The organism is Sandarakinorhabdus sp. FBCC-B8862 (genome assembly GCF_059745315.1).
Map to the genome: position 1 here is coordinate 564,232 of NZ_CM185574.1, position 111,366 is coordinate 675,597.

General features: G+C 66.5%; 104 protein-coding genes, 1 tRNA gene and 1 riboswitch (2 of these 106 cut by a window edge). Of the genes, 47 read left to right on the plus strand and 58 right to left on the minus strand.

What is annotated here, in order from left to right; genetic code table 11:
* The 12 genes from ppdK to AC6BOR_RS02770 form a co-directional block, all read right to left on the minus strand.
* Window positions 1-1,006: the start of a pyruvate, phosphate dikinase gene (ppdK, locus tag AC6BOR_RS02715; RefSeq protein WP_498059683.1), read on the minus strand. 1,658 nt of this gene lie to the left of the window's left edge; the window shows 1,006 of its 2,664 coding nt (coding positions 1-1,006); the start codon lies at window positions 1,004-1,006; its stop codon lies off the left edge, out of view.
* A gap of 68 nt (window positions 1,007-1,074) precedes the next feature.
* Window positions 1,075-3,159 (minus strand): glycine--tRNA ligase subunit beta, encoded by a 2,085-nt coding sequence (gene glyS / locus AC6BOR_RS02720; RefSeq protein ID WP_498059684.1) that lies wholly within the window; start codon window positions 3,157-3,159, stop codon window positions 1,075-1,077.
* The gene (locus AC6BOR_RS02725) at window positions 3,156-4,013 is read right to left on the minus strand and encodes a glycine--tRNA ligase subunit alpha (protein WP_498059685.1); all 858 of its coding nucleotides are present in this window, start codon (window positions 4,011-4,013) and stop codon (window positions 3,156-3,158) included. The genes glyS and AC6BOR_RS02725 overlap by 4 nt, the downstream gene beginning before the upstream one ends.
* A gap of 33 nt (window positions 4,014-4,046) precedes the next feature.
* On the minus strand, window positions 4,047-4,343 hold the full coding sequence (locus AC6BOR_RS02730; protein WP_498059686.1) for a cytochrome c: 297 nt from the start codon (window positions 4,341-4,343) through the stop codon (window positions 4,047-4,049).
* Window positions 4,343-5,515, minus strand: a complete 1,173-nt coding sequence (locus AC6BOR_RS02735) for a molybdopterin-dependent oxidoreductase (protein WP_498059687.1) — start codon at window positions 5,513-5,515, stop codon at window positions 4,343-4,345. The genes AC6BOR_RS02730 and AC6BOR_RS02735 overlap by 1 nt, the downstream gene beginning before the upstream one ends.
* Window positions 5,516-5,736: 221 nt before the next feature.
* A complete protein-coding gene (gene ychF / locus AC6BOR_RS02740; protein ID WP_498059688.1) occupies window positions 5,737-6,837 on the minus strand; it encodes a redox-regulated ATPase YchF in 1,101 nt (366 codons plus the stop codon).
* 50 nt (window positions 6,838-6,887) lie between these two features.
* Entirely contained in the window at window positions 6,888-7,460 is a 573-nt protein-coding gene (gene pth, locus AC6BOR_RS02745) for an aminoacyl-tRNA hydrolase (RefSeq protein ID WP_498059689.1), read from the minus strand.
* Window positions 7,461-7,542: 82 nt separating this feature from the next.
* Window positions 7,543-8,139 carry a 50S ribosomal protein L25/general stress protein Ctc gene (locus AC6BOR_RS02750; protein WP_498059690.1) on the minus strand — a complete coding sequence of 199 codons (597 nt, stop codon included), beginning with the start codon at window positions 8,137-8,139 and terminating at the stop codon, window positions 7,543-7,545.
* A gap of 133 nt (window positions 8,140-8,272) precedes the next feature.
* On the minus strand, window positions 8,273-8,656 hold the full coding sequence (locus tag AC6BOR_RS02755; protein ID WP_498059691.1) for a hypothetical protein: 384 nt from the start codon (window positions 8,654-8,656) through the stop codon (window positions 8,273-8,275).
* Window positions 8,653-9,513 (minus strand): TraB/GumN family protein, encoded by an 861-nt coding sequence (locus AC6BOR_RS02760; protein ID WP_498059692.1) that lies wholly within the window; start codon window positions 9,511-9,513, stop codon window positions 8,653-8,655. The genes AC6BOR_RS02755 and AC6BOR_RS02760 overlap by 4 nt, the downstream gene beginning before the upstream one ends.
* A 49-nt stretch (window positions 9,514-9,562) precedes the next feature.
* Window positions 9,563-11,086 carry an acyl-CoA synthetase gene (locus AC6BOR_RS02765; RefSeq protein WP_498059693.1) on the minus strand — a complete coding sequence of 508 codons (1,524 nt, stop codon included), beginning with the start codon at window positions 11,084-11,086 and terminating at the stop codon, window positions 9,563-9,565.
* Between the two features lie 11 nt (window positions 11,087-11,097).
* Window positions 11,098-11,733 (minus strand): Pr6Pr family membrane protein, encoded by a 636-nt coding sequence (locus tag AC6BOR_RS02770; RefSeq protein ID WP_498059694.1) that lies wholly within the window; start codon window positions 11,731-11,733, stop codon window positions 11,098-11,100.
* A gap of 93 nt (window positions 11,734-11,826) precedes the next feature.
* On the opposite strand from AC6BOR_RS02770, the gene AC6BOR_RS02775 reads away from it, so the two are divergent.
* Together AC6BOR_RS02775 and AC6BOR_RS02780 are read left to right on the plus strand one after the other, a co-directional pair.
* Complete coding sequence (locus tag AC6BOR_RS02775; RefSeq protein ID WP_498059695.1) at window positions 11,827-13,932, plus strand: molybdopterin dinucleotide binding domain-containing protein; 2,106 nt, start codon at window positions 11,827-11,829, stop codon at window positions 13,930-13,932.
* An 11-nt stretch (window positions 13,933-13,943) separates the two neighbouring features.
* Window positions 13,944-14,270 (plus strand): DUF6481 family protein, encoded by a 327-nt coding sequence (locus AC6BOR_RS02780; protein ID WP_498059696.1) that lies wholly within the window; start codon window positions 13,944-13,946, stop codon window positions 14,268-14,270.
* A 4-nt stretch (window positions 14,271-14,274) separates the two neighbouring features.
* Here the strand turns inward: AC6BOR_RS02780 and AC6BOR_RS02785 are convergent, their stop codons facing one another.
* From AC6BOR_RS02785 to petA, 6 genes are all read right to left on the minus strand, one after another.
* Window positions 14,275-14,502, minus strand: coding sequence for a hypothetical protein (locus AC6BOR_RS02785; RefSeq protein ID WP_498059697.1), 228 nt, complete (start codon window positions 14,500-14,502; stop codon window positions 14,275-14,277).
* Entirely contained in the window at window positions 14,499-15,929 is a 1,431-nt protein-coding gene (locus AC6BOR_RS02790) for a radical SAM protein (RefSeq protein WP_498059698.1), read from the minus strand. The genes AC6BOR_RS02785 and AC6BOR_RS02790 overlap by 4 nt, the downstream gene beginning before the upstream one ends.
* Complete coding sequence (locus tag AC6BOR_RS02795) at window positions 15,907-16,602, minus strand: prolipoprotein diacylglyceryl transferase family protein (protein ID WP_498059699.1); 696 nt, start codon at window positions 16,600-16,602, stop codon at window positions 15,907-15,909. The genes AC6BOR_RS02790 and AC6BOR_RS02795 overlap by 23 nt, the downstream gene beginning before the upstream one ends.
* A 77-nt stretch (window positions 16,603-16,679) precedes the next feature.
* Window positions 16,680-17,501, minus strand: a complete 822-nt coding sequence (locus AC6BOR_RS02800; RefSeq protein WP_498059700.1) for a cytochrome c1 — start codon at window positions 17,499-17,501, stop codon at window positions 16,680-16,682.
* A gap of 12 nt (window positions 17,502-17,513) precedes the next feature.
* The gene (locus AC6BOR_RS02805; protein ID WP_498059701.1) at window positions 17,514-18,806 is read right to left on the minus strand and encodes a cytochrome b; all 1,293 of its coding nucleotides are present in this window, start codon (window positions 18,804-18,806) and stop codon (window positions 17,514-17,516) included.
* 11 nt (window positions 18,807-18,817) lie between these two features.
* Window positions 18,818-19,384 carry a ubiquinol-cytochrome c reductase iron-sulfur subunit gene (petA, locus tag AC6BOR_RS02810; RefSeq protein WP_498059702.1) on the minus strand — a complete coding sequence of 189 codons (567 nt, stop codon included), beginning with the start codon at window positions 19,382-19,384 and terminating at the stop codon, window positions 18,818-18,820.
* 215 nt (window positions 19,385-19,599) lie between these two features.
* Between petA and hemF the strand changes: the two genes are divergently transcribed.
* Window positions 19,600-20,454, plus strand: coding sequence for an oxygen-dependent coproporphyrinogen oxidase (hemF, locus tag AC6BOR_RS02815; protein WP_498059703.1), 855 nt, complete (start codon window positions 19,600-19,602; stop codon window positions 20,452-20,454).
* Window positions 20,451-21,035 carry a GNAT family N-acetyltransferase gene (locus tag AC6BOR_RS02820; RefSeq protein WP_498059704.1) on the plus strand — a complete coding sequence of 195 codons (585 nt, stop codon included), beginning with the start codon at window positions 20,451-20,453 and terminating at the stop codon, window positions 21,033-21,035. Before hemF ends, AC6BOR_RS02820 begins: the two co-directional genes overlap by 4 nt.
* Here the strand turns inward: AC6BOR_RS02820 and AC6BOR_RS02825 are convergent.
* The 4 genes from AC6BOR_RS02825 to AC6BOR_RS02840 form a co-directional block, all read right to left on the minus strand.
* Window positions 21,028-21,681, minus strand: a complete 654-nt coding sequence (locus tag AC6BOR_RS02825) for a hypothetical protein (RefSeq protein WP_498059705.1) — start codon at window positions 21,679-21,681, stop codon at window positions 21,028-21,030. The genes AC6BOR_RS02820 and AC6BOR_RS02825 overlap by 8 nt on opposite strands.
* A 68-nt stretch (window positions 21,682-21,749) precedes the next feature.
* Entirely contained in the window at window positions 21,750-22,082 is a 333-nt protein-coding gene (gene grxD / locus AC6BOR_RS02830; protein WP_094474855.1) for a Grx4 family monothiol glutaredoxin, read from the minus strand.
* A 26-nt stretch (window positions 22,083-22,108) separates the two neighbouring features.
* The gene (locus AC6BOR_RS02835; RefSeq protein WP_086116522.1) at window positions 22,109-22,339 is read right to left on the minus strand and encodes a BolA/IbaG family iron-sulfur metabolism protein; all 231 of its coding nucleotides are present in this window, start codon (window positions 22,337-22,339) and stop codon (window positions 22,109-22,111) included.
* Window positions 22,339-22,656, minus strand: coding sequence for a DUF1476 domain-containing protein (locus AC6BOR_RS02840; RefSeq protein ID WP_086116523.1), 318 nt, complete (start codon window positions 22,654-22,656; stop codon window positions 22,339-22,341). Before AC6BOR_RS02840 ends, AC6BOR_RS02835 begins: the two co-directional genes overlap by 1 nt.
* Before the next feature lie 157 nt (window positions 22,657-22,813).
* Here AC6BOR_RS02840 and purC point away from each other — a divergent pair, with 157 nt between their 5' ends.
* Window positions 22,814-23,608 (plus strand): phosphoribosylaminoimidazolesuccinocarboxamide synthase, encoded by a 795-nt coding sequence (purC, locus tag AC6BOR_RS02845; RefSeq protein WP_086116524.1) that lies wholly within the window; start codon window positions 22,814-22,816, stop codon window positions 23,606-23,608.
* Between the two features lie 3 nt (window positions 23,609-23,611).
* Here purC and AC6BOR_RS02850 read toward each other — a convergent pair whose 3' ends face one another.
* Window positions 23,612-24,832, minus strand: a complete 1,221-nt coding sequence (locus tag AC6BOR_RS02850; RefSeq protein ID WP_498059706.1) for an MFS transporter — start codon at window positions 24,830-24,832, stop codon at window positions 23,612-23,614.
* A 68-nt stretch (window positions 24,833-24,900) separates the two neighbouring features.
* Here AC6BOR_RS02850 and AC6BOR_RS02855 point away from each other — a divergent pair, with 68 nt between their 5' ends.
* From AC6BOR_RS02855 to AC6BOR_RS02875, 5 genes are all read left to right on the plus strand, one after another.
* Entirely contained in the window at window positions 24,901-25,410 is a 510-nt protein-coding gene (locus AC6BOR_RS02855) for a GNAT family N-acetyltransferase (protein ID WP_498059707.1), read from the plus strand.
* Between the two features lie 25 nt (window positions 25,411-25,435).
* On the plus strand, window positions 25,436-26,635 hold the full coding sequence (coaBC, locus tag AC6BOR_RS02860; RefSeq protein ID WP_498059708.1) for a bifunctional phosphopantothenoylcysteine decarboxylase/phosphopantothenate--cysteine ligase CoaBC: 1,200 nt from the start codon (window positions 25,436-25,438) through the stop codon (window positions 26,633-26,635).
* Window positions 26,632-27,078, plus strand: a complete 447-nt coding sequence (dut, locus tag AC6BOR_RS02865; protein ID WP_498059709.1) for a dUTP diphosphatase — start codon at window positions 26,632-26,634, stop codon at window positions 27,076-27,078. Before coaBC ends, dut begins: the two co-directional genes overlap by 4 nt.
* Before the next feature lie 136 nt (window positions 27,079-27,214).
* Window positions 27,215-27,970 carry a HesA/MoeB/ThiF family protein gene (locus AC6BOR_RS02870; RefSeq protein ID WP_498059710.1) on the plus strand — a complete coding sequence of 252 codons (756 nt, stop codon included), beginning with the start codon at window positions 27,215-27,217 and terminating at the stop codon, window positions 27,968-27,970.
* Between the two features lie 29 nt (window positions 27,971-27,999).
* Window positions 28,000-29,976, plus strand: a complete 1,977-nt coding sequence (locus AC6BOR_RS02875) for a transglycosylase domain-containing protein (protein ID WP_498059711.1) — start codon at window positions 28,000-28,002, stop codon at window positions 29,974-29,976.
* Window positions 29,977-30,105: 129 nt separating this feature from the next.
* Here the strand turns inward: AC6BOR_RS02875 and xth are convergent, their stop codons facing one another.
* The 4 genes from xth to AC6BOR_RS02895 are packed head-to-tail and all read right to left on the minus strand — an operon-like array spanning window position 30,106 to window position 33,723.
* The gene (gene xth, locus AC6BOR_RS02880; protein WP_498059712.1) at window positions 30,106-30,873 is read right to left on the minus strand and encodes an exodeoxyribonuclease III; all 768 of its coding nucleotides are present in this window, start codon (window positions 30,871-30,873) and stop codon (window positions 30,106-30,108) included.
* 21 nt (window positions 30,874-30,894) lie between these two features.
* Complete coding sequence (locus tag AC6BOR_RS02885; RefSeq protein ID WP_498059713.1) at window positions 30,895-31,383, minus strand: hypothetical protein; 489 nt, start codon at window positions 31,381-31,383, stop codon at window positions 30,895-30,897.
* Between the two features lie 45 nt (window positions 31,384-31,428).
* A complete protein-coding gene (locus AC6BOR_RS02890; protein ID WP_498059714.1) occupies window positions 31,429-33,000 on the minus strand; it encodes a cisplatin damage response ATP-dependent DNA ligase in 1,572 nt (523 codons plus the stop codon).
* Window positions 33,001-33,012: 12 nt separating this feature from the next.
* The gene (locus AC6BOR_RS02895) at window positions 33,013-33,723 is read right to left on the minus strand and encodes a TonB-dependent receptor (protein WP_498059715.1); all 711 of its coding nucleotides are present in this window, start codon (window positions 33,721-33,723) and stop codon (window positions 33,013-33,015) included.
* 103 nt (window positions 33,724-33,826) lie between these two features.
* Here AC6BOR_RS02895 and AC6BOR_RS02900 point away from each other — a divergent pair, with 103 nt between their 5' ends.
* Window positions 33,827-34,507: a MerR family transcriptional regulator gene (locus tag AC6BOR_RS02900; RefSeq protein ID WP_498059716.1), complete on the plus strand. Its 681-nt coding sequence runs from the start codon at window positions 33,827-33,829 to the stop codon at window positions 34,505-34,507.
* 21 nt (window positions 34,508-34,528) lie between these two features.
* Here the strand turns inward: AC6BOR_RS02900 and AC6BOR_RS02905 are convergent, their stop codons facing one another.
* The 3 genes from AC6BOR_RS02905 to AC6BOR_RS02915 all read right to left on the minus strand — a co-directional run bounded on the left by AC6BOR_RS02905 (window position 34,529) and on the right by AC6BOR_RS02915 (window position 37,949).
* Window positions 34,529-35,671: a hypothetical protein gene (locus AC6BOR_RS02905; RefSeq protein WP_498059717.1), complete on the minus strand. Its 1,143-nt coding sequence runs from the start codon at window positions 35,669-35,671 to the stop codon at window positions 34,529-34,531.
* A 43-nt stretch (window positions 35,672-35,714) separates the two neighbouring features.
* Window positions 35,715-37,091, minus strand: coding sequence for a glycosyl transferase family protein (locus tag AC6BOR_RS02910; protein WP_498059718.1), 1,377 nt, complete (start codon window positions 37,089-37,091; stop codon window positions 35,715-35,717).
* 132 nt (window positions 37,092-37,223) lie between these two features.
* The gene (locus AC6BOR_RS02915; RefSeq protein ID WP_498059719.1) at window positions 37,224-37,949 is read right to left on the minus strand and encodes an acyl-homoserine-lactone synthase; all 726 of its coding nucleotides are present in this window, start codon (window positions 37,947-37,949) and stop codon (window positions 37,224-37,226) included.
* Window positions 37,950-38,025: 76 nt separating this feature from the next.
* Between AC6BOR_RS02915 and thyA the strand changes: the two genes are divergently transcribed.
* The 8 genes from thyA to AC6BOR_RS02955 all read left to right on the plus strand — a co-directional run bounded on the left by thyA (window position 38,026) and on the right by AC6BOR_RS02955 (window position 46,268).
* Window positions 38,026-38,949, plus strand: coding sequence for a thymidylate synthase (gene thyA / locus AC6BOR_RS02920; protein WP_498059720.1), 924 nt, complete (start codon window positions 38,026-38,028; stop codon window positions 38,947-38,949).
* Window positions 38,946-39,446, plus strand: a complete 501-nt coding sequence (locus AC6BOR_RS02925) for a dihydrofolate reductase (protein ID WP_498059721.1) — start codon at window positions 38,946-38,948, stop codon at window positions 39,444-39,446. The genes thyA and AC6BOR_RS02925 overlap by 4 nt, the downstream gene beginning before the upstream one ends.
* 19 nt (window positions 39,447-39,465) lie before the next feature.
* A complete protein-coding gene (locus AC6BOR_RS02930) occupies window positions 39,466-40,632 on the plus strand; it encodes a dipeptidase (protein ID WP_498060693.1) in 1,167 nt (388 codons plus the stop codon).
* Window positions 40,633-40,643: 11 nt separating this feature from the next.
* Entirely contained in the window at window positions 40,644-41,570 is a 927-nt protein-coding gene (locus tag AC6BOR_RS02935) for a bifunctional riboflavin kinase/FAD synthetase (protein ID WP_498059722.1), read from the plus strand.
* 144 nt (window positions 41,571-41,714) lie between these two features.
* A complete protein-coding gene (gene ileS, locus AC6BOR_RS02940; RefSeq protein WP_498059723.1) occupies window positions 41,715-44,618 on the plus strand; it encodes an isoleucine--tRNA ligase in 2,904 nt (967 codons plus the stop codon).
* Window positions 44,611-45,108, plus strand: coding sequence for a signal peptidase II (lspA, locus tag AC6BOR_RS02945; protein ID WP_498059724.1), 498 nt, complete (start codon window positions 44,611-44,613; stop codon window positions 45,106-45,108). The genes ileS and lspA overlap by 8 nt, the downstream gene beginning before the upstream one ends.
* Window positions 45,101-45,523, plus strand: coding sequence for a DUF3035 domain-containing protein (locus AC6BOR_RS02950; protein ID WP_498059725.1), 423 nt, complete (start codon window positions 45,101-45,103; stop codon window positions 45,521-45,523). Before lspA ends, AC6BOR_RS02950 begins: the two co-directional genes overlap by 8 nt.
* A gap of 367 nt (window positions 45,524-45,890) precedes the next feature.
* Window positions 45,891-46,268, plus strand: coding sequence for a GFA family protein (locus AC6BOR_RS02955; RefSeq protein ID WP_498059726.1), 378 nt, complete (start codon window positions 45,891-45,893; stop codon window positions 46,266-46,268).
* Window positions 46,269-46,397: 129 nt separating this feature from the next.
* On the opposite strand, the gene aroC is transcribed toward AC6BOR_RS02955, so the two are convergent.
* The 4 genes from aroC to AC6BOR_RS02975 are packed head-to-tail and all read right to left on the minus strand — an operon-like array spanning window position 46,398 to window position 50,076.
* Entirely contained in the window at window positions 46,398-47,471 is a 1,074-nt protein-coding gene (gene aroC, locus AC6BOR_RS02960; RefSeq protein ID WP_498059727.1) for a chorismate synthase, read from the minus strand.
* Entirely contained in the window at window positions 47,468-48,259 is a 792-nt protein-coding gene (fabI, locus tag AC6BOR_RS02965; protein WP_498060694.1) for an enoyl-ACP reductase FabI, read from the minus strand. Before fabI ends, aroC begins: the two co-directional genes overlap by 4 nt.
* A gap of 36 nt (window positions 48,260-48,295) precedes the next feature.
* The gene (locus AC6BOR_RS02970; protein ID WP_498059728.1) at window positions 48,296-49,144 is read right to left on the minus strand and encodes a YihY/virulence factor BrkB family protein; all 849 of its coding nucleotides are present in this window, start codon (window positions 49,142-49,144) and stop codon (window positions 48,296-48,298) included.
* A gap of 5 nt (window positions 49,145-49,149) precedes the next feature.
* Window positions 49,150-50,076 (minus strand): DnaJ C-terminal domain-containing protein, encoded by a 927-nt coding sequence (locus AC6BOR_RS02975; RefSeq protein WP_498059729.1) that lies wholly within the window; start codon window positions 50,074-50,076, stop codon window positions 49,150-49,152.
* 131 nt (window positions 50,077-50,207) lie between these two features.
* Between AC6BOR_RS02975 and AC6BOR_RS02980 the strand changes: the two genes are divergently transcribed.
* Complete coding sequence (locus AC6BOR_RS02980; protein ID WP_498059730.1) at window positions 50,208-51,104, plus strand: S1/P1 nuclease; 897 nt, start codon at window positions 50,208-50,210, stop codon at window positions 51,102-51,104.
* A 10-nt stretch (window positions 51,105-51,114) separates the two neighbouring features.
* On the plus strand, window positions 51,115-51,993 hold the full coding sequence (ypfJ, locus tag AC6BOR_RS02985) for a KPN_02809 family neutral zinc metallopeptidase (protein ID WP_498059731.1): 879 nt from the start codon (window positions 51,115-51,117) through the stop codon (window positions 51,991-51,993).
* A gap of 15 nt (window positions 51,994-52,008) precedes the next feature.
* On the opposite strand, the gene AC6BOR_RS02990 is transcribed toward ypfJ, so the two are convergent.
* From AC6BOR_RS02990 to AC6BOR_RS03000, 3 genes are all read right to left on the minus strand, one after another.
* Window positions 52,009-52,560, minus strand: a complete 552-nt coding sequence (locus tag AC6BOR_RS02990; RefSeq protein WP_498059732.1) for a hypothetical protein — start codon at window positions 52,558-52,560, stop codon at window positions 52,009-52,011.
* 69 nt (window positions 52,561-52,629) lie between these two features.
* On the minus strand, window positions 52,630-53,550 hold the full coding sequence (locus AC6BOR_RS02995) for a DUF808 domain-containing protein (protein ID WP_498060695.1): 921 nt from the start codon (window positions 53,548-53,550) through the stop codon (window positions 52,630-52,632).
* 108 nt (window positions 53,551-53,658) lie between these two features.
* The gene (locus tag AC6BOR_RS03000) at window positions 53,659-53,847 is read right to left on the minus strand and encodes a hypothetical protein (protein WP_498059733.1); all 189 of its coding nucleotides are present in this window, start codon (window positions 53,845-53,847) and stop codon (window positions 53,659-53,661) included.
* Between the two features lie 90 nt (window positions 53,848-53,937).
* Here AC6BOR_RS03000 and AC6BOR_RS03005 point away from each other — a divergent pair, with 90 nt between their 5' ends.
* Together AC6BOR_RS03005 and AC6BOR_RS03010 are read left to right on the plus strand one after the other, a co-directional pair.
* Window positions 53,938-55,908: a BamA/TamA family outer membrane protein gene (locus tag AC6BOR_RS03005; protein WP_498059734.1), complete on the plus strand. Its 1,971-nt coding sequence runs from the start codon at window positions 53,938-53,940 to the stop codon at window positions 55,906-55,908.
* Window positions 55,908-60,050, plus strand: a complete 4,143-nt coding sequence (locus AC6BOR_RS03010; RefSeq protein WP_498059735.1) for a translocation/assembly module TamB domain-containing protein — start codon at window positions 55,908-55,910, stop codon at window positions 60,048-60,050. Before AC6BOR_RS03005 ends, AC6BOR_RS03010 begins: the two co-directional genes overlap by 1 nt.
* A 45-nt stretch (window positions 60,051-60,095) precedes the next feature.
* Here AC6BOR_RS03010 and AC6BOR_RS03015 read toward each other — a convergent pair whose 3' ends face one another.
* Window positions 60,096-61,085, minus strand: a complete 990-nt coding sequence (locus AC6BOR_RS03015) for a Glu/Leu/Phe/Val dehydrogenase dimerization domain-containing protein (RefSeq protein WP_498060696.1) — start codon at window positions 61,083-61,085, stop codon at window positions 60,096-60,098.
* Between the two features lie 242 nt (window positions 61,086-61,327).
* On the opposite strand from AC6BOR_RS03015, the gene AC6BOR_RS03020 reads away from it, so the two are divergent.
* Window positions 61,328-61,404, plus strand: a tRNA-His gene (locus AC6BOR_RS03020).
* A gap of 5 nt (window positions 61,405-61,409) precedes the next feature.
* Here AC6BOR_RS03020 and AC6BOR_RS03025 read toward each other — a convergent pair.
* Both AC6BOR_RS03025 and AC6BOR_RS03030 read right to left on the minus strand, forming a co-directional pair.
* Entirely contained in the window at window positions 61,410-61,952 is a 543-nt protein-coding gene (locus AC6BOR_RS03025; protein WP_498059736.1) for a superoxide dismutase family protein, read from the minus strand.
* Window positions 61,953-61,954: 2 nt separating this feature from the next.
* Complete coding sequence (locus AC6BOR_RS03030) at window positions 61,955-62,452, minus strand: DUF6456 domain-containing protein (protein ID WP_498059737.1); 498 nt, start codon at window positions 62,450-62,452, stop codon at window positions 61,955-61,957.
* A 99-nt stretch (window positions 62,453-62,551) separates the two neighbouring features.
* Between AC6BOR_RS03030 and AC6BOR_RS03035 the strand changes: the two genes are divergently transcribed.
* Window positions 62,552-63,112: a helix-turn-helix domain-containing protein gene (locus tag AC6BOR_RS03035; protein ID WP_094474838.1), complete on the plus strand. Its 561-nt coding sequence runs from the start codon at window positions 62,552-62,554 to the stop codon at window positions 63,110-63,112.
* 39 nt (window positions 63,113-63,151) lie between these two features.
* Here the strand turns inward: AC6BOR_RS03035 and AC6BOR_RS03040 are convergent, their stop codons facing one another.
* From AC6BOR_RS03040 to AC6BOR_RS03075, 8 genes are read right to left on the minus strand one after another with little or no spacing between them, the layout of a single operon-like run.
* Entirely contained in the window at window positions 63,152-64,471 is a 1,320-nt protein-coding gene (locus AC6BOR_RS03040) for a bifunctional folylpolyglutamate synthase/dihydrofolate synthase (RefSeq protein WP_498059738.1), read from the minus strand.
* 32 nt (window positions 64,472-64,503) lie between these two features.
* Window positions 64,504-65,358 (minus strand): acetyl-CoA carboxylase, carboxyltransferase subunit beta, encoded by an 855-nt coding sequence (gene accD, locus AC6BOR_RS03045; RefSeq protein WP_094474836.1) that lies wholly within the window; start codon window positions 65,356-65,358, stop codon window positions 64,504-64,506.
* Window positions 65,355-66,188 (minus strand): tryptophan synthase subunit alpha, encoded by an 834-nt coding sequence (trpA, locus tag AC6BOR_RS03050; protein WP_498059739.1) that lies wholly within the window; start codon window positions 66,186-66,188, stop codon window positions 65,355-65,357. Before trpA ends, accD begins: the two co-directional genes overlap by 4 nt.
* On the minus strand, window positions 66,185-67,399 hold the full coding sequence (gene trpB, locus AC6BOR_RS03055; RefSeq protein WP_498059740.1) for a tryptophan synthase subunit beta: 1,215 nt from the start codon (window positions 67,397-67,399) through the stop codon (window positions 66,185-66,187). The genes trpA and trpB overlap by 4 nt, the downstream gene beginning before the upstream one ends.
* Window positions 67,396-68,028, minus strand: coding sequence for a phosphoribosylanthranilate isomerase (locus tag AC6BOR_RS03060; protein WP_498059741.1), 633 nt, complete (start codon window positions 68,026-68,028; stop codon window positions 67,396-67,398). The genes trpB and AC6BOR_RS03060 overlap by 4 nt, the downstream gene beginning before the upstream one ends.
* Entirely contained in the window at window positions 68,025-68,708 is a 684-nt protein-coding gene (gene pyrF, locus AC6BOR_RS03065; protein ID WP_498059742.1) for an orotidine-5'-phosphate decarboxylase, read from the minus strand. The genes AC6BOR_RS03060 and pyrF overlap by 4 nt, the downstream gene beginning before the upstream one ends.
* Before the next feature lies 1 nt (window position 68,709).
* A complete protein-coding gene (locus tag AC6BOR_RS03070) occupies window positions 68,710-68,991 on the minus strand; it encodes a hypothetical protein (protein WP_498059743.1) in 282 nt (93 codons plus the stop codon).
* Between the two features lie 8 nt (window positions 68,992-68,999).
* Complete coding sequence (locus AC6BOR_RS03075; protein WP_498059744.1) at window positions 69,000-69,752, minus strand: competence/damage-inducible protein A; 753 nt, start codon at window positions 69,750-69,752, stop codon at window positions 69,000-69,002.
* A gap of 106 nt (window positions 69,753-69,858) precedes the next feature.
* Between AC6BOR_RS03075 and map the strand changes: the two genes are divergently transcribed.
* Complete coding sequence (gene map, locus AC6BOR_RS03080; protein ID WP_498060697.1) at window positions 69,859-70,680, plus strand: type I methionyl aminopeptidase; 822 nt, start codon at window positions 69,859-69,861, stop codon at window positions 70,678-70,680.
* Here map and AC6BOR_RS03085 read toward each other — a convergent pair whose 3' ends face one another.
* Window positions 70,681-71,391 carry a peptidylprolyl isomerase gene (locus AC6BOR_RS03085; RefSeq protein ID WP_498059745.1) on the minus strand — a complete coding sequence of 237 codons (711 nt, stop codon included), beginning with the start codon at window positions 71,389-71,391 and terminating at the stop codon, window positions 70,681-70,683.
* A 317-nt stretch (window positions 71,392-71,708) separates the two neighbouring features.
* Between AC6BOR_RS03085 and AC6BOR_RS03090 the strand changes: the two genes are divergently transcribed.
* Complete coding sequence (locus tag AC6BOR_RS03090; protein WP_498059746.1) at window positions 71,709-72,578, plus strand: hypothetical protein; 870 nt, start codon at window positions 71,709-71,711, stop codon at window positions 72,576-72,578.
* 11 nt (window positions 72,579-72,589) lie between these two features.
* Here AC6BOR_RS03090 and AC6BOR_RS03095 read toward each other — a convergent pair whose 3' ends face one another.
* A complete protein-coding gene (locus tag AC6BOR_RS03095; protein WP_498059747.1) occupies window positions 72,590-73,492 on the minus strand; it encodes a hypothetical protein in 903 nt (300 codons plus the stop codon).
* Between the two features lie 150 nt (window positions 73,493-73,642).
* Here AC6BOR_RS03095 and AC6BOR_RS03100 point away from each other — a divergent pair, with 150 nt between their 5' ends.
* The 3 genes from AC6BOR_RS03100 to AC6BOR_RS03110 all read left to right on the plus strand — a co-directional run bounded on the left by AC6BOR_RS03100 (window position 73,643) and on the right by AC6BOR_RS03110 (window position 78,584).
* Window positions 73,643-74,350 (plus strand): sterol desaturase family protein, encoded by a 708-nt coding sequence (locus AC6BOR_RS03100; RefSeq protein ID WP_498060698.1) that lies wholly within the window; start codon window positions 73,643-73,645, stop codon window positions 74,348-74,350.
* Between the two features lie 5 nt (window positions 74,351-74,355).
* A riboswitch (TPP riboswitch) is annotated at window positions 74,356-74,458 on the plus strand.
* 55 nt (window positions 74,459-74,513) lie between these two features.
* Window positions 74,514-76,358: a phosphomethylpyrimidine synthase ThiC gene (thiC, locus tag AC6BOR_RS03105; RefSeq protein ID WP_498059748.1), complete on the plus strand. Its 1,845-nt coding sequence runs from the start codon at window positions 74,514-74,516 to the stop codon at window positions 76,356-76,358.
* Between the two features lie 408 nt (window positions 76,359-76,766).
* Window positions 76,767-78,584 (plus strand): hypothetical protein, encoded by a 1,818-nt coding sequence (locus tag AC6BOR_RS03110; protein ID WP_498059749.1) that lies wholly within the window; start codon window positions 76,767-76,769, stop codon window positions 78,582-78,584.
* Between the two features lie 114 nt (window positions 78,585-78,698).
* On the opposite strand, the gene AC6BOR_RS03115 is transcribed toward AC6BOR_RS03110, so the two are convergent.
* Complete coding sequence (locus AC6BOR_RS03115) at window positions 78,699-79,343, minus strand: GGDEF domain-containing protein (RefSeq protein ID WP_498059750.1); 645 nt, start codon at window positions 79,341-79,343, stop codon at window positions 78,699-78,701.
* 298 nt (window positions 79,344-79,641) lie between these two features.
* Window positions 79,642-80,415, minus strand: coding sequence for a Coq4 family protein (locus AC6BOR_RS03120; RefSeq protein WP_498059751.1), 774 nt, complete (start codon window positions 80,413-80,415; stop codon window positions 79,642-79,644).
* Between the two features lie 93 nt (window positions 80,416-80,508).
* Here AC6BOR_RS03120 and AC6BOR_RS03125 point away from each other — a divergent pair, with 93 nt between their 5' ends.
* The 6 genes from AC6BOR_RS03125 to AC6BOR_RS03150 all read left to right on the plus strand — a co-directional run bounded on the left by AC6BOR_RS03125 (window position 80,509) and on the right by AC6BOR_RS03150 (window position 85,843).
* Complete coding sequence (locus AC6BOR_RS03125; protein WP_498059752.1) at window positions 80,509-80,847, plus strand: hypothetical protein; 339 nt, start codon at window positions 80,509-80,511, stop codon at window positions 80,845-80,847.
* Window positions 80,848-80,852: 5 nt separating this feature from the next.
* Window positions 80,853-81,533, plus strand: coding sequence for a RadC family protein (gene radC, locus AC6BOR_RS03130; RefSeq protein WP_498059753.1), 681 nt, complete (start codon window positions 80,853-80,855; stop codon window positions 81,531-81,533).
* 91 nt (window positions 81,534-81,624) lie between these two features.
* Window positions 81,625-83,076 (plus strand): circularly permuted type 2 ATP-grasp protein, encoded by a 1,452-nt coding sequence (locus tag AC6BOR_RS03135; protein ID WP_498059754.1) that lies wholly within the window; start codon window positions 81,625-81,627, stop codon window positions 83,074-83,076.
* 156 nt (window positions 83,077-83,232) lie between these two features.
* A complete protein-coding gene (locus tag AC6BOR_RS03140; protein ID WP_498059755.1) occupies window positions 83,233-84,174 on the plus strand; it encodes an alpha-E domain-containing protein in 942 nt (313 codons plus the stop codon).
* 9 nt (window positions 84,175-84,183) lie between these two features.
* The gene (locus AC6BOR_RS03145) at window positions 84,184-85,017 is read left to right on the plus strand and encodes a transglutaminase family protein (RefSeq protein WP_498059756.1); all 834 of its coding nucleotides are present in this window, start codon (window positions 84,184-84,186) and stop codon (window positions 85,015-85,017) included.
* Window positions 85,018-85,078: 61 nt separating this feature from the next.
* Window positions 85,079-85,843 carry a proteasome-type protease gene (locus AC6BOR_RS03150; RefSeq protein ID WP_498059757.1) on the plus strand — a complete coding sequence of 255 codons (765 nt, stop codon included), beginning with the start codon at window positions 85,079-85,081 and terminating at the stop codon, window positions 85,841-85,843.
* Between the two features lie 9 nt (window positions 85,844-85,852).
* Here AC6BOR_RS03150 and AC6BOR_RS03155 read toward each other — a convergent pair whose 3' ends face one another.
* Window positions 85,853-87,073 carry an MFS transporter gene (locus AC6BOR_RS03155; protein WP_498059758.1) on the minus strand — a complete coding sequence of 407 codons (1,221 nt, stop codon included), beginning with the start codon at window positions 87,071-87,073 and terminating at the stop codon, window positions 85,853-85,855.
* A 103-nt stretch (window positions 87,074-87,176) separates the two neighbouring features.
* Here AC6BOR_RS03155 and AC6BOR_RS03160 point away from each other — a divergent pair, with 103 nt between their 5' ends.
* Window positions 87,177-87,953 (plus strand): SDR family NAD(P)-dependent oxidoreductase, encoded by a 777-nt coding sequence (locus tag AC6BOR_RS03160; protein ID WP_498059759.1) that lies wholly within the window; start codon window positions 87,177-87,179, stop codon window positions 87,951-87,953.
* 6 nt (window positions 87,954-87,959) lie between these two features.
* Here the strand turns inward: AC6BOR_RS03160 and AC6BOR_RS03165 are convergent, their stop codons facing one another.
* Window positions 87,960-88,928 (minus strand): MBL fold metallo-hydrolase, encoded by a 969-nt coding sequence (locus AC6BOR_RS03165; RefSeq protein ID WP_498059760.1) that lies wholly within the window; start codon window positions 88,926-88,928, stop codon window positions 87,960-87,962.
* 281 nt (window positions 88,929-89,209) lie between these two features.
* Here AC6BOR_RS03165 and AC6BOR_RS03170 point away from each other — a divergent pair, with 281 nt between their 5' ends.
* Genes AC6BOR_RS03170 through AC6BOR_RS03185 form a run of 4 tightly spaced genes read left to right on the plus strand, consistent with a single transcriptional unit; the run spans window position 89,210 to window position 95,264 of the window.
* A complete protein-coding gene (locus AC6BOR_RS03170) occupies window positions 89,210-90,349 on the plus strand; it encodes an efflux RND transporter periplasmic adaptor subunit (protein WP_498059761.1) in 1,140 nt (379 codons plus the stop codon).
* A gap of 10 nt (window positions 90,350-90,359) precedes the next feature.
* Entirely contained in the window at window positions 90,360-93,437 is a 3,078-nt protein-coding gene (locus tag AC6BOR_RS03175; RefSeq protein WP_498059762.1) for an efflux RND transporter permease subunit, read from the plus strand.
* A gap of 43 nt (window positions 93,438-93,480) precedes the next feature.
* Entirely contained in the window at window positions 93,481-94,695 is a 1,215-nt protein-coding gene (locus AC6BOR_RS03180) for a DUF445 domain-containing protein (RefSeq protein WP_498059763.1), read from the plus strand.
* 8 nt (window positions 94,696-94,703) lie between these two features.
* The gene (locus tag AC6BOR_RS03185) at window positions 94,704-95,264 is read left to right on the plus strand and encodes a GNAT family N-acetyltransferase (protein WP_498059764.1); all 561 of its coding nucleotides are present in this window, start codon (window positions 94,704-94,706) and stop codon (window positions 95,262-95,264) included.
* A gap of 49 nt (window positions 95,265-95,313) precedes the next feature.
* Here the strand turns inward: AC6BOR_RS03185 and AC6BOR_RS03190 are convergent, their stop codons facing one another.
* Window positions 95,314-98,898 (minus strand): ABC transporter permease/M1 family aminopeptidase, encoded by a 3,585-nt coding sequence (locus AC6BOR_RS03190; protein WP_498059765.1) that lies wholly within the window; start codon window positions 98,896-98,898, stop codon window positions 95,314-95,316.
* Window positions 98,899-98,915: 17 nt separating this feature from the next.
* A complete protein-coding gene (locus tag AC6BOR_RS03195) occupies window positions 98,916-99,818 on the minus strand; it encodes an ABC transporter ATP-binding protein (protein ID WP_498059766.1) in 903 nt (300 codons plus the stop codon).
* A 123-nt stretch (window positions 99,819-99,941) separates the two neighbouring features.
* Between AC6BOR_RS03195 and AC6BOR_RS03200 the strand changes: the two genes are divergently transcribed.
* From AC6BOR_RS03200 to AC6BOR_RS03215, 4 genes are all read left to right on the plus strand, one after another.
* Window positions 99,942-101,471, plus strand: coding sequence for a M20/M25/M40 family metallo-hydrolase (locus AC6BOR_RS03200; RefSeq protein WP_498059767.1), 1,530 nt, complete (start codon window positions 99,942-99,944; stop codon window positions 101,469-101,471).
* Window positions 101,472-101,585: 114 nt separating this feature from the next.
* Complete coding sequence (locus AC6BOR_RS03205) at window positions 101,586-103,490, plus strand: potassium transporter Kup (RefSeq protein WP_498059768.1); 1,905 nt, start codon at window positions 101,586-101,588, stop codon at window positions 103,488-103,490.
* 9 nt (window positions 103,491-103,499) lie between these two features.
* Window positions 103,500-104,933, plus strand: coding sequence for an ATP-binding protein (locus AC6BOR_RS03210; protein ID WP_498059769.1), 1,434 nt, complete (start codon window positions 103,500-103,502; stop codon window positions 104,931-104,933).
* Window positions 104,930-105,598 carry a response regulator transcription factor gene (locus AC6BOR_RS03215; RefSeq protein ID WP_498059770.1) on the plus strand — a complete coding sequence of 223 codons (669 nt, stop codon included), beginning with the start codon at window positions 104,930-104,932 and terminating at the stop codon, window positions 105,596-105,598. The genes AC6BOR_RS03210 and AC6BOR_RS03215 overlap by 4 nt, the downstream gene beginning before the upstream one ends.
* Here AC6BOR_RS03215 and AC6BOR_RS03220 read toward each other — a convergent pair.
* Both AC6BOR_RS03220 and AC6BOR_RS03225 read right to left on the minus strand, forming a co-directional pair.
* Window positions 105,595-106,635, minus strand: a complete 1,041-nt coding sequence (locus AC6BOR_RS03220) for a LacI family DNA-binding transcriptional regulator (protein WP_498059771.1) — start codon at window positions 106,633-106,635, stop codon at window positions 105,595-105,597. The genes AC6BOR_RS03215 and AC6BOR_RS03220 overlap by 4 nt on opposite strands.
* The gene (locus AC6BOR_RS03225) at window positions 106,635-107,960 is read right to left on the minus strand and encodes an MFS transporter (RefSeq protein ID WP_498059772.1); all 1,326 of its coding nucleotides are present in this window, start codon (window positions 107,958-107,960) and stop codon (window positions 106,635-106,637) included. Before AC6BOR_RS03225 ends, AC6BOR_RS03220 begins: the two co-directional genes overlap by 1 nt.
* A gap of 156 nt (window positions 107,961-108,116) precedes the next feature.
* Between AC6BOR_RS03225 and AC6BOR_RS03230 the strand changes: the two genes are divergently transcribed.
* Together AC6BOR_RS03230 and AC6BOR_RS03235 are read left to right on the plus strand one after the other, a co-directional pair.
* The gene (locus AC6BOR_RS03230; RefSeq protein ID WP_498059773.1) at window positions 108,117-110,582 is read left to right on the plus strand and encodes a TonB-dependent siderophore receptor; all 2,466 of its coding nucleotides are present in this window, start codon (window positions 108,117-108,119) and stop codon (window positions 110,580-110,582) included.
* Window positions 110,583-110,667: 85 nt separating this feature from the next.
* A protein-coding gene (locus AC6BOR_RS03235; RefSeq protein ID WP_498059774.1) for a glycoside hydrolase family 68 protein crosses the window boundary here: on the plus strand, window positions 110,668-111,366 show its 5' portion. The gene runs 420 nt beyond the window's last position; only the first 699 of its 1,119 coding nucleotides appear in the window; its start codon is at window positions 110,668-110,670; the stop codon falls past the right edge of the window.

Below are 111,366 nucleotides of genomic sequence, written 5' to 3' on the forward strand. Positions count from 1 at the left end.
CCTGCATGTCGCGATAATGGCCTTCGAGCAGGTCGAACACCCGGCCGAGTTCGCTGAAGACTTGCCCCATCGCCTCTTCCATGGATGCCGCCTTGGCGCCGGCCTTTTCACGCGCCGCCTTGGTCAGATATTGCGGGGTGCGGATGCCGGCCACGACATCTTCCCCTTGCGCGTTGATCAGATATTCGCCGTACCAGGCCTTCTCGCCGGTGCTGGGATCGCGGGTGAAGGCCACACCGGTGGCCGACGTGTCGCCCAGATTGCCGAACACCATGGCCTGCACGTTCACCGCCGTGCCCCAGCTTTCGGGAATATCGTTCAGCCGGCGATAGGTGCGCGCCCGGTCAGACCGCCAGGAACCGAACACCGCGCCGATGGCGCCCCACAATTGCTCGTGCGGGTCCTGCGGGAAGGGCCGGCCCAGCGCCTGCTCGACAATCGCCTTGTAGCGGCCGACCAGCGCCTTCAGGTCCCCGGCGTCGAGGCCGGTGTCCTGCGTCACGCCCTTGTCTTCCTTGGCGATTTCCAGGGCGTCTTCAAACAGATAATGGTCAAGGCCGAGCACGACATCGCCATACATCTGGATGAAGCGGCGATAGCTGTCCCACGCGAAGCGCTCATTGCCCGACGCTGTGGCGAGGCCTGCCACCGTCACGTCGTTGAGGCCCAGGTTCAGTACCGTGTCCATCATGCCCGGCATCGACACGCGCGCGCCGGAGCGGACGGAGACGAGCAGCGGGTTGGAGGCGTCGCCAAAGCGCTTGCCCGTCACGCCTTCCACAAAGGCCAGCGCCTCCAGCACGTCGCGGGCGACATCATCGGGCAGCTTGCCGCCGGCATCATAATAGGCCGCGCAGACATGGGTGGCGATGGTCAGGCCCGGCGGCACCGGCAGGCCGATGCCGGCCATTTCGGCCAGGTTGGCGCCCTTGCCGCCCAGCAGTTCCTTCTGTTTGGCGTCGCCCTCGGCCGTGCCGCCGCCGAACTTGAAGACTGACTTGGTCATTGCCCCGTGCACCCCTGGAAAAAACTGTTCCCCGCCACCGCCGCCATATGTCCTATGACGGCTGGAGCTCAGCCTTCGATACGTGAAAAGTCCGCCACGCCATGCACGGCATCGCGGAACCGCGCCAGCAGGGCCAAACGCCGCGCCCGCACCGCCGGATCACTATCGTTGACCATCACGCGCTCAAAAAATCCATCCACCGGTGCCCGCAGAGCGGCCAGTGCCGCCATGGCATCGGTGAAGCGTTCATCGGCAACGGCGGCCTGCGCCTGCGGCAGTGCAGCGTCGAGCGCTTTGGCCAGCGCGGCCTCTGCCCCGTCGCCACTGCCGGCGGCCGGCTCGGCGCTGGGCGGGTCTTTCTCGGCCGCCTTGAGGATATTGGCGGCGCGCTTGTAGCCGGCGAGCAGGTTGGTGCCGTCCTCGGTTTCGACGAAGGCTTGCAGGGCGGTGACGCGGGCGAGCAGGCGGACAAGGTCATCCTCCCCGCCCAGTGCGAACACGGCGTCGATCAGGTCGTGCCGCACGCCGGCTTCGCGCTGCTGGACTTTCAGTCGGTCGGCGAAGAAGTCGAGAAGCAATGCTCGCCAACCATCCATCGACGGCGGCACCGAGGTGCGCGAGATTATCCGGAACTGCGACATTGCAGCCAGCAAGGGTAGCCTTGAGCTGTTCGCTTGCAGACAAGCAGCAACCCCAATTGCGTAACGCCGCAAGGCAAAGGGGTCTCGCGACCCTGTCGGCCGCTCATCAATCATGAAGAAGCTAAAGAGCGTATCCAACTTGTCTGCCAACGCCAACGCCACGCTCACCGGCTGTGTCGGCACATCGTCGCCTTGGCCCGCCGGCTTGTAGTGATCGCGGATCGCATCGGCGACGGCGGCATCTTCACCAATTGCCAGCGCCAGATAACGCCCGATCAGGCCTTGCACTTCCGGGAATTCGCCCACCGTGGCCGAGACGAGATCGGCCTTGGCCAGCCGCGCTGCCCGTTCGGCCAGCGCCGGATCGGCCGGCAGCGCGCCGCTTTCGCACAGCCAGCGTGCCAGCGCCGCCACCCGCTCCACCTTCTCGGCCAGCGTGCCCAGCCTCTCGTGGAACACGATGTCGGACAATTTGGGCAGGAAACCCTCCAACCCATTGGCCTTCACGGCGGCCAGATCCTGTTCCCAGAAGAAGCGCGCATCGGACAGGCGGGCGGAAAGCACGCGCTGGTTGCCATTGATGATGGCAGCGCCGCCGTCGTTCGCCTCCAGATTGGCGACACAGATGAAGGCCGGGGCCAGCGCGCCCGCGCTGTCGGCCAGCGCAAAATATTTCTGGTTGGTGCGCATGGTCAGCACGATCACCTCGCGCGGCACACTCAAGAATTCGGGATCAAAGCGGCCCAGCAGCGGCACCGGCCATTCGGTCAGCCCGGCATTTTCCGCCACCAGCCCGGCATCGGGGATCAGCGTCAGCCCGGCCTCGGTGGCCAATGCTTCGGCACGGGTGGCGATGATCTGCTGGCGCTCGGCGCTCGCCACCAGCACATGGGCGGCGCGCAGCTGGTCGGCCCAGGTGTCGGCGCTGGTGATGCTGAGCACGCCCGGCGCATGGATGCGATGGCCGCGCGTTTCCCTGCCGGAGCTGAGGCCGAACACGCTGCACGGCACCACAGCATCGTCAAGCAGCGCCAATATGCCGGTCAACGGCCGCACCCAGCGTGGCGAGGCCGTGGAAGCACTGGCGGCGCCCCAGCGCATCGACTTGGGCCAGGCAAAGCCGGTGACGATCTGCGGAATGGCCTCGGCCAATATCTCGGCCGCCGTCCGGCCTTCGCGGCGGATCACGGCAAACAACACCACGCCCTTCGGCGTCTCGCGCGCTTCCAGCTGATCGCGGGTCAGGCCGGTCTTTTTCAGGAAACCTTCGATGGCCTGCGCTGGGGCGGTGGCGGCCGGGCCCTTCACCTCTTCTGCGCTGCCTGCGGAGGCGGTGGCCACATCATCGGCCAGCAGCCACAACCGGCGCGGCGTTGCATCGGCCGTCACCGTGCCATGCGCCAGGCCAGCGGCCTTCATCGCCTCGACAAAACGGGTCTTCAGCTGCTCGGCCGCCGCCGCCTGCATGCGGGCCGGGATTTCTTCGGATTGCAGCTCGAGGAGGAACTTCACTTCACCTGCTCCACCCACACATCGGCCACCGCCTTCACCAGATCGCGCACCCGGCCGATGTAGGCCTGGCGTTCGGCGACACTGATCACGCCGCGGGCATTCAACAGGTTGAAGATATGGCTGGCCTTGATCGCCTGGTCATAGGCCGGCAACGGCAGGCCCCGCGCCGCCAGGGCCCGGCACTCCTCGCTGACATCCTTGAAATGCTGGAACAGCCGCTCGGTGTTGGCCGCCTCGAAATTATAGGCGCTGAACTGCTGCTCGTTCTTCAGGAACACGTCGCCATAGGTCACGCCGGCATCGTTGTAGGCGAGGTCGTAAATGCTCTCGACGCCCTGGATATACATGGCGAGGCGTTCCAGCCCATAGGTGAGCTCCCCCGCCACCGGCGCGCAATCATGGCCCGCCACCTGCTGGAAATAGGTGAATTGCGAGACTTCCATGCCGTCGCACCACACTTCCCAGCCCAGGCCCCAGGCACCCAGCGTGGGGCTTTCCCAATCATCCTCGACAAAGCGGATATCGTGGCGATGCCGGTCGATGCCGATGGCATCGAGGCTGCCGAGATAGAGACCGATCAGATCGGGCGGGCTGGGCTTCAGGATCACCTGGAACTGGTAATAATGCTGCAGCCGGTTGGGGTTCTCGCCATAGCGGCCATCCGACGGACGGCGGCTGGGCTGCACATAGCAGGCGTTCCAGCTGTGCGGCCCCAGGCTGCGCAAGGTGGTGGCCGGGTGGAAGGTGCCGGCACCCACCTCAAGGTCATAAGGCTGCAGGATCACGCAGCCTTGCGCGCCCCAATATTGCTGGAGCGCAAGGATCATCGACTGGAAGGAAAGTGGCTTGCTCACGGCACGCGCCTTAGCGGCCGCAGCATGGCAAGGTCAATCAGCGACAAGCCAATCCAGGATCGCCTTCTCGTCGGCCGGATCGATCGGCGCGCCATAGACATTGCGCATCTTGGCGATGGTTTCGCCCCATTGCACCCGCGTCAGCCGCGGCTGGGCGGTGATCATCGCGGCCGAATGGCAGGCGAGGCAGTTGTTGTTGGCGGCTTCGGACGACACGCCATAGCGTTCGGGCAGCAACCCTTCCGCATCGGGCAGCGCCACCGCCACCCGGCGCGTGGGCGGCGCGGCGGCAACAAGCGCAACAGCGGCAAGAGCCAAAACCAGGCGCATCAGATGATCTCCACGGCCACCGGCTCGATGCCGGCGCGGTTGTAACCGCTGGGGTTCCAGTTCTGGCCCAACGGCTGCTCCACCCCGGCGGCATTCTTCGCCCGGGCGAGGATGAGGTGGCGGCCCGGTGCCAATGCCAATCCGCCCCGGAAGCGGCGGAAGCTGTAGCGGCCATGGTCCGGACCCAGCTGCGCCGGCACCCAGCTGCGCCCGGCATCGGCCGAAAGCTCCACGCTGGCGACGCCATGATCCCCGCCCAGCGCGACGCCCTGCACCGGCGTGAAGGCCCGCGCTGGAAGCTTGGCGCCGCTGGCGATGTTGGTGACAAGGGCGCGCGGCCGCATGGTGGTGACCGGCACCCGCGGGCCTGCGGGCGCGCCCGGCGCGATATCGGCCAGGGCATTGGCCGGCTGCAGATAGGCCTTGGCCATCCAATAGCCATCGTCGGGCTTGGCCAGCACCTCGATGGCGTCCAGCATCTTGACCCAATAGGTCGAATACCAGCCGGGCACCACCAGCCGCAGCGGAAAGCCGTTGAGCAGCGGCAGCGCCGTGCCGTTCATGCCCCAGGCGATCAGCACGTCATCCGAAAGGGCGTGGTCGATCGGCAGTGACTTTTCAAAATCGGGCGCATTGTCCACCAGCGGCGTGTCGAGCCCGCCGCAGCGCACCGCCACCGCCCCGGCTTTCACGCCGGCCAGGGCCAGCACATCCTTCAGCCGCACGCCTTCCCAAAGCGCATTGCCCATGGCGCCATTGGCCCATTGCGCACCGGCCACACGGGGGCTGAACAGGCCGCGGCCATTGCCGGCGCACTGGTTCACCGCCGCAATGACGACGCGGGGCAGCCGCGCGAGATCGGCGAGGGACAGCGACAGCGGCTTGGCGACATGGCCGGCGACGCGCAGGCGGTGCTTCGCTGGGTCGATTTGGAGCGGGAACGGGTAATGCCAGCGCACGAAAAACCGGTCATTCGGCGTGAAATCGCTGGCGTCGAAAACGGACAAGGGGGTTTCCAGCAGCGGCGGCGTGGAGCGCTGCAGGATCATCTCGCCCTTTTGCGGAAAGGCGCTTGTGGTTGGCCGCATGCCATTGTCGGCAAAACCCAGATCAACCTGAGCGGCTGCCGGGGCGGCCAGGGCAGAGGCGATCAGGGTGCGGCGGGTGAGCATGGGGCTGGTTTAGCGCCTTGATGGCACCAGCGCCACCAATTCCATTTTGGTCTGTTGCGCTCCGCGTGCAATCCTGTCCCCCGAAATCCTCCCCCTCTGGGGGAGGTGCCCGCAGGGCGGAGGGGGCCTGCAAGAACCCCATTAGCGGTGGGATTGGCGCACGCCTGTCCCCTCCGCCTCCCTGCGGTCGGCACCTCCCCCAGAAGGGGAGGATTTCGGGATCACGCACCGTGCAATATATGCATCACATCGCCATCGGCGACGACATAATCCTTGCCTTCGGCGCGCAGTTTGCCGGCTTCCTTGGCAGCCGTTTCGCCGCCCAGCGTGACATAATCATCATAGGCGATGGTTTCGGCGCGGATGAACTTCTTTTCGAAATCACCGTGGATTTCGCCGGCCGCCTGGGGCGCGCGGGCGCCCTTCTTCACTGTCCAAGCCCGCGCTTCCTTGGGGCCCACCGTGAAAAAGGTGATCAGGCCCAGCAGCTCATAGGCGGCGCGCACCACGCGGGCGAGGCCGGTTTCGGCCAGCCCCAGGCTTTCCAGATATTCCTGTCGGTCGGCCGGCTCCATCGTGGCGATTTCCGCCTCGATGGCGGCCGAAACAACCACCGCCTTGGCGCCGATGCCGGCCGCCATCTTGGCCACGGCTTCGCTGTGGGCATTGCCGGTGGCAGCGCTGGCCTCCTCGACATTGCAGACATAGAGCACCGGCTTGGTGGTCAGCAGCTGCGCATTCTTCAGCGCGCGGGCCTCCTCCTCGTCCTTGGGTTCAGCCAGACGGGCCGGCTTGCCGGCACGCAGCAGCTCCAGCACCGGCGTCAGCGCTGCCACCTGCACCTTGGCGTCCTTGTCCCCCTGCGCTGCCTTCTTGGCCAGCGCCGGCAGCCGCTTTTCCAGGCTTTCCAGATCGGCGAGCATCAGCTCGGTCTCGACCGTTTCGGCATCCTCCACCGGGTTCACCCGGCCGGCGACGTGGGTCACGTCATCATCCTCGAAACAGCGCAGCACATGGGCAATGGCATCGGTTTCGCGGATGTTGGCCAGAAACTGGTTGCCCAGGCCTTCGCCCTTCGACGCGCCCTTCACCAGGCCGGCGATGTCGGTGAAGCCCAGCTGCGTCTCGATGATCTTCTGGCTTTTCGCCAGCGCCGCCAGCCGGTTCAGGCGCGGATCGGGCACCGCGACATTGCCGACGTTCGGCTCGATCGTGCAAAAGGGATAATTGGCCGCCTGCGCCGCCGCCGTTTCGGTGAGCGCATTGAACAGGGTGGATTTGCCGACATTGGGCAGGCCGACGATACCGACGCGGATGGGCATAAGGTCTTTTCCGATGAAAGATGGTTGGCGCGGCCTTTAAAGCGCCGGCTTCAAGCCTGCAACCTGAGCGCGAGGTCTGACAGGTAGCGCGGTTCGTCGCCGGCCAGCAGCGTGGGCAGTTCATCGGCCAGCACGCCCAGCAGATCGGCCAGCGGGTCCATTTCTGCCTTGGCAAAATTGCCCAGCACATGGCCGGTCACCCGGTCCTTGTGGCCAGGATGGCCGATGCCGATGCGCACCCGCCGCCAATCGGGGCCGAGATGGGCATCGATGGAACGGATGCCGTTGTGCCCGGCCGCGCCGCCGCCGTGTTTGATCTTCACCTTGAACGGCGCCAGGTCGAGCTCGTCGTAGAACACGCTCAAGGCTGCTGCCGGATCAACTTTGAAAAAGCGCACCGCCTCGGCCACGCTGCGGCCGCTTTCGTTCATGAAGGTCGCCGGTTTCAGCAGCAGCACACGCGCCGAACCGATCCGCCCTTCGGCGGCCAGGCCCTGAAAGCGCGGTTTGAACGGCCCGATGGACCAGCGTGCGGCCATGGCATCGATGGCCATGAAGCCGACATTGTGGCGGTGGAGCGCATATTGCGCCCCCGGATTGCCGAGGCCAACCAGGATGTGCATGGCGCGCCGCTACCCCCAAACACGCAAACGGGGCAAGGGATTGCTCCCCTGCCCCGCAAAACGCAGCATCAATGCCCGTGGATCAGGCGTTGTTGTCGCCAGCGTCGCTGATCATGCCCTTGGGCGCCACGATGGTGGCGATGGTCAGGCCGGTCTCGCGGCCGTGCGGCTTCACGCCTTCGGGCAGCTTCACGTCGCCAATGTGGATCGACGCGCCAACCTGCAGGCCAGCCAGGCTGATGGTCACATCATCCGGGATGGCATCGCCGGGGCAATCCAGCTTCAGCTCGTGGGCGACGATGTTCAGCATGGCGCCCTGCTTGATGGCCGACAGTTCCTGATCGACAAAATGCACCGGCACCGTGACGGTGACGACGGCGTTGCCGGTCAGGCGCAGGAAATCGACATGGATCGGCCGATCGGTGACCGGATGGAAGGCGACATCGCGCGGCAGGGTGCGGATGGTGGTGCCGTCCAGCTCCAGCTCGACGATGGCGTTCATGAAATGGCCAGTGTGCAGCTGGCGGACGAGGATCTTCTCCTCGACGTGGATGGTGGTCGCGGCTTCGCCAGCGCCATAGATCACGGCCGGGACACGGCCTTCGCGGCGGATCGCGCGGGAGGCTCCCTTGCCTGCCTTGGCGCGAAGTTCAGCCGCGAGCTTGAAGGTTTCGCTCATTGCTCGCTCCTGATGGGTATGAAATCACCCGGTCACCCCCGCCTCCAGGGATGCGAAAATGGCGGTGGCCGTGTGAAGCGGCGCGCATAGGCGATCAGGCCCGCTTTGGCAAGCGGCCATCAGGGTTCGGGCCTCAGGGTTCTGGATTGTCGGTGAAGCTTTCGATCTTCAGCGCGCCGGCCTCTTCGCGCAGCACGAACAGCTCCGAAACCGGGCCTTTCTCATATCTTGCGGCCCAGGCCAGTGTGGTGCGACCATCCTCGGCCGTGATGCCCGCCAGTTCGCCACCCAGATAACGGCCATGCCGTTCGATCAGATTGCCGAATGCCCGCGCCGTGCCGATGCCGGGGCGCAGCGCCCGCGCATCGCTCGTCAACATGGTGTCGATGGCCGCCCAGTCCCCGGCATTGAGCGCTGTGTGGAAGCGGTCCACCACCCCGTGCGCCGCCTTCTCGTCGGCGGCGGAGCAGGCGCTGACCAGCACGGCGAGCGCAATCGGGGCCAGCCAGCGCCTCATTCCACCCGCTTCACCTTGAACCCGCGCGCTTCCAAAAGAGCAATCAGGCCATCCGGGCCAGCCATATGGGCGGCGCCCACGGCCATGAAATGCCGCCCCGGCTGCTTGAGTGCGGTCTGCGCCCAATCTGCCCAGGCCGTGTTGCGGCGCTTGAACAGCGCCTCGTACATGGCGGGCGACAGGCTGGCGTCGTCAAAGTCCTTGAGGATCCGGTCCACCTCACCCGCTTCCCAGGCCTTCACCAGCGACTGCATCTGCCCCGCAGCGTCCTGGGCATCACCAACGGCGGAGGCCAGGAGCAGATTCTGATCAGCCTGGGGCAGCTTGTCGAACAGGCCGAGCTGGCCCTCCACCGTTTCAAGGCCGATCAGCTTGCGGCCGGCCGCACGCGCCTTGGCCACCAGCGTCACATCCACCCCGGCCGATGGATCGAGCCCGGCGCGGCCCATTTCCACCTGCAAAAGGGTGATGGCAGCAAACCAGCTCTTCATCCGGTCAAACGCCGCCAGCGGCAAGCCGGATCGTTGCAGCAGGGCCTGCAGCTTGGGCTGCACATCGGCCGGCACACGGGCCAGAACCGGATCAGGCGCCGGCAGCATCGCCATCTGCATCAATGGGCCAGCCATGGCCTTGGGATCTTCGGGGAACACCACCTCGACCACCAGATCATCAGCCTCGGCAAAGGCCTTGGCAGCGGCCGGGCTGAGCCAATCCTGCCCCTTGGGCAGCGCATGCACCGTGCCATAGATGGTGATGCTGCGATCCCCATCGCCCACCTGCCACATCGCCGGCACGGCAAATGCCGGCACCGCCAACAACAGCAGGGCGAACGTGAACAGGCGGCGCAGCAGGATCATTGCGCATCCTTAGCAGCCGGGGCGGCGGCAGCAACGGCGGTGTTGCGCCTCATCCGGCCTTCGCCCAATATTCGTCCTTCAACAGCCGCTTGTAGAGCTTGCCGGTGTCATGGCGCGGCAGTTGGCTCCGAAAATCGATGCGCTTGGGGCATTTCACATGGCTCAGCCGGCTGCGCACATAATCGAGCAGTTCGGCCTCCAGATCGGGACCGGCCTTCGCCATGTCGCGCGGCTGCACCACGGCATGCACAGCCTCCCCCATCACCTCGTCGGGAATGCCGAACACCGCAACATCGGCCACTTCCGGATGCGAAATCAGCGTATTCTCAGCCTCTTGCGGATAGACGTTCACGCCGCCCGAAATGATCATGAACGCCTGGCGATCGGTGAGGAACAGATAGCCATCCTCGTCCACCCGGCCGATGTCGCCAAAGGTGGCGCCGTGCTCGGTCATCACGCTCGCCGTCTTTTCCGGATCGTTGTGATAGGAAAAGCTGCTGCCGCCGTGGAAGAAGATGCGGCCAACCTGGTTGGGCCCCAGCCGGTTGCCGTCGTCATCCAAGATGCGGATTTCGCCCAGGATCGATTTGCCGACGCTGCCCGGTCGCGCCAGCCATTCCTGCGGGGAGATGGCGGTGAAGCCGGCCCCTTCGGTCGCGCTGTAATATTCATAGATCACCGGGCCCCACCAGGCGATCATGGCGTGCTTCACATCCACCGGGCAGGGCGCCGCGGCATGGATGGCGACCTTCATGGACGACAGGTCATAACGGCTGCGCACATCGTCGGGCAGCTTCAGCATGCGCACGAACATCGTCGGCACCAGCTGGCTGTGGGTGATGCGATACTGCTCGACCAGCCGCAGATAGGCTTCCGGGTCGAACTTCTCCATCACCACGACGGTGCCGCCAAATTTGTGCACGCTCATGCAATAGCGCAGCGGCGCGGCGTGATAGAGCGGTGCGGGCGACAGATACATCATCCCCGGCCCGAACTGATACAGCATGGCGACCATGCCGCTCAGCGCATCCACCTGATCGATCGGCCCTTCCGGCAGCGCGCCGCGCACGCCCTTGGGCCGGCCAGTGGTGCCGCTGGAATAGAGCATGTCGCGGCCGCTGCTTTCATCGGCAATGCGGGTGGTGGGCAGGCCGGCGATCGCGTCCTTCAGCGCGGTGCAGCCCGGTGCGCCGGCGCCGGTGCACAGGCGCGCGGCCGGAGCCAGACCGGGGGTCGCCGCCACCGCAACCTCGGCCAGCGCTGGGGAGCAGAAGATCGCCTTGGCGCCGGAATCGGTGACGATATAGCCGGCTTCGTCCGCCGTCAGCTTGGTGGACATGGCGACAAAGATGAGGCCGGCGCGCTGGGCGGCCCAGCAGATGGGAAGAAACGCCATCTCGTTCAGCATCAGGATTGCGATGCTGTCACCGCGCTGCAGGCCAAGGCCACGCAGCAGATGGGCAATGCGGTTGGATTCCGCCTCAAGTCCGGCATAGGTCAGCACCTCGCCGCTGCCGGCCATGATGATCGCCGGCGTATCAGGCTGGGCGGCGGCGTGGTGGAACGGATGCATCTGGTCTCCCCTCAACGGATGCGCGGTCGGCCGCGCTGGTCCCACCCTATGGCGGCGGCCATCAGCACGGCAAACAGCGCGGCAAAGCCGGCAATGTTCAATATCACCTGGTTCCAGCCCAACAGGCTGACATCGATGAAGAAATAGGCATATTTCCCGGTGACGCCGCCGCGCCACAGCGACCAGCCGCAATAGAGCAGCGGCACCGGCAGCACCGCCCAGACATGCCCCCAGCCCAGGCGCCGGCGCGGGCGCAGCGTGAGCCACCACAGCGGCCACAGGATCGGCGCTGCAATGTGGAACACATGGTCGATCAGTTCGCGCAGCAGGGTCGGCGGATGGTTCAGCCCGGCCAGCAACGTGTTGTACACCCCGCCCACCACCAGGATGAACACCGTGCTCGCCGCCAGCACCGCCGGATGGCCCGGCCCGCGCGCCCGGCCGATCAGCCCGCACCAACCCGCCACCATTGCAACGATGCCGTTGGACCAAATGGTGAAATAGCCGAACAGGCCGCCAAAGGCCTCGAACGGCCCACGGCCCTTTTCGATCATGTCGAGCGCGATCTGGCCAAACAACGCCCCGCCGGTCAGCATGGCGATGCCCGCCGCTGCCGCCCGTGCCTTGGGTTCCAGCCAATCTTCCATCGCGCCTGTTGCTACTCCATGGTTGCGCCCGCGCAAAGCCTGTCGCCATTGGGGGGTGGCCCTGATAGGCTCCCACCGGGGAGAAGCAGCATCATGCCGGTTCACACGCGCACCTGCCACATCTGCGAAGCCAATTGCGGCCTGCTGATCGAAACCAGCGGCCGGCAGGTATTGTCGATCAAGGGCGATCCCGATGACCCGATCAGCCGCGGCCATATCTGCCCCAAGGGCAATGCCATCGCCGATCTGGAGACGGATCCCGATCGGCTGACCAGCCCGATGAAGCGCGTTGGCAATCAATGGGTTCCACTGGATTGGGAGACGGCACTGGCCGAAATCGGCGCGCGTTTTGCGGCCATCAAGGCGGCCGGCGGCGCCGGGGCGCTCTATGTCGGCAACCCCACCGCCCATGATTTCGCGCTGGGCATGCAGACCGGCGCGCTGAAGAAGGCGCTGGGGGTGCGCGGGGTCTATTCCGCCTCCACCGTGGACCAGATGCCCCACCAGCTGGCGCAATATTTCCTCTATGGTCACAATGCCTTGTTCCCGATTCCGGATATCGAGCGCACGCAGCATCTGGTGATCCTGGGCGGCAATCCGCTGGCATCGAACGGCAGCGTGTGGACGGTGCCCGACGTGAAGCGCCGCATTGCCGAGATGCAGGCCCGCGGCGGCCGGCTGACGGTGATCGATCCCCGGCGCAGCGAAACGGCCGGTGTGGCCGATGCCCATCATTTCATCCGGCCGGGCAGCGATCCGGCGCTGCTGATCGGCCTGTTGCTGGCGCTGGACGAGGCGGGCCTCGTCAACCCCGGCCGGCTGGCACCGATGCTGGAGGGCTGGGATGTGGCATGGGCGGCGCTGCGGCGCTTTTCCGTGGCCGATCTGGCCCGCGCCTGTGGCTGGTCCGTGGCCGAAATCCGCGCGCTGGCGGCCGAAATCGGCAATGGCGTGCCCACCGCCGTTTATGGCCGCATCGGCGTGTCCACCGCGCCGTTCGGCACGCTGGCGCATTGGCTGATCAACCTGATCAACATCGCTTGCGGAAATCTTGATCGGCCAGGCGGCGTGATGTTCTCCACCCCGGCCGTCGATGTCGCCGGCAGTTCCGGCCCTGGCAGCCACGGCCGCTTCCACAGCCGGGTGAGCGGCCATCCCGAAGTGATGGGCGAATTCCCCGCCGTCAGCCTGGCCGAGGAGATTGCGACGCCCGGCGAGGGTCAGGTGAAGGCGCTGGTGGTGATTGCCGGCAATCCGGTGCTGTCGGTCCCCGATGGCGGCGCGCTTGATGCCGCGCTTTCCGGGCTGGAGCTGATGGTGTCGATCGATCCGCACATCACTGCCACCTCGGCCCACGCCCATTATATCCTGCCGCCCTGCGCAGCCCTGGCCAAGGATCATTATCCGCTGCTGCTGGCGCCCATCGCGTTTCGCAACTTCGCCAAATTCTCGCCCGCGCTGTGGGAACCGCTGCCGGGCCAGAAGCAGGATTGGCAGGTGGTGGCGGCGCTGGCCCAGGCCATCGGCGCGGCGCAGGGGCTGAACATGCCGCCGCCGGTCAACCCGCGCGAGCAGCTGGACCGCATGCTGCAGAAGGGCCCGCATGGCCTGAGCCTGGCCGCGGTGGCCGCCCACCCGCACGGGCTTGATCTGGGCGCCCACAGCCCGCGCCTGCCGGATCGGCTGGCCACGCCGGGCAAGACCCTCCGCTGCGCCCCCGAACCGTTGATCGCCGATCTCACAGGCCGCTTTGCCGCCTGGCTGGCCCGCCAACCCGAAACCGGCCTCACCCTCATCGGCCGGCGCCATATCCGCAGCAACAACAGCTGGCTGGGCAATGCCCCGCGCCTCGCCAAGGGGCCGGACAAGTGCATATTGCTGGTCAACCCCACCGACGCCGCCGCCCATGGCATCAGTGATGGCGACCTGGTGCGGATCAGCAGCGATGCCGGCAGTGTGGAGGCCCCGGCGCGGGTGACGGACGAGATCATGGCCGGTGTCGTCTCCCTGCCCCATGGCTTTGGCCATGGCCGGCCCGGCGTGCGGCTGGGCGTCGCCGTGCAGCGGCCGGGGGTGAGCCACAATGACCTGACGTCGCGGGCGCGCATCGATGTGCTGTCGGGCACGGCGGCGCTGGTGGGCACACCGGTCAGGATCGCGCCCGCCTTCGCAGTTGCGACAACAGCCGCGACCGGCTAAAGCACCGCCATATGTTCAAACTCCCCGATCACAAAGACCGCGCCAAGACCGCCGCCGAAGCCCGGAAGGCCAAGCTGGAAAAATTCAAGGCCGCCGCACCGAGCGAGGAAGCCATCGCCGCCGCCAAGGCCCGCGCCGAAAAGCGCGCCCAGAAGGAAGCCGAAGCCAAGGCCGCCCGCGCCGAGCGCGCCCGCAAACTGGCCGAGGAAAAGGCTGCCAAGGAAGCCCAGCGCGAGAAGCAGGCCGAACAGGCCCGCCTGGAAGCCATTGCCCGCGAAGCCGCCCAGAAGGCCGCCCGCGACGCCCGCTATGCGGCGCGCAAGCAGCGCGTGAAGTAAGGCGTCACGGCTCGCGGGTGAGGCGCCGGCCCACCGCAAACAGCAACACGCCAGCGCCGAACGGCACGCCGCCAAACACGCTGACCATGCCAATCATGCCCAGCACATCCTGGGCGCCATTCTGGTTGGATTCGAACAGCGTCATGCCCAGGAACCAGGCGGAACAGAGGCCGCTGGTCAGGCAGATCAGCACGCCGGCCGCCAGCAGCAGCCCGCCGAGCAATGCTCTCATGGCACCTGCTCCATTCCAGCCCTCGCCCGCTTGAGTTGCCCCGCCCCTTCGGCGCCGGGGCGATAGAAGCTGTTGTAGGTATCGAACGGGATGATCTGTCCATCGGGCGTGAGGAAATGCACGCAGCTGCGCTTCACCGTGCCCAGATCGAAGTTGTAGCGATCAAGGAACTGCAGGATCACCACCCGGAAGCTGTTGGCATAGCCCAGGTCCTGCGGCACCAGCCCCTGCGGCAGGCAGCACAGCACGGATGCCAGCTTTTCTTCGGTGTTGCACTGGCTGGTGGCGAGGCTGAGCAGGTTGAAGATCGCCTCGCGCAGCGCCGGATAGGCTTCGTAACTGATGGTGTTGGGGCCGTTGAGGATCAGCTCGCGCGGCAAGAGGCTGGTGATCGGCGTCACGCGCTCGCCATCGCGCAGGCCATAGCCGATGCAGATCTGATCCGGGTTGCAGGGCAGCGGGATCATGTCATCAGCGGCGAACACCCCGGCCTTCACCACCTCCCGCCGGATATGGCTGAGCAGCACGCGGTTGGCCTTGGCATCAAAGCCCTCGTTGCGCCCGGCATCCTGCACCGGCTGGAAGGTGACGCCGCGCACGCAACGCCACTTGAGCGCGTGGCGCACGATGGCGGCCACCTCCTTATCATTCACGCCACGCTTCACCACCGCGACGAGCGTGGTTGACAGGCCGACCCGCTCCAGCGCCTCCAGCGCTGCCTGCCGGATGCGCGCCAGCCGGGCGCCGCGCAGGTTGATCAGCGCCTCATCGTTCAGGCTGTCGAACTGCAGATACACCTCCAGCCGGGGGGCATAGCTGGCCAGCCGCGCCACGAAAGCCGGATCCTGCGCGATGCGCACGCCGTTGGTGTTGATCATCACATGGCGGATCGGCCGGCGCTTCACAGCGTCCAGTATCTCGAAGAATTGCGGGTGGATGGTGGGTTCGCCGCCCGAAATCTGCAGCAGGTCGGGCTCGCCCTCGCTGGCGACCAGCGCGTCGAGCATCGCCTCGATCTCGGCCAGCGGGCGGTGGCTGCCGTGCACATCGGCGGCATCGGCAAAGCACACCGGGCAGGCGAGGTTGCAAGCCTGGTTGATCTCCATGATGGCGAGGCAGCTGTGCTGTTCATGATCCGGGCACAGGCCGCAATCATGGGGGCAGCCGGCTTCGGTGCGGGTCTGCGCTGTCAGCGGCCGGTCGCCGGGTTTCAGCCAGTCCTTCTGCGCCCGCCAATAGGCCAGATCATCGCTGATCAGGGTTTTCTGCACCCCATGCTCGCGGCAGCGCTTGAGATAATAGACCTGATCATCCTCGATGATGACCTTGGCCGGCACCACGGCGAGGCAGGTTTCGCACAGGCTGCTGGTCTGGCTGTGGAAGATATAGGGCGCGGCCTTGCGCTCAGAGACGTCGGCTGCGGGCAATCCAGACAAGAGCATAAATGGCCAGCCCGATCATCAACAGGTGGAAGAGGTTAAGCGAGAAGATCAGGCTTGGATAGGGCTTGAGGAACTCCCAGACAAAGCGCTGGCCGGCATAGGCCAGCACGAAGGCATGAAAGCCGTGCTGCACCGCCCATGGCGGCCCCCGGCGCAAGGCGGCGAGATAGGCCAACAGGAACAGCAGCATGGCCAGCGATTCATAGGCCTGCACCGGATGGCGGGCGATGCCGTCGCCCAGATCAACACCCCACGGCAGGCCGGTGGGAATGCCAAAGGTGGCATCGGGCAGGCCGGCAAACAGGCAGCCCCAGCGGCCGACAATGATGCCGAGGCACAAGGGCACCACAAACGGGCCGCCGGTCGAGCCGCGCACGCCATGCCGCCATTTCCACAGCTCCACCCCGGCAATCGCCCCGGCCAGCGCCCCGGCAATGCTGTGCGATGGCGCCCTGAGGTTGAGCGAGCCGAACAGCCAGGCGCCGGCAACCGCGCCCAGCGCCAGGCTGAGGAAATAGCCGGGCGTGGTGCGGGCGGCGAGCGCCTCCACCGCCGGGCGGCGGCGACGATAGACCCAGCGCCCGCCAATGGCCGCTGCCATCCACGCGGCCGCATCGCCAACATGGTGCCACAGGGGATCGGTGGGGACGACAATCACCGCCGCAGCCTATCGCCAAGTGAAAAGGGCGGCCATCCTGCCGGATGACCGACCTTCGCGTTGCTTGGCGCTGAAAATCAGGCCGGCTTTTTGATGTCCGCCCAGACCTTGCGGTAGGACAGATAGCCAAGACCGGTCATGATGATCAGGAACAGGATCGCGGCAACGCCGGTTTCCTTGCGGTTTTCCAGCTTGGGCTCTGCGGTCCAGGTCAGGAAGGTCGCCACGTCCTTGGCATATTGGTCAACGGTTGCCGGGGTGCCATCGGTGTAGGTCACCTGGCCGTCGGCCGAGAGCGGCGGCGGCATGGCGATGTTGATGCTGTGGAAATAGGGGTTGTAGTAGGACGTCTCCGGCTTCACCCAGCCCTTCGGAATGTCATCGGAATAACCGGTGAGCAGCGAGTAGACATAGTTGGTGCCGTCGTGACGGGCCTTGGTCATCAGCGACAGATCCGGCGGGTTGGCGCCGTTCTGCGCCGCGCGGGCGGCCTGTTCGTTCGGATAGACCAGCGGGAAGCGGTCAGCCGGGGTGCCCTTGCGGGTGGTCGGCTCGCCATTGTTGTCGAGCGCCGGCATTTCATATTCCGCGGCGATGGCTTTGATCTGGGCTTCGGTGAAGCCAAGGTCAGCCAGGTCGCGGAAGGCAACGCGGTGGATGGAGTGGCAGGCCGAGCAGACTTCCTTGTAGATCTGGAAGCCGCGCTGCAGCTGGGCCCGGTCAAAGGTGCCGAACACCCCCAGGTTGCCCGGGCCGTTGTGGGCCCAGACCATCTGCTTGGGATGCTTGTGCAGCTCCTCGGTCATGTTGGGTGCTTCCGCTTCACGCGGTTGCACCGCGCCCCACAGGACGTTCAGCACGAACAACAGGCCAACAGCGAGTGCGCCGAGACGGATCATGGTTCGGTCTCCTTATTCGGCCGGCTGGGCCACGGGGGCCGCGCCACCCTTGCCGTACTTGGCCAGCACCGCATCCGAGATGGAACCGGGCAGCGGCTTGGTCTTCTCCAGCTTGGAGACGATCGGCATGATGATGAGGAAGTGGGCGAAATAATAGGCGGTCAGCACCTGGCTGATGCGCACCCAGGGTTCATGCGCCGGCTTGCCGCCGCACACGCCCAGCGCCAGAGCCACCACCACGAACACCCAGAACAGGATGCGGCTGAGCGGGCGATAATTGTTCGACCGCACCGGTGACTGATCGAGCCAGGGCAGCAGGAACAGGAGCAGGATGGAGGCGAACATCGCCAGCACGCCCCACAACTTGGCCGGCACGCCCAGGAAGTCGGTCGTGAAGGAGCGCAGGATGGCGTAGAACGGCCAGAAATACCATTCCGGAACGATCAGCGCCGGCGTGGAAAGCGGGTTGGCCGGGATATAATTGTCCGGCTCGCCCAGGCTGTTCGGCATGAAGAACACGAAGGCCGAGAAGACGATTAGATAGACGCCGAGGCCGACGAAATCCTTCGCGGTGTAATAGGGGTGGAACGGCACGGTGTCCGCTTCCGTCTTCACATCCAGGCCGGTCGGGTTGTTCGAACCGGGGATGTGCAGCGCCCACACGTGCAGCACGATCACGCCGAAGATGACGAACGGCAGCAGATAGTGCAGCGAGAAGAAGCGGTTGAGCGTGGCATTGTCCGGCGAGAAGCCGCCGAGCAGCAGCGTCTGGATATAGGTGCCGACAACCGGGAAGGCTGAGAACAGGCCGGTGATGACCTGGGCGCCCCAGAAGCTCATCTGGCCCCAGACCAGCACATAGCCCATGAAGGCCGTGGCCATCATCAGCAGGAAGATGACGAGGCCGAGCATCCAGATCATTTCGCGCGGCGGCTTGTAGGAGCCGTAATAAAGGCCGCGGAAGATGTGGATATAGACGACGCCGAAGAAGAAGCTGGCGCCGACGGCGTGCATGTAGCGGATCATCCAGCCGCCGTTGACGTCGCGCATGATATGCTCGACCGAGTCAAAGGCGACGCCGGTGTTGGCGGCATAATGCATGGCCAGCACCACGCCGGTGATGATCTGGATCACCAGCGCCACGCCGGCGAGCACGCCGAAGTTATAGAAAGCATTGAGGTTCTTGGGCGTGGGATAGCCCGGCCCCAATGCGCCGAAGATGAAACGGGGCAGCGGCAGCCGCTCGTCCATCCACTTGCCGACGGCCGAAGTCGGCTGATATTGCTTGGCCCAGGGAAAGCTCATGGTCCTTGTCCTCAGCCGATGGTCACCGACGTGGGCGACTTGAAGGTGTAGGGCGGCACTTCCAGATTCTTGGGTGCCGGGCCTTTGCGGATGCGGGCCGCGGTATCGTAGTGCGAACCGTGGCAGGGGCAGAAATAGCCGCCGAAATCACCGCGGGCCTCGCCTTCGGCAGCACCCAGCGGCACGCAGCCGAGGTGGGTGCACACGCCCAGCGTGATCAGCCACTGCTCATTGCCGGGCTTGGTGCGGTCTTCCAGCTTGGCGGGATCGCGCAGCGTGGCGACATCCACCTTCTTGGCTTCGGCGATTTCCGCTGCCGTCAGATGACGGGCGAAAATCGGCTTGCCGCGCCAGCTGGTCTTGATCGCCTGGCCTTCCTGAACGGCCGACAGGTCAAGATCGATGGAGGCCAGCGCCAGCACGTCGGCCGACGGGTTCATCTGGTTGACCAGGCTCCAGGCCACCGGCACGACACCGGCACCGGCAAAGGCCGCCGTGGCGACATAGAGAAAATCGCGACGGCGCTCGCCGCCGGGGGTGAGATCATCGGCAGCCGCCTGCCGCACTTCGCTAGCCATTTCGTCCCTTCCGAAAATGGGTGCAAGGCGGCGGAACACGAGGATCCACCGCAGCGGGCACCGGATAGACAAGCCTATGCCGCAACGCAACGGACAAAACGGCCCATGCCCCCGGACATATTGGCGCGGAGATGACAAGAGAGTCACATTTGCCCCGCATGTCTGCCGCCGTGGGGGGTTTCGCGCGCGGCAAAGCCGGTCTAGAGGCGTGAACCATGATCGAGCTTGATGAGCAGCAGCTGGCCGCACAGGCCTGGTTCCGGTCCCTCAGGGACAATATCTGGGCGATGCTGGAACAGCTGGAGGATGAATCCACCTTGCCCGGCAAGGCGGGCCGCTTTGAAAAACGGGTCTGGCAGCGCACCGATCATGGCGGCGGCGATGGCGGCGGCGGCGAGATGGGCATCATGACCGGCCGGCTGTTTGAAAAGGCCGGGGTCAACATCTCCACCGTCTATGGCCAGTTCAACCCGGATTTCGCCAAGCAGATCAACGGCGCTGCCGAGGATCCGCGCTTCTTTGCCACCGGCATCAGCCTGGTGATCCACCCGGCCAACCCGCTGGTGCCGGCCGTGCACATGAATACCCGAATGCTGGTCACCACCAAGCGCTGGTTTGGCGGCGGCGTCGATCTGAACCCCGCCCTGCCCGATGCGGCCGAAACCGCGACCTTCCACGCCGCCGTGAAGGCCACCTGCGACCGGCACAATCCCGACTATTACCCGGCCCATTCCAAGTGGGCGGAGGAGTATTTCTGGGTGCCGCACCGCAACCGCCACCGCGGCGTGGGCGGCATTTTCTATGATCATCTCAACAGCGGTGATTGGGCGGCCGATTTTGCCTACACTCAAGATGTTGGCCGCTGTTTCCTCGAAACCTATCCCCGCCTGGTGCGCGAGAAGATGCATCGGCCGTTCAGCGAGGCGGAGCGCATCGCGCAGCTGAAGTATCGCGGCCTCTATGCCGAGTTCAACCTCGTCTATGACCGGGGCACGACCTTTGGCCTGAAAACCGGCGGCAACACCGATGCCATCCTGATGAGCCTGCCGCCGCTCGCCATCTGGGAATGAGCATCACGATTGTGCCCAAGGGGCAGTTGGCGACCATCGTCACCTGCCTTGAGATGCGGGCGCGGCCGGCCCCGGCGCTGCCGGCGCGATCGGCCCTCAAGCTGCTGCGCTGGCCGGCGCCGGTTGATCTGGCGGCCTATCGCGCCCTGTTCCGCCGCATCGGCGCGCCCTGGCTGTGGCGCGGGAGATTGGTGCTGGATGATGCCGAGCTGAACGCCGCGCTGAATGGCGACACGTGCGAGGTGCATGTCGCCACCCGCCGCGATGGCACGGCCATGGGCTTGGTCGAGCTGGATTTTTCGGAAAGCCGTGTGTGCGAGATCGTCTATTTCGGGCTGGAACCCGGCATGACCGGGCGTGGCCATGGCCGCTGGTTGATGGACCATGCGCTGCGGCTGGCCTGGCGCGATGGGATCGAGCGTGTGTGGCTGCACACCTGCGATCTCGATCATCCGGCGGCGTTGGCCTTTTATCAACGGGCGGGATTCACGCCCTATGAACGCTGGGTCGAAACCTATCCCGATCCGCGCGTTGACGGCACCTATGCCGACAATCCGGCACCGCAGGTGCCGGTCATCTGACCAGCCTCTGGCAGGCGATGGCCGAGGCGACGCCAAAGCCGATGGTGGTGAAACAGGTGCCGATGCCCGGCAGCAGCAGGTGAACAAAGCGGCCGAGGCTGGCAAGGCCGGCGAGTTTCAACACCGAGTCGATCGCCGAACCGGCAATTTCCGCCATCAGGCCGATGCCGATGATGGCAAACACGCCGATCACCACAAAAATCGCCAGCTGCAGGCTGTCAGCTTCGGTCATCCGCCAGCTGTCACGCACGGCATCAATGGGGCTGCCGCGCCGCGCCGCCAGCAGGGCGCCCGGCAGGAAAGCCAGCCGGGCAAACAGCCAGATCCCCGGCAGGATCACCACCAGGAAACCCAGCCCCACCGGCAGCGACACCAGCAGCTGGGCCATCACGAAGGCCGGCCACACGGCAAAGGCGGTGGCAAGCGCCGCGCGCGGGGTGGTGCCGGGCTGCAGCACCATGGCGGCGGCGGCCAACTGGCCCACGGCGCCGACCAGGCTGGGCACAGCCAGCTGCCAGAACAGCTGCGACCCGCTCATGTTTGTGAAGCTTTCAGGGGGCGGCGGGCCGAACAGCCCGATCGCCACGCTGACCAGCAGGGTGAAGGGCGCGACCAGGAAAAACAGCCGGTTGAGATCGGCCATCATGGCCGACCCCATTGCATCCCACAGGGCAAAAGCCGTCAGGCGAGGCACGCGGTGCCGGGCCCCCGGGTTCAGGCGGCCGGCTTGACGCCGGTTTCCGTCATAAGGGCCTGGAGTTCGCCGGCCTGGAACATTTCCATCATGATGTCGCTGCCGCCGACAAATTCGCCCTTCACATAGAGCTGCGGGATGGTCGGCCAGTCGCTAAATTCCTTGATGCCCTGGCGGATTTCCATGTCGGCCAGCACATCAACGCTTTCAAAGGCGACGTTCAGCCGTTCCAGGATGGCGACGGCGGTGGAGGAGAAGCCGCACTGCGGGAAGAAGGGCGTGCCCTTCATGAACAGCACGACATCGTTGCTGCCAACAATGCCGGCAATGCGTTCGTGGACGGGATTGGTCATTGGGGGGAATCCTTGGTTGGGCCGGTTCAGGCCGGGATCGTCGTGAGCTTCAAGGCATGGAGGACGCCCCCCATGCGCCCGCCCAGAGCATTATACACCAGCCGCTGCTGCGCAACCCGCGACAGGCCGGCGAACTGCGGCGCGGTCACCACCGCAGCATAATGATCGCCATCGCCGGCCAGATCGGTGATCTCGACACGGGCGCCGGGCAAGGCGGCAACAATCGCCGATTCGATATCGGCAGCGGCCATCGGCATCAGGCGGCTCCCGTCACCTGGACTTCGGCCTGCGCCAGCTTTTCGGCCAGCATCGCCTTGATGTCATTCTCGCCAACGCCCAGCGGCGCCAGATCACCCAGCAGCTTGGCGATGATGTCGGCGTCGCCCGGGATCTCGAGATCGGAGAGCAGCACCGACTTGGCATATTCGTCCGCCGCCTCGCCGGACTTGCCGAGCTTTTCCGCCGCCCACAGGCCGATCAGCTTGCCGCGGCGGGCCAGGATGCGGAACTTCAGCTCCTCATCATGGGCGAACTTGGTTTCAAAGGCCTTCTCGCGATCGTCAAAGCTGCTCATCTGCTTTTCCCTGGCTGGATTGGCCCTTGAGATAGTGAAGCCGGGCCGCAGGTTCAATCATTGTCTCGCCGGGGCTTTGCCGCTATGGGCACTCCCCCACGCGCCGGGGGCATGTTAGCCTGCCGGCCGATCTGCATTTCCCGCCCGGAGACTTGCCATGACCCGCCGCCGCCAGATTTATGAAGGCAAGGCCAAGATCCTCTATGAAGGCCCGGAGCCCGGCACGCTGATCCAGTATTTCAAGGACGATGCCACCGCCTTCAATGCCCAGAAGAAGGGCACGATCAGCGGCAAGGGCGTGCTGAACAACCGGATTTCGGAGCATGTGTTCACCATGCTTTCGACCATCGGCATCCCCACCCACTTCATCCGCCGCCTGAACATGCGCGAACAACTGGTTCGCCAGGTTGAGATCATCCCGATCGAAGTGGTGGTGCGCAACGTGGCCGCCGGCAGCATTTCCAAGCGCTTCGGCATCGAGGAAGGCACGATGCTGCCGCGCACGATCATCGAATATTATTACAAGGATGATTCGCTCGGCGATCCGCTGGTGACCGACGAGCATATCGCCGCCTTTGGCTGGGCCAGCCAGGAGGAGATGCACGACATCGCCGACATGGCGATCCGGGTGAATGATTTCATGGCCGGCATGTTTGCCGGGGTTGGCATCCGCCTGATTGATTTCAAGCTGGAGTTCGGCCGGCTGTTTGACGGTGACTATAGCCGCGTGATCCTGGCCGACGAGATCAGCCCCGATGGCTGCCGCCTGTGGGACATGAAGACCGGCGACAAGATGGACAAGGACCGGTTCCGCCGCGATCTGGGCGGCGAAGTTGAAGCCTATCAGGAAGTTGCGCGCCGCCTTGGCCTGCTGACCGAGGATGAATCGGCCGTGCTCGACCTGGAGGAGCACCGCAAGGCGCGCGGCAAGGACAAGCCCGCCGAGGGTTGAGCCTTACCAGCGCACCGGTTCGACCCGGCGCACCACCAGACCAAAGATCATCGTGCCGGTCGCCACGATGGCGGCCGTCACGATGAAGGCCGGGCGATAGCCGGCGGCATCGACGATGATGCCGGTCATCACCGGGCCGATGATGCCCGACAGATTGCCGAGGCTGGTCTGCACCCCCACCCAGCGGCCGGCGGTGGCCGGACCCGCCATGGTCTGGCCCATGACAAACAACAGGTTGGGCATCGGGCCATAGCCGAAACCGGTGAGCGCGATCACGGTGATCAGCATTGGCCAGCCCTGGATATCGGGCAGCAGCAGCAGGCCGACAACGCAGGTGGCGACCGCGGCGAACAGCATGCCGCGCCGCCAGGCTGAACCATCGCCCCCGGCCCGGATCGCCCGGTCGATCGCCCAGGCGCTGACGGTGCCGCCCAGGATTTGCGCGACATAGAAGACCGAGGTGAGCAGGCTCGTGTCGATGATCGAATAGCCGCGCGCCTTGACCAGCCACAGCGGCAGCCAGCCGACGATGAAATAGAGCGGGAAGGTGCCGGCCAAGTGGAGCAGCGTGATCGCCCAGAAGGACCGCTGACGCATCACGGATGCCATGGGCGCCGAGGGTTCGGGCGCAACCTCATGTTTTCCTTCGCCCTCCTCGATGCCCTTGCGCGCCAGCCACCAGGGCAGCAACCAGACCAGGGTGACGAGGCCGAAGACGATGAACATCATCTCCCACCCCCAGATGTTCATGATCCAGCCGCCGGCCAGCGTGCCGATCAGCGGCCCCAACGCGAGCCCGCCCGACAGCGAGATATTGGCCAGTCCGCGCGCGCCTTCCGGCACCCGCGCGATGAGTTTTGACCCGCACGGAAAGGCGACACCTTCGCCCAAGCCCATGAAAAGCCTGAGAATGATGAGCAAGGTGACCCCGCCGGCGACGCCGCCGATGAAGCCCATGCCGATGGTGGCCAGCGCCCAGGTCGCCACGCCCAGCGCCATCAGCAGCCGCACGCTCACCCGGTCAGCCAGCCAGCCGGCGAGCGCGAGGGCGGGCACATAGGTCCAGTAGAAGCTGGAGACGATGACGCCATAGCGTTCGTTGGTCAGACCAAACTCGTCCTTGATCAGTGGGGCCGCGACGGAAACAGCGCCCCGGTCGATATAATTCAAGGCGATGGCGGCGCCGATCAGGATGATCGCCCAGCGGAGCGGTCGAGACAGCATGAAATTCTCCCCGGCGGCACAGTGGCTTTGGGGGTGCGCGCCGTCAACAGGCCGGCCATGATGCCGGCATGATTCGCCTGATTGATCCGGAGGCCGATGCCGATCTGATCCCGCAGCTGGCGGCGATGATGGTCGCGGCGGTGGCCGGCGGTGCCTCCATCGGTTTCATGGCCGGGTTCAGCCGAGCCGAGGCCGAAGCCTGGTGGCGGGCGCGCTTTGATGCCGCGCGCGGGGCCGAACTGGCCATTTTGGTGGCCGCAGATGGCGACGGGGTGACGGGAACCGTGTCGCTGGTGCCCGCCACCATGCCCAACCAGCTGCACCGCGCCGATGTGGCGAAAATGATGGTCGCGCCGCACGCGCAGCGCCGGGGTGTGGGCGCCGCGCTGCTTGGCGCTGTGGAGGATCTTGCCCGCCGCATGGGCCGGACGACCCTCGTGCTCGACACGATCAGCGGATCGGCCGCCGCCCGGCTGTATGAACGCGGCGGCTGGGAGCGGGTGGGCGAGATCCCGGCCTATGCCCTGATGCCCGATGGCGCGATGGCGCCGACGACCTATTACACCAAGCGGCTGTGACTGGCGGCGGGCCGCCGGCTGCGCTATGCCGGCAGCCGTGTTGGGCAAGACCATATTGTTGATCGTGGGCGGCGGCATCGCCGCCTTCAAGGCGCTGGAGCTGGTGCGCGAGCTGCGCCGCGCCGGTGCGCGCGTGCTGCCGGTGCTCACCGAAAATGGCGCCCGCTTTGTCACCCCGCTTTCGCTGTCGGCCCTGGCTGGCGAGAAGGTGCGCACCAGCCTGTGGGACCTGGAGGACGAGGCCAGCATGGGCCATATCCAGCTCAGCCGCGCCGCCGATCTGATTGTCCTGTGCCCGGCCACGGCCGATCTGATGGCGCGGGCCGCCACCGGCCAGGCCGATGATCTGGCCGCCACGCTGCTGCTCGCCACCGACAAGCCGGTGCTGATGGTGCCAGCGATGAATGTGCGCATGTGGCTGCACCCCGCCACCCAGCGCAATATCGAACGCCTGCGCGAAGACGGGGTGACGGTGATGACGCCCGATGACGGCGAGATGGCCTGCGGCGAATATGGCCCCGGCCGCCTGCCCGAAGTGCCGGCCATCATGGCGGCCATCGCGGCGCAGTTTGGCCCGAAGCCGCTGGCCGGCCGGCATGCGCTGGTCACGGCCGGGCCAACCCACGAACCGATCGATCCGGTGCGTTTCATCGGCAATCATTCATCGGGCAAGCAGGGCTTTGCCATTGCCGCTGCGCTGGCTGCCGCCGGCGCGCATGTCACCCTGGTGGCCGGGCCAGTGCATCTGGCCACCCCGGCCGGTGTCACCCGCATCGACGTGATGACCGCCCGCCAGATGCAGGCCGCCTGCGAGGCCGCCCTGCCCGCCGATATTGCCGTGATGGTGGCCGCGGTTGCCGATTGGCGGGCGGAAGCCGCGCCGGCCAAGCTGAAGAAGGATGGCAGCGGGCCGCCGCCGCTGAGCCTCACGGAAAATCCCGACATACTGGCCGGCATCGGCCATCATGCCCGGCGCCCGGCGCTGGTGGTGGGCTTTGCCGCCGAAACTGGCGACCTGATCGCCCATGCCAGCGCCAAGCGCCTGAAAAAGGGCGCGGACTGGATCGTGGCCAATGATGTCAGCGAAGGCGTGTTCGGCAGCGATCACACCCATGTGCAGCTGATCACCGCCGCTGGGCGTGAGGATTGGGGCCCCACGCCCAAACAGGCGGTGGCCGAGCGGCTGGCCGGCCGCATCGCCCGCCATTTTGACGGAACCCCATGATCAGCATTGCCATCACCATCCTGCCCCATGGCGAGGGCCTGCCCCTGCCCGCCTATGCCACGCCCGGCGCCGCCGGCATGGACGCGGTGGCCGCCGTGACCGAACCGGTGACGATCCAGCCCGGCGAACGTTATCCGGTGCCGCTCGGCCTCTGCATGGCCATTCCCGACGGTTATGAGGTGCAGGTGCGCCCGAGATCGGGGCTGGCGCTGAAATCCGGCATCACCGTGCCGAACAGCCCCGGCACCATCGACAGCGATTATCGCGGCGAGGTGAAGGCGCTGCTGATCAACCTGGGCAGCGAGCCCTTCGTGGTGGAGCGTGGCATGCGCATCTGCCAGCTGGTGCCGGCGGCGGTGACGCGGGCGGGCTTTGCGGTGGTGGAGTCGCTGGACGACACGGCGCGCGGGGCGGGCGGGTTCGGATCGACCGGGGTTGGGTGAGGATGCGGGTGCGGCCAGACCGATCCTCCCCCTGTGGGGGAGGTGCCCGCAGGGCGGAGGGGGCGGGTGTGGACCGCGCTCGCCGGCCCCCTCCGCCTCGCTGCGCTCGGCACCTCCCCCAGCGGGGGAGGATCTGATGGACTTCTCCGACGATGAGCTGGAGCGTTATGCCCGCCATCTCGTGCTGCCGGAATTTGGCGGGCGCGGGCAAGCTGCGCTGAAAGCCGCGCGGGTGGCGGTGATCGGGGCCGGCGGGCTGGGCAGCCCCTGTTTGTTGATGCTGGCCGCCGCCGGGGTGGGCCGGCTGACCATCATTGACGATGATCTGGTGGCGCTTTCCAACCTGCAGCGGCAGGTGCTGTTCACCACGGCCGACCTTGGCGCGATGAAGGCCGAGGCGGCCTGCACGCGGCTGCATGCCCTGAACCCGGAGATCGAGACGGTTGCGGCGCCGCTGCGGCTGGATGGCGACAATGGCGACGCGCTGCTGGCCGGGCATGATCTGGTGATCGACGGCAGCGACAGCTTTGCCACCCGCCTCGCCGTGGCCGATCTGGCGCTGGCGATGGGGGTGCCACTGGTGTCGGGCGCGGTCGGGCCGTGGGATGGCCAGGTGGCGGTGTTTGCCGGGCATCTGCCGGACCGGCCCTGCTATCGCTGTTTTGTCGGCTCCCCCACCGATGCGCCGGATCGCAATTGCGCCGCCACCGGCGTGCTGGGCGCGCTGACCGGGATTGTCGGCAACCTGATGGCGATGGAGGCGATCCGCGAGCTGTCTGGGTTTTCGCCCTCCTCGGCCGGGCGGCTGACGCTGTATGACGCGCGCCAAGGCCGGTTCCGCAGCATCAGCCTGCCCAAGGACCCGGCCTGTCCAGCCTGCTCCGCCCAATAGCTGCCGTATTTGAAAGATAACACACCAACGTGCCCGCGAAGAAACGCCCCCCTGCCCGCAAATCCGGATCCTGGCTTGCCACCCTGCTGAAGGCCGGGCTGGTCATTGGGCTGGCCGGCATCATCGCGCTCGCCGTTGCCGTGGCGATTGCCTATCAGTCGTTGCCCGGCTTTGACGCGATGAAGCGCAGCCCCAACGGGCAATCGGTGGAAATCCGCGGCGATGATGGCACGGTGCTGGCAAGCTTCGGCCCCAGCTATGGCGAGTGGCTGACCTATCCCGAAATCCCCGCCACCATGAAGAACGCCATGATCGCGGTGGAGGACCGGCGTTACTGGTATCACCCCGGCATCGATCCCATCGGCATCGCACGATCCTTTGTCGTGAACGCCATGCGCGGCAACAAGGCGCAGGGCGCATCGACCATCACCCAGCAACTGGCCCGCAATCTGTTCCTGACCGCATCCAAGGATTACACCCGCAAGCTGCGCGAGGTGGTGCTGGCGCTGGCGATCGAGCGCAAATACAGCAAGGAGGCGATCCTGGAGCTGTATCTCAACCGCGTCTATTTCGGTGGCGGCGCCTATGGCATCGATGCCGCCGCGCGCAAATTCTATGGCCACAGCGCCCGCAGGATGAGCATCGAGGAAGCCGCCATCATCGCCGGGCTGGTGAAAGCGCCGTCGCGCTTTTCGCCATCGGCCGATGCCGAGGCGGCGCGGAAGCGGGCGGCGACCGTGATCGGCGTGATGGTGGATGCCGGCAGCATCACGCCCGAAGAGGCCGCCGCCGCCGATCCCCGGCTGGTGCAGTTCGCCCCGCAGGCGCGGCCGGCTGGCGTGCGTTATTTCACCGATTGGGTGCTGGCCGAGCTGGAAAGCCTGACCGACGAGACCAATGAGCCGCTGCTGGTGGAAACCACGCTGAACGCCAAGGCGCAGGCCTTTGCCGAAGCGGCGATCCGCGCCGAAACGCCGAAGGGTGCTCAAGGCGCGCTGGTGGCGCTGGCCCGCGATGGCGGGGTGAAGGCGATGGTGGGCGGCACCGATTATGTGCGATCCAATTATAACCGCGCGATGACGGCGCGGCGCCAGCCCGGTTCGGCGTTCAAGTTCTTCGTTTATGCCGCGGCCATGGAACAGGGCGTCAAGCTGGACGATATCTATGAGGACAAGCCGATCACCATCGGCAACTGGAGCCCCAAAAACAACAACAACAGCTTTGCCGGCCCGGTGACGGTTCGCCAGGCCTTTGCCCAATCGATCAACACGGTGGCGGTGGAGATTGCCCAGCAGGTCGGCTTTGACACGGTGGCCGAGATGGCGCGCCGCTTTGGCATCACCACCCCGGTGGACCGGCAGCCGGCGATGGCGCTGGGGTCTTCGGTGGTGACGTTGTTTGAAATGACCAACGCCTATGCCACCGTCGCCAATGGCGGGCTGGAAAACGCGCCCTATGCCATCACCCGCATATCGACCGGTTCGGGCCGTGTGCTGTTCAACCGCGCCGCCGGTGACACGCGGCAGGTGGTGGCCCCAGTGGTGGCGGCGCAGATGACCCAGCTGATGCAGGCCGCCGTTGAGGAAGGCACCGCGCGCGCCGCCCGCATCGGCCGGCCGCTGGCGGGCAAGACCGGCACGACCAGCAGCAACAAGGATGGCTGGTTCATCGGCTTTTCCAGCGGCGTGACGACCGGCGTGTGGATGGGCCGTGATGACAATGCCGCCGTGCGCGGCTTGGCTGGCGGCCGTGCCCCGGCGCGGGCCTTTGCCCAATTCATGGCCCGCGCCGTGGGCGGCACCCCGCCCGAACCGCTGGTGACGGACGTGGTGGAAGAGGGCGCCATGCTGGAGCCGGACGCGCAATCCTATGGCATCGACACGGGCGAAGCCCCGCCGGTGACAGGCGAAGCGCCGCCGGTGGAGGACGGCCCGCGGCTGGATCAGAACTGGCTGGACAAGACGTTGGACGAACCGGCGGAAAAGGCCCAGCCGACGCCGCGCTGAGGGGGTGGGGCCCGGCCCCTCCGTCGCCTGCGGCGCCACCTCCCCAATCGGAGATTGGGGAGGATCGATCCTCCCCAAACTTGTTTGGGGAGGTGCCGAGCGGAGCGAGGCGGAGGGGCCTGGCGGGCCCTACCGCAACCGCACCCAGGCCGGCGCATGGTCGCTGGCCTTCTCTGCCCCGCGCACATGCTTCATCACGCCGGCATCGGCCAGCCGGTCGGCCGCGGCTGGGGACAGCAGCAGATGATCGATGCGAAAGCCATGGTCGCGCGGCCAGGCGCCGGCCTGATAATCCCAGAAGCTCCAGACGCCGCCCAGCGGGTGCAGGCTGCGCACCGCGTCGGTCCAGCCCTGCCACAGCAGCTGGCGCCAGGCCGCGACGGATTCGGGCTGGCGCAGCGCATCGTCGCGCATGGCAGACGCGTCCCAGATGTCATCATCGTTGGGGATGACGTTGTAATCCCCGGCCAGCACCACCGGCAGGCCGGTTGCCAGCAGCCCGGCCGCGTGGCGGCGCAGGCGTTCCATCCAGGCCAGCTTGTAATCAAATTTGGGCCCCGGCACCGGGTTGCCGTTGGGCAGATAGATGGACGCCACGCGCACGCCCATCACATCGGCTTCAAGATAGCGGGACTGTTCGTCACTGTCGTCACCCGGCAGGCCGCGCTGCACTTCGGTTGCCGGTTCGCGCGACAATATGGCGACGCCGTTGAAGCCCTTCTGGCCATGGACGAGGCAGTGGTAACCGGCCTCGCGGAGCACATCGACGGGGAAATTCTCCGTCACCGTCTTGATTTCCTGCAGGCAGGCGATGTCGGGCTTTGCCTCCTCCAGCCATTCCAGCAGGCGCGGCAGGCGGGCGTTGGTGCCATTGATGTTGAAGGTGGCGATCAGCATGGGCCAAGCCTTAGGCCGGTTTCAGAAGACGGAAAAGCCCGGGCCGCAGCGGCCGGGGCTGAGCGTGTAGCGGGCGAAGGCGGTGGCCGCTTTGCCGGTGGGCCTGGCATCGATCTGCCAGCGCCAGCCCTTCCCTTGCGGCGTGAAGCGGTTGATGAAGACGGCGCTGCCATAATCATAGCTGATCGAAAAACCGGCGCCGACCACGCCGCCCGTGCCGGCGGCGCTGCCGGGGCCACCGAAACTGTCCATCCACCAGGCCGTCAACTGGCCGGGCCCGGCCTCGGCCATGATGATGGCGGCGTCATACGGGTCCTTGGGGTTCAGCCCGTGCAGCTCGAACAGCAGATAGCGGCCGCCAAGCCGGCGGCTGCCGCGCGCGATGGCGGTGGTGGGCTTGCCTTCCACCGTGCCGGTGACGCGCCAGCAGCCGGCCAGGCCGGTCAGCGGCGATGGCGGTGGCAGCGCCAGGCTGGGGATGCTGGCGGCGGCAAGCAGGGCAAGGCTCATGCCCTGAGCATCGGCCGGGGGCGCCGGCCGGTCAACTGGGGCCCATCAGGCACACAGGCGCAACAGGGTGGCGATGCGGTCCGCCTCGGCCGCTGGCTTGTCGGGCCGCAGCCGGGCGATGCGCGGGAAGCGCATGGCGAGGCCGGATTTGTGGCGGGTGGAGGCATGGATCGAATCGAAGGCGACTTCGACGACGAAGCTTTTTTCGACCTCCCGCACCGGGCCGAAGCGGGCGGTGGTGTGGGTGCGCACGAACTTGTCGAGCAGGGCGAGCTCGGCATCGGTGAAGCCGCTATAAGCCTTGCCGACGGGCAACAGCTGGCCATCGTCCGTCCAGCAGCCGAAGGTGAAATCGCTGTAGAGGCTGGAGCGTTTGCCGTGGCCGCGCTGGGCATACATGATCACGCAATCGGCGGTGAGTGCGTCGCGCTTCCACTTGAACCACAGGCCGGCGCGGCGGCCGGCGACATAGGGCGCATCGCGGCGTTTCAGCATCAGCCCTTCGATGGCGGCATCGCGGGCGGCGGCACGGATGCCGGCCAGTTCGCCCCAATCGGCGGCCGGGACCAGCGGGGACAGATCAAAGCGGGCCGGATCAAGGCCGGGCATCAGCGCCTCCAGCCGGGCGCGGCGCTGCTCCCACGGCAGCGGCCGCAGATCCTCCCCGGCGTGAGAGAGAAGATCATAGACGCGGATGAAGGCCGGGGCTTCGGCCATGAGTTTCGCCGTCGGCGCCTTGCGGCCCAGCCGCTGCTGCAGCGCGTTGAAGCTGCCGGCGGCGAGCGTGCCATCGCCCTGACCGGCCCCACGCACCAGCAACTCGCCGTCCAGTGCCAGCGGCCGGTCCAGCGTCACGTCCGGAAAACTGGCCGAAATATCGTCGCCAGTGCGGCTGAACAGCCTGGTCTGGCCACCGGCGTGGACGATCTGGACGCGGATGCCATCCCATTTCCATTCGGCGACATGGGCAGCGAGATCGACGGGTTCCTCCAGCGGGCTGGCCAGCATGAACGGGCGGAACACTGGCACATCACCCGGCGTTGGCCGCGGCCCCTGCCCCTGCGCCCAGGCAAACAGCGGCGCGAACGGCGGCGACAGACCGTGCCACAGCTCCTCCACATCCTCCACATCAAGCCCGAACCCTTGCGCAAAGCCGGTCTTGGCCAGCCGGGCTGACACGCCGATGCGCAAGGCCCCGGTGGCGAGCTTGATGAGGGCATAGCGGCCGGGGGCATCGAGTGCGTCCATCAGGCCGGCGACCACGGCTGGCGCCTCCTTGCGGGACAGCGATTGCAGCTGCTGCACCACCGCATCCAGCCCCGGCGGCGGCGGGCGGGTGCCGGCCGGCTCGAGCCAGAGCAGCGAAATGGTTTCGGCCATGTCGCCAACGAAATCGTGCGACAGGGCAAACAGCGTGGGGTCCACCCGCTCTGCCATCAGTGCCTTGAGCAGGCTGGGCTGCACGGCCTTCAGGTTCAGCGTGCCGGTGAGCGCAGCCAGCGCCCAGCCGGCATCGGGGTGCGGTGTGGAGCGGAAAAAACCCGCAATCAGCGCCAGCTTGGCGGTGCGGCTGCGGGTGTAGAGCAGCGCATCGAGGAGGCGGGCAAAATTCTCCATCCGGCTCCTGTCTCAGCGACTGCGCGGCACCACCTGATAGGTATAGGGCAGGAACAGCGCCACCTCGCCGGGTCCACCCGGCCCCCATTGCACCTGCCGGTCCAGGCCCTGGATCGCCACGCCGTAACCATCGCCCATGCGCGTCGCTGTGGCACGGGCATCGGCCGTAATCAGATCGATGATGGCGCCGCGATACTGGCCGGGATTGACCACCGACAGGCTGGCGCCACCATTCATCTCCAGTTCGGCGCGGCCATTGGCGGGCACCGATTTCACGAAGGCGGCGATGCGGGCTTCGGCCGCTTCGAAATCGGCAGCGTTGGCCAGCGGCGTCTTCACCAGGAAATCCACAGTGCCGGTATCGTCGCGATCCCCATCGTCATCGATGGGCAGCAGGCGATAATTGCTCTTGTCGAGCGCCACAATGCGCCCGCTGCCCTGTGACAGCTGGATGCTGCTGCCACGCTTTTCAGCCTGGGCAACAGCGGCGGCCAGCATGGCATAAATCTCGGCCTTGCGGCGATCGGGGTCGCGGGTATCGCCGGTGATGCGTACCGGCTGCACAAGGAAATCGGCGGCACGACGCAGGGTGATGGTGGGCAGTTGCACCTCTTGTGCCGCCGGGTAACCGGCGCGGCGACTGGCCGTGACGACGATTTCCTCGTTCTGGGCGATAGCCGGTGCCGACAACAGCAGCGTCACAAGCAAGATGCGGATTTTCATGGCAATATCTCCCCAGACGCAAAAGAATGCGCGCGCCGGCAAAGCCAGTCAATCGCGATGGATTCGCTTTCAGCGCCGGTCGTGCTAAGGCGCTGCCATGCGCATGCGTGATCTGGAAAAGGCCAGCGGGGTCGGGCGGGAGACCATCCGATATTATATCCGCGAAGGCCTGTTGCCCGAGCCGGACAAGGCCAGCCGCAACAGCGCGCGCTATTCCGATGTGCATGTGGCCCGGCTGAAGGCGATCAAGCGCCTGCAGGAAGAGCGCTTCCTGCCGCTGGCCGTGATCCGCGAACTGCTGGAGGCCGAGGATGGCAACCGCTGGCTGTTGCCCGATGCCTTCCCGATGCTGGATGCGCTGCTGGCCCAGCGGCTGGAGGGCGCCGGCCCGGCGCGGGTGGCGCTGGCCGATCTGGATGTGCCCGAGCATCAGCGCGAGCATCTCGACGATCTGATGATCAGCGTGGCTGATGATGGCACGGTGTCGGCGCGCGATGCCGCCATCCTGCGCACCGTCGGCCGGCTGGACGAGATTGGCTTCACGCCCGAACTGGGCTTCAACGATGGCCAGATGCGGCTCTATCATGTGCTGATCGATTGGCTGACCAACCAGGAACTGCGGCATTTCCTGGAGCATACCGCCGGCCAGGTGGGCGAGGCCAAGGCGCTGGACATGGCCGAACAGGGCATCGCCCTGATCAACGAGCTGCTGGGCCAGCTGCGCACCCGGGCGCTGTTGAAGAAGCTGGCGGAGCGCCGCCGCATCGCCAACGATAACGGCTGACCCGCGGGGCTGACAGCCCCATCAGAAGCCAGCGGCGACGGTCACCACCGGGCCGCTGCCCGGCGCGGCATTGCCGCCCACCCGCTGCCGCCAATCCGCTTGCAGCCGTACGCCCCGGAACCGGGCCGACACGGATGGGCCGACATCGACGCGCCACACATCGGGGTGGCCGCTTTGCAGGCTGGCCCAGCTGCCGGCCGACAGCGTTGCCGGGCCGATGCGCAGCAGCCGGGCATTGGCTTGCGCACCGGCATAGATGGTGCCACCGCCCAGCACCCCAGCCTCGCCATAGAAGCCGAGCCGCCAGGCGCTGCCGCCGGCCGCCAGGCGCAGCGTCCAGTCTCCATGGGTGGCCGGGCCCAGTGGCAGCAAGCGCTCCGCCGACAGGGTGACACCGGGCAGCAGCGCCTGGCGCAGGCCCAGGGCCAGTTGCGCGCTGTTGTTGTCGATCCCCCGGGCGGTGGCCGCCACATTGGCGCGCACCACCAGCGCCAGCGGCCGGTGGGCATAGGGATCGGGCAGAAAGGCCACGCTGGCACCAAATTGGCCGCCGCCCAGCACCGGGCTGGCCGCAGCGCCGCCAAGCCCGCTGCCGGGCGCATTGCCGGCGGCCGTTGGCGCATCGCGCAGCAGGGCATAGGCGCCCAGCTGCCAGTGCCGGCCCAGCGCCGCCCGGTCTGCCTGCCACTGGCGGTTGCCCGGCGCTTGGGCCAGGGCGGCATCGAACAGGGCGGCGGCCTGTCGGCGCTGGCCGTCGCGCAGCCGGGCATAGGCGGCGTCGGCCAGGGCGAAGGCTGGGGCGGCCGGTGCAGGCACGCGGGCCGGCGCTGGCGGCGGTGCCGGCATGGCCGGCAGGGGTTCGGGCGGCCGGTCCGGGGCTGGCGGAGCCGGTTGGACGGGATCGAGCACCGGCTGCAGCGGTCGGGAGGGCGGCGCTGGCGGTGCGGGTTGAGGCGATGCGGGCTGCGACGGCGCGGGCTGCGGCGGCGCGGCCTGCGGCGGTGCGGGCGGCATCGTTACTGGTGGCTGCATCACCGGCGCGGCCTGTGCCAGCCGTAGAGGCGCAACCGGCGTATTCACCGCCGCAAGCCGGGCGGCCAGCGCCTGTTCCTCCACCGCCAACGCCGGCCAGCGCAGCGCCAGGCCCAGTGCCAGGAGCGACATTGTGGCGCCCCACACCAGCAACGGCCGGCCGCGTCCGGGCTGATCAGCGCTGGCGGGCATCGCCGTCTCGGGTTGGGAAGCGGTGCAATGTCTTGTCCCACACTGGGGCGCGGCCGGCGGCCAGCGCGGCGACATAGCGGCGCAGCGCCAGCAGCGTGGCCAGGGCGTTGATGATATTGCCCACCGCCGCCCGCGGGGTGGCGAGCAGCCCTTCCACCGGCCCTTCCTCGCGGCAGGTGAACAGCGCCCGCACCAGCAGCCGCCAGCACAGCAGGGCAAAATTCCACCACAGCAGCGCCACCAGCGGTTGCCCGCCCAGCGGCGGCAGGGCGGCAGCTGGCCGCCACCAGTGGCGCAGCGCCTGTTCGAGGAGGATCAGCCCCGCCATGGCATAGGCCGCCAGCGACACCAGCGCCATCGCCGGCCCCTTGCGGTCGCGCCACAGCATCCAGCGGTCCACCAACCCGCCACGCCAGCCGATGCGATCCCAGCCGGCCAGCGAAATCCCATGCGCCCAGCGCGCCTTCTGCCGGACGGCGGTGGCCAGCGTCGCCGGAAAATGCTCGGCCGTGGCCACAAGACGGCCATCGATCAGGTGGCGGACCAGCACCGCGCGCCCGCCGGCGGCGTGCAGCTTCAGGCCCAGCTCATAATCCTCGGTCAGACTGTCATCGGCGAAGGGGCGGCCGTTCTGGCGGGCGGCGATGCGGCCCAGCGCCAGCCGGTCAAACGCCACGCCGACCCCGGCCGAGGGCAGGCCGGCGCCCAGCCATTGCCGCACCAGCAGATCCTTGCCGTGGGACTGGGCAAATTCATCGATATAATGGCCGGCGATCAGCGGGCTGCCGGCATCGATCAGCGGTGTGACCGGCAATTGCACCATCACCGGCGGATCGGCCTGGCCCAGATGGGCGGCAAACACCGCCAATTCCTGTGGGTGCACCACATCTTCGGCATCGTGCAGCACGATGGCCCGCCACGGCCGGCCGCGCTGCGCTTCCTCTGCCAGGGCGGCGGCCCACAGGCTGTTCAGGCAATCGGCCTTGGTGGTGGGGCCGGGGCGCGGATTGACCACCATGCGCACCCGCGCGTCGCCCAGCCCGGCAAGCTGCGCCAAGCTGGCCGGATCATTGGGATAAAGCCCCACGAACACGGTGAAATCCGGCCAGGCCTGGGTGGCGAGCAGGCGGCGCAGCATGGCGCCGATCACCGCCGATTCGTCCCACGCCGGGATCAGGATGGCAAAGCTGGCCGGCCGGCCGGGCGGCTGTGGCGGCAGGGCCACGTGGCGACGGCGGCGCAGGCAGAGCCAGACGAGATCGATAGCCAGATCATCCAGCCCGTTGATGGCAATGATCAGCGCAATCAGAAACAACGCCTCGCGCAGGCCCAAGTGAAAGGCTGCGACAAGATCAGCCACAGGGCGGCCTGAACTGGCAATGAGGGGGATGGGTGCCCCGAACCTGCCCGATAACTGCAGACGGGGAGGGCCGTTTGCAGAGCGTTTTGGCAGGCCGGGGCACCCTCGACACGGGCGGAGCGGGGCGCAGGGTCAGGACGCCACAAGCTCCAGCCGGTCGATCTCGGGGCGCAACCACAGCTGCGGCAGCACCCGGGGCGGCATCGCCCAAGCGGCCCGCAGGCGGTGGAGCGTGGATTCGTTGACGAAAATCTGCAAGGCGGCCACCGCATCACCACCCTGCCCCACCGGCAGGCCCAGCGGTTCGGCATCCCAGCCGATGGAGAGCAGGCTGGGCAGCCATGGCAAATGGGTGACCATGGTGTAGCGGGTGATGCCAGACTCCAGCGCATGTTCGAACAGCGCGATTGAAAGTTGCCGCCGCACCTGCAGCGCTTCGACGCGATTGAGGCCGGGCGCGGTGACCAGCCGGGTGATTTCGGCCACATCGGGGCCCATTGGCACGCCATCGGCGCACAGATGCGGGAACACGTCGCCCAACAGGTGCGGCCCGGTGCTGGGCAACAGCCGCACCGATCCCAGGTGGCGGCCGGTGCCGGGCTGGTGGACGATCAGATACAGCGTGTCGTCACCATCATAATCATCGATTTCGTGCAGGCCGTCGGGGGATTGCAGATCCCAGCCCAGCCGGTCGATCAGCACCGTCTTGCGATCCTGCAGCATCGCCGATCGCAGCGCGGCGGTGGCGCTGTGGCCGCCCAGTGTGCGCAGCGCCCGGGCTTCACCGGCGGCATCAGCCCAGGGGCCGGGAATGGCCTGGATATCGTGGCTGCTGCCCTGTCGTGCCGTGCCAAACATGATGAAGGCTTTCTGAATTGACGGCCCTGTTCTGGCAGCGGTTGACGGCGGCTTCCCATATCCCTGAAAAGGGGCAATGACGTTGACCGGCGAAGCCCAGTATCTTGATCTATTGCAGCGCGTGTGGACCGCGGGGGCCCGTCGCGGTGACCGCACTGGCACCGGCACCCGCGCCCTGTTTGGCGAGATGCTGAAGTTCGATCTGTCCGACGGCACGGTGCCGCTGCTCACCACCAAGCGGGTATTCTGGAAATCGGCAATCCGCGAGCTGATCTGGTTCCTGAACGGCGAATCGAACATCCGCCCCTTGGTTGAACAGGGCGTGCATATCTGGACGGACTGGCCGCTCGATGCCTATCGCAAGGCCAGCGGCGAGGCGATCAGCCGCGACGATTTCGAGGCGCGGATCATAGCGGACGCGGATTTTGCCGCGCGCTGGGGCGAACTGGGCCCGGTTTATGGCGTGCAATGGCGGCGCTGGCCGCGCTTTGCCGCCAATGAAGACGGCAGCTATCGCGCCGACACGCCGTTTGACCAACTGGCCGCGCTGGTTGATGGTCTCAAACGCAACCCCAACAGCCGGCGCCACATCTTCACCGGCTGGAACGTGCCCTATCTGGATCAGATGGCGCTGCCGCCCTGCCACATGACCTATCAATATTTCGTCGCGGATGGTCGCCTCTCCGGCATCCTCTATCAGCGCAGCTGCGATCTGGGCCTGGGCTTTCCCTTCAACATCTTCGAAGCCGCCGTGCTGATCCGCATGCTGGCGCAGCAGTGCGGGCTGGAACCCGGCATGCTCACCTGGATGGGCGCCGATTGCCATGTCTATGAAAACCACGAACATCTGGTGACAGAGCAATTGCGCCGCAGCCCCCGCCCCTTCCCGCGGCTGGACTTCGCCCGCCAGCCGGCGGACCTGTTCAGCTATGCCCTCGATGATTTTGTCATCACCGGTTACGATCCCCATCCCCATATCGCGGCGCCGGTGGCGGTATGAGCCTCGATGTCACCATCGTCGTTGCCCGGGCGAAGAACGGGATCATCGGCAACAAGGGCGCCCTGCCCTGGCATCTGCCGGCTGATCTGAAACGCTTCAAGGCGATCACGGTGGGAAAGCCGGTGGTGATGGGCCGCAAGACCTTCGAATCAATCGGCAAGCCGCTGCCTGGCCGGCAGAATATCGTGATGACGCGCGATCCGGCGTGGACGGCGGACGGTGTGACCGTGGTGCCCAACCTGGCCGAGGCGGTGGCGGCGGCCGGGCTTGACCCCCGCGTGCGCGGGGACCTGATGATCATCGGTGGCGCCGAAATCTATGCCCTGGCCCTGCCGATCGCGACACGGATCGAATTGACCGAGGTGGACGCCGAGCCCGTGGGTGATACGATCCTGCCGCCGTTTGATGCCAGCCGCTGGCGCGAGGTGGCGCGGGTGGCGCATCCGGCCGAGGGTGAGCGGCCGGGCTTTGCCTTTGTCACGCTGGAACGGCGTTGAGCGGCCAATTGGGGGGATGATGCGCAAGAAGATCCTGGCCAGTGTTGCGGTGGTTGCCGGCGTGGCCGCCATCGGCTTTTTCGGTTTCGCCCCCGGCATCGTCGAACGCGGCATGAACCGCTGGACCGGGGCGATCTGGCCGGTTTCGGCCGAGGCCAGCGCCCTGCACCGCCGGCTGACGGTGATCGATCTTCATGCCGATACGCTGATGTGGCAGCGCGATGTGTTGGCCGAATCCACCCAGGGCCATGTCGATCTGGAACGGCTGGAGGCCGGCAATGTCGCGCTGCAGATCTTCTCCAGCGTAACGAAAACCCCGCGCGGCCAGAATTATCAGGCCAATGGCGACGATAGCGACAATATCACCCCGCTGGTGATCGCCCAGCGCCAGCCGGTCCGCACCTGGTTCAGCCTGCTGGAACGCTCGCTGTGGCACGCCCAGAAACTGCGCGACGCCGAGGACCGGGCGCAGGGCCTGCTGCGCATCATCCGCACGCCAGCCGATCTCGAAAGGCTGCTGGCCGACCGGGCGGCCAAAGTGCCGGTGACCGGCGCACTGCTGTCAACGGAAGGTGCGCAGAATCTGGAAGGCGACATCGCCAATCTGGCCAAGCTGCACGACGCCGGCTTCCGCATGATCGGGCTGGTGCATTTCTTTGACAATGATGTGGGCGGATCGATGCACGGCCTGAAAAAGGGCGGGCTCACCGCGCTGGGCCGGCAGGTGGTGGCAGAGGCGGAACAGCGCGGCATGATCGTCGATCTGGCGCACAGCAGCGCCGCCACCTTTGCCGACGTGATGAAACTGGCCACCCGCCCGGTGGTGGTGAGCCATGGCGGCGTGAAAGCGACTTGTGACACGCCGCGCAACCTGTCTGATGACCAGTTGCTGATGCTCAAGGCCAATGGCGGCATGATCGGCATTGGTTATTGGGATGCCGCCGTGTGCGAGCCCACCCCGCAGGCGACCGCCAGGGCCATCCTGCACGTGATCAAGGTGGCCGGCATCGATCATGTTGGCCTGGGCAGCGATTATGATGGCGGCACCACCGTGGGGTTTGACACCGCGCATCTGGAGGCCGTCACCCAGGCGCTGATGGCGGCCGGCCTGTCTGACAGCGATATTGCCAAGGTGATGGGCGGCAATGCGGCGCGGCTGCTTGCCGCTGGCCTCGCACCCCGCTAAGCCGCGATCCCATGAAGCTGATCATGCACGGGGACGCGCTGCCCGGCGATTTGCGCGGCGCCATCGTGGCGCTGGGCAATTTCGATGGCTTTCACGCCGGCCACCAGGCCGTGGTGGGTGCCGCGCGCGATTGGGCGCGAAAACTGGGCCGGCCGGCGCTGGTCGCCAGTTTCGATCCGCACCCGGCCCGGCTGTTCCAGCCCGATGTGCCGCCGTTCGGCCTGTCCACCATTGCCCAGCGCGAACGCTGGCTCGGCAATTTCGGCATGGACGGGCTGGTGATGATCCCGTTCAGCCGCGACCTTGCCGCGCTTTCGGCCGAGGAATTCGTCGATGAATGGCTGGAGATGCGGATGGGCGTTGCCGGCGTTGTCACCGGCGGGGATTTCACCTTTGGCAAGGGCCGCTCCGGCGATGTGACGGAACTGTCGCGGCTGGGCCTGAAGAAGGGCTTTGCCGCGCGGGTGGTTGATCCCGTGGCCGATGCCGGCGGCACCATCAGCTCCACCCGCATCCGCGCCGCGCTGCGCGCTGGGCAGCCGGGCGTGGCCGGCCAGATGCTCACGCGGCCGTTCACCATTGTTGGCACGGTGGAGCATGGCGCCAAGCTGGGCCGCACCCTGGGCTTTCCCACCGCCAACCTCACGCTAGGGGATTATGTCCGCCCGGCCTATGGCGTTTATGCCGTGCGGGTGTGGCTGAACGATGGGTCGCGCGTTGATGGTGTCGCCAATCTTGGCATCCGCCCGATGATCGAGCCGCCCATCGAACTGCTCGAAACCTGGCTGATGGACTGGAGCGGCGATCTTTACGGCCAGACCATCGGGGTGGAGCTGGTGGCCTATCTGCGGCCCGAAATGAAGCTGCCGGGGCTGGAGGCGCTGAAGGCGCAGATTGCGCTCGATGCGGAGAATGCGAAGCGGGTGCTGCGGGGCTGAACCCCACCCCCGGCCCCTCCCGCAAGCGGGAGGGGAGAATTGACCGGCAAGCGCGACCGGCTCCCCTCCCGCTTGCGGGAGGGGTTGGGGGTGGGCCATCCAAGGCGTGACAGCGCCGCCCGCTTCCCCTAAAGCCGGGCCATCATGAGCGCGCCCGATTATCGCCCCACCGTCTTCCTGCCCAAGACCGACTTTCCGATGAAGGCCGGCCTGCCGGAGAAGGAACCGCAGATCCTGGCCAAATGGCAGGCGGCGGACCTGTATGCGCAGCTGCGCGCCGCGCGTAAGGGCCGGGAAAAGTTCATCTATCACGATGGCCCCCCCTATGCGAACGGGGACATGCACATCGGCCACGCGCTGAACCATATCCTAAAGGATGCGGTGGTGCGCACCCAGTCGCTGCTGGGCAAGGATGTGCCCTATGTGCCCGGCTGGGATTGCCACGGCCTGCCGATCGAATGGAAGGTCGAGGAAGCCTATCGCGCCAAGAAGCAGAACAAGGACGAGGTGCCGGCGAAGGAATTCCGCGCCGAATGCCGGGCCTATGCCCAGCATTGGGTGAATGTGCAGGCCGGCCAGCTGCAGCGGCTTGGCATCAACGGCGATTGGAAGAAACCCTATCTCACCATGGACTTCGCCTCGGAAGCAACCATCGTTTCCGAACTGCTGAAGTTTGCGGAAAGCGGCCAGCTCTATCGCGGCGCCAAGCCGGTGATGTGGTCCCCGGTGGAAAAGACCGCGCTCGCTGATGCCGAGGTGGAATATCACGACATCACCTCGACGCAGATCGACGTGGCGTTCGAGATCACCGAAGCCCCGAACGCGCCGGAACTGGTGGGGGCCCATGCCGTCATCTGGACGACGACGCCGTGGACCATCCCGGTGAACCAGGGCATCGCCTATGGGCCGGAGGTTGAATATATCGCCTTCGGAGCGCGAGAGGGTCGGGAAGTCTATCGCGATATGACGTTGCTCATCGCTCGCCCGCTATTTGATGCCGTCCGGAACAGGCTTGCGGATTGCCTCATCGACGAGCGCATTCTCTGGCGCGGCAAGGGCACCGACCTCGCCGGCGCCATTGCCCGCCATCCGATGCATCATCTCGGCGGCTTCTTCGCCAATCCCCGCCCCTTCCTGCCCGGCGATTTCGTCACCACCGACCAGGGCACCGGCCTCGTCCACATGGCGCCCGACCATGGCGAGGATGATTTCGCGCTGTGCAAGGCGCATGGCATCAACCCGGTGTTCGCCGTGGAGGCCGATGGCCGGTACCGCGCCGATTGGCTGTGGCTGGGCGGCGAAGCCAAGAATGTCATCAACCCCAATCTCAACGCCCCCGATGGCCCGATCTGCAGCGATCTGAAGGCCGCCGGTGCGCTGCTCAGCGCCGGGCCGTTCGCGCACAGCTATCCGCACTCGTGGCGGTCCAAGAAGAAGGTGATCTTCCGCTGCACGCCGCAATGGTTCGTGCCGATGGATCAGCCACTCCCTTCCCCTTCAGGGGAAGGGTCGGGGATGGGGAATGGCGCCGACGCTCCAGACTCCCCCACCCCTAACCCCTCCCCTGAGCCGAAGGCCAGCGAGGCTGAACGGGAGGGGAAAACCCTGCGCGAAAAGGCGCTGGCAGCCATCGCCGCCACCCACTTCACGCCCGACAAGGGCCGCAACCGCATCGGATCGATGGTGGAAGGCCGCCCGGATTGGGTGCTGAGCCGCCAGCGCGCCTGGGGTGTGCCGATCACCCTGTTTGTCGACCGCAAGACCGGCGACTATCTGGTTGATAAATCAATCAACCAGAAGATCATCGAGCGGTTCAAGGCCGAAGGCGTGGATGCCTGGACGCCCGAGTTCGCCGCCGAACTGCTGGGCGACCGGGTCGACCAGTATGAGATGATCACCGACATTCTGGACGTGTGGTTCGACAGCGGTTGCACCCACGCCTATGTGCTCGAATCGGGCCACTGGCCGGAATATAGCTGGCCGGCCGATCTCTATCTGGAAGGCAGCGACCAGCATCGCGGCTGGTTCCAATCCAGCCTGCTGCAAAGCTGCGCCACCCGTGGCCGCGCGCCCTACAAGGCGATCCTCACCCATGGCTTCACCATGGATGCCAGTGGCCGCAAGATGTCGAAGTCGGAAGGCAATGTCATCAATCCGCTCGACATCATGAAAACCTATGGCGCCGACATATTGCGGCTGTGGGCGCTCTCGGTCGATTTCACCGAGGATCACCGCATCGGCGATGAAATCCTGAAGGGCGTGGCGGACCAGTATCGCAAGCTCCGCAACACCTTCCGCTATCTGCTCGGCGCGCTGGATGGCTTCAGCGAAGCCGAACGCCTGCCGGTGGCCGAGATGCCGGCGCTGGAACGCTGGGTGCTGCACCGGCTGGCGGTGTTGTCGGGCGACCTGAAGGCGGCGGTGAACGCCTATGATTTCAACCGCTACACCAGCCTGATCAATGATTTCGTCCAGAATGACCTGTCCGCCTTTGCCATGGATGTGCGCAAGGACAGTCTTTATTGCGACGCGCCCACCGCCCCCACCCGCCGCGCCTGGCGCACGGTGCTGGATATCACCTTCCACGCCCTCACCCGCTGGCTCGCCCCGGTGCTGGTGTTCACGGCGGAAGAAGTGTGGGCCACCCGCTATCCCGAAGCCCAGTCCGTGCATCTGCTGGAATGGCCGGAGATTGACGCCGCATGGCAGGACGAGGCGCTGGCCGCCAAGTTCACGCTGGCCCGCAAGCTTCGCGAGGAAACCTATCTGAAGCTTGAGGAACTGCGCCGCGACAAGGCGATCGGCAGCTTCCTCGAAGCCTATGTCACCATCGAGACGACCGAAGAGGATCGCTTCGTGGCGATGCAGGGACTCGATCTGGCAGAACTGCTGCTCGTCGCCCGCGTCGATCTCGTGAAGGGCGCCAGCGAGGCACTGACCGTCGGCAAGGTGGACGATGCCAAATGCGCCCGCTGCTGGCGCTTCCTGCCCGATGTGAACGCCGAAACCGAGCTGTGCGGCCGCTGCGATGCGGTGGTGCATGGTTAATTCGGGGCCTAACCGCGGCTTCGCCCTGGCCGCCCTGGTGCTGATCCTTGATCAGATCAGCAAATATTGGGTGCTGGAGGTGATCCACCTCCCCGCCATTGGCGGCATCGATGTGTGGCCTTTTTTCCGGCTGACTTTTGTGGGCAATGTCGGCGTGTCGATGGGCATGCTGCAGGCCGGCTCCGATCTCGGGCGCTGGCTGCTCACCTTTGCAACCGGGGCGATTGCGCTGGCGGTGGCGGCCTGGCTGCGGCGGGAGAAGCACCCTGTTGACATCGCGGCACTCGGCCTGGTTCTGGGCGGCGCGCTGGGCAATATCATCGACCGGGCCCGCTTTGGCTATGTGGTCGATTTTCTGCACTTCTTCTGGGGTGAATACAGCTTCTGGGTCTTCAACCTGGCCGATGCTGCGATTACACTGGGGGTGATGCTGCTGCTGGGCCGGGCGATCATCACCCGGCCAACCGAGATGGGACCAAAAGATGCGTAAGATGCTGATCCTGGCGCTGGCCGCCACCGCCCTCGTCTCGTGCAGCAAGCGCGGCGGCCTCAACGGCCGTGGCCCCGACGAGCTGTCGATCGCCCGCGGCGCGCCGTTGGTGGTGCCGCCCGATTTCGCCCTGGCCCCGCCCAAGCCCGGCGCGCCGCGCGCCGTGGGCGTTGATGCCCAGGCCGCCGCGATGGAGGCATTGTTCGGCCCCGGCGTGAAGCCGCCGCCGCGCAGCCAGGCCGAACAGCAGATGCTGGACCGCGCCGGTGCCAACAATGTCGAACCATCGGTGCGCAGTCAGGCCGGCGATCCCAAAACCGCCGTGGTGAACAAGGGCAATTTCATCGCCGAAGTGCTGGCAGCGCCAGTGGGCAGCCGCGATCCGGCGCTGGCCGACGTGAAGGTGCCGGGCTGAAGCCAATTTCCCTCGCGACAAAACCCAAAGCCGCTCATGCCGAGCTTGTCGAGGCACGCGCCGCGCTTGGAGCGTGCCTCGACAAGCTCGGCATGAGCGGTTCATTCCTGGTGTCATCAAGATTGACGGGAAAAATGGGGGAAGGATGGGCGTCCGGGGCCGGCATCACCGCCCCCCGACGGGATGCGTTGGCCCCGGACTGATGCATGGTGGCCAAAGCTGCCCGCTGTCGGCCGGTCCTGCACGCCCTGTCTGATTGGTGCCAGACAGTGGCGCAGCCCGTCACCCCCGTAAAATCCCCTATAAGCAAAGTGTAATGTCACGGCCCGGCTTGCGTTGCGGCCGGGGATGGGGTTTGGCAGGGGGCATGAGCAGACATGAAGCCAGCGGCGGCTGCCATTGCGGCCAGGTGCGGTTCCGGGTGCGGTTCGATCATCCGCCCGAACTGCTCGATTGCAATTGCTCGATCTGTGCCAAGACCGGCTTTCTGCACCTGATCGCCAACGCCGATGATTTCACACTGGAACGCGGCGCCGAGGCGCTGAGCGACTATCGCTGGGGCACCGGCACCGCCCGCCACCTCTTCTGCCGCATCTGCGGGATCAAGAGCTTCTACGTCCCCCGGTCCCACCCCGATGGTTTCAGCGTGAACTGGCGCGCGCTCGATGATGTGGAGGGCATCACCCCGCGCATCCGCTTTTACGATGGCCGGCACTGGGAGAAGGCGCGCGGCGATCTGGGTTGAAAAACTCCTCCCCAAACTTGTTTGGGGAGGTGGCGCGCGGCACGCGCGACGGAGGGGCGGTCGCCCCCAGTGCCCCTCCACCGCCCCCGGCGGTCCTCCTTCCCCAAACAAGTTTGGGGAGGACCCCGGCTACCGCCCGGTCTGGCCTCTGTGCAGCAACATCGCATCAGCCAGCACCAGCGCCACCATCGCTTCCAGCACCGGCGCGGCGCGGATGCCCACGCACGGATCGTGCCGGCCCTTGGTGACGATTTCGGCCGCTTCGCCGTCGCGGGTGATGGTTTCCACCGGCGTTAGGATCGAGCTGGTGGGCTTCAGCGCCATGCGCAGCACGATCGGCTGGCCGGTGGAAATGCCGCCGGCAATGCCGCCGGCGTGGTTGGAGAGAAATTCCGGGTTGCCATCGGCGCCGGGGCGCATGCGGTCGGCATTCTCCTCCCCGCGCAGGGCAGCCACAGCAAAACCGTCACCGATTTCCACCGCCTTCACCGCGTTGATGCTCATGGCGGCGCTGGCCAGTTGGGCGTCGAGCTTGTGATAGAGCGGGCTGCCCCAGCCAGCCGGAACCCCGGTGGCCACACATTCCACAATGGCGCCCAGCGATGATCCCGATTTGCGGGCGGCATCCAGATGCTCGGCCCACAGGCCGGCCGTCACCGCATCCGGGCACCAGAAGGGGTTGCGGTTGATCTCTGCCAGGTCAAATCGGCTGCGATCGATGGCGATGCCGCCGATGTTGACGAGATAGGCGGTGATGGTCACGCCCGGAATGATCTTCCGTGCCACCGCGCCGGCCGCGACCCGGCTGGCGGTTTCCCGCGCCGAGGAGCGCCCGCCGCCACGCGGATCGCGCAGGCCATATTTGGCATCATAGGCATAATCGGCATGGCCGGGCCGATATTTGGCCGCCACATCCGAATAATCCTTCGACCGCTGGTCAATATTCTCGATGAACAGCGAAATGGGCGTGCCGGTGGTGCGCCCTTCATACACGCCCGACAGGATGCGCACCGCATCGGGCTCCTGCCGCTGGGTGGTGAACTTGTTCTGCCCCGGCCGTCGCTTGTCGAGAAACGGCTGGATATCGGCTTCCGACAGCGCCAGCCCCGGCGGGCAGCCATCCACCACCGCGCCAATTGCCGGCCCGTGGCTTTCGCCCCAGGTGGTAAAGCGCAGCAGATGGCCGAAGCTGTTGAGGCTCACGACAGGCTCATGTCCGGCGCGTCTTCGGCCTTCATGCCGATCACATTGTAACCGGCGTCGACATGGTGGATCTCGCCGGTCACGCCCGCCGACAGCGGGGAGAGCAGATAGAGGCCGGCGCCGCCAACATCCTCGATGGTGACATTGCGGCGCAGCGGGCTGTTATATTCGTTCCACTTCATGATGTAGCGGAAATCACCGATGCCGCTGGCAGCCAGCGTCTTGATCGGGCCGGCGGAGATGCAGTTGACGCGGACGCCCTGCGGGCCCAGATCCATGGCGAGATATTTCACGCTGCATTCCAGCGCCGATTTGGCCACGCCCATCACATTGTAATGCGGGATCACCTTCTCGGCGCCATAGTAAGACAGGGTGAGCAGCGAACCGCCTTCAGGCATCATCGCGGCGGCGCGCTGGGCCACGGCGGTGAAGCTGTAGACCGAGACATTCATGGTCAGCAGGAAATTGTCGAGGCTGGTGTCGACATAACGGCCGCGCAGCTCGTTCTTGTCGGAAAAGCCGATGGCGTGGACGACGAAATCGATCGTCGGCCATTCGGCAGCAAGCCCGGTGAAACAGGCATCGATGCTCTCCATCGACGACACATCGCATTCAAACAGGCGGGCAACGCCCAGCTGCTCGGCCAGCGGGCGCACCCGCTTTTCCATCATCGGGCCCTGATAGCTGAACGCCAGTTCGGCGCCCTGCTCTGCCAGCGCCTTGGCAATGCCCCAGGCCAGGCTCTTGTCGTTGGCAAGGCCCATGATGAGGCCGCGCTTGCCAGCCATGATACCCATGTCAATCTCCTTCACGTGCGGCGCGCCTTAACGGGCAATTGCGGCAATTTCCAGCCGGCTGCGCGCCACGGCTGCATTCAGCTGCGCGCCCACCACCAGCCCGAGGCCGATGATGTAGAAATAGAGCAGCGCGATGATCACGCCGGCAAGGCCGCCATAGGTGAGGGCATAGCCGCCAAACAGGGTGAGCGCGCGCGGCAGGGCCAGAGTGGTCGCCGTCCATGCCGTTGCCGTGGCCAGCGCGCCCGGCCATACCGGCGCGATGCGGAAGCGGCGCGGGCACAGCAGGACAAACAGGCCCCACAGCGCCAGGAACAGCAACACGGCGGGCAACACCCGCTGCAGCCCCAACACCGGAAACACATCGGCCGCCAGCGGCATCAGGCGAAAGACAAAGGTTTCCGCCCCCGTCACCACCACCTGCGCGGCAAAGGCGATCAGCAGCAGCAGCACCAGGCCCAGCACCTCGATGATGCCGAGCAGGCGCCAGCGCAGATAGGGCATTTCCGATTGCCGGCCATAGGCTTGCGTGACGATCATGCGTAGCGTCACCAGCACGCCCGACGAGGTCCACAGCGCGACGAGCAACGAGAAGGTGACGACGCCGCCACTGGCTTCGGCCGCGATCACATCGCCCAGCGCCGGGGCGATCAGGCTGGCGACATTGTCGGGCAGCGCCTTCAGGAACCCGCTCACCGCCGCCATGCCTTCGGTGGTGCGGCCCATGCGGCCGGCCACAAAGGCCAGCAGGATCACGAACGGAAACAGGGTGACGAGGCTGAGATAGGCCAGGTTCCCGGCATGGGTGAAGCCATGTTCGAAGGTGCCGGCCAGCGTATCGGCGAGAACGCGGCGCAGGCGCGCGGCCAGCGGCATGCGTGTCAGGCTTCGAACCCGGCGCGGATTTCACGCCCGTCGATGAAATTCTCCGCAAAGGCCTTCAACTGGGCATGATCAGGCGGAATGTCGATCATCACCGTCACCAGCATGTCGCCACGGGTGGCATCGAGGCGGCGGAAGCCGCGGCCCTTGAGGCGGAACATCTTGCCCGACGTGGTGGCCGGCGGCACCGTGAAGGTCACATCGCCTTCCGGCGTCGGCAGGCGCACCTTGGCGCCCAGCACCGCCTCGTCCAGCCGCAGCGGCATGGTCAGGCGGATATCATCGCCGTCGCGGGTGAACAGGCGGTGGGGGCCGATCTCGATGGTGACAATGGCATCGCCGGGGCCACCGGGGCCAGGCTCACCCTTGCCCGAAAGCCGCATCTGCTTGCCCGATTCGAGGCCGGCCGGCAGCTTGATCTCGATGGTCTGGCCGCTGCGCAGCGTCACCCGCTGCGGCGTCAGCCGCACCGCCTCCACAAAGGGCACGGTCAGCCGATAGGCGACATCGGGCCCGCGCACCTCGGTGCGAAAGCCGCCACGGCCGGTGCCGAACGGGCTGCGCCCGCCAAAAAGTTCGGCAAACAGATCATCGGCGCCCTGGGCAAAATCAAAGCCACCGCGCCCGGCGCCGGCACCAGCCCCGCCCCGGCCAAAGCCACCGCCGGCATCACGGCCAAAGCCGCCGGCAAAGGGGTTGATCGGCTGGCCATCGGCGCCAATCTCGCCCCGGTCATACTGGCCGCGCTTTTCCTTGTCGGACAGCATTTCATAGGCGGCATTGGCTTCCTTGAAGCGCTCGGCCGCCTTGGGATTGTTGGCGTTGGTGTCCGGGTGATTTTCCTTGGCCAGCGTGCGGAACGCCTTCTTGATCTCCGCTTCGCTCGCCGTCCGGCTGACTCCCAGCACCGTGTATGGATCGCGCATTCTGGTTCCAGATCGAAAATAGGCCGTGGTGTTGAGATGGGCAGGCAGGTGCCACCCATCAAGTGGGCGCGACCATAGCGACGCGGGCGCCATCTCGCCAGCGTAACCATGTTGGCTTAAGGAGCCCGGCCATGATCCGGCTTCTCGCGCTCCTGCTGCTGTTCCTCCCCGCCCCGGCGCTGGCCTGGGGCGATTATGCCCATCGCCTCACCGCCAGCATCGCCTGGTCGCAACTGTCGCCGGCGGCGCGCACGCAGGTGAAGGCGCTGATCCGCGCCGCGCCCGGGCTCGACACGCCGGAATGCCGGCTGGCCAGCATCGAGGATGCGTCCGTCTGGCCCGATTGCGTGCGGGGCCGCTATCGCGACCGCTTCGCCTTTTCCGCCCCCTGGCATTATCAGAACATCAGCGTGTGCGAGGCCTTCGACATCACCGCCAAATGCCCCAATGGCGATTGCGTGACGGCGCAGATCCCGCGCCAGCAGGCGATCCTGGCAGATCGGTCGCGCCCGGCCGCCGAGCGGCTGCAGGCCTTTGCCTTTCTGGTGCACCTGGTGGGCGACATGCACCAGCCGCTGCACATGGGCGACAAGGGTGATCGCGGCGGCAATGATGTGCGCGCCGCCTATGGCTTCAAGGCGCCGGACCGGATGAATTTGCACTGGATCTGGGATGGTGACCTGGCCGAACGCGCGCTGACCGAGCCGCCGGCCATCGCCCCGCGCCGCATCACCCCGGCCATGCGCGCCGCCTTTGCCGCCGGCCCCACCGGCACCCAGGCCAAGGTGGCGATCTGGGCGCGTGACGCCTGGGAGATTGCCCGCACCATTGTTTACCCAAAACTGCCGGATTACCCCGACAGCTGCCCGCTGCCGGAGGCGGAGCGCCGCGCCCTGCCTCGCGGCACCGTCACCCCGGCCTATGTCGCCGCTGCCACCCCGGCGGTGCGGACCCAGGTTGTCAAGGCCGGCACGCGCATCGCGAGTCTGGTCGAACACGCGCTGGCGGCTGCGCCGGCAACGCGATAATCTCCCCGCCATGAACCTCGACGACGAAGAGGAAAGCGGCAACATCATCGACCGGCGCGGCGAAGGCGGTGGCGGATTTGGCCTGCCCATTCCGATCGGTGGCGGCATGAGCCTGGGCACCATCGCCATCCTGGTGGTGGTGGGCCTGGTGTTCGGCATCAACCCGCTTTCCCTGCTCGGCGGTGCCGGCGGCACTGTGGGCGGGCCGGGCGTCGGCCAGCCGCAACCGGCACCGGAACGCGCGGCCCTGACCAGCGATCACGACCGCTTTGTCGCCCGCGTGCTCGGCACCACCGAACGCACCTGGGGCGAGATTTTCCCGGCCCAGCTTGGCCAGCCCTATCCCGCGCCCAGGCTCAACCTGTTCGAAGGCCGCGTCCGCTCCGGCTGCGGCCCGGCCAACAGCGGCATGGGGCCCTTCTATTGCCCGGCCGACCGGCAGGTTTATCTCGACACCAGCTTCTTCGACGAATTGTCACGCCGCTTCGGTGCGCCGGGCGATTTTGCCGCCGCCTATGTCATCGCGCACGAGGTGGGCCATCATGTCCAGACCGCGCTGGGCATATCGGATCAGGTGAACCGGGCGAGCCGTTCCATGGGCCAGGCGGGGGCCAACGCCCTGTCGGTGCGGCAGGAATTGCAGGCCGATTGCCTTGCCGGCGTGTGGGCGCACCACAATCAGGATCTGCTGGAACCCGGCGATATCGAGGAAGGGCTGCGCGCCGCCCAGGCCATTGGTGACGACCGGCTGCAGGCCGACGCGGGGCAGAGCATCCAGCCCGAAGCCTTCACCCACGGCACGGCGGCGCAGCGCATGCGCTGGCTGCGGCGCGGGCTGGACACGGGGGAGATCAAGGCCTGCGACACGTTCGCCGCCCAGACCCTTTGACGATCAAGCCCGTGATCAATCGGTATCGGTGATGATGATGCGGCCGCGCGCGATGTCGCCCGGCCCGTCTTCCACCGCGATCACCATCGGCTCGCCATCCTTGGTCGCCCCGGTGATGGTGTTGCCGGTGCGCGCGACGCTGCGGCCCTTGGCGATCAGTGCCTTTTCATACCAGTCTGCCACGGCATCGGCGCTGCCCGGCGCCGAAAAGCCCAGCATCACCCGGCCTTCGCGGCTGCCACCGCCCGACACGTCAACGCTCAGCAGCTTGGCACCCGGATAGCGGCCAATGCCGTCCAGATCGAATTTCGTGTCGCCGGCGATGCCGTCGGGGATGCGCATCTTGCCTTCGATACCGCCGGGCAGGCGCAACGCCATCTCGCCGGATTCGGTGTTGGCGCTGAACTGCACACTGTTCTCGCTGTCACGGCCGTCACGCGTGGCCGGCGCCTTGCCCAGATCCCAGCTGGTATCGCTGGTCAGGCGCTTGGGTTCCGCATCATCCTTCTGGGCGTACCAGACAACGGCGACGCCACACAAAAGGATGGCAAGCAAGGCATTCTTCATCGTCACGGCTCCACTGTGTTGGCCGCCCAATACACGCCTGCCGCCGGCCCGGTCAATCGGCGCGGCGGATCAGTGCGATTTGCCGTGCACCAGATGCAGCCCGGCCGCAATCACCCCGCCCAGGGCCAGGCCGAACAGGCCCGAACCACCGGCTTCAGCCGCCCAGGTGGCCAGGCCGCCGCCGCCTTCCACCATGTGCATGGCGCTGTGCAACAGTTCATGCGGCAGGTGCACGCCAAATTTGTTGAGCCCATCGATCACGATATGGCCGCCCACCCACAGCATCGCGGCCAGGCCCACCCAGCCGAGCAGCGCCAGGAACGGCGGCATGCCCGACACCAGGCCACGGCCCAGCGCCGCCACTGCGCCATTCTTCACCCGCGCCAGCCGCACGCCGGCATCATCGGCCTTCACGATCAACGCCACCGCGCCATAGACCAGCGCGGTGATGCCCAGCGCCACCACCACCAGCGCGATGGCCTGTTCGGCAATCGGCTCCTGCTCCACCGTGCCCAGCGCGATCGCCATGATCTCGGCCGAAAGGATCATGTCGGTCCGGATCGCGCCCGACACCATATTGTCCTCCCGCTCGCGCGGGTCCATCGCGGCGGCCTCTTCGGCGAATTCATCCTGGGGGGTGAATTTCTCCCACAATTTTTCCGCGCCTTCGAAACACAGAAACGCCCCGCCCGCCATCAACAGCGGGGTGATGGCCACCGGCAGGAAATAGGACAACGCGATGGCGCCGGGCAGCAGGAACACCAGCTTGTTCTTCAGGCTGCCGCGCGCGATCTTGGCGACGATCGGGATCTCGCGGTCGGCGGCAAATCCCACGACATAGCGCGGCGTGACGGCGGCATCATCCACCACCACCCCGGCCGCCTTGGCCGATGCCTTGGCCGCCGCGGCGGCGGTATCGTCCAGCGTTGCGGCCGCCACCTTGGCAATCGCCGCCACATCATCCAGCAGCGCAAACAAGCCACCCGCCATGCTCAACGTCCCCCGAACATCACCCGATGCGCGCTTGGCAAAAATCCGTCGCGCGCGCAATGCGGCGGCTTAACCACCAGAGTCCTAACGCCCAGAGTCAGGACCGGTTCAGCGCCGATCGGCCAGCACGATGCCGATGGCGAGCAGCACCCCCACCGCAAAGCCGATGATCAGCCCCTGCGATGGCTGGCCCAGCGCCGTGCCGATCCCGGCGCCCAGCACCAGGCCCAGCGCGATCAAAATGCCACCACCGCGCTGGGGCGGGCGGCCGGAGGAACGGGGCGATTGGCTGTCCATGGCGCTTCCCATGCACCAGCCGGCGCATATTGGCCAGTGGAACGGCGCGTGGCCGTTGCCAGCGCCGCCCCATCCGGTAAACGGAACATCGTGGTGCGTGTGATCCTTGCCTTGCTGGCCGCTGGCCTTGCCGTGCCGGCGCTGGCCCAGCCGGCGCCAGCGCCCCCTCCAGCGCCCGCCCCGGCCGATCCGGAGTCCGAACCACCCCTGCCCGGCCCGGACGCGCCGCTGCCCGAACTGCCGGGGATGGAAGCGCTGCCCTGGCCCGACATCACGCCCGAAACCTCTGCCGAACCCGAACCGGGCGCAGCGGCCATCCGTTACCAGGTAGAATTGAAGGGCCTCAATGAACTGGGCCTTGATGATGAATTCCGCGGCCTGTCTTCGCTGTGGCTGCACCGGGGGGAGGATACCAACCTTGCCCAGCTGGGCCGCCGCATTGCCGAGGATCGCGACCTTGCCGATCTGCTGCTGCGCTCCATCGGTTATTATGGCGGCACGGTGCGCATCACCACCCAGCCGCCCAGCGCCAGCCGACGCGCCAGCCTGGTGCAGGTGTTGGTGGAACCCGGCCCGCTCTATCGAATCAGCGATCTGGTGATCAGCGCGCCGGAAGGCGCTGTGGGCCCGGCCGATCCGGGCCGCATCGTCTCGCGCCTGCTGCCGATCCGCATCGGCGATCCGCTGGACGCGGCGCGGGTGCAGTCGGCCGAAACCACATTGCCCACGCGGCTTGCCGATGCCGGCTATCCTTTCCCGCGCATCCTGCCACCCGACATCGTGGTGGATCACGCCGGCCGCGATGCCCAGTTCCGGCAAGCGATCGATCTGGGCCGGCGCGGCATGTTCGGCGCCATCAGCATCGAGACCACCGCGAAGGGATTCAGCAACAGCCATGTCACCATGCTGGCCCGCTTCAAGCCGGGGGACCGCTACAGCGAGGCCGGCCGCGATGATCTGCGGCGGGCGCTGGTGCAGACCGGCCTGTTCGGCGGCGTGTCTGTCACGCCGGTCGAAGGCGCAATTGCCGAGGATGGCCGCCAGACGGTGGACCTGAAGGTGGCCACCGATCCCGCGCCCTTGCGCACCATCGCCCTGTCGGGCGGCTTTTCCACCGGCCAGGGCCTGCGCGCCGAAGGCAGCTGGACCCACCGCAATCTGTTCCCGCCCGAAGGCGCCTTCACCGCCCGCGCCGTCGCCGCCGAGCGTGAACAGCTGGCCCAGGTGGAGCTGCGCCGCCGCAATTTCCGCGCGCGCGACCGTTCCCTGCTGCTCTCCGGCGGCTTTTCGGCCAGCCAGCAATTCGCTTTTGCCGCCGAAACCCTGGGCGTGAACGCGGCACTGGCGCGCGAAAGCAACATCATCTGGCAAAAGGACTGGACATGGAGCATCGGCGCCCAGGCGCTGATCACCAGCCAGCGCGACCGTTCCGCCCCCGGCGATCCGCGCCGCACCTTCACCGTGTTCGCGCTGCCCGCCAGCCTGACGTGGGACCAGTCCGACGATCTGTTGAACCCGTCGCGCGGGTTCCGGCTCACCGCCCGCCTCAGCCCGGAATTCACGCTCAGAAACCAGAGCAATTTCAATTATCTGAAGGCGCAATTCGAAACCACCGCCTATCAGCCGATTGGCGATCTGGTGCTGGCTGGCCGCTTCCACATCGGCAGCATCGTCGGCGCCAGCCGCGGCGTGATCGCGCCTGATCGCCGCTTCTATGCCGGCGGCGGCGGCTCGGTGCGCGGCTATGTTTTCCAGGGCGTCGGCCCGCGCAATGCCGACAATGTGCCCACCGGCGGCAACAGCCTCACCGAAATGGCGGTGGAGGCGCGCTATCGCTTCCAGGCCTTTGGCCAGGATGTCGGCCTGGTCGCCTTTGTCGACGGCGGGGAGGTTTCCACCGGCACCACCCCGGCCTTTGACCGGCTGTCGCTGGGCGCCGGCATCGGGGCGCGGCTCTACACCGGCTTTGGCCCGGTGCGCATCGATATCGCCACGCCGATCAACCCACAAAAGGGCGATCCGCGGCTGGTCTTCTATGTCTCGATCGGGCAGGCGTTCTGATGACGGAACGGCTCCGCCTTGGGCTGATGCGGCGCGGTCTCAAGGCGCTGCTTGTCGGCCTGCTGCTGCTGGTGGCAGCACTGGCCGCCCTGCCCCTTGCGCTCGACACCGAACCCGGCCGTGCCTTTGTCGCGCGCAACCTGCCGGCGCTGGAACTGCAAAGCGGCCTGTCGTTCCGGGTGCGCGCCATCAAGGGCAGCCTGTGGGGGCGTGGCACATTGGTGGGGGTGGAGCTGCACGATCCCGCCGGCCGCTTTGCCCGGATCGATGAATTGGCGGTGGACTGGCAGCCGCTTGACCTCCTCGCCAACCGCTTTGCCGCCCGGCGGCTGGTGGCCGGCACCATCCATATCGACCGGCTGCCCCGGCTGCGGCCCAGCAGCGATCCGCGCCTGCTGCCCGCCATCGACATCAGCATCGCCCGGCTGGAGGCACCGCGCATCCTACTCGCTCCCGGTGTCGCCGGCGCCAAGGCGCATCAGGCCAGCCTGTCGGGCCGGATCGACATCGCCGCCGGCCGCGCGTTGGTGAAGGTCACAGCCGCAGCCGGCAGTGCCGACCGGTTGCTGATCGATCTCGATGCCCGGCCTGATGATGACCGCTTCGCGCTTGCGGCCCGGCTCAAGGCGCCGCCCGGCGGGCTCGTCGCCGGCCTCACCGGCATTTCGGCCGGGCTGGACGCCACGGCCAATGGCCAGGGCCGCTGGCGGTCGTGGAACGGCACGCTCCGCGCCAGCAGCGGCGGCGCCCAGCTGGCCGATACGGCGCTGACGCTGACCGAGGGTGAATTCGGGCTGGCCGGCCGCATCGATCCCGCCGCCCTGCTGCCCGCATCTGCCCTGTCGCGGCTGCTGGCTGGCGGGCTGGCGATCAACCTGCGCGCCAGCCCGCGCGATGATGCGCTGCAGGTCACCACCACCGCCACCGGCCGCTGGTTCAACGCCAGCCTGTCGGGCCGGGTTGACCGCGCCGCCGAACGGATCGAGGCCGGCACCCTTGCCCTGAAGCTTGTGGATGGCGCGCCACTGCCCGCCGGCCTCACCTTGAAGGGCCTCAGCACCACCGCCCGCCTGTCTGGCCCGTGGCTGGCCCCGGCGGCGGAGGCCAAGGCCAGCGCTGCCAGCCTGGGCCTGCCCGGCGGCTGGTGGCTGGACGGGGTGACTGCCACGGCCATCATCGACGCCAATGATGGCAGCGCCGCGATCCCGGCCGCGGCCAGTGTCACCGCCGTGCGCGGCCTGCCGGCCAACCTTGCACCACTGGCCGGGCGCTGGCAGGCCAGCGGGCCGCTGATCTGGCGCGCCGGCCAGCTTTCGGGCAGCGAACTGGCAGTCAAGTCCGGGCCGGTCACCGGCCGCGCCGGCTTCAGCTGGCGCCCGGCCACCGCCGCCTGGGGCCTGCGCCTGGTGGGGGATGCCCGGAGCTGGGTCCTGCCGCTGCTGGGCGGCAGCGACATCGCCTTCACCGCCGATCTGAAACCCGGCGTGGCGGGCAGCGGCGATTTCCGGCTGACCGCCGCGCGCCCGCCGGCCAGCGCCCTCACCCGCCTCGCTGGCAGCAGCATCGCGCTTGCCGGCCGCTTCACGCTGCAACCCGGCCTGGTGATCAATGCCAGCGGCCTCTCGCTCGCCAGCCCCAGGCTCACGGCCGGCGGCACGCTGGGCTGGCAGGCCGGGCGGGTCAATTTCGCGCTCAGCGGCCGCAGTGCCGAATTCGGCGCCTTCCGCGCCGATGGCGGCGGGCCTCTGGATGCCCTCGCCCTCACCCTGCGCCTGCCCCGCCCCGGCTATGGCCTCACCGATGTGGAGGCGCGGCTGGCCGCCCGCAACGCCCGCTGGCAACTGGCCGCCACCGCACAGACCGCGGCCGGGCCGGCCACGCTGGCGGCAGGCTTTGATGTCGAACCGGTGCTGCGCCTTGATGTCGAGCGGCTGGCGCTGGCCGGCTTTGTCGCCAGCGGCAGCGCCAGCCAATCCCCGGCCGGGCCGCTGGTCGGCCGGCTGGCCCTGCAGGGTGCGGGCCTGTCGGGCGCGGCGCAGCTGTCGGCCAATGGCGATGTGCAGCAGGCCGATCTCGATCTGTCGGGGGACAATATCCGCATCGCGCCCGACGCCAGCATCGAAACGCCGGTGGGCATTGATCAGCTGCGGCTGAAGGCGTTGCTGCGTCTGCCGGCCAGCGGGCCAATGTTGCGCGGCAGCCTCAGCCTCAAGGGGCTGGAACGCGGCAATCTGGTGGTGGACAGCGCCAGCGGCAGCATCGATCTCACCGATGGCAGCGGCAAGGCCAGCCTCACCCTGTCGGGCGACAGCGGCGCCCCCTTTGCCATCACGCTGGCCGCCGCCATTGCCGGTGATGGCGTGCAGTTGTCGGGCGATGGCAGCTATGATGGCCGCGTCGCCCGCCTCACCGGCCCGGCGCGGATCAGCCGCGATGATGCCGGCTGGCATCTGACACCAATGCGGATCAGCAGCGATTTCGGCAATGCCGAACTGTCTGGCGATTGGGGCCCGCGACAGCGCCGGGTGCAGGCCAGGCTCGACCGGGTGTCGCTGGCGGTGGTGGGCCTCGCCTATCCCTCGATCAATCTTGCTGGCCGCGTTTCGGGCGATATCGATCTTGATCTGCCGCGCGGGGCCGTGCCGCGCGGCAAGGCCAATCTCAGGCTGAACGGCCTGTCGCGCAGCGCCATCACCAGCACCTCCACCCCCATTGATCTCGGCCTCAACGCCGTGCTGGGCGCCGATGGCACGCTGGTGCGCGCCGTCATCCTGCGCGCCGGCAAGGTCGAAGGCCGGGCGCAGGCGCGGCTCGGCCCGGCGGCCGAAGGGGCGGAAAGCCTGATCGCCGCCTATGCCGCCGCGCCCATCACCGGCCAGTTGCGCTATGCCGGGCCGGCGCAGGATCTGTGGGGCCTGTCGGGCCTGACCGCGCTTGACCTGCGCGGGGGCGTGCAGGTGGCGGCCGATCTGTCGGGCACGCTGGGCGATCCCCAGATTGCCGGCCGCATCATCGCCCGCGACGCCCGGGTGGAAGCGCCGTTGCTGGGTGCGGTCGCCACCGGCACCAGCCTTGATGCCCGCTTCAACGCCTCCCGGCTGGAGCTGACGCGCTTTGCCGGCACCTCGGGCAGCGGCCGCATCACCGGTTCGGGCAGCATCGATCTCAGCCTGGAACGCGGTTTCCCCATGGATATCCGCATGGCGGTCAGCGATGCCGCCATCCTGGGCCGCGATGATCTGTCGGCGGTGGGCAGCGGCAATATCCGGGTCGCGACCGACGAATATGGCGGCGTCGTTTCGGGCACGCTGAAATTGTCGCGCGCCGAATATCGGGTGGGGCGCACCGCCGTGGCCGATGTTCCGGTGCTGGCGGTGACGGAACGCAACACCCGTGTGCTCGGCCGGCGCGTGGCGCAATATGTGCCGCCCACCCGCTGGCTCTACAATCTTTCCATCACCGCGCCGCGCGATCTGCGCGTCACCGGCATGGGCATCAAATCGGAATGGCAGGCCGATGTGCGGCTGCGCGGCGCCGCCACCGCGCCCGAATTGTTCGGCCGGGTGCAACTGGTGCGCGGCGATTATGATTTTGCCGGCAAGCGCTTCCAGCTCACCCGCGGCGACATCCGTTTCCAGGGCGGTTATCCGCCCGATCCAATCATCAACGTTGCCGCCGAAAATGCCAGCAACGGCTTCACCGCGCTGCTCAGCATCGAAGGCACGGCGCAGCGCCCGCAGATCCGCTTCAGCTCGGTGCCGTCGCTGCCGGAAGACGAGGTGCTGAGCCGCGTGCTGTTCGGCGCCCGCGTCACCGATCTTTCGGCACCCGAAGCCATCCAGCTGGCCGGCGCGCTCACATCCTTGCGCGGCGGCGGCTTCAACCCCATTGGCGCGGTTTCAAAGGGGCTGGGAATCGATCGCCTGCGCATCCTGCCGGCCGACACCACGCTGGGCCGCAAGACTTCGGTCGCCGCCGGGCAATATCTCGGCCGCAATGTCTATGTCGAACTCGCCACCGACGCCCAGGGCTATACCGCCACCAGCATCGAGATCGGCCTCACCCGTTCGCTGTCACTGCTCAGCAGCGTCGCCACCCTGGGCGGCACCTCGGCCGGCCTCCGGTGGACGAAGGATTATTGAGCAAGGGCTCCTCCCCAAACTTGTTTGAGGAGGGGCACGCCGCCCTTACCGCCCGATCAACCCTCGCGCCATCCGGTCCGCCACCACGTCGGTCGCTTCGCCGCTGGCCTGGGCCAGGTCGAACAGGCCGGCAAGGCGCGGGCCGATTTCGTCCACCTGGGCGTTCACGGCATCCAGGCTGGTCTCGCCCAGATATTCGGCAATCACGCTGATGATGCCGCCGGCGTTGATCACATAATCGGGGGCATAAAGTATGCCGCGCGCCGCCAGCCGGGCGCCATCGGCGGCCGTCGCCAGCTGGTTGTTGGCGGCACCGGCCACCACCGCCACATCGAGCGCGGCGATGCTGGCCTCGTTCAGGATGGCGCCCAGCGCGTTGGGGCTGAACACATCGGCGGCAACGCCCATGATCCGGTCCACACCCACATGCGCAGCGCCGAGATCAGCGGCCAGCCGCGCGGCGCGGGCGGCATCGGCATCGGCCAGCGTCAGCTTCGCGCCTTCGGCAGCCAGCGCGCGCGCCAGCGCACCGCCCACACTGCCGACGCCCTGGATCGCCACATGCAGGCCGCGCACGGCCCGGCCCAGCTTGTGGGCCACCGCCGCCTTCAGGCCGGCAGCCACGCCGCGCGCCGTGAACGGGCCGGGATTGCCGCCCACACGGCCCGCCGCCACCGGCAGGCCGGCAACATGGGCCGTGCGCCGCGCCAGCACCACCATGTCGGCATCGGTCATGCCCACATCCTCGGCCGTCACATAACGGCCGCCCAGCGCCTCCACCGCCTCGCCAAAGGCTTCCAGCAGCGCCTCGGTTTTCGGCGCATCGGCCAGCACCACTGCCTTGCCGCCGCCCGCCTTCAGGCCGGCCATGGCGTTCTTGTAACTCATGCCGCGCGACAGGCGCAGCGCATCGGTCAGCGCCTCGGACTCGCTGCCATAGGTCCAGCGCCGCACGCCGCCGGCCGCCGGGCCAAGGTGGGTGGAATGGATGGCAATGATGGCATGCAGGCCGGTTGCCGCATCCTTCACCAGCATCACCTCTTCGTGCGCGTCAAAACCGGGGACCGCCTCGGCCGGCAGGCGAGCCAGCTGCAAGGTCTGCACAGAGGTGGCGAGGGGGGCGGCGACGGTCATGACTCAAGCTCCACCAAGGAAAGATTGCGCCTTAACGCAATAATATTCCAACGTCCAGCAATCTTCCCTGCCGCAGCGCCCGAAACACAAAGCCGCTTGCCAGCCGCCCCCGGCTCGTTTATCCGGCCTCTCCTCTTGCTGTGGCGACTGTAGCTCAGTTGGTTAGAGCGCCGGTTTGTGGTACCGGAGGTCGCGGGTTCAAGCCCCGTCAGTCGCCCCACCCTTTCAGCCTTTCCGAAACTCCGCGCAGGCAAAGCGCGGCCCGGCATTGCCGGCCGGATCGCTGCGATAATCATCGGGCTTGCCGTGCAGCACGATGGCGGCGCCATCATCATCCAGCACTGGGGTTGCGCCATCGGCCAGGCGCAGGCCCGGGATCATCTCATTGAGATTGCCCACGCCCTTGCCGTCCACCGTGATGTTGGGCAGGTCTCCGGCATGGCTGCCCATCGGATTGTCGCGGCCATGCTGGCGGCCGGCCGGGTTGAAATGCGGCCCCGCACTGGCGAAATCCGGGCCCAGGCAGCGGCCAATGGCATGGATGTGCAGGCCATATTGGCCGGGCGGCAGGCCCTTCACCGCCACGATCAGCTGCGTGCCCTCGGCCAGCTGCAACAGCTCGGCATCGCCCAGCGCATTGCCCTCGGCGGTGAGCAATTTGGCTGACAGCATCAGCGACGGCGGCGCACCGCCCACGCGGCCCAGCGATTCGGCCTTGGGCCCACAGGCCGCCAGCAACAGCGGCAACAACAGCAAGACTTGGCGCATGGTCACTCCTTCACCCCATAATGGCTGACCAGCCGGTCCAGCGCCAGCGAAAGCACCAGTTTCCCGGCCCGCGCCGGCCAGCCCAAGCCACGCTCGGCCGCCTCCAGCCCTTCGCCGGCGCACACCACCCGCCACAGCACATCGGCCAGCCCCGGCCCGCAGGCGGCCACCGCGGCATCAAAGCGGCGGCGGGCGGCGATCTGGCTGCCCCCCGGCTCCGGCGCGCTGCCCGGCCGGCGGCTGGATGGCAACGGGTCCCAGCGCATGGTCACGCGCGGGCCCAGGCTGGCGGCGTGATAATCATCGCGCAGCCGCATCCCGGCCGCCAGCTGCGCTGGGCTGATATGGCCGCGCCGCGCCAGCCAGGCCAGCGGCGCCTCGGCCAGGTTCACCGCCACCTGCGCCCGGTCGATCCGGTCGCCCGGCGGCAGGGTGCGGGTGCCGATCAGGCGGTTGGCGGTGGCCGGGGGTACATCGGCGGTTTCGGCGGTGTTCGGCATGCGATTCTCCTGTTTGGCACGAAATGGGCGATTTCATGCTTGCATGAGGCAGGGGTTGTAGGACAGGATTAACCAAACAGGTTATCTGATTGGGGCAACATGATCACCCGCATCCGTGATGTGCGCAAAAGCCGTGGCCTCACCCTGGCCGATGTGGCGGCGGCCTGCGATCCGCCGACGACGCCGCAAACCATCGGGCGGCTGGAAACCGGGATGCGCACCGTGTCGATCGATTGGCTGGAACGGATTGCCGCCGCCATGGGCGTGCCGTCCTCCGCGCTGGTCGCCATGCCGGATCGGCCGGATGTGCCAGTGGCGGCATTGATCGGCCTGAATGGCGCCGATGCCCCGGAACGGCCGCGCACGCTGGTACCGCCCAGCCCGCAGGGCGACATGCTTGGGCTGGTGGTGGAAACCGCGCAGGGCGATTATCGCAGCGGCGATGAATTGTGGGCGCAGCGGCTGGAACCGGCGCAATTCGGCCGCGCCCTCAACCGCGACGTGCTCGCCCCCCGCCCCGCCGGCCGCTTTGCCTTCGGCCGCCTGATCGCCACCGAAGGCGGCCGCATCCAGCTGCTGCCCACCACGCCCGGCGCGCGGCAGCTGGTGCTGGATGTGCCGTGGGTGGCGATGGTGACCACGCTGGTGCGGCGGCTGTAACCAGGATCCTCCCCAAACTTGTTTGGGGAGGACCTGATCTTACGCCGGCACCTGCCCGTTCAATTCCAGCGCCGCGCCGGCCAGGTGCAGGCTGCCGGTGATCAGCACCAGCGGCGGCGCGTCCCCCGTGCGGGCAATCGCCTTCAGCGCCTGGCGGATATTGGGGGCACTGGCGGTCGCCATCCCCATTGCAGAGGCGGTGGCGGCCAGCGCCTGCGGATCATGCCCGGCATGGCCCGGCACCGGCACGGTGTAAATGGCGCTCGCCATGCCGGCGAACGGCTTCAGGAAACCTTCGGCATCCTTGTTGGCCAGCATGCCGGCCACCAGCAACAGGCGCTGGCCCGGCTGCAACAAGGGCCGCACGGCTTCGGCCAGGGCGCGGCCGGCGGCCGGGTTGTGGCCGCCATCCACCCACAGGCTGCTGCCGGCGGGCAGCAATTCGGGCAGCGGGCCGCGTTCCAGCCGCTGCAGCCGCGCCGGCCATTCGGCCCAGCCCATGCCGGCGCGCAGTGCCGCCTCCTTCAGCGGCAGCGCCGCTTGCGCCCGCAACATCGCCACCGCCAGCGCGGCATTGTCATGCTGGTGGGCGCCGGCCAGGCGCGGCAGTGGCAGCGCCAGCTTGCCGTCCCCATCGCGGTAATGCAGCTGATTCTCATACATCGCCGCATCCCAATCCTGGCCGCGGATCACCAGCCGCGCGCCCGCCAGTCCGGCGATTTCGGCAATGCGCGCCGTCACTGCCGCCGGGTGGCGCCCGGTCACCAGCGGCACGCCGCGCTTGGCGATGCCGGTCTTTTCCCGGGCGATGTCGAGAATGGTCGGCCCCAGCCATTGCGTGTGGTCCAGCCCCAATTGGGCAATGCCCGAGACCAGCGCCGATGGCAGCACATTGGTCGCGTCCATGCGGCCGCCCAGCCCCACCTCGATCACGCAGGCATCGGCCTCCACCGTGGCAAAGGCCAGGAAGGCCGCCGCCGTGGTCAGTTCGAAAAAGGTGATCGGCGCCTCGCCGTTCAGGCGGATCACGTCCTTCAACAGCACGATCAGCGCATCATCGGCGATCAGCTGGCCAGCCAGCCGGATCCGCTCGTTGAACCGCACCAGGTGCGGGCTGGAATAGACATGGACGCGGTGCCCTTGCGCCTCCAGGCAGGCGCGCAGCATGGCGCAGGTGCTGCCCTTGCCGTTGGTGCCGGCCACGTGGAACACTGGCGGCAGCCGGTGGTGCGGGTTGCCCAGCCGCTCCAACAGGCGCTCCAGCCGGCCCAGCGACAGGTCAATCTCGGTCGGGTGAAGGGCATAGGCATCGCGCAGCAGCGCATCCAGCACCGGATTGTCAGACCGGGCCGGCGGCATGCGCGCGCCAGGCGATGCGCCCCCGCCCTGGCTCATGCAGCGATGCGCCGCGCCATCAACAGGCCGATCAGGCGGCCCAGCGTGTCCTTCAGGTCACGGCGGTGCACCACCATGTCGAGCATGCCATGCTCCAGCAGATATTCGGCTCGCTGGAAGCCTTCCGGCAGCTTCTCACGGATCGTCTGCTCGATCACGCGCTGGCCGGCAAAGCCAATCAGGGCATTGGGTTCGGCAATCTGCACATCGCCCAGCATGGCATAGCTGGCGGTCACCCCACCGGTGGTGGGATCGGTGAGCACGACGATATAGGGCAGGCCGGCATCGTGCAGCTGCTGGATGCCCACCGTGGTGCGCGGCATCTGCATCAGGCTCAAGATGCCTTCCTGCATGCGCGCGCCGCCGGCAGCGGTGAACACGATATAGGGGGCGCTGGCCGCCAAGGCCGCATCCACCCCGGCCAGGAAGGCCTCACCCACGCCCATGCCCATGGAGCCGCCCATGAAGGCGAAATCCTGCACACCCACGATGGCGCGCCGGCCCATGATCTGGCCATCGGCGACCATCATCGCCTCCGGCTCGCCAGTGGCGGCGCGGGCGGCCTTCAGGCGATCGGTGTATTTCTTCTGATCCTTGAACTTCAACGGATCCTCGGCAACCTTCGCCGCTGGCAGCACGCGATAATCGCCGTCAAACAGCTGGGCAAAGCGCGCCTTCGGCCCGATGCGGTCATGATGGTCACAGCGCGGGCAGACGGAGGCATTGTCCTCCCACTCCTTGGTATAGACCATGGCGCCGCAATTCTTGCACTTGGTCCACAGATTATCCGGCGTGTCGCGGCGGGCGAGAAACCCGGTCAACTGCTGGCGGGTGCGGGTGATCCAGCTCATGCTGCTTGGTCCTTTCGGGCCGTTCTGACGGCTTGCGCCAGCGCCGCCACCTGGGTGGCAACGCGGGCGGGAATATCATTGGCGCGGGCCTCGGCAGCCTCACCAATGGCATCAACAATGGCGCTGCCCACCACCACGGCATCGGCATGGGCGGCAATGGCGGCGGCCTGATCCGGTGTGCGCACACCAAAGCCGACCGCGATCGGCAACGGCGTCGCCGCCTTCAGGCGGGCCACGGCGGCGGCGATATCGGCGGCAGCGGCCGAATTGGCCCCGGTCACACCCGCCACGGCGACATAATAAAGGAAGCCCGACGCACCGTTCAGCACCGCCGGCAGCCGCTGGGCATCGGTGGTCGGTGTCGCCAGCCGCACCAGGTGCAGGCCATGGGCGGCCAGCGCCGGGGTCAGCTCGGCAGCCTCCTCGGGCGGCAGGTCCACCACGATGCAGCCATCGATGCCGGCGGCCTTGGCCTCGGCGGCAAACCGCTCCGGCCCAAAGGCCAGGATCGGGTTGAAATAGCCCATCAGCACGATCGGCGTCGCATCATCACCAGCACGGAAATCCCGCACCATGGCCAGCAGCGCCTTCAAGGTCGCGCCGCCCCCCAGGCTGCGCAGATTGCCGCGCTGGATCGCCGGGCCATCGGCCATCGGATCGGTGAAGGGCATGCCCAATTCGATGATGTCCGCCCCTGCCCCCGGCAGCGCGGCCAGGATGCCGGCCGAGGTTGCCAGATCAGGATCACCGGCGGTCACGAACGTCACCAGCGCGGCGCGGCCTTCGCTGGCGCAGGCGGCAAAGCGGGCGGAAAGCCGGTCGCCGCTCACATCGCCACTCCCAGCGCGGCGGCCACGGTGAAAATATCCTTGTCCCCGCGCCCGCACAGATTGGCGATGATGATCTGGTCCTTGCCCATGGTCGGCGCGATGCGCGCCACGGCCGCCAGCGCATGGCTCGGCTCCAGCGCAGGGATGATGCCTTCGGTGCGGCACAGCAGCTGGAAGCCTTCCAACGCTTCGGTGTCGGTCGCGCTCTGATACTCCACCCGGCCGATGGCGTTGAGCCAGGCATGTTCCGGGCCGATGCCGGGATAATCAAGGCCCGCCGAAATGCTGTGCGCCTCGGTGATCTGGCCGTCCTCATCCTGCAGCAGCATGGTCTTGTTGCCGTGCAGCACCCCGGCGCGGCCACCGGCCAGCGACGCGGCATGCTCGTGCGTGTCCAGCCCCTTGCCCGATGCCTCAATGCCAACGATGCGGACGCCCTTGTCGTCCAGGAACGGGTGGAACAGGCCGATGGCGTTGGAACCGCCACCAATGGCCGCGACCAGCAGATCGGGCAGCCGGCCTTCGCGCTCCAATATCTGGGCGCGGGCTTCCTTGCCGATCACCGTCTGGAAATCGCGCACCAGTTCCGGGTACGGGTGCGGCCCCGCCGCCGTGCCGATGATGTAGAAGGTGTCGTGCACATTGGTCACCCAATCGCGCAGCGCCTCGTTCATCGCGTCTTTCAGCGTCTTGCTGCCGCTTTCCACCGCCTTCACCTCGGCACCCAGCAGCTTCATGCGGAACACGTTGGGAGCCTGCCGCTCGATATCGCGCGCACCCATGTAGATGGTGCAGGGCAGGCCAAAGCGCGCCGCCACGGTGGCGGTGGCCACACCATGCTGGCCGGCGCCGGTTTCGGCGATGATGCGCGTCTTGCCCATGCGGCGGGCGAGCAGGATCTGGCCGATGCAATTGTTGATCTTGTGCGCGCCGGTGTGGTTCAGCTCGTCGCGCTTCAGATAAATCTTCGCACCGCCCAGCTCTTCCGTCAGCCGCGGCGCGAAATAGAGCGGGCTTGGCCGGCCGACATAGTGGGTGAGCAGATCATTCAGCTCGGCATGGAAGGCGGGATCGGACTTGGCTGCGGTGTATGCCTGCTCCAGCTCGAGGATCAGCGGCATCAGCGTTTCGGCAACATAACGCCCGCCAAACTGGCCGAAATGGCCTTTCGAATCCGGCCCGGCCCGCAGGGTGCCAATTTCAGCGTTCATGCGTCCCTCACCGCGCTCGCAAAGGCCATGATCTTCTCCACCGATTTCACCCCTGCCCCTTCTTCCACCCCTGATGCCACGTCCACCAGCGCCGGGGCGACCTGCCGGATCGCATCGGCGACATTGTGGATGCCAAGCCCGCCGGCCAGGCCAAAGCGGCGCTGCGGCCGTGTTTCGGCCAGCAGGCGCCAATCAAAGGCCAAGCCATTGCCACCCGGCAATGGCGCGTCGTTAGGCGCTTTGGCATCCAACAGCAACAGATCAGCCGGGCCTGCCGCCTTTGTCGCAGCCTCGATATCGGCGCGGGTCTTGACGCCGGCGGCCAGCCACACCGGCCGACCATGGCGCTGCGCCAGCGCCGCCAGCCGCCCGGGCGGCACATTGTGGAACTGCAGGATATCGATGCCGGCGGCGATCACGGCGGCGACCAGATCATCATCGGGATCAACCAGCACCGCGACGCGGCCAACCCCTGCCGGCACCAGCGCGATCAGCGGCGCGGCATCGGCCGGGCTCAGGAAGCGCGGGCTGGGCGGGAAGAAGTTGAAGCCAATGTGCGCCGCGCCGCTGGCCACGGCGGCGTGCACGACCTCGGGGGTTTTCACCCCGCAAATCTTGAACGGCGTCATGCCAGGGTGGCAGCAATCGCAGCCGCAGCCGCAGCCGGATCGGCCGCCGCCGTGATCGGCCGGCCAATCACCAGCACGCCGGCGCCCAGCGCCTGCGCATCGGCCGGGGTCATCACCCGCTTCTGGTCGCCCACGTCGCTGCCGGCCGGGCGCAAGCCGGGCACGACGAACAGGCCATCATCCCACGCCGCCTTCACAGCCGCGACCTCGTGCGGGGAACAGACGATGCCATCCAGCCCGGCGGCGCGCGCCACCCCAGCCAGCCGCTGCGCCTGGGCCCCGGTGCCATCGGCCACACCGGCGGCGAGCAGATCGCCATCATCCAGGCTGGTCAGCACCGTCACCGCCACCACCCGGGTGTGCGGCAGCGCGGCGGCGCGGGCGGCGGCCAGCATGGCATGGCCACCGGCGGCATGCACGGTCAGGATGCTGGGCGCCAGCGGGGCGAGGCTGTGAATGGCGCCGGCCACGGTGTTGGGAATATCGTGCAGCTTCAGGTCCAGGAACAGCGGCAGGTTTTGCCCCGCCATCACGGCGGCGATGCCGGCCAGCCCGTGCGCACAGAAAAATTCCAGCCCCAGCTTGATGCCGCCCACATGCGGCGCGACGGCGGCCACCAGCGCGCGCGCCGCGACCACATCGGCCACATCAATGGCCACAAACACGCGATTGGCGGTCACGTCAGATGCCCGTTTGCGCCAGCGGCGGCGCCACTTCGGCGCGCTCGGTGCGGGCCGTGTTCGGCCGCAACCGCCGGCCTTCCACCAGCGGCCGCACAAAGGCCATCCACAACCAGGTCGGGATCATGCCGGCCAGAAAGGCCCCGGCCAGCAGCAGCGGCAACGGCGCCCGCGCCACCCCGCCATCGGGCAGGGTAAAGGGCACGAATGTCCAGTTCGACACCGCCAGCAGCAGAAATGCAAACCCCATCAGCGCCAGCAGCGCATATCGGATGATCGCCATGTTGACCCTCACAGCTCACCGTCTACGGGCGTGATACCAATTTCCATGAGGCCTGCCATCAGCTTTTCCGCCACCTCGGCCAATTGGGCGGTGCTGGTGGAGCGCAGCACGAAGTTGGCGCCGGTCTTGCCCTCCCGCCAGAAGGGGTAGGACCCGATCTGCACGCCGGGATTGTCCCGCTCGGTGCGCTTCAGCAAGTCGGCGACCTTGCTCTCCTGCGTCCAGGCCGCCACCGTGCGGCTCAACACCGGCGCACCGCCTTCCAGCGTGCCGTCCAGCGCCGCCAGCATGCCCTGGGTGATCATCGGCACCCCGGCCATGATGAAGATATTCTCCACCCTTATGCCCGGCGCCTTGGTGCGCGGATTTTCGATCAGGCTGGCACCGGCCGGGGTGCGGGCCATGCGCAGCCGCGCGTCGGTCAACTGGTCACCATAATGATCGGCCAATATTGCCCGCGCATCCGGGTGCACGATCACTTCCCGCCCCAGCGCCGCGGCAATCGCATCCACGGTGATGTCATCATGGGTGGGGCCGATGCCGCCGGTGGTGAACAGATAGTCATGGGACACGCGCAGGGCGTTCACCGCATCGGCAATCGCATCCATATCATCCGACACCACGCGCACTTCCTTCAGGCGGATGCCCTGCACGCCCAGCCATTTCGCCAGATAGGCCAGGTTGGCATCCTGGGTGCGGCCCGACAGGATTTCATCCCCGATGATCACCAGGGCGGCGGTGTAGATGCGTTCGTCGCTCATGGCCGCCGTCTTACCCCAGCCAGCCTTGGCTGGCCATGCCCTGATTACCGGGCCCGGATTGTTGGCCGCATGGACTTGGCGGCCCCGAACGCCTATGTGCATCATGATGACACAGGCGCTCTACACCACCGTGATGGACCCGCAGGAAGGCCAGTTGCGCCTGCACGGGCCGGCCGCATTCGAAGGCATGCGCAAGGCCGGGCGGCTCGCGGCCGAGGTGCTGGATCACATCACCCCCTTCGTCCAGCCGGAGGTTGCGACCATCGATCTCGACACGATGGCGTGGGAATTTGTCCGCGCCGCCGGCGCTGCTTCGGCCACCGTCTTCTATCGCGGCTTTTCCCATTCGCTGTGCGTTTCGGTGAACCATGTCGTGTGCCACGGCATTCCGGGGCCCAGAAAGCTCAAGTCCGGTGATATCGTCAACATCGATGTGACCGTGGTGGTGGATGGCTGGTATGGCGACACCAGCCGCATGTTCTTTGTGGGCGATGTGCCGATCAAGGCGCGGCGGCTCGTTGATGTCACCTATGAATGCCTGATGCTGGGCATCGAACAGGCCAAGCCGGGCAACACGCTGGGCGATGTCGGCTACGCCATCCAGACCCACGCCGAAAAGAACCGCATGAGCGTGGTGCGCGATTTCTGCGGCCATGGTCTGGGCCAGGATTTCCACACCGCCCCCAACGTGGTGCACATCGGCAAGCCGGGGCGCGGCGTGCTGCTGCGGCCGGGGATGTTCTTCACCATCGAACCGATGATCAACGCCGGCGGCCCGGCCGTGAAGGTGCTGGACGATGGCTGGACCGCGGTGACCCGGGATCGCAGCCTGTCGGCCCAGTTCGAACACAGCATCGGGATCACCGAAACCGGCTGCGAGATCTTCACGCAGAGCCCCAAGGGCTGGTTCGCGCCACCCTATAATTGATCAGCGCTTTTTCGGCACCGCCTTCCGCGCAGCCGGGCGCGGTGCTGGCTTCACGACCGGCTTTGGCGGCAACGGGATCACCCGCTTCACGCTGATGATCTTCACCGGCGTTTCGATCATCTGGCCCTTCATGGCGCCCTCGCCCTTGGTGGCCGAGACGGGCGCGTTCTGGATCTTCTTCACCACATCCATGCCGTCCGTCACCCGGCCGAACACGGCATAGCCAAGATTGTCACCGGGCGCGCCCGGCTTGGCATCCAGGCTGGAAAGATCGCCCAGGATGATGAAGAACTGCGCCTGCGCCGTGCCCGGTGCGCCGCGCGCCAGGCTCACGGCGCCTTCATTGTGGGTCAGGCCGGTCACGCTCGTCGGTTCATGTGCCACCGGCGGCAACAGCTTGCGCCCGTCCTGGATGCCGCCCTGCACCAGCCCATAATTGCCATCCGGCGTCAGCTTCATCGCCCGGTAAAAGGCCGCGCCATCCAGCCGCGCCTCGTCAACATGCTTCAGGATATAATTCGCCGTGATCGGCGCGCGCTCGGTTTCCAGCGCGATGGTGATCGGCCCCAGTTCGGTGGTCACCACGATGGCCACGGTGGCCGGCGCCGGCTTTTCTGGAGCCGGGGTCGCGGGTTGCGGTTCCTGCGCCTGCACGGGCAGGGCCAGTGCCAAGGCGGCGGCAAGGATGTGGCGGCGGATGAAGCTGTGCATGGCCGCACGCTGCCGCGACCCAACCGGCCGGTCAAGCGACGGCGCGCCACAGGGCTGGTTTTGCCAGTGTGCAGCCAGAAACTGCGCTGCGGAGCCGGGCTCGCCCACCCGTCACCCGGCAACCGGTCCGGCCAGCCGCAGCGTGGCCGGCCGGTGATCGATGGGTGGTCAAGCCATCAATCCTCCGCAACATCAGCATGTTAACAGCCCATATTGCATTGTGCGCGTAACATTTTTGCCCGAATGCGGCGGCGGCCCATTATATGTGGCGCACAAGTCACTTCACCGGTGCTGATATCTTCCTAATATCCCGCGCCATGCCGCTCCAAGCCGCCAGCACCGCACCACCGGCCACTTCTGGCTGGGATGATGGCGATCCCCGCATCGCCGCCGCGCTGGCCCGGGTGCAGGCGCATCCGGATTTCGCGCCGGCCGTGCAGGCGCTGGCCAGTTCGATGCTGGACCTGTTCGACAGCGAACGCGCGCTGGCCGGCATCTTCAAGGATGCCGGCCGCTATGTCGCCGCGATGGTGGCGGCCTCGATGGCGCGCGATGGCGTCAGCCTGCCCGATCTCAAGCGGCTGTGTGCCGCCTTCGGCCTGCTCAGCCCCGGCCGTGCCCATGCCATGCTGGCCTATCTCGCCTGGCTCGGCCTGATCACCCCCTGGCCCGGCAACGGGCGCAGCCATGCCGTAGCCCCGGCCTTTCAACAGGCCTGGCGCCAGCATCTCGTCGCCGCGCTGCAGGCCGCCGCGCTGATCGATCCGAAGGCCGCCACCATGGCAAGCCGGCTGGCGCAGCCAGAATGGCTGCACCGCTTCACCAGCTGCCAGATGCAGGGCCTGCTGCAATCCCGCCCCGATCTGGATGGTGCCGCCGATCTGGCGCGCGTGTTTCTGGAACGCGATGCCGGATCGCCGCTGCTGTGGCTGATGATCAGCGAAAGCGGCTGGCAGCCTAGTGGCGGGCAGGCCTTCCCGCTCAACGGTGCTGCGCTCGCCCGCCGGTTCGGCGTGTCGCGCATGCACATCGCCCGCCTGCTCGCCGCGGCGCGCAGCAGCAATCTCCTCATCGAAGACGGCACCGGGCACCAGTTCACGGTCAGCGCCAACCAGGAGATCGCCCATCTCTATGGGCTGCAACTCGCCCGCCTGCTGGTCAGCTGCGAACACGCCCTCGCCGGCTGATCAACCCCTCGTCACGACGGGCATTTGTCCCGCCCAGGCCCACCATCGGGCACATCATTGCCGCACGCCATCGCCTTGCCGGGCTTCACCACACTCTTCCAGCCCGGCACCGACGTGGTCAGCCGGTTGCCGCTGATCCGGCAGCCATCACAGTTGGTCAACGTCAGGCCATGGCGGCCAGCGGCAATCACATTGTTTTCAAACCGCACATTGGCCAGCGGTCGGTCGGTCGGCGCATCCATCTGGGTCAGGCCCTGGCCGGTGGTGGCGATGCGGTTGCCGCGCGCCAGCACATCGCTGGTGCCATTGCGCAGCTGCAACGCATCGCTGTGCCAGCCATCGGTCCAGGTGCCGCCGCTGCCCTCGCAATCGCGGCGCGGCACGGCCTGGGTCACCGCCCCACCCCGCTCACACAGCGAAAGATAGCGTTTGAACGGCCCAATCACATTGTCGAGATACTGGATGGTCTGGCTGTCTGAAACGATCATGCAATCTTCCACCAACCCGTCGCAATGGGCGTTGCGCAACGTCACCCGGCTGGAAGACCGCACCGCCACCGCCTTGCGCGCATCGGTCAGATGCACGCCGTCCAGCGTCACGGCATCGCCGCGGTTGACCAGCACGGCATAAAATTGCGCCCCGGCCACCCCGCGCTGCGGCGCGCCGCCAGGCGCCACAATCTCCCCGCCCTGCCATGTGATGTTGCCGCCATTGTCGATCGCCAGCCCCTCGACACGCCGGCCGGTCGCCTCCACCACCAAGGGCGCATCAAACCGCACCGTCACCCGCAGCGCCGGCTCGGCCTTGCCGTCGGCGGATCTGCCCGCCACACAATCCTCGGTCAATTGCAGCGGGCCGGTGCTGGCGGGATTGGCCAGCGCCAGCGCCAGCGCGGCACAGGTAACAAGCGGCAACGGTGTTTCTCCTTTGCCGCAACGTCTTAACCGCGCCGCGTGAACAGGCAATGACCAGGCCGCGACCGCCTGCCGCTTGGCGCGGGCGGCCCGGCCGGCTAAACCACGCCGGTGTCCACCAGCCTCACCTTCGCTTTTGCCACCGTTTCGATGACGCTGATCATCGCCGTGCGCTATCTTGCCGTCTCCGGCGGCTTTGCCTGGCTCACCCGCCGGCGCGGCATCAGCGATGGCCCCGCCGATCCCACCAAGCGCCGCACCCAGATCCGCGCCGAAATCCGCTGGAGCCTGATTTCCGCCGCCATCTATGGCATCCCCGCCGCGCTCGCCGTCGAAGCCTTCCGCCAATGGGGCTGGACGCAATTGATGTGGACGGTCGAAACCCCGCTGCAGGCCGCCTGGTGGCCGCTGTCCATCCTCGCCTATCTCTTCGCGCACGACACCTGGTTCTATTGGACGCACCGCTGGATGCACCAGCCCCGCCTGTTCAAGGCCGCCCACGCCGTCCACCATGCCAGCCGGCCGCCCACCGCCTGGGCCGCCATGAGCTTCCATCCCTGGGAAGCCATCTCCGGCGCCATCTTCATCCCCGCCATGGTCTTCATCCTGCCCATCCACATCGGCGCGCTGGGCGTGGTCATGCTCATCGCCACCATCATGGGCGTCACCAACCACATGGGCTGGGAAATGTTCCCCGCCCGCTGGGTGGGCGGCTGGTTCGGCCGCCACATCATCTCGGCCAGCCACCACGAGGCACACCACCGCTTCTACACCTGCAACTATGGCCTCTATTTCCGCTTTTGGGACAAGCTCTGCGGCACCGATCGCGGCCTTGCCAAGTGGGGCGAGCGGGCGTAATCCGGGCCCATTCCCCGGGGTGCCAGGCAACTGGCTGAGAGCGCGCCCGCGCAACCCGCTGAACCTGATCCGGTTGACACCGGCGGAGGGAGGGAGCGTGTGAGCCAAGACTGGCCAGATCCGCGCCCCGTCCATTCCGGATTTTGGAACAAGGACGCACGCCATGGCCGATATCAATTCGAAACTGGAAATGCCGGTCACCACCGGGCCGCTGCCGGGCAGCCGCAAGATCCATGTCGCCGGCGTCATCCATCCGGAATTGCGCGTCGCCATGCGCGAAGTGGCGCTCGATCCTTCGGCCAAGGAACCGCCGGTGCGCATCTATGATCCCTCCGGCCCCTACACCGATGCCGCCGCCAGCATCGATATCGCCGCCGGCCTGCCGCCGCTGCGCACCGCCTGGATCGAAGCGCGCGGCGATGTGGAGCGCTATCCCGGCCGCGAGGTGAAGCCGGAAGACAATGGCGTGGTGAACGTCCCCGGCGGCAAGTCAGACGTTGCCGAATTCCCCAACGTCGTGAAGACGCCCCTGCGCGCCAAGGCCGGCGCTGCGGTTACCCAGCTGGCCTATGCCCGCCGCGGCATCATCACGCCCGAAATGGAATATGTCGCCATCCGCGAGAACATGGGCCGCGCCGCCGCCATGGAGCGCGCCCGCGACGGCGAAAGCTTCGGCGCCGCCATTCCCGATCATGTCACCCCCGAGTTCGTGCGCGACGAAATCGCCCGCGGCCGCGCCATCATCCCGGCCAACATCAACCACCCCGAAGCCGAACCGATGATCATCGGCCGCAACTTCCTGGTGAAGATCAACGCCAACATCGGCAACTCGGCCGTCGCCTCCTCCATCGCCGAGGAAGTCGAAAAAATGGTCTGGGCCACCCGCTGGGGCGCCGACACGATCATGGACCTTTCAACCGGCCGCAACATCCACAACACCCGCGAATGGATCCTGCGCAACTCGCCGGTTCCGATCGGCACCGTGCCCATCTACCAGGCGCTGGAAAAGGTCGGCGGCATTGCCGAGGATCTCACCTGGGATGTGTTCCGCGACACGCTGATCGAACAGGCCGAACAGGGCGTCGACTATTTCACCATCCACGCCGGCGTCCGCCTGGCCTACGTGCCGCTCACCGCCAACCGCGTCACCGGCATCGTCTCCCGCGGCGGCTCGATCATGGCGAAATGGTGCCTCGCCCACCACAAGGAAAATTTCCTCTACACCCACTTCCGCGAGATCTGCGAGATCATGCGCGCCTATGACGTGTCGTTCAGCCTTGGCGACGGCCTGCGCCCCGGCTCCATCGCCGACGCCAACGACCGCGCCCAGTTTGCCGAGCTCGAAACCCTTGGCGAGCTCACAAAGATCGCCTGGGAGCAGGATTGCCAGGTGATGATCGAAGGCCCCGGCCACGTGCCGATGCACAAGATCAAGATCAACATGGAAAAGCAGCTCGAAGAATGCGGCGAAGCCCCCTTCTACACCCTCGGGCCGCTCACCACCGATATCGCGCCGGGCTATGACCATATCACCAGCGGCATCGGCGCCGCCATGATCGGCTGGTTCGGCACCGCCATGCTCTGCTACGTCACTCCCAAGGAACATCTCGGCCTGCCCGACCGCGACGACGTCAAGGTCGGCGTCATCACCTACAAGCTCGCCGCCCACGCCGCCGACCTCGCCAAAGGCCACCCCGGCGCCCAACTCCGCGACGACGCGTTGAGCCGGGCAAGGTTCGAATTCCGCTGGCGCGACCAGTTCAACCTGTCGCTCGATCCCGAAACGGCGATGGCCTACCACGACGAAACCCTGCCCGCCGAAGGCGCGAAAGTCGCGCACTTCTGCTCCATGTGCGGGCCGAAATTCTGCAGCATGAAGATCACCCAGGACGTCCGCGACTACGCCGCCAAACAGAACAGCACCGACATGCTGGAAGCCGGCATGGCGGAGAAGTCGGCCGAATTCCGCGCCAAAGGCAGCGCGATCTACCTGCCAGCCGCCGAATAATCACCTCTCCCCTCGGGGGAGAGGTCGGACTCGGCGCAGCCGAGCCGGGTGAGGGATTTGCGCCGGCTGACACCCGTCTCCCACCGCCTGCCCTGCCCCATCAAAGAACCAAGAAGAAGCCTCCGGCGGGCAGGGGCTGGGCCCCTGCACCCACCTTCGTTGGCTCGGCCCTCACATCCCAATCGCCGCCCATTGCGACTTGCGGGGCCGAATTCGGGCAACCCCTCCAAGCAATCTGTTCCTTTGAAGCCGGATAGGCGTTTTGGAGATTTCGCCACATCGGCATCGCTGTTTTAAAAGAAAACTGCTGCGCCGGTCTGTCCCGCTCTCACCGAATTTATCACTTGACCTTGATGATATTGAACACAATCTTTTTGGAACTTCCTTATATTCTGAGAGGCGGTGTTCATGTCCCGACTGCTGGTGCGCGGCTCTCATACAAAAGCCAGACAATGCCGCCACATCGCGAGCATCCTCGCCTGCACGGCGATCCTTGCTGGGCCAGTGTTTGCCGAGACCGCATCGCCTCAACCCATCATCATCCCCACTGGCCTTGGCGACGTGACCGAGGTGACCATCCGCCCCAGTTCCGGTGCGCAGTTGGGGCTGGTGCAGTTCGAAATCGCCGGATTTCCCATGGAATCCTTTGGCATGGCGTTGATCAGCGACAGTCCTCTGCGCCTGCGCCGATCCATACTCGTGCCAAACACAAAGTGGACGCGGAATACGAACGGCTGGTTCTCCTTCAAAGACGAACCGCTCAAGCCGTCTGGCCCGGATGGCTTCGTCTACATGCCAGCGGCTGGCGGAATGGCTGACAAGGCGACCACCATGCGGTTTGCGTTCGAACCGGTAGAGCAAGGTCGGAGCGCAACGATCAAAGTGACGTTCTTTCGCCATGAAGATCGGACCCGGGGGGTACTCAAGGACCGCGTGAAGGTCTTGTCTCCGCAAGACGCCCGTGAACGGCTGGCCCATTTGAACCGACGTTCAACCAGCGGCAATGACGCTGCTATGGTGCCGCATGGCGCAATTCGGCCGCAGCTTGCCTTGGCGAACACAACGCCCGACGTGCCGGCCAACATCACGCCGGTGTTGCGTCCCTATGCCGAACGTCTATTGGCTGAAGGAAAGCGCAATGCCGTGATCAACCTGGCGAAATTGGGCCTGGTCTCGCTTGAGAACGGCCTTCTCAAGCAAGCGGAATGGAGCTTTGATCAGGCCATTCGCGCGGTGGAAACCATCCAGATTGAGGACAGCGCCGCAAGCAAGGCGCGCTCGCTCTTTGGCATGGAAGCCATGAAGGATTTCAAGGGCGAGCCTTATGAGCGGGCCATGCTATTTTATTATCGAGGCCTGACGTATCTTGCCCGCGGTGATTTCCAGAATGCCCGCGCCGCCTTCAAATCGGGCGAACTTTTCGACACGATGGCCAGCACGGAAGCCGCACAATCGGATTTTGCCATGCTGCACTATCTGATGGGCTGGACGTCGCTATGCCTAAACGACCAAGCCAAGGCCGCCGAAGCCTTTGCCCTCGCCAGCGCTGCCGATCCCACCTACACCGCACCGGCAACATCTGAGAACACGCTGGCCCTATTCGAAATTGGCACTGGCCCGATCAAGGAACAGCGCGGAAACCAGCTGCAGTTGTTGACATTCACACCGTCGATTGGCGAGGAGCGCGGCGCCCACGCGGCAGTGCTTGTGGGTACCCGTCCCACACCCTTTGCTGCCAGCACCAGCATCTTCGCCCAGGCTTCGACTCGCGGCGGCCGCCCGATCGACTATTTGCTGGATGGCGAAGCCAAACTCCAAAACAGCGGCAATTTGGCCACTATTGGCGCCAGTATAGCTCTCGCCCCAGTCGGCCTCCTCCTCCTGGAACTGAACGGCAAGGTCCGCGCCGACGCAGACGCACGGACCTGGGAAAACCTGCCCGACCGGGTTGCAGTGCGGGCGATTGCCACCAAACCCACTGACACGCTGGCCTTCACCATCCAACCCGCAGACGCACCCGCCCGCATGGTGAAGCCCATGCTTTCCGCCACCGCCGGTCGATGCCGGATCGTGTGGGGCCGCTCACGCTCTGCGATGGAAACCGGCCCCGGCACTTATGGCGACGATTCCGACGCCGCCGCCATGCGCGCCAAGTCGACAGATCTCGCCGCGAGCGACGCAGCCTTCATCGCCGATCTGCGCCGCGAGCTGGAGGACTTGCGATAGCTCGGTCCTCGACGCCCCACACACAGCCTCGACACCAAAAAAGAGCACCAAGTGAAAACAACCGGGTGCAGGAGCCTCGCCCCTGCCCGCCGAAGGCCCCCTTCCTCGCTGAACTCAGGCCGCCATATGCACCCGGTTCCGCCCAGCGCGTTTGGCGCGGTACATGGCGAGGTCGGCGGCTTGCAGGGCGTCGGGCAGGGCCAGGTTGTGGTGGCTGGAGATGCCGATGCTGGCGGTGATGCGGATGGCGCTGCCGCTGTGATCGGGGATGGTCACCTGTTCGATGCCGGCGCGGATGGCGTTGGCGCGGGTGGTGGCGGCGTGATCGTCGGCGTGCGCCAGGAAGACGGCGAATTCCTCCCCGCCGATGCGGCCGACCAGATCATCCTGCCGGGCAAAGTCCAGCAGGGTGCGGGCGATGCCTTGCAGCACCTGGTCCCCCACGGCGTGGCCGTGGGTGTCGTTGATGGCCTTGAAGTGATCGAGATCGACGATCAGGATGCGGCCCGGTGCCTGCGCCTGCCGTTGTTCGGCGGCGGCGAGGAAGGCGGCGCGGTTGGCCAGCCCGGTGAGCGCATCGGTTTCGGCCAGCGCCTTCATCCGGGCATAGGCCAGTTGCAGTTCGGCGTTGAGTTCGGCGATCCTGGCCGCCTGCCGCGCCAGGGACCAGGAGATTGGCCCCGAAAGGCACAGCGGCAGCAGCACGCTGATCGCCCAATAGGGTGCGGGAATATCGTCCAGCCCCGGGATGCGCGACATCAGGGCCATCACCGCGACTGTCACGCCAACGGAGACCACAACTGCCCGAATGACCTTCCCCCAGATACGCATGGTGACGGTCGACTCGCCCCCTTTCATCGCCCGTCTTACAGGCAATTTGCAAAATCCCGAAATGCGGCCGCAGCAACGCGCCTGTCCTACAGCGGACGCATCTGATAGGGTCGCGTCAACTGGGCGGAGCCACGCGCGCCGAACGGCCCCCGCCCCGCAAAATCGCCGAGATGCGGAAAAAGTGGAAAAACGGCCCCGGAAAACCGGCGTTTTGCCCGATTTTCCGTCAGGCCAGGGCGGTTTCGCGCATCTTTTCCTGCACTTTCAGCTCGCCAGCGACCAGTTCTGAGACCTTGGGCATCAGCGGCACGAACGGCGCATCGCGGGTGAGGCCATATTCGGCGCGGATGTCGGCCAGCGGGCGGTGGATCTGGTTTTCGAAATCGACGAACTGGATGGAGCGCGCCCGGCGGCCGAGCGCCCAGCCATCGGTGATGGCGTCCATCGCCGGCTGGATCAGCCAGGGATCAACCAGCGTGGCGTGGCCCATGATGACCGACAGGGTCATGGCGGCATAGGGATAATCGGATTGGGCGAGACCAAAGGCCTGCAGCGCCAGCTCGTTCAGCGGCTGGGTGGTATAGCCGGTGAGGACATGGTGCAGATCATGCGTCTGATACCCGCGCAGCACCTTGTATTTCAGCACCGGCGGCAAGCGATTGAGCTTGCCGCTGGCTTCGAAATCGGCGGTGAGCCCGGCATAGCCGGCAGCAAGTTTCTCGGCGAGGCCGTTCACCACCATATGCTCCCGCCAGGCCGCACCCAGCGTGCCCGGCGCGCAATCGGCCACCATGGCGAGCGAAAAATCCGGCGCCATCCAGCCGGCGGCCGCCAGCGGGCCCTGTTCGGGATGATCGACAATCGCCGCCACATATTTGTCGATGGCGTCCTGCGGCGCCTGTTCCCACCATTCGTTGAACAGCAGATGCACGCCATAACGATAGAAATCATCAATGGCGGTGAGGAACTTCTCCCCGAACACACGGTCCACCTTGTGCATGGCGGCTCTCCTTCCAGATGTTGGGGAGAGTGGCATTGATCATTCGTGACGGCAAGCATTGGCCCTGCCAGCTATTGCAGTTATGCTGCCCCGATGCACGGCTTTGGACGCTTTGCCCTTTCCCTGCTGGCTGCACTGGCCGGATTTGTGGCGCTCAACATCGTGCTCGGCCCCTGGGCTGGGGCTGCGGCAGCGGCCGGGCTAGCCGCCTTCACCTGGCTGGGCAGTGGCAGCCGGCACCCGATCGTGCGTGGTGCGGTGCTAGGCGCCGGCTGGTGCGGCCTGATCGGCTTTCTGGGCGGCTATATCGGCCCGATGCTGTTTGACGGCGGCAATCTGGGGCCACTGCTGGGCATCTTCATCACCGGGCCCGGCGGCGTGCTGGTGGGCGCCCTGTGCGGTGCCGCCATCGCCGCCGGCAAGCCGGGGTGAGCGGTATGGGCGACGCCCCCTCCGCCACCGGCCATCGCGAGCGGTTGCGCCAGCGCCTGCTGTCGGGCGGCGGCGATGGGTTTCATGATTATGAGCTGCTGGAATATCTGCTCGCCCTCGCCATCCCGAGGCAGGACACCAAGCCGCTGGCCAAGCGGCTGATCGATGAATTCGGCAGCCTGGCCGCGCTGATCGCTGCCACACCTGAAGAGCTGAAGCGCGTGGACGGCCTGGGGGACGGCGCGGCGGCGGCAATCAAGTTTGTCGAGGCGGTCATGCTGCGCGCGCTGAAGACACGGGCGCTCGACCGGCCGGTGCTCAGCGGCTGGCAGGCGCTGCTGGATTATCTCCATGCCAGCCTGGCGCAGCGGCCCACCGAGCAGTTCCGGGTGATTTTCCTCAACAACCGCAACATCATGATCCGCGACGAGGTAATGAACGATGGCACCGTGAACGCCGCCCCTGTCTATCCGCGTGAGATCGTCAAGCGCGCGCTGGATCTTGGCGCTGCCGCCATGGTGCTGGTCCACAACCACCCGTCGGGCGATCCGCAGCCCAGCCGGGACGATATCCAGATGACCCGCGCCATCATCGAGGCCGGACGGCATCTGGGCCTGACCGTGCATGATCATGTCATCATCGGCGCATCCGGCCACAGCTCGATGCGGGCCGCCGGCCTGATCTGAGCCAGCCGCTATCTGAACCATACGCAATAATATCCTTGCGTTGTGGGCTCCAGCTTCGCACTAAAGTGACTGGACCATGGCGGGAGGGGCAATGCAGGCGCTGCCAGCCTTTGATGAAATGTTCGGCACCGGCGAAGGCTATGACAGCCACTCGCCCGAAGGCGTGACGGCCGCCTATCGCGCCATCCGGCAATGGCTGGCCGACAGCCCGGCGGAGCTAATGGCGGCGCGGCGGGCACAGGCGGAGTTGTTTTTCCGCCGCATCGGCATCACCTTTGCGGTCTATGGCGATGCCCAGGCGACCGAGCGACTGATCCCCTTCGATATCGTGCCGCGCATCATCACAAGGCCAGAATGGCAGCGACTGGAAAAGGGGCTGAAGCAGCGGGTGGCCGCACTCAACATGTTCCTGGCCGATGTCTATGGCACGCAGGAAATTCTGAAGGCTGGCATCGTTCCGGCCGAGCTGGTGCTGATGAACCCGGCCTATTGCCTGCACATGGTTGGCCGCCAGCCGCCGGGCGGCGTGTGGGTGCATATCGCCGGCATCGATCTGGTGCGCACCGGGCCGGATGAATTCTTCGTGCTGGAAGACAATGCCCGCACCCCGTCGGGCGTGTCCTACATGCTGGAAAACCGCGAGGTGATGCTGAAACTGGTGCCCGACCTGTTCGATCAGGTGAAGGTGGCGCCGGTGGAAACCTATCCGGAAAAGCTGCTGGAAACGCTGGCCAGCGTGTCCCCCCGCAAGCAGCGCGGCAGCCACCCCACCTGCGTGCTGCTCACCCCCGGCCAATACAACAGCGCCTTTTATGAACACAGCTTCCTGGCCGACAAGCTGGGCATCGAACTTGTCGAGGGCAACGACCTGTTTGTGCGCGATGATATCGTGTTCATGCGCACCACCGAAGGCCCGCAACGGGTGGACGTGATCTATCGCCGGCTGGATGATGATTTCATCGATCCGCTGGTGTTCAACCCAGGCTCCATGCTGGGGGTGCCGGGCCTGATGTCGGCCTATGCCGCCGGCAATGTCACGCTGGCAAACGCGGTCGGCACCGGCATCGCCGACGACAAGGCGATCTACAGTTATATGCCCGACATCGTGCGCTTCTACACGGGCGAGGAACCGATCCTGGCCAATGTGCCGACCTGGCGCTGCCGCGAGCCCGAAGCGCTGATGTATGTGCTCGATCACCTGCCCGAACTGGTGGTGAAGGAAGTCGATGGCTCCGGCGGCTATGGCATGCTGGTTGGCCCGCACGCGTCGAAAACCACGATCGCCGCCTTTGCCGCCAAGCTGAAGGCCAATCCGGAAAAATTCATCGCCCAGCCCACGTTGGCGCTTTCCACCTGCCCCACCGCCACCGATGGCGGCATCGCCGCCCGCCATGTCGATCTCAGGCCTTTCGTGCTCACCGGCAGCGACGGCGTGCGCATCGTGCCCGGCGGCCTCACCCGCGTGGCGATGACCGCCGGCAGCCTGGTGGTGAATTCAAGCCAGGGCGGCGGCACCAAGGATACTTGGATCATCGATGGTTGAAGCGATCGTGCCTTGCGTAAAACCTGTCATGCTGAACTTGTTTCAGCATCCATCGGCCTGCGCCCCAGCACGCGCGCACTGCGAGGCCTTGCTCCCCTGGATCCTGAAACAAGTTCAGGATGACGAGCGCCGCATGGCGCGAGCGGAGCTAGCGCCATGCTGAGCCGCACCGCCGGAAACCTGTTCTGGATCGGCCGCTATCTGGAGCGGGCCGATTTTTCCGCCCGCCTGATCGAGGCGACGCAGCGGCTGGCCGCCCTGCCCTCCTCTTACGGCGGCGCGTCCAACGCCTGGGAATCGGCGCTGGCCGCTGCCTGCCAGATTGATGCCTTCACCCAGACCGGTCTTGCCATCGACGAGCATGAGGTGACGGAATTCCTGACCCTGAACGCCGGCAACCCCTCCTCCATCCGTTCCTGCCTCGAAGCCGCGCGCTCCAACGCGCGGGCCGTGCGCACCGCGCTGACCGAGGAAGGCTGGGAGGCGATCAACACGGCCTGGCTGGAGGTCAGCCGTTATGGCACCCATCTTTCCAGCCGTGAAACGCTGGCGCAGCTGATCGAATATGTGAAGCATGCTGTGGCCGCCTTTGACGGCGCCGCCAACCGCACCATGCTGCGCGGCGATGCCTTCTGGTTCATCAACCTGGGCGCCGCCATCGAACGCGCCGACAATTCCGCCCGGCTGCTCGACGTGAAATATCATCTGCTGCTGCCGCGCGACGAGCCGGTGGGCGGCAGCCTCGATTATTTCCAGTGGACGACCATCCTGCGCACGGTTTCGGCGATGACCGCCTATCGCTGGGTGTACAATGACAGTGTGAAGCCCTGGCTGGTCGCCGATCTGCTCATCCTCAACCGGCAGATCCCGCGCAGCCTCGCCGCCTGTTATGACGAAATCCTGCGCCACCTTGATCTCTTGGCCAGCCACAGCGGCCGGCGCGGCCCGGCACATCGCCTCGCCAGTGCCGGCCATGCCCGGCTGGCCGGCGGCAACATCGATGCGATCTTTGGCCAGGGCCTGCACGAGTTCCTGACCCAGTTCATCGCCGACAACAACCGGCTGGGCGAGGCCATCGCCGAACAATATCTGTTCTGAAGAGCAAAGATGCGCATCAAGGTCGATTACCGCACCGTCTATGAATATGCCCATGCGGCCAGCGATGTGCTGCAGCTGCTGCGCGTGCAGCCGGCGGGGCATGAGGGGCAGCATATCGTCCATTGGCGGATCGACACCGATGTCGATGGCCATCTGAAGCGCGCCGAGGATGCGTTCGGCAACATCACCCACATGTTCTATCCCGATGGCCCGGTGAAGCGCCTGTCGCTCCACGTCGCGGGGGAGGTGGACACGGTGGAAAGCCATGGCGTGCTGTCGGGCGGCTATGAACCGCTGCCGGCACAGGTGTTCCTGCGCCAGACCGATCTCACCCGGCCCGATGATGCGCTGCTGGCCCTCGCCCGCCAGGTCGATGCCAGCGATGCGCTGGCGACCTGCCACCGGCTCACCACCTTGCTTTATGAACAGTTCAGCTTTGATCCCGACGTCACCCACAGCCACAGCGATGCCGCCCATGCCTTCGCCCTGAAGGCCGGGGTGTGCCAGGATTATGCCCATGTCTTCCTCAGCGTGGTGCGCACGCTTGGCATCCCGGCCCGCTATGTCTCCGGCCATCTGGTGCGCAGCGATGGCCTGATCACCCAGCCGGCCGCCCATGCCTGGGCCGAAGCGCTGATCCCCGATCTGGGCTGGGTGGCCTTTGATCCCGCCAACGGCATGTGCGCCACCGAAGCCTATCTGCGCGTGGCCGTGGGGCTGGATTATCGCGACGCCGCCCCGGTGCGCGGCGCCCGGCGCGGTGGCGGCATGGAAACCATGGCGGTGGCTGTCACCACCACGGCGGCCGCGCCGAACCAGACGCAGCTGCAGTCGCAGGCCTGAGCCCCTTGCCGGGCCGGCGCGGCCGGCGCAAACTCGGGCAAATGGCTTTGGGGGATTTCACATGACCTATTGCATCGGCATCCTGGTGCGCGAAGGGCTGGTGCTGATGGCCGACACCCGCACCAACGCCGGCGTCGACAATATCAGCAGTTACCGCAAGTTACGGGTGATGGAGCATGGGCCCGACCGGGTGATCATGTGCGCATCGGCCGGCTCCCTTTCGGTCACGCAAAGCGCCTTGTCCCGCGTCGCGCTGGGCGTGGTGATGCCCGACACTGGCGAGAAGGAAACGCTGGCCGATGTGCCCACCGTGTTCCGCGCCGCCCAGCTGGTCGGCCAGGCGCTGTCTGACGCCAAGGCCGAGATTGACCGGGTGGTGAAGGATGACAATGTCTACACCGATGCCACGCTGCTGCTGGCTGGCAGCATCGGCGGGCGGCGGCCGCGGCTGTTCCTGATCTATGGCGCTGGCAATTTCATCGAATGCCAGTCCGACACGCCGTTCCTGCAGATTGGCGAGACCAAATATGGCAAGCCGGTGCTCGATCGCATGCTCACCTATGAAACGCCGATGGCCGAAGCGATGAAGATCGCGCTGATCTCGTTCAGCGCCACCATGCGCTCCAACCTGGCGGTCGGCCTGCCGATCGACATCGCAACCGTCCGCTCCGGCATTTCCGATCTGGAACTCATCCACCGCATCGAGGCGGACGATGCCTATTATTCCGAACTCAACAACCGCTGGTCGAACGCCCTGCGCGCCGCCGCCGCCGCCATCCCGCTGCCGCAATATGCCAGCCAGCCGGAACAGGAATTGCGCAGTTAGGCCTGCGGATCAGGCCGCGGCCATCACCCCGGAGGGCCGCTCCCGCGTCACCCAGAGCATCACCGCCAGCACCAGGCCAACCATGCTCACCGCCGTCATCGACAGATAGCCCCATGCGGCATGGCCATCGGCCACCAGCGCGTCATAGAGATAGCCTGAAATGAAGGTGGTGAAGGCCTGCGCCGGGGCCGAGGCCAGCGCCATGTAGATCATCTGGGCAGTCGCGGTCTTTTCATCGCCCATCATCTGGTTGACCAGCCGCATCGCGCCGAGGAACACGGCCGCAAAGGTGCCGGCGTGCAGCACCTGCAGCGGCCACAGCAGGAGTTCCGGCGGCAGGAAGGCCATCGCCGTCCAGCGGATGATGCAGGCGATGGCGCCCACCAGGATCAGCGTTTCGCTGGCAAAGCGGCTCGACCAGTTGCCGAGGAACATCAGGAAGATCACCTCGACCGCCACGCCGACCGACCAGAGATTGCCGGCCACCGCCTGGCTGATCGCCTGGTCCTTGGTCCAGATCAGCACGCCAAAACCATAGAAATAGCCGTGGGTGGCCTGGAGGATGCCGGCGGCAAAGATCAGCATGGCAAAACGGCGGTTCTTCAAGAGGCCGACGCCCTCCATCAGGCGGCTGGCGAAGCCGGCCTCCTCATTGCCCTCCACCGGCTCCTTCGGCATCACGATGGCCGCGCCGATCAGGGCGATCGACACGCCCAGCAGCCAGGCCCAGATCGCCCACGGACCGTAGCCGCCGACCAGCGCACCAACACTGGACGATCCGACGATGAACGCGCCGGATGCCAAGCCACGCGCCACGCCATAGGGTGGCAGGCCCTTCTTGGTCAGCCGGATCAGCGCGGCCTCTACCGCCGGCAACAGGCCCCAGAAGCCCACATCCATCAACAGGATGATGCCGAACACCGGCCAGAAGCCCTGCACGAACCACAGCGCGGCAAAACCGGCGGTCAGCAGAAAGGAAAACAGGAACAGGGGCGCGCGCTTGTCGCTTTGCCCCGCCGCCCAGGCCGCCGTCAGCGGACCGGCAATGATGCGCGACAGGCCGCCAATGGTCAGCACCGTGCTGATCTGCACGCCCGTGAAGCCCTGGGTGGCATCCAGCCAGGTCGGCAGGTGCGGGATGAGCGCCCCGAACCCGGCAAAGAACAGGCACGACAGCAAGGTCGCGCGCACGCCGTTGGAGGACAGTGATTGCGGGGATGATTCGGCCATGTCGTTTGATGGCAGGCTGCAACCAACCTGTCATCTGTGGGGCGTGACATTCCCGGCGCCAGCGGCCTAGGATGCGCCAAACATCCACTGGGGAGACGACGCCATGGCCCTTCCGGCCCTTTTCGACCTCACCGGGCAGACCGCCCTGATCACCGGTTCCAGCCGCGGCATCGGCAAGGCGATCGCCCACCGCATGGCCGAACATGGCGCCAATGTCGTCATCTCCAGCCGCAAGGCCGATGCCTGCGAGGCGGCGCGGGACGAGATCAACGCCGCTGTCGGCCGCGAAGCCGCGATCAGCCTGCCGGCCAACATCGCATCGAAGGAGAGCCTGCAGGCGCTTGTCGATGCCACCATCGCCAAATGGGGCCAGATCGACCACCTGGTCTGCAACGCCGCCAGCAATCCCTATTATGGCCCGCAAGCTGGCATCTCGGATGAAGCCTTCACCAAGATCCTGCAGAACAACATCGTCTCGAACCATTGGCTGATCTCGATGGTCGCGCCGGCCATGCGTGCCCGCAAGGGTGGCACCATCACCATCATCAGCAGCATCGGCGGCCTGCGCGGCTCCACCATCATCGGCGCCTATTGCATTTCGAAGGCCGCCGACATGCAGCTGACCCGCAACCTCGCCTGCGAATATGGGGCGGATAATGTGCGCGTGAACTGCATCGCGCCCGGCCTCATCAAGACCGATTTTGCGAAAGCGCTGTGGGATGATCCCGACACCCTCAAGCGCTCCACCGCCACCGCGCCGCTGAAGCGTATCGGTGTGCCCGATGAAATCGCCGGCATGGCGGTGTTCCTGGCCGGCAAGGCCGGCGCCTTCACCACGGGCCAGAATTTCGTGATCGATGGCGGCGTGACGATTGCCTGATCGGGCTCAGCGCCGGTCGTAGTAAATCTGCCCCATCAGGCCGAACAGGCGGATGGCATCAGGCGGGGTCGGATCGTTGTTGAACTCGCGATAGAGCGTATCGACATTCACCGCGATCCGCTCGGCGTCCTTCCAGCTGGCGTAGCGCCCCAGGCCAATGTCGCGCGCCGCCGCTTCGGCCGACAGGCCGGCGGCGTGGCGGGCACGGGCTTCATCGCGGATATAGGCCAGATACTCCGCCACCTCGCGCACCCCGGCCTTGTCGGTCAGCGGGCCGTGGCCTGGCACGATCACGTCCACATCCATGGCAATGATGCGCTCGCAGGCAGCGATCCAGTTCGACACCGGCCCGGCCCACATGATCGGCGTGCCCTCGATGAACAATATGTCACCGGTGAACACCGCCCGGCCCTGCGGCACATGCACCAGCACGTCGCCGGCCGTGTGCGCCGGCCCCACCTCGATCAGCTCGGCCGACTTGCTGCCAACAATCAGATGGTCGTGCCCGCAGAAGGTGCGGGTCGGCGGCCGCTCCTCCACGCCGGCAAAATCGAACGGAGCAAACACCTCGGCGAAATAGGTGCCGGCGATGCCCAGTTGCCCTGCCGCGCCCGCCGCCTTCAGCTGGGCCAGCAGCTTGGGCGAAAACGCCTCCATCTCCCGGGCCGAGGCTTCGGAGGCGATGATCTCCGCCCCATGCAGCAGATGATTGCCGTGGGTGTGATCGCCATTGGCATGGGTGTTGACCACCTGGCCGATGGTGGACGCGCCAAAGCCCGTGGCACGCTCCATGCCGGCCAGCATTTCGGCTGTCAGCGCCGTGTCGAACAATGTGTCCACCAAGGCGGCGGCGCCATCGCCGGGGCGGCCATCCACGATCAGCCCGGCGTTTGACCAGCCCCAGCCCCCGTCGGGCTGCAGCCAGGCAAACAGGCCGTCACCGATTTCTTGCAAGCCCTTGCTGTAACCCGGCATCGGCAGTCCCCTTTTGCTGACAACTGTTGTGCCAATACTGGCGCTTCTGGCGCGCGGCGTCACGCCCATCTTGATCAGCGGCACCGTGCCACCCTGCCGCTTTGCCGAGTCGGGCTCAATTCGCCTTTCGGGTGGCGCAAATTTAAGCTATGGAAGCGCCTTGCATGCGGTGATGTATTCCGATAATACACCCGCAAAGGACCATGACCATGAACGCGCACAATGCCCCCCCGTCCCCCGCCACAGCGGCGGTGTTTCCGTTCACGCCTGCAGGCGAATCGGTGGCTGAGGCGCCGGTCCGGCGCAACCGCTGGTTGAAGCCGGCGCTGATCGCGCTGGCTGTCGGCCTGGCCGGCGTTGCCGGCTGGAAGGTGTTTGCGCCTGCGGCAAAGCCGCCGGCGGCTGCCGCAACCAGCAACCTTCCGGAAGTGACCGTGATGGTGCCGGGCAGCACGATGATGGCCGATGCCGTGGTGGCGCCCGGCAGCATCGCCGCGCGCCGCGATGCCGCGGTGGGTGTGCAGGGCGAAGGCGGGCGTGTGGTGCGCGTGTTGGTCGAACCCGGCCAGCGGGTTGCCGCCGGCCAGGTGCTGGCCCAGATCGACCGCCAGGTGCAGACGCAGGAAATTGCCCAGCTTGCCGCCAGCGTGCGCCAGGCCAAAGCCGAAGCCCGGCTGGCGGAGGCCAATTTGGCCCGCGCCGAGTCGCTGGTCGCCAAGGGCTTCATCAGCCGGGCCGACATTGATCAGCGCACCGCCACCCGCGATGGCGCGATTGCCCGCGTGGGCGTCGCCCGCGCCCAGTTGGCAGCAGCCCGGGAACGTGCCGAACGGCTTGACGTGCGCAGCCCGGCTGCTGGCCTGATCCTGTCGCGTTCCGTGGAAGCTGGCCAGGTGGTGGGCCCCGGCAACGGTGGCCTGTTCCGTCTGGCCGAAGGTGGCATGCTGGAAATGCGTGCCCAGGTGGCCGAACAGGATCTCGGCCGGATCAAGGTTGGGCAAACGGCATCCGTGACGCCGGTTGGCACCAGCGAGAGCTTTTCCGGCAAGGTTTGGCTGGTCGATCCGCTGATCGATCCCGCCAACCGCCAGGGCATCGTTCGGATCCAGCTCGAATATGCACCCGGCCTGCGCGTCGGTGCCTTTGCGCGTGCCCGGATCGATGCCGGCCAGACCAGCCGTCCGCTGCTGCCGCAGTCGGCCGTGCTTGCCGACGCCGATGGCAACTTCGTCATGGTCGTCGGCAAGGACAACCGGGTGGAACGCCGCGCCGTCACAGTGGGCACCATCAGTGATGCCGGCGTCGGCATTGCGTCTGGCCTCAATGGCTCGGAACGTGTTGTCGCCAGCGCCGGTGCCTTCCTTAAGCCGGGCGACAAGATCAAGCCGGTGACAGCATCCCCCGCCACCAGAACAAACTGAGCAAGAACCCATGCGCAACATCTCTGCCTGGTCGATCAAGAACCCGGTGCCGCCGCTGGTGCTGTTTGCCCTGCTGGTGCTGGCTGGCGTCCTGTCGTTCCGCGCCATGGACATCAACAACCAGCCGGACGTCGAGTTCCCGGGCGCGCAGATCATCGTGGCCCAACCGGGCGCCGCTCCTGCCGAGCTGGAAAACCAGGTGACGCAGCGTGTCGAGGCGGCGGTGCGCAACATCACCGGGGTGGATGAAGTCAACAGCTTTGTTTCCGAGGGGCAGAGCCGCACCATGGTGCAGTTCGCCATCGGCACGCCGATCGACCGCGCCGTCAACGACGTGCGCGACGCCGTGGCCAACATCCGTTCCGATCTGCCGCAGGGGATCCTGCAGCCGCAGGTCAACCGGCTCGATATGGCCGGCGGGCCGATTGCCTATTTCTCGGTTGAATCGACCGCGATGACGCTTGAGGAGCTGAGCTGGTTTGTCGACAACACGGTGGCCAAGCGCCTGCTGGGTATTCCCGGCATGGCCCAGGTGCGCCGCGCTGGCGGGGTGAGCCGCGAAATCCGCGTCGTTCTCGATCCCGATCGCATGCAGGCCTACGGCGTCACAGCCAGCCAGGTCAATGCGCAGCTGCGCCAGGTCAATCTCAATGCGGCCGGCGGCCGGGCGGAAATCGCCGGCGCCGAACAGTCGGTGCGGGTGCTCGGCAATGCCCGTAACGCCAACGGTCTCGCTGAAACGCAGATCAATCTGGGTCTGGGTCGCAGCATTCGCCTGGGCGACATTGCCGAGGTGCGCGACTCTTATGCCGAACAGCGCAGCATTTCCAAATTGGGTGGCCGCCAGGTGCTCAGCTTCAGTCTTGCCAAGGCCAAGGGCGCGTCGGATGTCACCGTCTATGACGCTGCCGTGAAGGAGCTCGACAAGATCCGGGCGCAATATCCCAAGGTGCAGATGCGCCTGATCTTCACGTCGGTCGAATACACGAAGATGCAGTACCGCGGCGCCATCGACGCGATGATCGAAGGCGCTGTGTTGGCTGTGCTCGTGGTGCTTTGGTTCCTGCGGGACTGGCGCGCCACCATCATTTCAGCGCTGGCGATTCCGCTGTCGGCTGTGCCCACCTTCTGGTTCCTCGATGCCTGGCTGGGCTTCAGCCTCAATCAGCTGTCGCTCCTGGCGCTGAGCCTCGTGGCCGGCGTGCTGGTGGACGATGCCATCGTGGAGATCGAGAATATCGTGCGGCACATGCGCATGGGCAAATCTGCCTGGCAGGCATCGATGGACGCGGCTGACGAGATTGGCTTGGCCGTGGTGGCCACGACCATGTCGATCGTGGCGGTGTTCCTGCCGGTGGCGCTGATGCCGGGCATCTCTGGCCAGTTCTTCAAGAATTTCGGCGCAACGGTCGCCGTGTCGGTGCTGATCAGCCTGGCCGTGGCCCGCCTGATCACGCCGATGCTTGCCGCCTATTTCCTCAAGAGCCATGGCCAGGCTGAACATGGCACCGGCAAATGGGTGGACAGTTACATGAACATCCTGGGCTGGGCACTGGCCAACCGCCACAAGACTGTGTTTGGCATCGGCGGTGCTGCGCTGGCCATCACAGTGGCGCTGTTCGTCATGCTGCCCAAGACGTTCCAGCCTGATGTCGACAATGACGACAGCCAGGTCACGATCGCCCTGCCCCCCGGCGTGACGCTGGCCCAGACCGAGGCTGTCGTGGACCAAGCGGTGAAGGTCGTCGAATCCTCGCCGGACCTGGCGCTTGCCTTTGCCGATGTCGACGTTGGCGGCGGCAATATCTATCTCACCCTCAAGAAGGACCGGTCGATGCACCGCATCGATTGGGAACGCGCCATGGCGCCCAAGCTGGCCGCCATTCCTGATGCGCGCATCGGCTTTTCCAACCAGGGCGGTGGCCCTCCGGGCGGTCGCGACATTGGCGTGACACTGACCGGCAATGACCCGGACCTGCTTGATCGCGCGGCTCGCAAGGTTGTGGAAGAAATGCGTGCCATGCCCGAACTGCGCCAGGCCCGCATCGATGGCGGACTCCAGCGGCCGGAAATCACCATCAAGCCGCGGCTTGATCTGGCGGCGGAACTGGGTGTCACCACGGCGGCGCTCTCGGAAACCATCCGCATCGCCACCCTGGGTGATATCGATCAGAATGTTGCCAAGTTCAGCGTGGCCGATCGCCAGATCCCGATCCGGGTCGCACTGGCTGAATCCTCGCGCCGCAACCTCTCGACAATCGAAAACCTGCCCGTGCCCACAGCCCGCGGCGGCACTGTTCCGCTGAAGGTCGTGGCCGATATCAGCTTTGGCGCTGGTCCCACCGAAATCCGCCGCTTCAACCAGCAGCGCCGGGTGCAGATTGGCGCCGATCTCGCGCCGGGTCTGCTGTCGGGCGACGTGCAGGCGAAGGTGGACCAACTGCCAGCACTCAAGAATCTGCCGCCTGGTGTCGAAAAGGTTCAGCTGGGCATGCAGAAGTGGATGGGCGAGCTGATCCAGAACTTCATCCTGGCCGTGATTGCCGGCATCGTGATGGTGTTCGCCGTGCTCGTGCTGCTCTACAAGCGGGTGCTGCCGCCGTTCGTCAACATGATGTCGCTGCTGCTCGCCCCGCTGGGTGGCCTGATCGCGCTCGCCCTCACCGGCAATGCCATTTCGATGCCGGTATTCATCGGCCTCCTCATGCTGCTGGGCATCGTTGCCAAGAACTCGATCCTGCTGGTTGACATGGCGATCGAGGAAATGGGCAAGGGCGTGCCCAAGATCGAAGCCATCCTGGAAGCCGGCCACAAGCGCGTGCAGCCGATCATCATGACCACGGTGGCCATGGTTGCCGGCATGATGCCGGTGGCGCTGGCGCTGGGCGGTGATGGTTCGTGGCGTGCGCCGATGGGCATCGTCGTGATTGGCGGCCTGATCGTGTCGACCGCCCTCACCCTGATCATCGTGCCGGCTGGCTTCTCCATCGCGGTCTCGGTCGAGGAATGGCTGGCCCCGCGCATGAAGCGCTGGTTCACCAACAACGAAGGGACTGCTAAGGTCGGGTCAGTCACCCCTGCGGAGTGAGGCCGTTCTGACCAGCCTGTTGCCGGAGTCGCCCTTTCACCGGATGCGCCTGATCGCCACGCTGCTGCTGGCGACGATGGCCCTGATCTTTTGCGCCTGCCTGATCTGGCGGCATGCGCATCCGGCTGTGCCCTGGGTGATGGCGTTCAGCGAAGCGGCCATGGTGGGCGGTCTGGCAGACTGGTTTGCCGTTACCGCGCTGTTCCGCCGCCCGCTGGGCCTGCCCATTCCCCACACGGCCATCATTCCCGAACAAAAGGACCGACTGGGCGACACGCTGGCCCAGTTCCTGAAGGACAATTTCCTGAAGCCCCAGGTGGTGGCCCGCCGATTGGAGGATGCCGATCTGGCCGGCGTGCTCGGCCGCTGGCTGACCAAGCCGGCGCCGGAAAGCCCGTCTCCCAACCGCAAGCGCGGGTTGGCACCGCTTGTCGCCCGGCTGGTCGAGGCGCTGGACGAACCGGCCATCGCCAAGCTGGTGGAAGATGTGGCCCGCGGCCGGCTGGAAGAGATGAAATTGTCGCCGCTGGTCGCCGACGCCATCGACACGATGGTGGCCAAGGGCCGCCACGAGCCGCTGATCGACACCGGCATCGACTGGGGTCTGGCCACGTTGACCGATGAAGCCCCCACCATCCGCGACATGGTGACGGAACGCACCAACTGGCTGCTGCGGCTGGCGGGTGCGGATGAATCCATGTCCAACACGATGATCGGCGCCGTGCAGCGGCTGCTGGTGGAAATGAAGCAGGATCAATATCACCCGGTGCGGCTGCGCATCGTGGAGGCGCTGCGCCAATGGGCCTTTGATCTGCGCCACTTCCCCGAAACGCAGGAGCGGGTGGAGGGCTTCAAGTCCGATCTGATGGCCAATCCCGCCATGGCCGGCTGGGTGAATGGCTTGTGGACCAGCGCCCGCGCCGCGCTGGTGCGCGGGTTGAACGATCCTGAAGGCAACCGGCTGGGCAGCGCGCTCGCCGCCGTCGGCCAGCGCATCGAAGGCGACGAGGATCTGAAGCGCAGCCTCAACACCGCCCTGCGCCGCGCCGTGGTTGGCCTGTCGCACGATCATGGCGATGCCATTGTCAGCCTGGTCTCGCAAACCGTGCGCGGTTGGGATGCGCAGACCGTCACCGAAAAGGTGGAGGAAGCGGTGGGCCGCGATCTGCAGTTCATCCGCATCAACGGCACGCTGATCGGCGGCTGCATCGGTGTCGTCATTTATGCCAGCGCCCGTTTCGTGCTGCTGCCGCACTGAGGACGCCCATGCTTGATCGTCAGCCCCGGCTTGCCCACCCGCAGCTCAGCCTGCGCCCGGCCACGCCCGATGACTGGCCGGCCCTGTTCGCCGCCGCCAGCGATCCCGGCATCTGGGCCGGCCATCCGGCGCATGATCGCTGGCAGGAACCGGTGTTCCGCGCCTTTTTCGAAGATGGCCTCGCCGGCGGCGGCATGCTGGTGGCCGAGGCGGCGGACGGCGCCATCATCGGCTCGTCGCGCTTCGATTTCACCCGGGCCGACCCCGGCGAGGTGGAGGTGGGCTGGACCTTCCTGGTGCGCCGCCACTGGGGCGGCAAGGCCAACCATGTCATGAAGGCGCTGATGGTCGGCCATGCGCTGCAGCAAGTGGAGCGGGTGATCTTCATGATCGGGGAGACCAACCTGCGCAGCCGCACCGCCGTTACCCGCATCGGCGCCACGCTGCAGGATCGCACCTCGACCGTCCAGCTCTCCACCGGGCCGGTCGTCCACCTGTTCTACGCCATCGACCGCGCCGGCTTTGCCGCCGGTCCGCTGGCGCCGCACTGGGCGCAGCGGCTGGCCTGAGATCCTTCCCAAGACGCGGGGCGGATCTGCCGCCCGCCAGCACCGCGGCTCAGTTCACATCCACCAGATTGTCGTCCGAATTGCGGTCGACATATTTGTTGTAGGGGTCAACGCCCGCCACAGTCGGCTTCACCTTGGTGATCAGCACCAGCGTCTGCAGGCCGGATTTGACCGGCAGCCGCTGCATCTGCACGACATTGGCGCGGTTGAACTCGCCCTGGCCCGGCCGGGCCGTGAACAGGCCGATATCAATGTTGTTCAGCAGCGCCGCCGCCGTTTCCACGCCCTTGCCATCGGCATGATATTTGCCGGCATCCACCACCAGCCTGGTTTCCCAGCGGCCATCGGCAAGTCGGCGCGTCGTGGCCGATTTCGCCTTCAGGTCATAGATGGTGATGCGCTCCAGGAGATCGCTGACCAGCTGGCGCTCCTCGTCGGTGCGGGCCAGCCGCTTGTAGCCATCCACAAGGATGGTGGCATCGACATAAGGCTGGCTCTTGAACTTGTGTGCCGCCAGCAGCCCGGCCAGCATCGCGTTGACACGATCCTCACCCAGCCGGTCAGCCAGCAGATACATCACCACGCTGCCCTTGCGATAATGGATATAGCCCTGGTCCTCGACCCGGTTAAGCGGCAGCTCCTCGATCAGCTCGCCGCCGCGGCTGCGCAGATAATTGTCCAGCTCATATTTCAGGAAGCGGCGGATCTTCTCCTCGCCGTAAATCTGCTTCATCACCATCAGCGCCGAATATTGCGCCATGGTTTCAACAAACAGTGTGCCGCCCTGCTTTTCGGCGCTGATGATCTGGTGGCCCCAATATTGGTGGCCAAGCTCGTGCGCGGTCACATAGGTGACATAGTCGATCTGTTCCGGATCATCATTGGCAGCCAGAAAACCGATGGCTTCCGAAAACGGAATGGTGCCGGCAAAGGCCTGCGCAAAGCTCTCATAGCCCGGAAACTCGATGATGCGGGCATAATCGAACTGATACGGGCCGAAATTCTTGCGGTAATAGGCCAGGCTGGTCTTCATCGATGCCAGCATGCGGTCCACATTATAGGCATGGCGCGGGTGGTGATACACCGTCAGCGCCACACCATCAGCCGTGGCGGATTTTTCGGCATAGGCTGCCGACTGCACCGAGAAGAAGCTGAGGATCGGCTGCGGCGAGACAAAGCGCGCGATGCGGCGCCCGCCTTCCACCCGGTCTGCGACCTTGCGGCCCGGTGCAATCGGCGTCTGGCTGGCGGTGGTGGAGAGGGTGATGTCACTGTTCACCCAATCGGCGTTGCCCAGATAATTGCGCTGCAAGGCGGCCTGGTCTTCCAGCTTGGGCAGCCGCTGTTCGGGCGGCAGGCCATATTTGCGCCGCTTCGCCCGGTCGCGCAGCAGCCCATCCTTGCTCATGCCGATCAGCGGCATGAAATCGGTGTTGTTCATGAAACTGCCGTTGCCGATGAGGTTGGTGTCCTCACCGCGCGCCGGAAAACCCTTCTGCTCGCGGGTCACGACGAAATCCACCGCGAGGCGCGCGCCCGGTGCCAGCGGCCGGTCAAAGCGATAGATGCGATATTTGTTGGTCTCATCGTTCAGGGTCAGCCGGGCGCCGGGCACGTCGATGCGCTCGATCCGGCTGGCCTGAGACCCCATGCGCAGGTGCAATTGCGCCAGCGGCGCGCCAGTGTCGTTCACCAGCTTCACCTGCCCGCGCGACACCATGCGCCGCTGCTCGGGGTAAAGATCAACCGCCAGCCTGATATCCGTGGCCGACGGTTGCGGAAGCTTTTCATAGCGGATGTAGCGCTTTTCCAGATCGGCCTGCTGCGCCTCAAGATCATCGCGGGTGCGATAATCATTCAGCTGGTTGGTGTTGTGCCACACCCAGGCCCCGCTGGCGCCCGCACCGGCCAAGCCGGCCACCAACAGCGCCAACGGCATGCCGCGCAGCCGGCGCGGCAGCGCCCGCAGCCGCGGCCACAGCGCCACATCGGTGCCACGCCGCCACAACAGGTGCGCCAAGACCGCCAGCACCAGCGACACCAGGTTCCAATAGACCGACAGCCACAGCCCGCCGAGCGCGCCAATCTGGTTGCCGTTGAGATCGGAATAGCGTGCCGGCGGCGTCGCCCCGAAATTGTAGAGCGGATGTTCAAAGCCGATATTGGAAAGGGTGATGGAGGCGACGAGGTAGACCACCATCACCGCCCAGCCGGCATATTTGTTCGGGCTCAACGCCTGCACGAACACCGCCAGCACCGCCAGCTGCACCATGCCGATACCGGTGGGCAGAATATACCACAGCAGGAACTTGCCCGGCTCCAAGGCGTCCACGCCGCGCCACAATTGCACCACCATCGCAGCCAGAACGGACACCAGAAGCGTGGTGAACAGCACGCCGGCAACGGCCAGAACCTTGGGCACGAGATAGGCCCAGTTGGGCAGCGACGTGCTGTCCACGATCTCGTGGAACTTGCGGTCCCGGTCCCGCCACACCACCTCGCCGGCGTAATAGATGGCGATGATGATCGGGAAGATGGTGAAGCTGCCAGCCAGCACCTCGATCAGGGCAAAGGTCAGCGGGCGGGCCGGGGTGCCGTAAATCTCGTTGGCAAACAGCAGCGCACCCACACTGTTGAACAGGCCGATGATCAACAGCACGACATAGGCCGGGCTCTTGAACACCAGACCCATCTCGAACCGGATGCGGACCCACAGCCGGCTCCAGGCGGCAGTGCGCTGGTTGGGCATGGGCAGGCGCTCCACCAGCCGGGGCGCGACGGCAGCGGCCTTGGCGGCCTTGCGCGCGGCACGGGCAGCGGCACGGGCCGACAGACCGGCTTCGCTGAAGCGGAATTTCCAGCTGGCAAAGCCGAGCGCCGCCAGCGCCACGCCCAGCCAGATCGCCCGGTTGGCCAACAGGTTGGCGGTGATTGGCGGGGTCAGCCCGTTGCGCTCAGCCGCTGTCCAGTAGCGCGTGGCATTGCCAACCGCCGCCAGGGCAAAGGGCTCGATCAGGCCGGCGGTTTCGCGCAGTTCCGGCTTGCTGCGCAAGAACCCGTTCAGCACCAGATACAGCACCAGGAACACCACGACGCCGACATAGCTGTACATCATCGATCGCGTCGCCGTGGCCACCGCAAAGAAGATGGCCGAGGTGAGCAGCACGTTGGGCAAGGCCAGCGCGAAATAGGCAAAGGCATAGTCGCCGAGCCGGTTCGGTCCCAGGGTTTCCGGGTCCACCCACGGCATCAGCGATCCGGCAAAGATCGCCAGCGGCACCACCAGAAACGCCACCGCGCCGGCCAGCGCGGCGCCGGTGAAGCGCCCGAACAGATAATCGAACTTGCGCACCCTGGTGGCCCGCACCATCGGGCCAAAGCCGCTCTCATCATCCCGCACGATCACATTGGCGACAAAGGCCGTGGTGACGAACATGAAGAACAGCGACAGGATCTGATGCACCTGCGCGATGGCAAAGGGCGCATTTTTCTTCACATTGCCGCCCGAGCCGATCTGGATCTGGTCAACCGTCATCGCCCCGAAGGTGATCAGGAAGAACAGCACACACACCACCCAGAACACCGGGTTGCGCAATTGATACCGCAGCTCAAACCGCGTGATGGCGCCAAACATGGTCCTGCCCTTGCCGTTCAGGCCGCAACGGCAGCAGCGGTGGGAGCGGTGCGCCGGCTCTTGGCCAGCGTGGCGAAATAAACATCCTCCAGCCCGCCTTCGACCGGCGTGAAGCCCTGACCCGGATCGGTTTCGGACAGGATGTGGATGATGGTGCGCCCGGCGAACAGGCGGGTGGAGATGACCTCGTGCGCTGCCTTCATCGCCTCCAGCTCGTCGCGGCGGATGGCCTTGGCCCACACGGTGCCGCGTGCCCGTTGGATCAGATCAAGCGGCGCACCTTCCAGCTGGATGCGGCCCGCTGCCAGCACCGCCATACGCGGGCACAGATCGGCGACATCCTCGACAATGTGGGTCGAAAGGATGACCACCACATTCTCGCCAATCTCGGCCAGCAGATTGAGGAAGCGGTTGCGCTCTTCGGGGTCAAGGCCGGCGGTGGGCTCGTCCACGATGATCAGGCGCGGATTGCCGATCAGTGCCTGGGCAATGCCGAAGCGCTGCCGCATCCCGCCCGAAAAGCCGGCAATCGCCTTGCCGCGCACCGTCCACAAATTGGTCTGGTTCAGCAGGGTTTCCACCGTCGCCTTGCGATCGGCCGCGCTGGCAATGCCCTTCAGCACGCACATATGGTCCAGCATGTCATAGGCCGAAACGCGCGGATAAACGCCAAAATCCTGCGGCAGATAACCCAGGGTCTCGCGCAGCCGTTCCGGCTCGGCAATCACGTCGATATCGCCAAAGCGGATCTGGCCGGCCGTCGGGGTCTGCAACGTCGCCACCGTGCGCATCAGTGTCGATTTGCCGGCGCCGTTGGGGCCCAGCAAACCAAACATGCCCGTGGGGATCGCAAGGTTCACGTCATCCAGGGCGCGGGTGCCGTTGGGATAGACATGGGTAACGCCCGACAGTTGCAGCATGATGCGAAATTCTCCGGTTGCTCTGCCCGCTCTCATAACAGCTGTATTATCCATGTAAAGCGGCTGTCGGTTGCCTTCGCGGGCGGCTTGCGCCACGGTGGCACGGCAATGTTGGGGGTGTACATGATGAAATCCGGGTTGATGGCGCTGTGCATGCTGGCGGTCGCGAGCGCGGCCACGGCCACCCCGGCATCTGACCGGCTGCGGGCCCAGGTGCGCAGCTGGCGCCAGGCCAATGAACGGCAATTGCTGTCTGATTACAGCCAGTTCGTTGCCATGCCCAGCATCGCCAGCAACCTGGCGGACGTTGATCGCAATGCCGATTATCTGGAAGCCCAGTTGAAGGCGCGGGGTTTCGCCACCCGGCAGCTGCGCGCCCGGCCCGGCACACCGGCCAGTGTGTTTGCCGAACGCCGCACGCCGGGCGCAAAGCGCACCATGCTGCTGTACGCCCATTATGACGGGCAGCCGGTGAACCAGCCCGGCTGGCTGGATCCGCCGTTCCAGCCCACGCTGCGCACACCGCCGCCGGCCAGCCGGAAGATTGATCCCGCCCCCGGACAGCCGATCGATCCCGATTGGCGCCTGCACGGCCGCGCCAGCGGCGACGACAAGGCAACCATCGCCGCCACGCTGTGGGCGCTGGATGCGCTGGCGGCCAAGGGCATCACACCCGCCGTCAACATCAAGATCCTGTGGGAGGGTGAGGAGGAGGCCGGCTCCCCCAATTTCGGCGCCATCGTGCGCGCCAACAAGGCGCTGCTGGCCGCTGATCTCCTCATCATGGGTGACGGCCCGGTCCACCAGAGCGGCCGGCCGCTGGTGAGCGGCGGCAACCGCGGCATCATCGATTTCGAGGCCACCGTCTATGGCCCGGCCCGCGCCCTGCACGATGGCCATTATGGCAATTGGGTGCCCAGCCCCACCGTGATGATCGCCGATCTGGTGATGCAGCTGCGCGATGAGCAGGGCAACATCAAGGTGCCTGGCCTTGCCAGCGAAGTCCCGCCGCCCTCGGCAAGCGACAAGGCAGCGCTGGCCGCGCTACCGCCGGTGGAGGCGCAACTGAAGCAGGATCTGGCGCTGGGCCGCACCATCGGCACCGAACGCATTGCTGATGGCTATCTTTCACCCACATTGAACGTGCGCGCCATCCACGGCGGCGACACGCGCTCGCCAGCGGCCAACGCCATTGCCACATCGGCCTGGGCCAGTTTCGACATCAGGCTGGGGCCGGGCCAGACCATGGCGCATGTCCGGGAAACCACCGAAGCCTATCTGGCGCAGCAAGGCTGGCACATCATCCGCACCGAACCTGATCTCGCGACCCGCCAGGCCTGGCCGAAACTGTTGAAGCTGAACTGGAGCGACGGCGGCTCGGTTGCGGTCAAGGTGCCGCTGGACACGCCGGCGGCCAAGGCGGTGATCGACGCCTTCGCGCGCATTGCCGGCCAGCCGCCGGTGCAGATGCCGTTGATGGGCGGCACCACGCCGTTTGCCGAAATTGTCGAGGCGCTGGGTGCGCCGATGATCGGCGTTTCGGTGGCCAATGCCGACGACAATCAGCATGCCGCGAACGAGAATATCCGCATCGGCAATCTGTGGGATGGGATCGAGATCTACGCAGCGCTGCTGGCCGACACGCGCTGGTAACCGGACGAAATCGCCGACTTTTACGCGCCCTTTACGCGCCGGGCCGGCGATCCCTATGGCAATTTAACGCGCCCATGGCCCATTGGCGGGCCTCCATGATGTTGGAGGTGCGCCGTGCAATCCGCAGCCCGAACAACCCGCAATTCTCTCGCTGCGCTCACCCTGGGCGCGATTGGCGTCGTCTATGGCGACATTGGCACCAGCCCGCTCTATGCCTTTCGGGAGGCACTGGCCCAGGCCGCTGGCGGCGGCATCGATCGCGGGGAGATCATCGGTGTGCTGTCGCTGGCGTTGTGGGCGCTGATCCTGGTGGTCAGCCTGAAATATGTGCTGTTTCTCACCCGGATGGACAATGGCGGCGAAGGCGGCGTGCTTTCGCTGATGGCGCTGGCTCGCCGCGCCACTGGCAGCAGCTGGCTGATCGTCACCCTGCTGGGCGCCACCGGGGCGGCCATGTTCTATGGCGATGCCATCATCACGCCGGCCTTGTCGGTATTGTCGGCCGTGGAGGGCCTGAAAACCATTCCCGGCCTTGATGGCATGTCACAAGGCGTCATCCTGGGTGTCACCGTCGCCATCCTGCTGGCGCTGTTCGTCGGGCAATCGCGCGGCACGGCCGGCATGGCGGCGCTGTTCGGGCCGGTATGCCTGCTATGGTTCGCGGCGCTCGCCGGCCTTGGTGTCTGGCAGATCGTGCAGACCCCGGCGATCCTGGCGGCGGTCAATCCAGTCCACGGCATCAGTTTTCTGGCCGGCCACGGCATGACCGGGCTGCTCGTGCTCGGCGCCGTGTTCCTCACTGTGACCGGCGCCGAAGCCCTGATTGCCGACATGGGCCATTTCGGCCGGCTGCCGATCCAGCTCGGTTGGTTGGGCCTAGTGTGGCCGGCGCTGACCCTCAACTATCTTGGCCAGGGGGCGCTGGCCCTGCGTGCGCTGGCCACGGCCGAAGCGGCAGGTCAGCCGCTGGCCAATGCCGACTGGTTCTTCATCATGGCGCCTGATGTGCTGCGGGCGCCGCTGGTGGTGCTCGCAACATTGGCGACGATCATCGCCAGCCAGGCTGTCATCACCGGCGCCTACTCGCTCACCAGCCAGGCCATCTCGCTCGGCCTGCTGCCGCGGCTGACCATCCGGCAAACCTCCGAACATCAGATCGGCCAGATCTACATGCCTGCGGTCAACTGGCTGCTGCTCACCTGCGTGCTCATCCTGGTGTTCGCCTTCCGGTCCAGCACGGCAATGGCGGCGGCCTATGGCATTGCCGTGACGGCCACCATGGTCGTCACCACCTGCCTTGCTTTCATCATCGCCTGGAAACACTGGCGCTGGGAACCGCTGTGGGCGGCACTGCTGGTGGCACCGTTCCTGGCGCTGGATCTGTTCTTCCTCGGCGCCAATCTGCTGCGCATTGGCGAAGGCGGCTGGGTGCCGCTGCTGGTGGCGGCCATCGTGGGGCTGGTCATGGCCATCTGGATCCGCGGCCGCACCGCGGCGCTTAGCCGGGCCAGCGAACAAGGCATCGCGCTGGATGATGCGCTGGCGGCGCTGGCCAGCCGGCCGCCGGCCATCGTGGCCGGCACCGCCGTCTTCCTCACCCAGAATCTGGCGCTCACGCCATCGGCGCTGCTGCACAATCTGAAGCACAACAAGGCGCTGCACCAGAACAACATCCTGCTGAAGGTCGACATCCAGGCCGCGCCACATGTGGCACCGGCCGACCGGTTGGAACTGGACCGGGTGGATGAACACTTCACCAAGGCCCGGCTGCGCTATGGCTATATGGACGTGATCGATGTGCCCAGCGACCTCGCCCGCCACCAGGGCCTGATCGCACGGCCCGGCGGCACCTCCTTCTTCCTGGGGCGCAGCGCCATCCGCTTTGGCACCACGCCGGCGCTGCCGCGCTGGATGGTGGTGATCTACATGTTCCTCCACCGCAATGCCGCCGATCCCACGGCCTATTTCGCCATTCCCAGCAACCGGGTGGTCGAACTTGGCAGCCAGATCGAACTATAGTGGCTGGCCATGACGAAACCCGCCCAATCCTATCTTGCAGCGCTGGCCGCCGTCGCCGCCACGGCCTGGGCTGCTGATGCCGGTCTGCAGGTGCTGGGCCTCGCCTCGGCAGCATTGCTGTTCTTGCTCCCAGTTCTGCTTGCTGCGACGCGCGGCGGGCTTGGGCCCGGCCTGTTTGCGGCCCTCGGTGGCGCTGCCGCCTATAATTTCTTCCTGCTGGAACCGCGCTACACCTTCCGGGTGCACCAGACCGAAAATCTGGTCAGCCTGGTGGTGCTGGTTGCCGTCGCGCTGGTCACCAGCCGGCTTGCCTCCCGCCTCACCCAGCGCGAAGCCGAAGCACAGCAGCGCGCCGGCCGCAGCGCTGAAATGGCCGAACTGTCTGCACAGTTGGGCGCCCCCCCGGCCGAAACGGCACTCGCGCGCGGCATCGCCCTGGTTGAAACGCGATACGGCCCGCTGCGCCTGCTGCCAGCCGGCACGCTGCCGCAACCCGACGGGGGCTTCTCGGCACTGGATGCCGCCGCCGCGGCCTGGGCAGCACACAATGGCGACTGCACCGGGCACGGCACCGCCGTGATGGCCGCTGCAGACTGGAGCTTTCTGCCGCTCGCCGCCCGGAACCGGCAGGAGATTGGTGTTGCCGCCCTCGCCCGCCCGATGGACGGCCGGATGCGCGGCGAGGCGGAGCTGGCGCATCTGCACCAGATTGCCTTGCTGTTCGGCCAGAGCCTGGACCGCGACGCGCTGGAGGCCGAACGCCGCGAGCGCGCCATGCTGGAAGAGCGAGACCGGTTGCGGCGCACTGTGCTGGCCTCCCTTGGCCATGATTTCCGCACGCCACTTACCGTCATCACGGGCCAGTTGGCCGACCTGGCACGCACACATCCGGCAGCTGGTGAAGCACTCGCAGCCGCGCAGCGCCTCGAACGGATGATGAGCGATCTGATCGGCGCCGCCCGGCTGGAGGCTGGCGCGCTGGCGCCCCGACTGGAAGCGGTGGACCCGCTGGACAGCATCAACGCCGCTGCCGATGCCGTGGCCATCCCAACCGGCATCGCGCTGGCGCGGCATCTGCCAGCCGATCTGCCGTTTGTCGTCGCCGATCCGGTGCTGCTTCAGCAAATGGTCGCCAATCTGGTCGACAATGCGCTGCGCCACGCCAGGCACCGTGTCACCCTCAGCGCTGAGGTTGCCGACACGATGATGCACCTGCACGTCGATGATGATGGCCCCGGCGTGCCCATGGCCGACCGCGCCCGGATCTTCGAGCGCTTCACCCGGATCGAGGGGACAGACCGCACCCACGGCAGCGGCCTTGGGCTTGCCATCGTCAAGGGCTTCGGCGATGCCATGGCCATGTCCATCACGGTCGACAGCGCCCCGGCCGGCGGCGCGCGCTTCACGCTCGCCATGCGGCTGGCACCGGCGCCAGCCGCATGAGCCGCATCCTCTGCATCGATGATGAACCGGCCATCCTGCGGTTGCTGGCCGTGGTCCTCACCGCCGATGGCCATGACGCCATCGCCGCAGGCAATGCCAGCAAGGCGCTGCAGCAGCTGGCCAACGGCAATGTGGACGCCATCCTGCTCGATCTGGGCCTGCCCGATCGCGATGGGCTGGAGCTGATCCCCGTGCTGCGTGCCGCCAGCACTGCACCCATTCTCGTCATTTCAGCCCGCACCGACGTGGCCGAAAAGGTCACCGCGCTTGATCTGGGCGCCGCCGATTATATCACCAAGCCATTCAACGGCGAGGAGGTGCGTGCCCGGCTGCGCGTTGCCCTGCGCACCGGCCGCAGCAGCGACGACGGCACGCTCAGCCATGGCCCATTCCGCATTGATCCCGACCGCCACAGCGCCTGCTTCTCGGGCCAGCCGCTGTCGCTCACCCCGCGCGAATTCGCCCTGCTGAGCGCGCTGGTCGCGGCACAGGGCCGGGTGCTGACCCATGCCATGCTGCTCGAACAGGTGTGGGGCAAGGCCCACCGCGAGGATGTCGAATATCTGCGCGTCGCCATCCGTGCCCTGCGCCTGAAGGTGGAACAGGACCCGGCCCGCCCCGCCCTGATCCGCAACGAGCCCGGTATCGGCTATCGTCTCGGTTAAGCTGTCGCGCGCACCACCAGTTCGGGGGGCAGCACCAGGCTTTCGGTCTTCTCGCCGGCCAGCCGGCGCAGCAACAGGTCCACAAGGCCGCGGGCACCGGCCGCGATGTCCTGCCGGATGGTGGTGAGCGGCGGTACGGTCTGCCCAGCCAATGGCAGATCATCAAAGCCCACCAGCCGCATGCGCTGCGGCACGGCCAGGCCACGATCCTGCAGCGCCTTCAGGCAGGCCACCGCCAGCGTGTCGGTCGCGGCGAAGATGCCATCGATCTGGCCGGCGTGGCGGGCCAGATGGCCGGCAATCTCATCGGGCATGCGATCAATCGCCAGATGGGTGGGGCAGGCCATGATCGGCACCCCGGAACGTGCCGCCACATCCCCGGCCCCGGCAAATCGCGCGGCAAACTCCATCGGCTCGGTATCGCCCAGGAACATCAGGCTGGTTGCACCGGCGGCGATCAGCTGCTGCGCCGCCAGCCGCCCGCCCAGCCGGTTGTCGGTGCCCACCACGCAATGGCGCTGGCCCTGCTGGTGGTTGCCCCACACCACCATCGGCAGATAGGCGGCGGCCGCCTCCTCAATGCGGTCGAACTGGTCCGATTGGCCGATGACGATCAGGCCATCGACCATGCCCGAACCGGTGAAGCGGGCCAGCCAATCCTCGTCGCGATCCGGGATCACCCGGCGCAGCATCAGGTCATAGCCATGCTCGGTCAGCTCGTCGGCCAGGTGGCCGAGCAAGGTCATGAAGAAACTGTCGGAAATCTGCTGGCGCCGGTCATGGCCCAGCGGAATGGCCACGCCCACCACGCCGGTTTTCTGGCGGCGCAGGTTGCTGGCCATCTGGTTCAGTTGAAAGCCGTGCGTCCGCGCCAGCTGCTGGATGCGATCACGGGTGCGGGCATTGACCAGCGCATTGCCGGCCAGCGCGCGCGACACGGTACCGGGCGACACACCGGCCAGCCGTGCCAGATCGGTGATGGTGCGCACCTGCCCATCGCCCAGCGCGGGTTCCATATTGTCGTCAGCGCCCGCCATCAGGCCGCCTGCGTTCGCGGCAGGCGCTGGCCGGCGTCCACCAGCAGGGTGGCACCAGCCCCGGCCAGCATGAGGCCGCCGGCCAGCAACAGCACGTTGCGCGGGTCCCCGCCCAGCAGCGGCTGGTAGAGCAAGGGCATGGTGAGCGTCTGGATCAGCATGGGCACCACAATGAACATGTTGAAGATGCCCATGTAAATCCCATTGCGTTCCGGTGGGATGGAATCGGCCAGCATGACATGAAGATTGCCCATCATGCCGGCCCAGCCCAGGCCAATACCGATCATCAGGCCGAACAGCGCCAACGGTGACGAGACGCCGGGGATCATCAGCATGGCCGCGCCCGATGCCGCAAGGCACAGGGCGTGCACCAGCCGCACCCCCAGCCGCCGCACCAATGGGATCAGCAGCAGCGCCCCGGCAAAAGCGACCAGATTGTAAAGCGCGCCGGCCTGCTGCGCCGTCAGCGTCGCCGCGCGGAAGGCCGCGCTGTGCGGATCGGCGGTGCCATAGGGGCCGCGGGCGACGGCAAAGCTGATGAACTGCCAATAGGCGAACATCGCATACCATTGGCACAGCATCGGCCAGACCAGCTGGCGCATCGGCCGCGGCATGTCGCGCACGGCTGCCGCAATATCGGCCAGGGTGCCCCGCCAGCCAAGCGGCCGCGCCGCCAGCACCACCCGCTCGGCCGGCGCCAGTGGCAGTTCCGGCACCCGCCACACCGACCAGACAATGGTGCTGATCGACAGGATCGCGCCGATCACGAAGGCGATGCGCACCACGGCCGGGATGCCATTGCCATCCACCACATCACGGCCCACCAGCGCCGTGAGCAGACTGGGCGCCAGATAGGACAGGCATTGCGCCAGGCCGGTGAAGGCGCTTTGGGTCAGGAATCCGGTCGCGCGCTGATCCGGCGCCAGCCGATCGGCGACATAGGCGCGATAGGGTTCCATGGTGATGTTGTTGCCGGCATCCAGGATCCACAACAGCGAGGCCGCCATCCAAAGTGTGGCCGAATACGGCATGGCCAACAGCGCCAGCGAACAGATCAGCGCGCCGGCCAGGAAATAGGGTGTGCGCCGGCCCAGCCGCGACAGGGTCCGGTCACTCATCGCGCCGATCAGCGGCTGCACCAACAAACCGGTCATCGGCCCGGCCAGCCAGAGCAGCGGCATCGTCGCCTCCTCGGCCCCCAGCATGCCATAGATCGGGCCCATATTGGCCTGCTGCAGGCCAAAGCTGAACTGCAAACCAAAGAAGCCGATGTTCATTTCCACGATTCGCCACAGTGAAAGCCGTGGTTTTTCCGCCGCTTGCATGGCCACTCCTCCCCGCGTGCCGCCTCTGCCGGGCTGCACTGCAATTCCCTGCCTGCCACAGAATCGGCGAAATTCAAACGTTTGCATTTTTTGGTTGCAAACGTTTGTAACGAAGCTATGCCTGTCCGCAACCATAAGGGAGAGGAGCAGTATCGCATGAAGATTCGCCACGCATTGGCCATCGGGGTGGCGTTCGCCGCTCTCGGCGCACCGGCCTTAGCACAAACCGAAACCGCCAAGGCCGACGCCGCCAAGCCGGACAGCAGCGACGATGCGCTGGGCCTGGAAGAGATTGTCGTGACGGCCAGCGCCCGCCCGGCCAACCGCCTCGACACCTCGGTCTCGGTCAGCGCGCTGTCCACCCAGGCGGTGCTGGATGCCGCCCCGCGCACCACGGCTGAAATCTTCCGCCAGATCCCCGGCATCCGTTCGGAATCGACCGGCGGCGACGGCAATGCCAACATCGCCGTGCGCGGTCTGCCGGTCGCTTCGGGCGGCGCCAAGTTCCTGCAGCTGCAGGAAGATGGCCTGCCGGTGATGCAGTTCGGCGACATCGCGTTCGGCAACGCCGACATCTTCCTGCGCGCCGACCAGACCATCCGCTCGATCGAAGCGGTGCGCGGCGGCTCCGCCTCCACCCTCGCCTCCAACGCGCCGGGCGGCGTCATCAACTTCATCAGCAAGGATGGCAGCGAGGATGGCGGCACGCTGATCGGCACCGCCGGCGTCGATTTCGAGGAATATCGCCTCGATTTCAACTATGGCGCCCACATCGCCGAAAAGACCCGCTTCAACATCGGCGGTTTCTGGCGTGAAGGCGAAGGCCCGCGCCGCGCCGGTTACAACGGCAACAGCGGCTATCAGGTGAAGGCCAACCTCACCCAGGACTTTGATGGCGGCTATGTGCGGTTGAACGTCAAGCATCTGGATGATCGCGCCATCGGCTATCTGCCGATGCCGATGCTGGTCACCGGCTCCAACGCCGATCCCAAATTCCAGTCCTTCACCAATTTCGACATATTGCGCGACACGCCGCACAGCGCCTTCTTCACCACGGCCGCTGGCCTTGATGGCAACAACAACCGCAGAGTCACCGATATCCGCGACGGCATGCGCGCGCTGGTCACCACGCTCGGCCTCGAAGCCCAGTTCGAGCTGGCCGATGGCCTGACGATCGAGGAACGTTTCCGCTGGTCCAGCGTGAAGGGCCGCTTTGTCTCGCCCTTCCCGTCGGAAGTGGGCGCGGCTGCCGGCATCGGCAATTCGGTCGGCCAGCTGCTCACCGGCACCGCCGGCAGCTACAATCTTGTCTATGCCAACGGCCCCAACGCCGGCCGCGCCTTCAACAATGCCAATGGCCTGTTGATGCGCACTCACTTGTTCAACACCGAAATCAATGATTTCGGCGGCTTCACCAACGATCTGAAGCTGACCAAGGAACTTGGCAAGGTCACTGCGACGCTGGGCTTCTACAAGGCCCGCCAGAACATCGACATGGACTGGACGTGGGACAGTTTCCTGATGGAGGTTCAGGGCCGCAACGCCGCGCTGGTGGATGTGGTCAACCCGGCCAATGGCGCGGTGCTCACCCGCAATGGTCTTTATGCCTATGGCGTGCCGTTCTGGGGCAATTGCTGCCAGCGCAGCTATGATGTCAGCTACGACATCAATGCCCCCTATCTGGCGGTGAATGCCGATCTCGGCGCCCTCAGCCTCGATGGCTCGCTGCGGTGGGACAATGTCTCGGCCCGCGGCAGCTATGCCGGCACGCTGCAGGCCAGCAACTTCGATGTCGATGGCAACGGCTCCATCCAGCCGGTCGAACGGTCCGTCTCGCTGATCGCCAATGGCACGCCCAGCCCGGTCAATTATGACATCGGCTATTTCTCCTGGTCGCTGGGCGCCAATTATCGCCTCAACGATGACACGGCGGTGTTTGGCCGGGCCAGCCGTGGCGGCCGCGCCAATGCCGATCGCCTGTTGTTTGGGGTGGTGCTGCCCAACGGCGGCGTGCGCAAGCAGGATGCGGTGGACTATGTCGATCAGTATGAAATCGGCGTGAAATACAAGTCGCGCGGCTTCGGCCTGTTCGTCACCGGCTTCTATGCCCGTACGCAGGAACAGAATTTCGAAGCCACCACCCAGCGTTTCTTCGATCGCACCTATGAAGCCAAGGGCATCGAGCTGGAAACCGCGTATCACACCGGCCCGTTCGATCTGCGCGCCGGCGCGACCTGGACGGATGCGACCATCGCCAGCGATGCCATCACGCCGGCGAACCAGGGCAACACCCCGCGCCGCCAGGCCCGCTTCATCTATCAACTCACCCCGTCGGTGGATCTCGATGTCGCGCGCTTCGGCCTCAACATCGTCGGCACCACCCGCGCCTATGCGCAGGACAACAACCAGCTGGTGTTCCCGGCCTACACCCAGGTCAACGCCTTCGTGAACGTCCGCCCGGTCGATCGCGTCGAAGTCTCCCTGAATGCCAACAATCTGTTCAACGCGGTTGGCATCACCGAGGCGGAGGAAGGCGCCATCACCCAGGGCGCCAACAACTTCCTGCGCGCCCGTGCTATCAACGGCCGGACCATCACCGCATCGGTGCGGTTCGACTTCTGATCGACTCCCCCGGCCGGGGTTGCCACTTGGCAGCCCCGGCCACCCCACTATTGTCACCCACTCCTGCCACATCGGGCCCCCGTTCATGACCAGCCGCTGGACTGTCGCCGCCGCCGGCACCGCCAATGCCGCCCAGGCCGCCCAGGTGCCGCTGATCACCGGCGTCGACCGGCAGGGCCTGGCGCCCGACCGATTGTACTGGGACCTGTGGCCGATCCAGGACGAACAGGGCCGCATCGCCCGCCTCGCCGGGCGGGAATTTTGGATGGTCCTCACCGCGCCCGACCGCGGCGACCCGGCGCTGCGCCACTTCGAGGCGAAGATCCACCTGCTCGAACGGCGTGACGGCCAGTGGCAGGATCTGGGCCCGGTGCTGCCGGATGTGCCAGTGCCCTATGAGCGCGAATGGGCCGGCTCCGCCGTCACCAACGGCACCAATGTCACCCTCTATTTCACCGCGGCCGGCACCGATGCCCGGCCCGGCGGCTATCAGCAGCAGCTTTTCGAAGCCAGCGCCGCCATCGGCGCTGATGGCCGCCCGCAGGGCTGGTCGCACCCCCGGCCCTCGCTGCGTGGGCCTCATCCCGCCTATATGCTGGCCGATGCCCATGAAGGCGAAGCCGGCAAGATCAAGGCCTTCCGCGATCCGGCCTGGTTCCGCGATCCGGCCGACGGCCACGAATATCTGATCTTCACCGCCTCGCTGGCCGGTGCTGCCAGCGATCACAACGGCGCGGTTGGCATCGCCCGCAAGGCCAGCGATGGCGGCTGGCAGCTGCTGCCG

What these genes read in the sequence shown, in the direction of transcription:
- AC6BOR_RS02730 (WP_498059686.1), bottom strand. Translation starts at nt 4,343, where the DNA reads ATGCGCCTGGTTTTGGCTCTTGCCGCTGTTGCGCTTGTTGCCGCCGCG.
- AC6BOR_RS02735 (WP_498059687.1), bottom strand. Translation starts at nt 5,515, where the DNA reads ATGCTCACCCGCCGCACCCTGATCGCCTCTGCCCTGGCCGCCCCGGCA.
- ychF (WP_498059688.1), bottom strand. Translation starts at nt 6,837, where the DNA reads ATGCCCATCCGCGTCGGTATCGTCGGCCTGCCCAATGTCGGCAAATCC.
- pth (WP_498059689.1), bottom strand. Translation starts at nt 7,460, where the DNA reads ATGCACATCCTGGTTGGCCTCGGCAATCCGGGGGCGCAATATGCGCTC.
- AC6BOR_RS02750 (WP_498059690.1), bottom strand. Translation starts at nt 8,139, where the DNA reads ATGAGCGAAACCTTCAAGCTCGCGGCTGAACTTCGCGCCAAGGCAGGC.
- AC6BOR_RS02755 (WP_498059691.1), bottom strand. Translation starts at nt 8,656, where the DNA reads ATGAGGCGCTGGCTGGCCCCGATTGCGCTCGCCGTGCTGGTCAGCGCC.
- AC6BOR_RS02760 (WP_498059692.1), bottom strand. Translation starts at nt 9,513, where the DNA reads ATGATCCTGCTGCGCCGCCTGTTCACGTTCGCCCTGCTGTTGTTGGCG.
- AC6BOR_RS02765 (WP_498059693.1), bottom strand. Translation starts at nt 11,086, where the DNA reads ATGCATCCGTTCCACCACGCCGCCGCCCAGCCTGATACGCCGGCGATC.
- AC6BOR_RS02770 (WP_498059694.1), bottom strand. Translation starts at nt 11,733, where the DNA reads ATGGAAGATTGGCTGGAACCCAAGGCACGGGCGGCAGCGGCGGGCATC.
- AC6BOR_RS02775 (WP_498059695.1), top strand. Translation starts at nt 11,827, where the DNA reads ATGCCGGTTCACACGCGCACCTGCCACATCTGCGAAGCCAATTGCGGC.
- AC6BOR_RS02780 (WP_498059696.1), top strand. Translation starts at nt 13,944, where the DNA reads ATGTTCAAACTCCCCGATCACAAAGACCGCGCCAAGACCGCCGCCGAA.
- AC6BOR_RS02785 (WP_498059697.1), bottom strand. Translation starts at nt 14,502, where the DNA reads ATGAGAGCATTGCTCGGCGGGCTGCTGCTGGCGGCCGGCGTGCTGATC.
- AC6BOR_RS02800 (WP_498059700.1), bottom strand. Translation starts at nt 17,501, where the DNA reads ATGATCCGTCTCGGCGCACTCGCTGTTGGCCTGTTGTTCGTGCTGAAC.
- AC6BOR_RS02805 (WP_498059701.1), bottom strand. Translation starts at nt 18,806, where the DNA reads ATGAGCTTTCCCTGGGCCAAGCAATATCAGCCGACTTCGGCCGTCGGC.
- petA (WP_498059702.1), bottom strand. Translation starts at nt 19,384, where the DNA reads ATGGCTAGCGAAGTGCGGCAGGCGGCTGCCGATGATCTCACCCCCGGC.
- hemF (WP_498059703.1), top strand. Translation starts at nt 19,600, where the DNA reads ATGATCGAGCTTGATGAGCAGCAGCTGGCCGCACAGGCCTGGTTCCGG.
- AC6BOR_RS02820 (WP_498059704.1), top strand. Translation starts at nt 20,451, where the DNA reads ATGAGCATCACGATTGTGCCCAAGGGGCAGTTGGCGACCATCGTCACC.
- AC6BOR_RS02825 (WP_498059705.1), bottom strand. Translation starts at nt 21,681, where the DNA reads ATGATGGCCGATCTCAACCGGCTGTTTTTCCTGGTCGCGCCCTTCACC.
- grxD (WP_094474855.1), bottom strand. Translation starts at nt 22,082, where the DNA reads ATGACCAATCCCGTCCACGAACGCATTGCCGGCATTGTTGGCAGCAAC.
- AC6BOR_RS02835 (WP_086116522.1), bottom strand. Translation starts at nt 22,339, where the DNA reads ATGCCGATGGCCGCTGCCGATATCGAATCGGCGATTGTTGCCGCCTTG.
- AC6BOR_RS02840 (WP_086116523.1), bottom strand. Translation starts at nt 22,656, where the DNA reads ATGAGCAGCTTTGACGATCGCGAGAAGGCCTTTGAAACCAAGTTCGCC.
- purC (WP_086116524.1), top strand. Translation starts at nt 22,814, where the DNA reads ATGACCCGCCGCCGCCAGATTTATGAAGGCAAGGCCAAGATCCTCTAT.
- AC6BOR_RS02850 (WP_498059706.1), bottom strand. Translation starts at nt 24,832, where the DNA reads ATGCTGTCTCGACCGCTCCGCTGGGCGATCATCCTGATCGGCGCCGCC.
- AC6BOR_RS02855 (WP_498059707.1), top strand. Translation starts at nt 24,901, where the DNA reads ATGATTCGCCTGATTGATCCGGAGGCCGATGCCGATCTGATCCCGCAG.
- coaBC (WP_498059708.1), top strand. Translation starts at nt 25,436, where the DNA reads ATGCCGGCAGCCGTGTTGGGCAAGACCATATTGTTGATCGTGGGCGGC.
- dut (WP_498059709.1), top strand. Translation starts at nt 26,632, where the DNA reads ATGATCAGCATTGCCATCACCATCCTGCCCCATGGCGAGGGCCTGCCC.
- AC6BOR_RS02870 (WP_498059710.1), top strand. Translation starts at nt 27,215, where the DNA reads ATGGACTTCTCCGACGATGAGCTGGAGCGTTATGCCCGCCATCTCGTG.
- xth (WP_498059712.1), bottom strand. Translation starts at nt 30,873, where the DNA reads ATGCTGATCGCCACCTTCAACATCAATGGCACCAACGCCCGCCTGCCG.
- AC6BOR_RS02885 (WP_498059713.1), bottom strand. Translation starts at nt 31,383, where the DNA reads ATGAGCCTTGCCCTGCTTGCCGCCGCCAGCATCCCCAGCCTGGCGCTG.
- AC6BOR_RS02890 (WP_498059714.1), bottom strand. Translation starts at nt 33,000, where the DNA reads ATGGAGAATTTTGCCCGCCTCCTCGATGCGCTGCTCTACACCCGCAGC.
- AC6BOR_RS02895 (WP_498059715.1), bottom strand. Translation starts at nt 33,723, where the DNA reads ATGAAAATCCGCATCTTGCTTGTGACGCTGCTGTTGTCGGCACCGGCT.
- AC6BOR_RS02900 (WP_498059716.1), top strand. Translation starts at nt 33,827, where the DNA reads ATGCGTGATCTGGAAAAGGCCAGCGGGGTCGGGCGGGAGACCATCCGA.
- AC6BOR_RS02905 (WP_498059717.1), bottom strand. Translation starts at nt 35,671, where the DNA reads ATGTCGCTCCTGGCACTGGGCCTGGCGCTGCGCTGGCCGGCGTTGGCG.
- AC6BOR_RS02915 (WP_498059719.1), bottom strand. Translation starts at nt 37,949, where the DNA reads ATGTTTGGCACGGCACGACAGGGCAGCAGCCACGATATCCAGGCCATT.
- thyA (WP_498059720.1), top strand. Translation starts at nt 38,026, where the DNA reads ATGACGTTGACCGGCGAAGCCCAGTATCTTGATCTATTGCAGCGCGTG.
- AC6BOR_RS02925 (WP_498059721.1), top strand. Translation starts at nt 38,946, where the DNA reads ATGAGCCTCGATGTCACCATCGTCGTTGCCCGGGCGAAGAACGGGATC.
- AC6BOR_RS02930 (WP_498060693.1), top strand. Translation starts at nt 39,466, where the DNA reads ATGCGCAAGAAGATCCTGGCCAGTGTTGCGGTGGTTGCCGGCGTGGCC.
- AC6BOR_RS02935 (WP_498059722.1), top strand. Translation starts at nt 40,644, where the DNA reads ATGAAGCTGATCATGCACGGGGACGCGCTGCCCGGCGATTTGCGCGGC.
- ileS (WP_498059723.1), top strand. Translation starts at nt 41,715, where the DNA reads ATGAGCGCGCCCGATTATCGCCCCACCGTCTTCCTGCCCAAGACCGAC.
- lspA (WP_498059724.1), top strand. Translation starts at nt 44,611, where the DNA reads ATGGTTAATTCGGGGCCTAACCGCGGCTTCGCCCTGGCCGCCCTGGTG.
- AC6BOR_RS02950 (WP_498059725.1), top strand. Translation starts at nt 45,101, where the DNA reads ATGCGTAAGATGCTGATCCTGGCGCTGGCCGCCACCGCCCTCGTCTCG.
- AC6BOR_RS02955 (WP_498059726.1), top strand. Translation starts at nt 45,891, where the DNA reads ATGAGCAGACATGAAGCCAGCGGCGGCTGCCATTGCGGCCAGGTGCGG.
- fabI (WP_498060694.1), bottom strand. Translation starts at nt 48,259, where the DNA reads ATGGCTGGCAAGCGCGGCCTCATCATGGGCCTTGCCAACGACAAGAGC.
- AC6BOR_RS02970 (WP_498059728.1), bottom strand. Translation starts at nt 49,144, where the DNA reads ATGCCGCTGGCCGCGCGCCTGCGCCGCGTTCTCGCCGATACGCTGGCC.
- AC6BOR_RS02975 (WP_498059729.1), bottom strand. Translation starts at nt 50,076, where the DNA reads ATGCGCGATCCATACACGGTGCTGGGAGTCAGCCGGACGGCGAGCGAA.
- AC6BOR_RS02980 (WP_498059730.1), top strand. Translation starts at nt 50,208, where the DNA reads ATGATCCGGCTTCTCGCGCTCCTGCTGCTGTTCCTCCCCGCCCCGGCG.
- ypfJ (WP_498059731.1), top strand. Translation starts at nt 51,115, where the DNA reads ATGAACCTCGACGACGAAGAGGAAAGCGGCAACATCATCGACCGGCGC.
- AC6BOR_RS02990 (WP_498059732.1), bottom strand. Translation starts at nt 52,560, where the DNA reads ATGAAGAATGCCTTGCTTGCCATCCTTTTGTGTGGCGTCGCCGTTGTC.
- AC6BOR_RS02995 (WP_498060695.1), bottom strand. Translation starts at nt 53,550, where the DNA reads ATGGCGGGTGGCTTGTTTGCGCTGCTGGATGATGTGGCGGCGATTGCC.
- AC6BOR_RS03000 (WP_498059733.1), bottom strand. Translation starts at nt 53,847, where the DNA reads ATGGACAGCCAATCGCCCCGTTCCTCCGGCCGCCCGCCCCAGCGCGGT.
- AC6BOR_RS03010 (WP_498059735.1), top strand. Translation starts at nt 55,908, where the DNA reads ATGACGGAACGGCTCCGCCTTGGGCTGATGCGGCGCGGTCTCAAGGCG.
- AC6BOR_RS03015 (WP_498060696.1), bottom strand. Translation starts at nt 61,085, where the DNA reads ATGCTGGTGAAGGATGCGGCAACCGGCCTGCATGCCATCATTGCCATC.
- AC6BOR_RS03025 (WP_498059736.1), bottom strand. Translation starts at nt 61,952, where the DNA reads ATGCGCCAAGTCTTGCTGTTGTTGCCGCTGTTGCTGGCGGCCTGTGGG.
- AC6BOR_RS03030 (WP_498059737.1), bottom strand. Translation starts at nt 62,452, where the DNA reads ATGCCGAACACCGCCGAAACCGCCGATGTACCCCCGGCCACCGCCAAC.
- AC6BOR_RS03035 (WP_094474838.1), top strand. Translation starts at nt 62,552, where the DNA reads ATGATCACCCGCATCCGTGATGTGCGCAAAAGCCGTGGCCTCACCCTG.
- AC6BOR_RS03040 (WP_498059738.1), bottom strand. Translation starts at nt 64,471, where the DNA reads ATGCCGCCGGCCCGGTCTGACAATCCGGTGCTGGATGCGCTGCTGCGC.
- accD (WP_094474836.1), bottom strand. Translation starts at nt 65,358, where the DNA reads ATGAGCTGGATCACCCGCACCCGCCAGCAGTTGACCGGGTTTCTCGCC.
- trpB (WP_498059740.1), bottom strand. Translation starts at nt 67,399, where the DNA reads ATGAACGCTGAAATTGGCACCCTGCGGGCCGGGCCGGATTCGAAAGGC.
- AC6BOR_RS03060 (WP_498059741.1), bottom strand. Translation starts at nt 68,028, where the DNA reads ATGACGCCGTTCAAGATTTGCGGGGTGAAAACCCCCGAGGTCGTGCAC.
- AC6BOR_RS03070 (WP_498059743.1), bottom strand. Translation starts at nt 68,991, where the DNA reads ATGGCGATCATCCGATATGCGCTGCTGGCGCTGATGGGGTTTGCATTT.
- AC6BOR_RS03075 (WP_498059744.1), bottom strand. Translation starts at nt 69,752, where the DNA reads ATGAGCGACGAACGCATCTACACCGCCGCCCTGGTGATCATCGGGGAT.
- map (WP_498060697.1), top strand. Translation starts at nt 69,859, where the DNA reads ATGACACAGGCGCTCTACACCACCGTGATGGACCCGCAGGAAGGCCAG.
- AC6BOR_RS03085 (WP_498059745.1), bottom strand. Translation starts at nt 71,391, where the DNA reads ATGCACAGCTTCATCCGCCGCCACATCCTTGCCGCCGCCTTGGCACTG.
- AC6BOR_RS03090 (WP_498059746.1), top strand. Translation starts at nt 71,709, where the DNA reads ATGCCGCTCCAAGCCGCCAGCACCGCACCACCGGCCACTTCTGGCTGG.
- AC6BOR_RS03100 (WP_498060698.1), top strand. Translation starts at nt 73,643, where the DNA reads ATGACGCTGATCATCGCCGTGCGCTATCTTGCCGTCTCCGGCGGCTTT.
- thiC (WP_498059748.1), top strand. Translation starts at nt 74,514, where the DNA reads ATGGCCGATATCAATTCGAAACTGGAAATGCCGGTCACCACCGGGCCG.
- AC6BOR_RS03110 (WP_498059749.1), top strand. Translation starts at nt 76,767, where the DNA reads ATGTCCCGACTGCTGGTGCGCGGCTCTCATACAAAAGCCAGACAATGC.
- AC6BOR_RS03115 (WP_498059750.1), bottom strand. Translation starts at nt 79,343, where the DNA reads ATGTCGCGCATCCCGGGGCTGGACGATATTCCCGCACCCTATTGGGCG.
- AC6BOR_RS03120 (WP_498059751.1), bottom strand. Translation starts at nt 80,415, where the DNA reads ATGCACAAGGTGGACCGTGTGTTCGGGGAGAAGTTCCTCACCGCCATT.
- AC6BOR_RS03125 (WP_498059752.1), top strand. Translation starts at nt 80,509, where the DNA reads ATGCACGGCTTTGGACGCTTTGCCCTTTCCCTGCTGGCTGCACTGGCC.
- radC (WP_498059753.1), top strand. Translation starts at nt 80,853, where the DNA reads ATGGGCGACGCCCCCTCCGCCACCGGCCATCGCGAGCGGTTGCGCCAG.
- AC6BOR_RS03135 (WP_498059754.1), top strand. Translation starts at nt 81,625, where the DNA reads ATGCAGGCGCTGCCAGCCTTTGATGAAATGTTCGGCACCGGCGAAGGC.
- AC6BOR_RS03140 (WP_498059755.1), top strand. Translation starts at nt 83,233, where the DNA reads ATGCTGAGCCGCACCGCCGGAAACCTGTTCTGGATCGGCCGCTATCTG.
- AC6BOR_RS03145 (WP_498059756.1), top strand. Translation starts at nt 84,184, where the DNA reads ATGCGCATCAAGGTCGATTACCGCACCGTCTATGAATATGCCCATGCG.
- AC6BOR_RS03150 (WP_498059757.1), top strand. Translation starts at nt 85,079, where the DNA reads ATGACCTATTGCATCGGCATCCTGGTGCGCGAAGGGCTGGTGCTGATG.
- AC6BOR_RS03155 (WP_498059758.1), bottom strand. Translation starts at nt 87,073, where the DNA reads ATGGCCGAATCATCCCCGCAATCACTGTCCTCCAACGGCGTGCGCGCG.
- AC6BOR_RS03160 (WP_498059759.1), top strand. Translation starts at nt 87,177, where the DNA reads ATGGCCCTTCCGGCCCTTTTCGACCTCACCGGGCAGACCGCCCTGATC.
- AC6BOR_RS03165 (WP_498059760.1), bottom strand. Translation starts at nt 88,928, where the DNA reads ATGCCGGGTTACAGCAAGGGCTTGCAAGAAATCGGTGACGGCCTGTTT.
- AC6BOR_RS03175 (WP_498059762.1), top strand. Translation starts at nt 90,360, where the DNA reads ATGCGCAACATCTCTGCCTGGTCGATCAAGAACCCGGTGCCGCCGCTG.
- AC6BOR_RS03180 (WP_498059763.1), top strand. Translation starts at nt 93,481, where the DNA reads ATGCGCCTGATCGCCACGCTGCTGCTGGCGACGATGGCCCTGATCTTT.
- AC6BOR_RS03185 (WP_498059764.1), top strand. Translation starts at nt 94,704, where the DNA reads ATGCTTGATCGTCAGCCCCGGCTTGCCCACCCGCAGCTCAGCCTGCGC.
- AC6BOR_RS03190 (WP_498059765.1), bottom strand. Translation starts at nt 98,898, where the DNA reads ATGTTTGGCGCCATCACGCGGTTTGAGCTGCGGTATCAATTGCGCAAC.
- AC6BOR_RS03195 (WP_498059766.1), bottom strand. Translation starts at nt 99,818, where the DNA reads ATGCTGCAACTGTCGGGCGTTACCCATGTCTATCCCAACGGCACCCGC.
- AC6BOR_RS03200 (WP_498059767.1), top strand. Translation starts at nt 99,942, where the DNA reads ATGATGAAATCCGGGTTGATGGCGCTGTGCATGCTGGCGGTCGCGAGC.
- AC6BOR_RS03210 (WP_498059769.1), top strand. Translation starts at nt 103,500, where the DNA reads ATGACGAAACCCGCCCAATCCTATCTTGCAGCGCTGGCCGCCGTCGCC.
- AC6BOR_RS03215 (WP_498059770.1), top strand. Translation starts at nt 104,930, where the DNA reads ATGAGCCGCATCCTCTGCATCGATGATGAACCGGCCATCCTGCGGTTG.
- AC6BOR_RS03220 (WP_498059771.1), bottom strand. Translation starts at nt 106,635, where the DNA reads ATGGCGGGCGCTGACGACAATATGGAACCCGCGCTGGGCGATGGGCAG.
- AC6BOR_RS03225 (WP_498059772.1), bottom strand. Translation starts at nt 107,960, where the DNA reads ATGCAAGCGGCGGAAAAACCACGGCTTTCACTGTGGCGAATCGTGGAA.
- AC6BOR_RS03230 (WP_498059773.1), top strand. Translation starts at nt 108,117, where the DNA reads ATGAAGATTCGCCACGCATTGGCCATCGGGGTGGCGTTCGCCGCTCTC.